The organism is Frigoribacterium sp. CFBP 13712 (assembly GCF_014842255.1).
In the GTDB taxonomy this organism is placed as follows: domain Bacteria; phylum Actinomycetota; class Actinomycetes; order Actinomycetales; family Microbacteriaceae; genus Frigoribacterium.
Window position 1 is genome coordinate 229047 of record NZ_JACYVH010000003.1, and the last position, 115343, is coordinate 344389.

Sequence of the window (115343 nt, forward strand, 5' to 3'; positions counted from 1 at the left end):
CCGTCACCGCTCTGCTCGGCGTGGACCTGCTCGGCGTCGACCTGCCATCCCGTGCTGACGAGGCCACTGCCTGACTGATCCTCACCTAGGTCGCCGCTCTGGCAGACTGGCGTGGTCATGTCGCCCCGCAGCTCCCGTCCCGCCGCACCCTCCGGCGCCGACGGCCCGTCCCGGGGCTCGATGCGGCGCGAGCGGGTCGTCGACTCCGCGCTGGCCGTCGGGTTCCTCGTGCTGGCGCTCGTCACCTCGGCGCTGGCGTCGGTGATCCTGAGCTCCGACGGGCACGCCATGCCCTCGACCCTCGAGACCCTGGCGGGCGCGGTGGCGGTGAGCCTGCCGATCGCGTTCCGCCGGAGGTTCCCGGTGTCGGTCATGATCATCGTCTCGACGGCGTTCATCGTGCTCGGGGTGAGGGGGCATCCCGACGACCTCCTGCCCTCCATCGCAGAGTTCCTCGTCGTGTTCTCCGCGAACGTCTGGTCGCCCTCGCGGCGCCGTGCGTTCGTCTGGAGCCTGGTGGTCGTCGTCGCCATGTTCACCTGGCTCGCCATCGACATCGCGGCGCAGGTGAGCGACGACTCCGACTCCGCCGACGTCGTCCTGGCCTCCAGCCTCTACTCGGTCGTCCTGAACGCCCTGTTCTTCATCGCCGCGATCCACTTCGGCCGCGTCTCGCGTGAGTCGAGGTCACGCCGGCGCGCGCTCGAGAGGTCCGACGCGGCCCTCCGTGCGGCCAACGACCGGATCGCCGAGCAGGCGATCGGCGACGAGCGCGCCCGCATCGCCCGCGAGCTGCACGACGTGGTGGCCCACCACGTCGCCGTCATCGGCATCCAGGCCGGTGCCGCGCGGCGCACGCTCGACCGCCCCGAGATCGCCCGTGGCGCACTCGCCGCCGTCGAGGACACCGCACGCACGACCATCGACGAGCTCGACCGCCTCCTGACCGTCATGCGCTCGCGCGACGGGCTGCCTCCCGAGCCCGTGGCCGGTCTGGCCGCCCTCCCCGACCTCGTGGCCGACACCCGCGCCCTCGGACTCGACGTCCGACTCGAGATCGACGGCGACACCCGCGACGTCCCCGACGGCGTCGGCTCCACGCTGTACCGGATCGCCCAGGAGGCGCTGACCAACACCCTGAAGCACGGCGCGGCCAGGTGCGCCGTCATCCGGGTCGTCCACGGCGAGGGGTCGGTCGGCCTCGAGGTCGTCGACGACGGACTCGGCTCGAGCGGGCATGCTGCACGCGCCGGGGGAGCCGGCCGAGGCGCGACCGGTGCGCTCGATCCGGCGGCGGCCCCCTCCGGTTCGGGTCTCGGGCACCGGGGGATGCGCGAACGGGTGGATCTGCACGGCGGTCGCCTCACCGTGGGCCCCCGCGAGGGAGGCGGCTACCGCGTCCGCGTCGACCTCCCCGTCGTGGCCCACCCTCCGAAGGGGGCTACCCTCTTCGAGGGGGAATGAGCATGGAGAAGACGAACGACCGGCCGGTGCGGGTGCTCCTGGCCGACGACCAGGATCTCGTGCGAGCGGGGTTCCGGATCATCCTCGAGACCGCCAGGGGCGTGACGGTCGTGGGGGAGGCGCGCGACGGCGTCGAGGCCGTCGACCTGGCCGCGAGCCTCGAGCCGGACGTCGTCGTGATGGACATCGAGATGCCCGGCATCGACGGCGTCGAGGCCACCAGGCGCATCCTCGGGTCGTCGGGCGAGCACCGCCCGTCGGTGCTGATCCTCACGACCTTCGCCCGGGGCGACTACCTGTTCCGGTCGCTCCAGGCCGGGGCGAGCGGCTTCCTGCTGAAGACCGCCGGCCCGGAGGAGCTCATCGAGGCGATCGGCGTCGTCGATCGCGGCGACGCGCTCGTCTGCCCCGAGCTGACCCGTGCCGTCGTCACCCGGGCGCTCGTCGACACGACGGAGAACGCCGTCGTGCCGAACGCACGGCTGAGTCTCCTCACGGGCCGCGAACGCGAGGTGCTCGACGGCATGGCTCGGGGCGCCTCCAACGCCGAGATCGCACGCGGGCTGTTCGTCGGCGAGGCGACCGTGAAGACGCACGTCTCGAACGTCCTCGCCAAGCTGGCGCTGCGCGATCGCACCGCTGCGGTCGTGTTCGCCTACGAGAACGGCGTCGTCGTCCCCGGCGAGCTGGGCGACGGAGGCGCGGCGGGGGTCGACTAGGTCAGCCGCGTCGATGGGCGGCGCCCTCCGCCCGGCGCTCAGGGGGCCGGCGGGTACCGCGGGTCGTCGCCCTTGCCGTCGCGTCGGCGGAGGTACTGCTCGAACTCCTGCGCGATGGCCTCGCCGCTCGCCTCGGGGGAGTCGACGGTGTCGCGCGCCTGCTCCAGCTGCTCGATGTAGCCCGCCATGTCGTCGTCGTCGGCCGCGAGGGCGTCGATGCCGGCCTCCCATGCGGCGGCCTCCTCGACGAGGTCGCCGCGGGGCACGCTCACGGCGGACAGCTCGTCGAGCTTCTCGACGAGCGCGAGCGTCGCCTTGGGCGAGGGGGCGTTGTGCACGTAGTGCGGGACGGACGCCCAGACCGACAGCGAGGGCACGCCGGCCGTCTCGACGGCGTCGCCGAGGACGGAGAGGATGCCCACCGGACCCTCGTACGTGCTGCGCTCGAGGCCGAGCTGACCTCGGACGTCGGCGTTGTCGCTGCTGACGAAGACGGAGATCGGCCGGGTGTGCGGGACGTCGGCGAGCATCGCCCCGAGGAACACCACGGAGGTGATCGCGTGGACGTCCACGAGGTCGACGATCTCGGCCGCGAACCCGCGCCAGCTGCGCGACGGCTCAGCGCCCAGCAGGACGAAGACCTCGGTGTCGGACCCGACGTCGGACGACGCGGCGATGACCTCGGAGGAGTCGGGTGCGGCGAGGAGCTCGATCCGCGGCCAGACGAGCGTCCGCCCGCCGTCGTCGTCGAGCCCGATCTGCGGGCGGTTGAACTGGTAGTCGATGTACCGCTCGCCATCCAGCTCGGCCACCGGCTCGAGACCCAGCGACTCGACGAGGCTCCGTGCGACCCCGCTGGCCGCCTCGCCGGCGTCGTTCCACCCCTCGAAGGCCACGACCAGGAGTCGCCCCTTCGCGAAGTCCGACGTGTTCGACGTGTTCGTCACCTGTGTCCTCACCGAGCCGGGCCCGCTGCACCGGCGTCTTGACCCTCCACAGTAGACCGTGCGTCGCCGGGTCCCCGGCCGGGTCGGCCCGACCGCCGGGCGCCTCCCGTAGACTCGCTGCCCGTGACCTCCTCTCTTCCCGCCGCGGTCCTCTGGGACATGGACGGCACTCTCGTCGACACCGAGCCCTACTGGTACGAATGCCAGGTCGAACTGGTCGAGTCGTTCGGTGGAACCTGGACCAGAGCCGACGGCGACGCCATGATCGGCACGGGCCTGTGGGACTCCGCCCGGGTCATCCAGCAGCACGGCGTCGACCTCCCGCTCGACGAGATCATCGACCGCCTGACGACCGGGGTCCTGGCGCTCGTCGCAGACGACGTCCCGTGGCGACCCGGCGCCCGAGAGCTCCTCGCCGAGCTGCGGAGCGAGGGCGTGCCCACGGCGCTCGTCACGATGTCCATCCGACGCATGGCCGACTTCATGATCGAGGCGATCGACTTCCCGGCCTTCGACGCCGTCGTGGCCGGCGACGAGGTCGAGAACAGCAAGCCCCACCCCGAGGCGTACCTGCGCGGCGCGGCCCTGCTCGGCGTCGACATCGCCGACTGCGTCGCCATCGAGGACTCCCCGCCCGGGGCCGCGTCGGCCGTCGCGTCCGGCGCCGTCGTCCTCGGCGTCGAGCACGCCGCACCGCTCGTCGACGACGCCGGGTACACCCGTGCCACGACCCTCCGCGGTGTGACCGTGGCCGACCTGCGCCGGCTGCACGCCGCGGCACGCGACACGAGCCGACCACCCGCCTCCGCCCTCTGACCGCGGGGCGCCGATCGGCGCCGACCCGCGCCTCCTCGGCTCCCGGCCCTCGACCGAGCCGCCCCTCCGACCGAAAGCAGCACCGCATGACCGCCACCCGTCGCCAGTCCGGCCCCTTCCTCGAGGGCGACAAGGTCCAGCTGACCGGCCCGAAGGGCAAGATGAACACGGTCGTGCTGACCCCCGGCGCGGTGTTCCACACCCACCGGGGCATGATCGCCCACGACGCGCTCGTCGGTCTGCCCGACGGCTCGGTCGTGGCGAGCACCACCGGCGACGAGTACCTGGCCCTGCGCCCGCTGCTCAGCGACTTCGTCATGTCGATGCCGCGCGGTGCCGCCATCGTCTATCCGAAGGACGCCGCCCAGATCGTCGCCTTCGCCGACATCTTCCCCGGCGCCACCGTCGTCGAGGCCGGGGTGGGGTCGGGCGCCCTCTCGCTCTGGCTGCTGCGAGCGATCGGCCCCGAGGGCAGACTGGCCTCGTTCGAGCGCCGCCAGGAGTTCGCCGACGTCGCCGAGGGCAACGTCGTCAGCTTCTTCGGCTCGGAGCAGCCGAACTGGAGCGTCACGGTCGGCGACCTCGTCGACGAGCTGCCGAAGACGATGCCCGACGGCACGGTCGACCGCGTCGTGCTCGACATGCTCGCCCCCTGGGAGTGCGTCGACGCGACCGCCGCCGCCCTCACCCCCGGCGGACTGGTGGTCTGCTACGTCGCCACGGCGACCCAGCTCTCGCGCGTCGCCGAGGCCCTCCGCGCATCCGGCGTCTTCACCGAGCCCGACGCCTCCGAGACGCTCGTCCGCGGGTGGCACGTCGAGGGGCTGGCCGTCCGTCCCGACCACCGAATGATCGGGCACACCGGGTTCCTCATCACGGCACGACGGCTCGCGCCGGGTGCCGAGCTGCCGCAGCTCAAGCGCCGTCCGTCGAAGTCCGACTACTCCGACGAGGACGTCGAGCTCTGGACCCCGGGCGCCCTCGGCGACCGCACGGCCAGCGACAAGAAGCTCCGCAAGACGGCGCGCCAGGCGAGGTCGGCCGCCGACGCCGCCGTGGCCGCGACGGAGTCCGACGCGACCTCGAAGTCGGCCGGCGACCCGTCGCCCTCCGCCTGAACGGCGCCGATCTCCCCGCCCTCCCACCCCGACTAGGCTGTTCCCGCATCCGCGGCCCCGGCCGCTTCCCGGCCCGCCGGCCGCCGCAACGAAATGAGTACCCGTGCGCAAGATCCCCGCACTCGTCGTGACCCTCGGCCTCGTGGCCTCCCTCTCGGCATGCGCGACCAGCGCCGCCCCCGGGTCGGCCGGCTGCCCGCCCACGGGCGACGCCGCCTCGGTCGTGACCACGACGGGTGCGTTCGGCGAGAAGCCCGAGGCGACCGTGCCGAGTCCGATCGTCACGACCGAGACCCAGGTCTCGACGGTGATCGAGGGCGACGGCGCCCGTCTGGTCGACGGCTCGCCCGTCCTCATCGACTACACGCTGTTCGACGGCAGCACGGGCACGGAGGTCGAGAACAGCGGCTACGACGGTTCCATCGGCAACCCGGTGACCGTCGGCGGCTCGGCCCTCGCGCCCCTGGCCGACGCGTTGGAGTGCTCGACGGTCGGTTCGCGCGTGGTCGTCGCCCTGAAGGCCTCCGAGCTCCAGGCGTCGCTGTCCGGCTCGACCGCCCCCGCGAGCGACGACCCCGACGCCGCGTACATCGCCGTGGTCGACATCCGCCAGTCGTTCCTGGCCAAGGCGAACGGACGCCTCGTCCCCGGGGCCGACGGCCTGCCCGCCGTGGTGACGGCACCCGACGGCGCCCCCGGCATCACCGTCCCCGTCGCCCCGGCGCCGACCACGCAGCAGACGCACCTCGTCCGCGAAGGAGACGGGTCGCGGCTGACCGCCGACTCGACGGCGGTCGTGCAGTTCACGGCGGTGACCTGGGCGGAGCCGTCGACCGTGGCCGGGTCGACGTGGACGAACGGCGACACCGCGACGACGGTGGCGCTCGACGACCAGACCCTGCCCGCCGCGCTCCGCGACGCGCTGGTCGGTCAGACGGTCGGGTCGCAGGTCATGACGGTCGTCCCCGCCAGCGACGAGAACCCCAGCACCTACGTCTACGTCTTCGACGTCCTGGGTTCGCTCTGACCGGCACGTCGATCCACGCGCCGCGACGGCCGGGGCGCCCCACCCCGGCCGTGGCCTAGGCTCGACCCGTGTCAGCCGCCCGCGCCCCTCGCGTACCCGTCGAAGAGCGCCTCTTCAGCCTCGTCCTCGCCCTCCTCGCGACCGAGCCCGGCCTGACGAAGTCCGACATCCTCGCCACGGTCCAGGGCTATCGGCAGAAGTACTCGCCGAACGGCGACAACACCGCTCTCGAGCGTCAGTTCGAGCGCGACAAAGACGACATCCGCGAGCTGGGCGTGCCGCTCGAGACCCTCGACGACCCGGCGGCGTCGGGCAACAACCAGATGCTCCGCTACCGCATACCCCGCGGCGCCTACGAGCTTCCCCTCGACATCGCCTTCTCATCGGAGGAGACCGCGCTGCTGACCCTCGCCGCCATGGTCTGGCGCGAGGGGACGCTGTCGGGCGAGAGCAGACGCGCGCTCCTCAAGCTCCGCTCGCTCGGAGGCACGGCGACCGTCCCCGGGCTCGACTACGCCCCTCGCATCCGCTCGCGAGACGCCGCCTTCGAACCGCTGCGCGATGCGCTCGACCGTGGAGTGCTCGTGCGGTTCCCCTATCTGAAGCCCGGCGAGTCCGAAGCGAGGAAGCGCGAGGTCGCTCCGTTCGCCCTCATCCAGCATCAGGGCCGCTGGATGGTCTCGTGCCTCGAGCCCGACACCGGCCGCCGGAAGACCTTCCTGCTGTCGCGCATCATCGGCCCGGTCGTCATCACCGCGATCGCCGTCGAGCGCCCCGTCGATGCGACGGCCGAGTCGGCCCTCGCGGCGCTCGACGAGGTCTGGCGCACCAGGACGGCGCTCATCCGCGTGGTCGCCGGCTCCGACGCCGAGACCAGACTGACCAAACGACGCTCGACGGTGGTCCGCGACGACTGCCTCCTCGAGATCCACTTCTCCGACGAGCAGATCGTCGCCGACGAGCTGGCGTCCTTCGGGCCCGAGGTGACCGTGCTCGAGCCCGCCTCGGTCAGGGACCTGGTGATCGCGCGGCTGCGTCGGCTCGTCGCCGTCCACACCGAGGTCCGCGCCGCCGGGGGGAGTCACCATGGCTGAGAAGAGATCCGCCCTGCACGCCACCGACAAGCTGGCCTTCCTGCTCTCCCTGGTGCCGTACCTCATCGATCGGGGGCGGGTCTCCGTCGCCGAGGCCGCCGAGCACTTCGGCGTGTCCGTCGGGGAGATCCGCCGGGCGGTCGAGCTGATCGCCGTATCCGGCGTGCCCGGCGAGACGAACCAGTACCAGCACGACGACCTCTTCGACATCGCGTGGGACGACTTCGAGCAGAACGACGTCATCGTCCTCACGCACATGGTGGCGATCGACGAGTCGCCTCGCTTCTCGGCCCGTGAGGCCGCGGCGCTGATCGCCGGCCTGCAGTACCTGTCGTCGCTTCCCGAGAACGCCGATCGCGCCGCCATCGCCACCCTGATGTCCAAGCTCGCACGGGGCGCGTCGTCCGCTCCGAGCCAGGTCGCCGTCGACCAGCGCGAGACCAGCGACGTCCTGTCCCTCGTCGAGCTGGCCGTCGCCCAGGGTCGCCAGCTCGAGTTCGACTACGCGGGGGTCCGTGACGTCGTCGAGCGGAGGCGCGTCGACCCTCTGCGGGTCGAGTCCGTCGACGCCGACTGGTACCTGCGCGGCTACGACCATCTGCGACACGCGTTGCGGACGTTCCGGCTCGACCGGATCGCCCGACCGGCCCTGACCGACGAGCCGCTCGCGCACCGCGCGTCGGACGTCGTCCTGCCGGACACCCTCTTCGAGGGGTCGCCCGACGACGAGACCGTGACGATCGACATCGATTCGGCGGCCGCGCCCCTCCTCGCCGACTACGCCCCGGACGACGTCGAGCCCCTCGACGACGGTCGCTCCCGTCTGAGAGTGCGCGTCGGCCAGTTCGGGACGGTCGCGCGACTCGTGGCGGGCCTGCCCGGCGATCCCGAGGTCGTCTCGCCGATCGCCGCCCGAGCGGCCGTCGGCGACTGGGCCTCACTGGCGCTGGCCGGCTACGACGCCGACCCGCGTTCCTGACGACCGCTCGGGCTTCAGCTCGGGGGAGTGGAGCCGGGGTTAGACTGAGACCTCCCCTGCCACGCAAGGAGAACACCTCATGCTCGGAAACCTCACCGGATTCCACCTCATCATCGTCCTGGCGATCATCCTCCTGCTGTTCGGCGCTCCCAAGCTGCCGGCGCTCGCGAAGAGCATCGCCCAGTCGATGCGCATCTTCAAGAACGAGGTCCGCGACGACGACAAGGCACCGTCCGACGACTACACCCGTCGCGACGAGGCCCGCCGTGACGAGTACAGCCGACGCGACGACGCGACGGCTCGTCCGACCACCGACGGTCCGGTCGTCCGCCCGTCGCAGAGCGACCTCCCGCCGAAGTCCTGATCCGTGGCCACGACGACGACTCGTGGCCGCAGCGGCGGAGAGCAGCAGCCGAGAAGCAGGGCCAAAGACGGTCGCATGTCTCTCGGGGCGCATCTCATCGAGCTCCGCAAGCGGCTGTTCCTGGCCGCACTCGCCCTCATCGTGGCGAGCATCGCCGGGTGGTTCCTCTCGCAGTTCGTCCTCGACTTCCTGCGTGAGCCCGTGACCCGCATCGCCGAGGCCCGCTCCCGCGAGGCGACCCTGAACTACCCCGGCGTCAGCTCCAGCTTCGACCTGCGCATCCAGATCTCGGTGACGGTCGGGGTCATCATCTCGAGTCCTGTCTGGCTCTATCAGATCTGGGCCTTCATCGTCCCCGCGCTCGTGCGCCGCGAGAAGCTGTACGCCATCGGCTTCATCGGCACTGCCATCCCGCTGTTCCTCCTCGGCTGCACGAGCGGACTCTTCGTCCTTCCGCACATCGTCGAGGTCCTCACCGGTTTCGCGGCGCAGCAGGACGCCGCCATCATCGACGCGAAGCAGTACTACGACTTCGTCCTCAAACTGGTCCTCGCCGTGGGCATCGCCTTCGTCCTGCCCGTGTTCCTGGTCCTCCTGAACTTCGTGGGCGTCATCTCGGCCGTGTCGATCATCAGGGGCTGGCGGGTCGCGATCCTGCTGATCACCCTGTTCACGGCGATCGCCACCCCCGCGGCCGACGTCTTCTCCATGTTCCTCCTCGCCGTCCCGATGGTGGTCCTCTACTTCGCCGCCGCCGGCGTGGCCTGGCTGCACGATCGCCGGGTCGCGAAACGTGCGGCGGCCCTCGACGCCGAACTCGCGACAGGATGACCTCATGAGCACCGAAGCGAGCCCCGCCGAACGATTCGCCGCCTCGAAGAACAGGGTGCGCACGCCGCAGCTGCAGTCGTTCCGCTCCCGTCTCGGCTTCGCCCTCGATCCGTTCCAGATCGCCGCATGCGAGTCGGTCGAACAGGGCAACAGCGTGCTCGTGGCCGCCCCGACCGGGGCCGGCAAGACCCTCGTCGCCGAGTTCGCGATCCATCTCGCCATGCAGCAGGCCCGCGACAAGGTCTTCTACACGGCGCCGATGAAGGCGCTCAGCAACCAGAAGTTCCAAGAGCTCGTGGCCGAGTACGGTGCGTCCGAGGTGGGCCTGCTGACCGGCGACACGAACGTCAACTCCCGTGCGCGCATCGTCGTGATGACGACCGAGGTGCTCCGCAACATGATCTACGCGGGGTCCGAGATGCTCGACGACCTCCGCTACGTCGTGCTCGACGAGGTGCACTTCCTGGCCGACCGGTTCCGGGGCGCCGTCTGGGAGGAGGTCATCATCCACCTCCCGCTCGACGTCCGTCTCGTGTCCCTGAGCGCGACGGTCTCGAACGCCGAGGAGTTCGGCGACTGGCTGCAGACGGTGCGGGGAGGCACCGACGTCATCGTCTCGGAAGACCGCCCCGTGCCCCTCGACCAGCACGTCCTGGTCGGCGGCAAGTTCCTCGACCTCTTCGACTCGAGCGGCCAGGCGGCCACGAACCGCGTCAACCCCGAGCTGCTGCGGGCCACATCCCTCTCGCGCAAGGGCGGGTCGGGTCGTCGAGGCGACGGCGGTTCGAGGCGTGGGCCGCGGGGCCATGTGATGGCCCCCATCCAGCAGGCTCAGGGCCGACTCGACCGCTGGAAGATCGTCGAGATGCTCGACGACCAGAATCTGCTGCCGGCCATCTTCTTCGTCTTCAGCCGGGTGGGCTGCGATCAGGCGGTCAAGCAGGTCCTCCGATCCGGCATCCGACTGACGACCGCCGATCAACGCCAGGAGATCCGCGAGATCGTCGAGGCCCGGTGCCGCACGCTCCGCGACGAGGACCTCGCCGTGCTCGGCTACTGGCAGTGGCTCGACGGACTCGAACGCGGAGTGGCGGCGCACCACGCCGGTCTGCTCCCGGCGTTCAAGGAGGTCGTCGAAGAGCTCTTCCAGAAGAAGCTGGTCAAGGTCGTCTTCGCGACGGAGACCCTCGCCCTCGGCATCAACATGCCCGCCCGCACGGTCGTTCTCGAGAAGCTCGAGAAGTTCAACGGCGAGGCCAGGGTCCCGATCACCCCGGGGGAGTACACGCAGCTCACGGGGCGTGCCGGTCGCCGCGGCATCGACGTCGAGGGCCATTCGCTCATCCAGTGGCAGCAGGGGCTCGACCCGCAGGCGGTCGCCTCCCTCGCATCGCGGCGCACGTACCCGATGAACTCCAGCTTCCGCCCGACGTACAACATGGCGGTCAACCTCATCGAGCAGTTCGGCCGTTCACGCACCCGTGAGGTGCTCGAGACCTCGTTCGCGCAGTTCCAGGCCGACCGCTCGGTCGTCGATCTCGCCCGCAAGGTGCGCACGCAGCAGGCGAGTCTCGACGGCTACGCCGCGAGCATGGAGTGCCACCTCGGCGACTTCCGCCAGTACACGCTCATCCGTCGCGAGCTGGGCGACCTCGAGAAGCAGGGCGCGGCGCGGGCCGACGCCCAGTCGCGCAGCGAGCACGAGAAGCGTCAGCGCCGGCTGGGCGACCTGCGGCGTGAGATGCGTCAGCACCCGTGCCACGCCTGCCCCGATCGCGAGCAGCACGCCCGGTGGTCCGAGCGGTGGTTCAAGCTCAAGAAGCAGACCGATCAGCTGTCGGCGCAGATCCGCAGCCGCACGGGTGCGGTGGCGAAGGTCTTCGACCGGGTGACCGACGTGCTGCTCGACCGGGGGTATCTCGTGCCCCGCGCCTCCTCGGAGTCCCGTCCGGCGTCGTCCCGAGGAGGCGCGGGTCGGCTCCCCGCGACCGTCGAGGTGGACGTCGCCCCGGCCGGGCGCACCCTTCGGCGCATCTACGGCGATCGCGATCTCCTGGTGGCCGAGTGCCTGCGACTGGGTCTCTGGAACATGCTCGACGTCCCCTCCCTGGCCGCGATGGCCGCCACGCTCGTCTACGAGCCGAGGCGTGACGAGGGGCAGCTCGCCGAGCGGTTCCTCCCGCGGGGCGAGTACCGGACGGCACTCGACGAGACGCAGAAGCTCTGGGCCGAGCTCGACGACCTCGAGCAGGAGCACCGGCTCCCGGGCAGCATCCCCCCGGCCCCCGGCCTCGCGCTGGCGATGCACCGGTGGGCACGGGGCGCCAGTCTCGACAGCGTCCTCGAGGACGCCGAACTGGCGGCCGGCGACTTCGTCCGCTGGACGAAGCAGACGATCGACCTCCTCGACCAGCTGTCGGTGGTGGCCGATCTGCCGGTCGGTCCGACGGCGCGGCAGGCCCTCGACGCCGTCCGGCGCGGCATCGTCGCCTATTCGGCGGTCTGACGACCACGGGCGGAGAGGCTCCCAGCCGGGTCGACCTAGAATCCTGAGGTGCCCTCCCGTGTGACCGAGCTCCGTCTGCCCCTCTGGTTGGCCCTCGTCGTGGCCCTGTTCGCCGGGCCAGTCCTCGACGCGGGGTTCCCCGACGGCGACGTCTGGGCGCTGACCTTCGTCGGCATCGGCCTGGTGCTCGTCGCGCTGAGGGGCCGCCGAGCCGGCAGCGCGTTCCTGGTCGGGCTGGTCGCGGGGCTGTCGTTCTATCTCATCCACATCCAGTGGGCCACGCTCTTCCTCGGCGTGGTGCCGTGGGCGGCGCTGGCGGGTCTCGAGGCGTTGTTCTTCGCCGGGGGAGCCGTGCTCATCACCCTGGCCTACCGCTGGGTGCCCGTCGTCTGGCCCGGCACGCTCGGGCGCGCGCTGCTGCTGCCCGTCGTCGTGGCCGGGCTGTGGACCCTCCGCGAGTTCATCGCCGGCAACTGGCCCTACGGCGGCTTCGCCTGGGGCAGGGTCGCCCTGAGCCAGTCCGAGAGCCCGTTCAAGGGTCTCGTCGCCTATCTCGGCATCTCGGGCCTGAGCTTCCTGATGGTCGCCGTCGTCGCCGTCCTGATCGAACTGGCGCTGCTCAGCACCGTCCGGGGTTCGACGCGGGTCCTGGCCGGTGCCACCGTGATCGCGGCGGCGCTGGCGGTCCCCGCGTGGCCGACCTTCACCGACGGCACGGCGACGATCGCGGGTGTCCAGGGCAACGGCAAGGCCGGCTACTTCGACTCGGCGGATCGCGCCTACGGCGACCTGACCGACTCGCAGGTGCTGGCGATGCAGGGTCTCGACCCCGCCGCGAACGACCTCGACCTGATCGTCTGGCCCGAGGGCGGCAGCGACCGCGATCCGACCCGGGACGAGTTCGGTCGCTACGTCTTCGACGCCATCAACCGGGGCTACGGCGCGCCGCTGCTGTCGGGGGTCATCACCGAGAGCCCCGACGGCGAGACGACGTACAACTCGTCGATCCTGTGGGACGACGGCGAGGTCGTCGGCCAGTACGACAAGAAGCACCCGGTGCCCTTCGGCGAGTACGTGCCCGATCGCGCGTTCTGGCGTCCGTTCGCACCCGAGCTGATCGACCTGATCGGCCGCGACTACACGCCGGGCACGCGCGACGAGGCGATCGATGTGGGCGACTTCGTGGCGGGCATCTCCATCTGCTTCGACATCGTCGACGACCAGCTGATCACGAACATGATGGATCAGGGCGCCCAGGTCATCGTCGCGCAGACCAACAACGCCGACTTCGGGTCGAGACCCGGGCAGACCGACGAGAACGAGCAGCAGCTCGCCATCGCCAAGATGCGGGCCATCCAGACGGCCCGATCGGTCGTCAACGTGTCGACCGTCGCCTCCACCCGGGTCATCGACGCACACGGCGACGTCGTCGACGGGACGCGCGACTACGAGCCGGGCACGATGGTCACCACGGTCGATCTGGGCACGGGCACGACCCCTGCCGTCGTCGCGAGCCGGGCGATCGAACTGCTCGTGTCGTTCTTCGGCCTCGCCACGCTCCTGATGGCCGGTCTGTGGAGGGGCCGACGCCGGGCCGCCCGTGACACCGCGAACGGCCCCGTCACCACGATCCGTGGCGGTGACGGGGCCGTCCTGGTGCGCTGACCGGGCTGCGGCTCAGGCGCCGATCTTCACCTGACCCTTGCGGGCCCGGAGGAAGTCGAGCCGCTCTTGCAGCAGCTCCTCGAGCTCGTCGCGCGTGCGACGCTCGAGCAGCATGTCCCAGTGCGACCTCGGAACCTTCACGTCGGCCTCGTCGATCTCGACGAGCTTCCCGTCGGCCGTCAGAAGACGCCCCTCCAGGCCGCTCTTCGGCGACTGCCAGATGTCGGGGATGTCCGCATCGGCGGCGAACACCATCTCGAACGTCGTGCCGTCGGTCGTCTGGTAGACGGCCTTCTTGCGGGGCGAGAATTCGACGCCCTCTTCGCTCTGCAGGCTCTGACTACCCAGTCTCATACCGCGCAAACTGCGATCTGCCATTGTGTGGTCTCCTCTCGCGGTGCAATCTCCCGTTGTAACCCGGAATTCGGTGCGGTTGTTTCGCCCGACGGCCTTTCACAGTGCCTTCACAGTGCGGAGATGCCTGGTCAACGCAGTTCTTCGAGTGCCAGATCCACCCGATCGGTGACGATCCCGGCGACCCCGAGCGCGACGAGGCGGTGCATGTCGACGGGGTCGTCGACCGTCCAGACATGGATCTCGACCCCGACCGAGGCGAGGTCCGCGACCCGCCGGGCGGTCACGATCGTGACCGGCCCTCGCCGTTCGGGCACCTGGATCGCCCCGCAGCCCGCGAGCACCGTGGCGAGCAGACGGCGTCGGACGGATCGGAGGGGGATCACCCCGATCAGGACGGCCGAGACGACGAGACGAGACGAGGCCGAGGTGGCGACACCCGGCAGCCCGGCCACCGTGCGGGCGCGGCGCGACTGGTCGAACGACGTCACCAGAACGCGATCGACGGCACCGGCCCGGCGGATGGCCTGGATGGTCGGCTCGACGGCGTCGTCCGACTTCACGTCGATGTTGAAACACGTCTCGGGGAACGCGTCGAGCGCCTCGACGAGGGAGGGCATGGTCTGGTCGTCGGGCAGGCGGATGCTGGAGACCTCCGACCAGTCGAGGTCGAGGAGGCGCTGGTCGCGACCTGCGAGTCGTCGCAGGTCGGCGTCGTGGCTGATGACCGCGACCCCGTCGCGCGTGGCGTGCACGTCGGTCTCGAGGTAGTCGGCACCGATGGCGATCGCCTGCGCGAATGCGAGCATGGTGTTCTCGGGCGCCGTGGTGTGCAGTCCGCGATGGGCGAGCAGGCGGGGCGTCTCGGGGTCGAACCACCGGGTGGGGCGATCAGCCGCGTGCGTCGTCACGGTCGGTCGCTCGGGGGAGTCGCCGACCCGTCGTCCGATCCGTTCGGGGCGGCGGTCGGGCCGTCGGCCGATCCGCTCGCCGGGTCGACGGAGCCGGGCTCGGTCACGGTCGGGAATCCGAGGTCGGGTTCCGATCCGAGGTCGACCGTGCTCGCCAGATCGGGTGTGGCGTCCATGTCCGCCACCGACGGCCCGGGCCGGGGCACCCAGCCCGGTGCGTCGGGGTTCTTGGGAGCGAAGAAGCCCGAGCCGATGCCCTTCAGGGCCTCGGTCAGCTCGCTCGGGATGATCCAGAGCTTGTTCGCCGACCCGTCGGCCAGCTTCGGGAGGGTCTGCAGGTACTGATAGGCCAGCAGCTTGGGGTCGGGATCGCCGGCGTGGATGGCGTTGAAGACGGTCTGGATCGCCTCCGCCTCGCCCTGGGCTCGGAGCACCTGCGCCTTCGCATCGCCCTCGGCTCGGAGGATCGCCGACTGACGCATGCCCTCGGCCTCGAGGATCTGCGACTGCTTCGTCCCCTCGGCCGTGAGGATGGCTGCACGTCGGTTCCGCTCGGCGCGCATCTGCTGCTCCATCGAGTCCTGGATCGACAGGGGCGGATCGATGGCCTTGAGCTCGACGCGGCCGACCCGGATGCCCCATTTGCCGGTGGCCTCGTCGAGGACCACCCGCAGCTGCCCGTTGATGTTGTCGCGACTGGTCAGCGCCTCCTCGAGGTTCAGACCGCCGACGACGTTCCGGAGGGTCGTCGTGGTGAGCTGCTCGACGGCCCCGAGGTAGTTGGCGATCTCGTAGGTGGCCGCGCGGGCGTCGGTCACCTGGAAGTACACGACGGTGTCGATCGACACCACCAGGTTGTCTTCCGTGATGACCGGCTGGGGCGGGAACGACACCACCTGCTCGCGCATGTCGATCAGCGGCCGGACGCGGTCGATGAACGGCACGAGCAGATTCAGACCCGGGTTGAGCGTCTTGTGATAGCGGCCGAGTCGTTCGACGACACCGGCGCTGGCCTGGGGGATGATCCGCACGGCCCGGAAGAGCACGACCAGGACGAGCACGACGACGATGGCGACCACCACGATCGTGGCGACGGTGGCGGGGGTGACGGAATCCATGGGCTAGTCCCTTCGCACGGGGACGACGAGAGCGGTCGACCCCTGGATGGCGGTCACGACGACCGGCGCGCCGGTGTCGAGAGGTGTGATGGACTCGCCCGGCATCGGGGGAGTCGTGAGCAGTCGGGCGGTCCACGTGTCGCCGTTGGTCAGCTTGACCTGCCCGGCGTCGAGCCCGATGGGCACGACGACCGTGCCATGCAGCCCGAGCAGGGCCTCGATGTTGCTCGGCGTCGGATCCCCGCCCTTCTTCAGCGCCTTGAGCAGAGCCGGCCGCACGGTGAAGAGCAGGAGGACGGCGACGATGCCGCCGGTGACGATCTGCAGCCACCACGGTGCGCCGAGCAGACCGGAGACGAGTCCGCCGCCGCTCCCGATGGCGAGCATGAGGAACGTGAGCTCGAGGGTGGTGACCTCGATCACCACGAAGAGGAGGATCAGCGCGATCCAGATGATCCATGCGTACTGGGCGACGACGTCCATCCCCGAACCTCCCTCAGTTCCCCTGTTATGGAAAAGTATCACCTCCCACCGACGTCGAGTAGGTGCTTGGTAGTCTCGGGGCTGGTCCTCAGGGAGGCGCGCTCCGTCGAGATCGACGTCGCACCTCCTCGGCGCCCCGCAGCATCCGCACCCCGTTCCGCCCGCTCAGTCAGGAGTACGCCTTGTCCAACCCCCTCGCCGCCGGCTCGTTGTCCGGCGCCCGTGCCCTCGTCACCGGTTCATCGCGCGGCATCGGCGCCGACACGATCGCGTACCTGGCCGAGGCCGGTGCCAAGGTCGTCGTCAACTACCGCAATAAAGAGCGCCGGGCGCTGCAGCTCGTCGACAAGATCGAGGCCGCCGGGGGAGAGGCCATCGCGATCGGGGCCGACCTCACCGATCCCGAGAGCGTCCGGGGCATGTTCGCCACGGTGGGCGAGCGCTTCGGCGGGCTCGACATCCTCGTGATGAACGCCTCCGGCGGCATGGAGAGCGGCATGGCCGAGGACTACGCCCTCAAGCTCAACCGCGACGCCCAGGTGGAGCTGCTGACCGCCGCGCTGCCGCTGCTGGCCCCGGGTTCGCGGGTCGTCTTCGTCACCAGCCACCAGGCGCACTTCATCGAGACGACCGAGACGATGCCCGAGTACCTGCCCGTCGCCCTCAGCAAGCGGGCCGGCGAAGACGCCCTGCGCGCGATGATCCCGCAGCTCGAGGCGGCCGGCGTCGAGTTCGTCGTGGTCTCCGGCGACATGATCGAGGGCACCATCACGGCGACCCTCCTCGAGCGCTCGAACCCAGGCGCCATCTCGTCGCGCAAGGAGAGCGCCGGCAAGCTGTACAACGTCGCCGAGTTCGCGGCGGAGGTCGCATCTGCGGCCGTCGACCCGGTGCCGACCGATCACACCCGTTATGTCGGAGACACGAGCGACTTCGCGCCCCTGTCATGACCGAGCGGGTCGTCCGGGCGACGTCTCGGTTGATAGTCGTCGACGACGACGGCCGGGTCCTGCTCATGCTGACCAAGGCCCCCGACACCAGCGGCGTCGCCCGCTGGATCACACCCGGCGGGGGAGTCGACCCGGGTGAGACCCAGGCCGAAGCGGCCATCCGGGAGCTCCGCGAGGAGACCGGTCAGATCATCACCGACCCGGGCGACGTCGTGTACGTCGAGGACTTCGTCGTCCCGTGGGACGACGCTGATCACACGCACGGTCACGCCGAGTTCTTCATCGTCAGACTGCCGCATTTCGAGATCGACGACGCCGGCTGGACGGACGACGAACGCGTCGACATCCTCGAGTCGCGCTGGTTCACGATCGACGAGCTCGACGGACTCGACGCGGCCGACGACGCCGTCGAACCGGCGGCGCTCGTGCCGCTGCTGCGCCGCATCCTCTGAGTCGTTCCTCGACCGAGACCCCTTCTCGGCCGACTCAGCACTGCGCTGATAATGCACATTATGTCAGCTTGCCGATCTCGAACACCCCTCTCGCGCCTCCTCGGTGTTGGCTCGACGCATGACCAGCGCACCCCATGCACGCGACGCACACGACGACGAGCGAGACGGCCCCGACGGTCGGCACCGCCGACCGGAGGGCCTCGACGACGCGACCGTCGACGCCCTCGGCGAGCTCTCGGCGGCCCTCGAGGTCGTCGAACAGGCCCGAGGGTTCCTCTACGGATTCCACCGGCTGACCGGCAAGGCCGACCTGGCCCTCGGCGACGCCGTCGAGAAGCTGCGGGCGGCCGGGCACGGCGAGATCGCCGACCAGCTCGACCGGGAGCTGATCGGACGCAACGTGATCGACGGGCGATGGACCTTCCAGATCGTCGAGGACTACGACGACGGCTACTACGCGCTGTTCCAGGAGAGCGAGAAGAACGCTCGTGATGCTCTCGCCGGCGGCAGGAGACATCTGTTCGAGGCGGAGATGAAGGAGGCGCGGCGCACGCCGGGCCATCGCCACCATGCAGCGCTCCCCCACGACCCCGACGACGGGGAACCCCACGGTCCCGCCTGAGATGATGTCGGCATGACGCCGATCGATCAGCCCCGAATCGAGGCCGCCGTCCGCGAGCTGCTGGCCGCCGTCGGCGAGGACCTCGCCCGTCCCGGCCTGGAGGCCACGCCGCGACGGGTCGCCGAGTCGTACGCGGAGTTCTTCTCCGGTGTCGGAGTGGACGCCGCGCAGGTCGTCCGCGACAGCGTCGTCGCCGCCGGAGCCGAGCAGTCGGGCGAGCTCGTGATCGTCCGCGACATCCGCTTCCGCTCGATGTGCGAGCACCACCTGCTCCCCTTCGTGGGCGTCGCCCACGTCGCCTACGTGCCCGGGCGCGAGATCGTCGGGTTGGGGGCGCTCCCCCGCCTGGTCGACACCGTGGCGTCGCGCGCCCAGCTGCAGGAGCGTCTCGGCGAGGAGATCGCGCAGGCGCTGAGCGACGGCGCCGAACCGACCGGGGTGCTCGTCGTGCTCGACGCCGCGCACGGCTGCGTCACCACCCGCGGGCCGCGCCAGAGCGGCAGCAGCACGGTGACCCTGGCGAGCCGGGGCTCACTGACCGACCCTGCGGCGAGGGCGGAGGCGATGGCGCTGATCGGCGCCCCGCACGACGGGCGCTCGGCGTGACGGCGTCACCCGACCGGTGGGTCGAGGGCGCTACGGCCCCCTTCCTCCCCCCGCTGCACTCCCCCGTGCGACGGATCGGCCGGCGCACGTTCGACTTCTCCCGTCAGGTCGCGGTGATGGCGATCGTGAACCGCACCCCCGACTCGTTCTTCGACCAGGGCGCCACCTTCGCCCTCGACCGGGCCGTCGCGGCCGCCGTCCAGGCCGCCGACGACGGCGCCGACTGGGTCGACATCGGCGGTGTGCCGTTCGCGCCCGGGCCCGAGCTGCCCGGTGCTGAGGAGCTCGAGAGGGTCCTCCCGGTGGTCCGGGCCCTCTCGGCCCGCTCCGACGTCGTCGTCTCGGTCGACACCTTCCGGGCCGACGTCGCCGAGGCGGTCATCGCGGCCGGAGCCGGCGTGATCAACGACACCACGGGGCTGCACGACCCGCGGCTGGCCGACGTCGTCGCCGACAGCGACGCGACGCTCGTGATCACCCACAGCCTGGCCGCACCGCGCCGTCCCCACCCGAGTCCGCACTACGACGACGTGACCGTCGAGGTGATCGACTTCCTCCGCCGGCGGGTCGACCTCGCCCTCGAGCACGGCGTCCCCCTCGAGCGCATCGTGGTCGACCCGGGCCACGATCTGAACAAGACGACGCGGCACACCCTCGACGTGACGCGCCGACTCGCCGAGGTCGCGGCTCTCGGCCACCCCGTGCTCGCCGCCGTGTCGAACAAGGACTTCATCGGCGAATCGCTCGGGCGAGAGAAGCCCGACCGCCTGCCGGGTTCGTTGGCCGCGGCGACGGTGAGCATCATGCTCGGCGCCCGCATCGTCCGCATGCACGACGTCAGAGCGGCCGTCGACGCCGTCCGCATGGTCGAGGCCATCGCGGGCTGGCGCGAGCCCGTCCGCGAGGTGCACAACCTGGGCCCCGAGTCCGCCCCTCGAGCCGGCGGGGTCTCCGACGCCGAGGAGGCGCGCTCATGACCTCCCCGATCCTCACGAGGGTGCTCCCCGGCCCTCCCGAGCCGCTCGACCACGAGGCGCTCGTGGCGCTCCTCTCCCCCGTCGACCGGAGCATCCCGCGGGTCGGCGCGAACGCCGTGTCCAGCATCGACGGCTCCGCCAGCGTCCACGGCCTGTCGGGAGGGCTCGGCAGCCCGGCCGATCTGCTCGTCTTCGATCTGCTCCGTCGCTTGTGCGATGTCGTGGTGGTCGGCGCCGGAACCGTGCGCTCCGAGGGGTACGGCGCGATGCGTCTGCACGACGACGACGTGGCCTGGCGCCGGTCGCACGACCTGCCCGATCACCCGGTGTTCGCGATCGTGTCCCGGTCGCTCGACCTCGATCCGTCGAGCGCCGTGTTCGCCGAGGCCCCGGTGCGCCCCCTCGTCGTCACGACGGAATCCTCACCGCGCGACGCGAGGTCGCGACTCGAGGGCGTGGCCGACGTGGTGGTCTGGGGTGCGGACCGGGTCGACCCGCGCCTCCTCGTGGCCCTGCTCGTCGAGAGGGGTCTGCCGCAGATCCACACCGAGGGCGGCCCGAGTCTGCTCGGCGACCTCGTCGACGCCGATCTGCTCGACGAGCTCAACGTGACCGTGTCGCCGACGCTCGTGGCCGGCGAGGGCCCGCGCATCGTCTCCGGCTCCGGCGCGGGGGCGGTCCGCGGGATGACCCTCGATCACCTGCTCGCCTCCGAGGATGTGCTGCTGGCCAGGTACTCGCGCCGCCGTCCGACCTGAAGGAGGCGCGCCCCGGTTCTCGGGACGCGCCTCCTCGATCGCCCTCCCCGGGTCAGGCCCTCTCGCCGAACCCGTCGTCGATGAGTGCGATCAGCTCGTCGACCGCCGCCTCCGCGTCGGGTCCCGTGGCCATGATCGCGACGGTCGACCCCGCACCGACGTTCAGACCCATGATGCGGAGCAGGCTCTTGGCGTCGACGCCGTTGACGGTGATGTCGGCCTGGAAAGCGGACGCGTGCTTGACCAGCTCGGCCGCGGGGCGGGCGTGCAGCCCCGAGCTGTTGACGATGGTCGTCGACCGCTCGACGGCGTCGCCGCCACGCAGATCGCGTTCGTCGGCGTGCACGTCGGCGATCCCGGTCGCGCCGGACGCCGCAGCGGCCACCTGCGCGAGGTCTCCCCCGGTCTCGGCGGCCACCGCGGCGGCCACCGCACCCTCGACGAGCGGTGCGTCGGCGATGACCACGCGCTCCTTCTCGGCATCGTCGAGGAAGTCGACGACCGTCTCGGAGGTGAGGATGGCCGAGCCGAGGTCGCAGAGCAGGACGGCTCCGCCGCCGGCCGAGGCCGTCGTCAGGGCGGCCGAGATGCGGTCGAAGCTCGTGCCGATCCCGCCCTCGTCGGTGCCGCCGGCGGCGACGAGCGTGGTCGACGGGGCCATCTGCCTCGCCAGCTCGACGACCCCCTCGGCGATCTTGGCGCTGTGCGAGACGATGACTATTCCGATGGTGGGCATGCTCTACGACTCCTTGTTCGATCCGGCCGCCGTGTCGGCGGCCGCGGTGATGATGAGGGACGACGACTGGGCTCCCGGGTCGCGATGCCCGATGGCGCGGTCGCCGAGGTAGCTCGCCCGTCCCTTGCGGGCGACGAGCGGCTCGGTCGCGGCGGCGCCCTCGGCGGCGGCGTCGGCCGCGGCCCGGAGGACGTCCGCCGGAGTGGCGCCGCTCTCAGCTGCCGCGGCGGCGGCGTCGACGGCCGGGGTCCAGGCGTCGACCATGGTCTTGTCGCCCGTCTCCGCCTTGCCGCGGAGGACCACGCCGTCGCGCGCCGCGGTCAGCAGGGCGACGACCGCTCGGGCGTCCAGCTCGGACGCGTCGCCCAGGGCCGCCGCTCCCTTGAGGTAGGCCGTCCCGAGAAGCGGGCCGGCCGCTCCCCCGACGGTCGAGATGAGGGTGGTGGCGACGAGCTTGACCAGAGTCGCCGGCGTCGCGTCGTCGGGCGTCTGGCCGATGCGCTCCCGGACGGCGGCGAATCCGCGGGCGAGGTTCTCGCCGTGGTCGCCGTCGCCGATCTGGCGGTCGAGTTCGCTCAGGGTGTGCCGCTCGGTCGTCAGCACCTCCGCCGTCCGTTCGATCCAGGCGCGCACCCAGGTGGAGTCCAGTGTCATTCGGTGTTCCTCTCGTGGTCGGTGAGGGCTGTCACGGTCAGCGTCCGCGCCGCAGCGCGGCCGTCTCGACGGGTGCGTCCCAGAGCTCGGTCAGCTCGTCGTCCAGCCGGGTCACGGTGATCGACAGCCCCTGCATCTCGAGCGAGGTCACGTAGTCGCCGACGAGGCTGCGCGCCACGGTCACCCCCTGCTCAGAGAGCAGCTCGGCCGCCCGGCGGTACGCGATGTAGAGCTCGATGGAGGGGGTCCCGCCCATGCCGTTCACGAAGAGCAGCACCCGGTCGCCCGCTGCGACGCCCAGGTCATCGGTCACCGCCGAGAGCAGGCGCTCGACGATGGCGTCCACCGGCTCCAGCGGCATGCGCTCGCGGCCCGGTTCGCCGTGGATGCCGACGCCGAACTCGATCTCGTCGTCGCCGAGCACGAAGCCGGGCTCGCCGGCGTGGGGAACGGTGCCGGCGGCGAGTGCGACGCCCATCGAGCGGGTCGCGGCCACGGCACGACGGGCGAGAGCCGCCACGGTGGCGAGGTCGTCGCCCCGCTCGGCGGAGGCACCGGCGATCTTCTCGACGACGACCGTCCCGGCGACGCCGCGACGACCCGCTGTGAACAGGGAGTCCTTGACGGCGACGTCGTCGTCGACCAGCACCGACTCCACGGTGATGCCGTCGGCCTCGGCGAGATCGGCCGCCGTCTCGAAGTTGAGCACGTCGCCCGTGTAGTTCTTGACGATGTAGAGCACCCCGGCTCCCCCGTCGACCGCCGACGTCGCCGCCAGGATCGGATCGGGGGTGGGCGAGGTGAACACGGGGCCGGGCACCGCTGCGGAGAGCATCCCGTACCCCACGAACCCGGCATGGAGCGGCTCGTGTCCGCTGCCGCCGCCGCTCACGATGGCCACCCTGCCCGGCGTCGGCCCCTCGGCGCGCCTCACGAACGTCGGATCGTGCGACACGACGACCAGGTCGGCATGGGCCGCCCCGAATCCCGCGACGGCCTCGGCGACGACGTCCGCCGGATCGTTGATGAGCTTCTTCATCGAAGGTCCTCCTCGTGATGGGAGCCCGTCGACCGGGCTCGCTTCATTCCTCCACGAAAGTACTCCGCTCGGACATCCGTGCACATGTGTGCAAACCACCTGATTCGGCCAGTCATGGTGTGCCGTCCCCGCACTAGTGTGTGCTCACACGCTCACCGCGGGTTGCACAGTCGCAGCCCGCCCGACGACTAAGGAAGGTCGACGTGGACCTGGGACTGATTTTTCTCTCTGAAGTGGTGGGCACGGCGATGCTCATCCTGCTCGGTGGCGGCGTCGTCGCCAACGTGGCACTCACGAAGTCGAAGGGCTTCAACGGCGGCACGCTGATGGTCAACTTCGGTTGGGGCCTCGCCGTCTTCGCCGGTGTCACCGTCTCGTACTCGTCCGGTGCGGCGCTCAACCCGGCCGTCAGCCTCGCGCAGCTGATCCTGGGCAACATCGACTTCGTCGCGTTCCTCGTCTACCTGGCCGCGCAGATGATCGGTGCGATCATCGGCGCCGTGCTCGTCTGGCTCGTGTACAAGAACCACTTCGACGAAGAGCCCGACCCCGCCGCCAAGCTGGGCGTCTTCTCGACCGGGCCCGCCATCCGCAACTACGGCTGGAACCTCGTCACCGAGATCATCGCGACCTTCGCATTCGTGCTGGTCGTCATCGGCTTCACCAACGGCGGCACCCCGGCCGAGCTCGGCGCCATCCCCGTCGCCTTCCTCGTGATCGCGATCGGCGCCTCCCTCGGTGGGCCCACCGGCTACGCCATCAACCCTGCCCGTGACCTCGGCCCGCGCATCGCGCACGCCTTCCTCCCCATCAAGGGCAAGGGCTCGAGCGACTGGTCCTACGCCTGGGTCCCCGTCGCCGGCCCGCTGATCGGTGGCGCCCTCGCCGCCGTCGTCTCGGGCGCGCTGCTCCCCATCGCCTGACCCGAACCCACGACTCATCGCTGATCGCGGCGGGCCCACGCCCCTCCGGGGCGAACCCGGCCCGCCACGGTCGACACCATCAACGACGAAGGAGACACACCCGTGAGCGACGACTACATTCTCGCCATCGACCAGGGCACCACGAGCACCCGCGCCATCATCTTCGACCACTCGGGCACCATCGTGTCCACCGGTCAGAAGGAGCACGAGCAGATCTTCCCGCGCGCCGGCTGGGTCGAGCACGACCCGCTCGAGATCTGGACGAACACCCGCGAGGTCATCGGCCAGGCCCTCTCGCGAGCCGACATCACGCGCCACAACATCAAGGCCGTCGGCATCACCAACCAGCGCGAGACCGCCGTCGTGTGGGACAGGACCACGGGCAAGCCGGTCTACAACGCGATCGTCTGGCAGGACACCCGCACGCAGTCCATCGTCGACCGGCTCGCCGCCGACGGTGGCGTCGAGCGCTTCAAGCCCATCGTCGGGCTGCCGCTCGCGACCTACTTCTCGGGCACCAAGATCGTCTGGATCCTCGAGAACGTCGAGGGTGCACGCGAGAAGGCCGAAGCGGGCGACCTCATGTTCGGCACCACCGACTCGTGGGTCATCTGGAACCTCACCGGCGGCGTCGACGGCGGCGTGCACGTCACCGACGTGACGAACGCCTCGCGGACCCTCTTCATGGACCTCGAGACGCTCCAGTGGCGCGACGACATCCTCGAGGCGTTCGACGTGCCGAAGTCGATGCTCCCCGAGATCAAGAGCTCGTCCGAGGTCTACGGCACGGTCGAGTCCTCGAACCTGCTGCGCGAGGTGCCGATCGCCGGCATCCTCGGCGACCAGCAGGCCGCCACGTTCGGTCAGGCCGCCTTCGACCAGGGCGAGTCGAAGAACACCTACGGCACCGGCAACTTCCTCATCTTCAACACGGGCGAGGAGATCGTCCACTCGAAGAACGGTCTGCTGACGACGCTCGGCTACAAGCTCGGCGACGCCGCCCCGCACTACGCGCTGGAGGGGTCGATCGCCGTCACCGGATCGCTCATCCAGTGGCTGCGCGACAACCTCGGCATCATCGGCTCGGCGGCGGAGGTCGAAGAGCTGGCCAAGACCGTCGACGACAACGGCGGCGTGTACTTCGTGCCGGCGTTCTCGGGCCTCTTCGCGCCGTACTGGCGTTCGGACGCCCGCGGTGCGCTGGTTGGTCTGACCCGCTACGTCAACAAGGGCCACATCGCCCGCGCGGCGCTCGAGGCCACGGCCTTCCAGACCCGCGAGGTGCTCGACGCGGTCAACGCCGACTCGGGCGTCGACCTGACCGAGCTGAAGGTCGACGGCGGCATGACCGCCAACGACGCTCTCATGCAGTTCCAGGCCGACATCCTCGACGTCCCGGTGGTCCGCCCCGTGGTCGCCGAGACCACGGCGCTCGGCGCGGCCTACGCAGCCGGTCTCGCGGTCGGCTTCTGGGAGACCCTCGACGACCTGCGTCAGAACTGGCAGGAGGACAAGCGCTGGACTCCGAACATCGAGGCCGACGAGCGCGACCGCACCCTGCGCCTCTGGAAGAAGGCCGTCACGAAGACCTTCGACTGGGTCGACGACGACGTGAACTGAGTCCCGACGACGAACGGGCCCGCTCCCCTCGGGGAGCGGGCCCGTTCCGCGTCTCAGGCGGTCGTCCTGTCCATCGACCCCGTCAGCCCGTCCATCGAGCCGAGGAGGCGCGGGTCGGCCGACCGGGGCGACCTCACGCCGTCTTCGTGGCCGTCACCCACGCGTCGAGCTTCGCGGCGGCCGCGCCCGAGTCGATCGCCTCGGCCGCCACCGCGAGCTGCTCACGGAATCGCACGACGACGGGGCGGTCGCGCTCCGACGGGTCGACGGCGAGCCGGTACGACACCAGACCGGCCGCGGCGTTCAGCAGAACGATGTCGCGCACCGGTCCCGTCTCGCCGGCGAGCACCCGGCGGGCGACGTCGGCGTTGTGCTGAGCGTCGCCGCCGACGAGGTCGGCGATGGCGGCCCGCGGGATGCCGAGCTCGAGCGGATCGAAGTCGTGCTCGGTCACGGAGCCCGAGGAGATCTCCCAGATGTGGCTGTGACCGGTGGTCGTCAGCTCGTCCAGGCCGTCGTCGCCACGGAACACCAGCGCGGTCGCCCCCCGCGTCTGGAACACGCCGACGATGAGCGGCACCTTGTCGAGCGACGCGACGCCGACGGCGCTCGCCTCGGGGCGTGCCGGGTTGACCAGCGGACCGAGGAAGTTGAACACCGTGGGCACGCCGATCTCACGTCGGACCTGTGCCGCGTTGCCGAACCCCGGGTGGAACGCCGCGGCGAAGGCGAACGTCATGCCGACCTCCCGGAGGACGTCCGCGACGCGCTCGGCCGACAGGGTCAGGTCGATGCCGAGGGCGGCCAGCACGTCGGACGAGCCGGACGACGAGCTCGCCGCGCGGTTCCCGTGCTTGATGACGGGCACACCGGTCGACGCGACGACCACGGAGGCCATCGTCGACACGTTGACCGTGCCGAACCGGTCGCCACCGGTGCCGACGATGTCGACGGCCAGCGAGTCGACGGGCAGAGGGACGGCGTGGGCGAGCACCGCGTCGCGGAAGCCGACGATCTCGTCGACCGTCTCCCCTTTGGAGCGCAGCGCGACGAGGAACGCGGCCAGCTGAGCGGGAGTCGCCTCGCCGAGCATCACCCGCTCCATCGACCACGTCGCCTCGGTGATCGAGAGGTCCCGACGGGCCAGGAGGGACTCGATGATCGTGGGCCAGGAGAGCTCGTTGGTCATGCCGCAAGGTTAGCGGCGTCCGCCTAGCCCGTCTTATAGCTCGTCGTCAAGAGAAATTCCCGACCCGGGGTTTCCTGCGCAAACCCAGGGGAGGTTTCCAGGCATAATGGACCTCGTGACAAGTACCTCTCTCTCCAGACCTTCCGGGCCGGTCGTCAACCGACCGAGCACCGTCGCCGTCGGCACCATCGTGTGGCTGGGCAGCGAAGTCATGTTCTTCGCGGGTCTGTTCGCGATCTACTTCACGCTGCGAAGCACCTCGCCCGGTCTCTGGGAGTTCGAGACGGCCAAGCTCGACGTGCCGTTCGCCCTCACGAACACCATCATGCTGGTGCTCTCGTCGGTGACCTGCCAGTTCGGCGTGTTCGCAGCCGAGCGCATGCAGTCGCGCCGAACGGGCCGCCTGTTCCAGGTCGGCCAGTGGGGCATGGTCGAGTGGTTCTTCCTCACCTACGCCATGGGCTCGGCGTTCATCTGCCTCCAGGTGTTCGAGTACGCGCACCTCATCTCCGAGCACGTCACCCTCAGCTCCAACGCGTACGGTTCCGCCTTCTACATGACGACCGGCTTCCACGGCGCGCACGTCATCGGCGGTCTCATCGCGTTCCTCCTCACCATCGGCCGGGCGTTCGCCGTCAAGAACTTCGGCCACAAAGAAGCGACGACAGCCATCGTCGTCTCGTACTACTGGCACTTCGTCGACGTGGTGTGGATCGGCCTCTTCATGGTCGTCTACGTCCTCAAATAGGCATTGGATCGTTCACACAGCATGTTCACTCGAACCTCGTCCTCGCGACGCAAGACCAAGACGGGTCGTCGCAGCCCGCTCGCGACCGCGTCCCTCATCCTCGTGGGTCTCCTCACGACCGGTGGCGCGTACGCCCTCTTCTCGTCGACGGCCACCGCCGACGAGAACGTGGCCCCCGTCGCATCGCAGCAGAGCATCGACGAGGGTCAGAAGCTCTTCGCCTCGAACTGCGCGACGTGCCACGGCCTCAGCGCCGCCGGCACGGCCGACGGCCCCAGCCTGATCGGCGTCGGCTCGGCCGCCGTCGACTTCCAGGTCGGCACCGGCCGCATGCCCATGGCGCTCAACGGGCCGCAGGCCGAAGAGAAGCCCACGCAGTTCAGCGACGAGCAGGTCGCCGACATGGCCGCCTACATCGCCTCCCTCGGCCCCGGTCCGAGCATCCCCTCCGAGGAGTACCTCCAGGCCGACGGCGACACCACCAACGGCGCCGAGCTCTTCCGCATCAACTGCGCCATGTGCCACAACGTCGCAGGCGCCGGAGGCGCGTTGACGGAGGGCAAGTTCGCTCCCGCACTCGACGGGGTCGACTCCAACCACATCTACGAGGCCATGCTCACCGGCCCGCAGAACATGCCCGTCTTCAACGACATGAACCTGTCGCCCCAAGACAAGGCCGACATCATCACGTACCTCAAGTACCTGGAGAACAACCCGTCCCCCGGCGGGTTCGAACTCGGAAGCCTCGGCCCCGTCGCCGAGGGTCTGTTCATCTGGATCTTCGGCCTCGGCGGAATCGTCGCCGTGACCATCTGGCTCACCGCCCGATCCAACTAGTCGTTCTCCCGTACTTCACCGAAAGGCAAAACCCATGGCACAGCACGACGACGAGGCCCCCACCGCGGGCTCGGCTGTCGAGAGGCACGAGCCTCGACAGGTGTCGGCCGGCACGGCCGTCGTCACTGCCGACGTCTTCGAGAACCCGGGTGAGCCGCCGCACCGCGACCGTGTCACCGACATCGACCCCAAGGCCGAGAAGCGCGCCGAGCGTCAGGTCAGCGTCTGGTTCTTCCTCTCCATCGTGGGCAGCATCGCCGCAATCGGTGCCTACATCGCCTTCCCGATCACCTCAGGAGACTCGAACTCGGTCCGCCTGAACAACCTGTTCCTCGGTCTCGGCATCGCCCTCGGGCTGATCTCGATCGGCATCGGTGCAGTGCACTGGTCGAAGACGCTGATGCCGGCTCGCGAGATCACCGAGATGCGTCACTCGACGCGTGGCACCGATGAGACCCGCGAGAAGGCCGTCGAGGTCTTCGCACTGGGCAACCAGGAGTCCGGCTTCGGCCGCCGCACGCTCATCCGCAACAGCCTGATCGGCGCCCTCGTGGCCACGCCGCTCCCCGCCGTCGTCCTGTTCCGCGACCTCGCACCCGCCGAAGACCCGAACGAGGTCCTGCGTCACACCCTCTGGGAGGAGGGGACGCACCTCGCGATGGACCCGTCGGGTGCCCGCATCAAAGCCTCCGACATCACGCTCGGTTCCGTGTTCCACGTCATCCCCGAGACCCTCAACGAGTCGGAGCACCTGCTCGAAGAGAAAGCCAAGGCCGCAGTCCTTCTGATGCGCCTCAAGCCGGAAGACCTCAACATTCCGGAAGGACGCGAGGGCTGGCAGTACGACGGCATCGTCGCGTACTCGAAGATCTGCACGCACGTGGGGTGCCCTGTGGCCCTCTACGAGCAGCAGACCCACCACCTGCTCTGCCCCTGCCACCAGTCGACGTTCGACGTGAAGAACAACTGCGAAGTGATCTTCGGACCGGCCAAACGGCCTCTCCCGCAGCTGCCCATCGCAGTCGACGCCGATGGTTACCTCGTCGCGCAGAGCGATTTCCACGAGCCCGTGGGCCCGAGCTACTGGGAGCGCGAAAAGTGATCACCACCACCCCTGCACCGGAGACCGAGAGCAAGACGTCGAACACCACGACGACGGTCCCCGCGTTCGCTCCGACGAAGACGAACAAGTTCTTCGGCGCCGCAGCCAACTACGTCGACGAGCGCACGAGCATGTCCGGCCTCGTGAAAGAGGTCGGTCGCAAGATCTTCCCCGACCACTGGTCGTTCATGCTGGGCGAGGTCGCGCTGTACTCGTTCGTCGTGATCCTGCTCTCGGGCACGTTCCTGACGTTCTTCTTCCAGCCGTCCATGGCCGAGGTCAACTACAACGGCTCGTACGTCCCCCTCAAGGGCTTGAACATGTCGGCGGCGATGGCCTCGACGCTCGACATCTCGTTCGACATCCGCGGTGGGCTCCTCTTCCGTCAGATCCACCACTGGGCGGCGCTGCTCTTCGTCGCGGCGATCATGCTGCACATGCTCCGCGTGTACTTCACCGGTGCGTTCCGCAAGCCCCGCGAGATCAACTGGGTCGTCGGCTTCACGCTCTGGGTCCTCGCGATGGCCGAGGGCTTCACCGGATACTCGCTCCCCGACGACCTGCTCTCCGGTAACGGCGCTCGGATCATCGACGGCATGGTGAAGGGCATCCCCGTCATCGGCGTCTGGATCTCGTACCTGCTGTTCGGCGGAGAGTTCCCCGGAACCGACATGGTGGCGCGCTTCTACTCGCTGCACATCATGCTCCTGCCTGCTCTCCTCATCGCCCTGCTCGGCGTCCACCTCCTGCTGCTGATCATCAACAAGCACACGCAGTGGGCCGGCCCCGGCAAGACCAACGAGAACGTCGTCGGCGTCCCGGTCATGCCGGTGTTCGCCGCCAAGGCCGGTGGCTTCTTCTTCATCGTCTTCGGTGTGATCGTCTTGATCGCCTCGCTGTTCACGATCAACCCGATCTGGAACTACGGTCCGTACGACCCCTCCCCCGTGTCCGCCGGAACGCAGCCCGACTGGTACATCGGATTCGCCGACGGTGCGCTCCGACTGGTGCCCCCGCACTGGGAGTTCGTGGCCTGGGGCTACACCGTCTCGATGAACATCCTGGCGCCCATCGGCGTCCTGGTGATCTTCATCCTGGCTGTCCTGCTCTACCCGTTCCTCGAGGCCTGGGTCACCGGTGACAAGCGCGAGCACCACATCCTCGACCGTCCTCGCAACGCTCCCACGCGTACAGCGATCGGTGCCGCCGGCATCGTCGTCTACGCGAGCCTGTGGGCCGCGGCCAGCTCGGACCTGATGGCGACGCACTTCCATCTGTCCCTGAACTACGTGATCCACACCGTGCAGGCCTGTCTGATCCTCGGACCATTCATCGCCTTCTGGATCACGAAGCGAGTCTGCCTGGGTCTGCAGAAGAAGGATCGCGAGATCGCGCTGCACGGTTACGAGTCGGGACGCATCGTCCGTCTCCCCGGCGGCGAGTACGTCGAGGTCCACGAACAGCTCGACGAGTACGAGCGCTGGCGTCTGCTCAACTTCACCGAGTACGAGCCCCTGATGATCCGTCCGAACGCGAACGGTCAGATCACGCCGGTGCAGCGTCTGCGGGCATCGATGTCGTCGTTCTTCTTCGAAGACCGCATCGCCCCGGTGAAGCGTTCCGAGATCGAGGCACCGCACAACGACGGTCACTGACCCGGGTCCCCTGAGGCCCGACCACCCCTGCGGTGGTCGGGCCTCAGTCGTTCATCTTGGGAATGTCCGGACTCGAACGGCGAGCACCGCCGCCGAGACGAGACGACACGAGACGATCGGGCGGTGTTGCGGCGACCTGGCCGCTAGGCGACGCCCGACGAGTTCAGTGCAGTGCCTGATAGGACCAAGACCGTCACGAGCTCGCGTACCCCAGGGTCGCTGTGCGGTGCGCCGCGGCTTCCGCAGAAGCCCGTCAACCTCGGGCAGTACCCTCTGACGCGCTTCCGACCGTCTCCGCCTGCCGATGTCGCGCTTCGGCCCGTGCCGGCCATCGGCGAGCACTGAGCAGCCGTCAGGAGGTCACTCGAGGGCGGAGAGGGGATCTCCGCGCCGATGACTGATGGTCGCGCTCAACCGGCCCAGGAGATGCAGCCGTTCCGGCAGACCTAGATCCCACAGCCGCATCTCGGTCGTACTGTCGACCAGCAGCCGGAGACACAGGCCAAAGGGCTGGGCTGGGCTGGGCTGGACTGTGCAGTGCTGTGCTGTGCTGTGCTGTGCTGTGCTGTGCTGTGCTGTGCTGTGCTGTGCTGTGCTCTGCCTTGATGATGAGGCACCGAGAATGGGCCAGCAGGGCCAGCCGTTCACCAGCACGATGAGATGCGCGGGGTCTCTCGGCAGGCGGTGTGCGCCGTCGATGACGACAACCAGTCCGCATCGACGACCCGTTCCGTTCGTCGATCTGGCCGATATCGGTCGAATGCGTGCCCTACAGGTCGATCTCGAATTTGAGCCGTACTCGACGCACCAGCCACTCCCCCGCGTGAGGACGTTCTGCGCCCGAGAGCACCCCGTTCGCCGGCTTCCACGCCACCAACCCCTCAAGGACGCGAGAAGACGCCAACTGGCAGTCGCGTGCCGGCTCTTGGGCAGGCACCAGAAGCTGCCCGCCGATCGATGGTTGCCTCAGACTGCCGCAGCGGCCCTGTCGTCGCATGCGACGTGGCGGTCCGACTTCCAGTCCTTTTCCGTCACTCCGCACGGTTAAACCACGAACGGCGCCCACTTTGTGGACGCCGTTCAGATGGAGCAGATAGATCAGTGGACGAAGTTACCCCGGTAGTACTCGTAGACCCAGCCGACCAGAGCGACCGCAACGAGAGCGCCGCCGATGTAGATGATCCACATGCCGACCGCGAAGGCCAGGAAGATCAGGCCACAGGCGAAGGCCAGGATGATCGGCCACCACGACCACGGGCTGAAGTGCCCCAGCTCAGGATCGCCGTCGTCGATGTTGGCATCGAGACGGTCTTCCGCGAGCTCCCCACCCTGGGCCTTGTGCGAGCGGCTCATGTAGAAGGCGAGGAACACGCTGAGCATGCCTGCCAGAGGGATGGCGACGGTACCGGCCCACTCCACCTGACCGGTGTCGATGAGGTTCCAGACCGTGTAGACGGCGCCCATCGCGAAGAAGAAGATCGCGAGGATCCAGAAAAGCGTTGCGTTGGTCTTCATCGGGGCCTACTTCACCTTGTCGCTGGCTGCATCGTACGTCGGAGCGTCGGGGGCGTCCTTCACCGGGCCGATGCCGACGGGCAGGCCGGCCTCGGGGTGGTTCAGGTCGAACGCCGGGGACTCCGAGCGGATGCGGGGAATGGAGGTGAAGTTGTGACGCGGCGGCGGGCAGGAGGTCGCCCACTCGAGCGATCGCGAGTAACCCCAGGGGTCGTTCACCTCGACCTTGGGAGCGCGACGTGCCGTGATGTACACGTTGTAGAGGAACGGCAGGATCGAGACGCCGAGGAGCATGGCGCCGATGGTCGAGAGCTGGTTCATCCAGGTGAAGTGGTCTTCGGGCTGGTACGTCGCGTAACGACGGGGCATGCCCATCACGCCGAGCCAGTGCTGGATGAGGAACGTCGTGTGGAACCCGACGAAGAGCATCCAGAAGTGGATCTTGCCGAGACGCTCGTTGAGCATCTTGCCGGTCATCTTCGGCCACCAGAAGTAGAAGCCGGAGAACATGGCGAAGACGACCGTCCCGAAGACGACGTAGTGGAAGTGGGCCACGACGAAGTAGGTGTCCGAGACGTGGAAGTCGAGGGGCGGCGACGCGAGGATGACGCCCGTCAGACCACCGAACGTGAACGTGATGAGGAACCCGATGGCCCACAGCATGGGTGTCTCGAACGTGACCGAACCGCGCCACATCGTGCCGATCCAGTTGAAGATCTTCACACCGGTCGGGACCGCGATGAGCATGGTCATCAGCGAGAAGAACGGCAGCAGGACCGAGCCGGTCACGTACATGTGGTGAGCCCACACGGTGACGGAGAGAGCAGCGATCGAGATCGTCGCGTAGACGAGCGTCTTGTAGCCGAAGATCGGCTTGCGGCTGAAGACCGGGAGCACCTCGCTGATGATGCCGAAGAACGGCAGGGCGATGATGTAGACCTCGGGGTGCCCGAAGAACCAGAACAGGTGCTGCCAGAGGATGGCTCCACCGTTGGCCGGGTTGAACACCTGCGCGTCGAAAACGCGGTCGAAGCCGAGCCCGAACAGGGCCGCAGCCAGCACGGGGAACGCCATGATCACGAGGATCGCCGTGATGAGCGTGTTCCAGGTGAAGATCGGCATGCGCCACATGGTCATGCCGGGCGCGCGCATCGTGACGATGGTCGTGATGAAGTTGACAGCACCCAGGATCGTGCTGAAACCGGTCATACCGAGACCGAACACCCAGAGGTTTCCACCTAGGCCTGGCGAGAACGTCGTATCCGACAATGGCGCGTAGGCGAACCAGCCGAACGACGCGGCGCCCTGAGGGGTGAGGAACCCGGCGACGGCGATGAGGGAGCCGAAGAGGTAGAGCCAGAAGGCGAAGCCGTTGAGTCGCGGGAAGGCGACGTCGGGAGCACCGATCTGCAGCGGCATCAGCACGTTGGCGAAGCCCGAGAACAGGGGCGTCGCGAACATGAGCAGCATGATCGTGCCGTGCATGGTGAAGAGCTGGTTGTACTGCTCTTTGGTCTGGATGACGTCGAGACCCGGGGCGAACAGCTGCGCCCGGATGATCAGCGCCATGACTCCGCCGAGGCAGAAGAACAGGAAGGACGCGATCAGGTACATGTACCCGATGGTCTTGTGGTCGGTGGACGTGATCCACGTCACGACGACATTGCCCTTGCGTCCGACCTTCGAGGCACCGAAGTTCGGGCCGGAGGAGGATGTTCCGCCGGTGGGGCGGGTGGCGGTGGCTGAGCTCATCGACCGTGCCTTACTTCTCGGAGTCTTCGGTGCCGGCGGCCACAGGGGCCTCGTTGTCCGGCTGGTTGGTGTTGGTGTTGTACTCGTCGCCGAGCAGACCCGTGTTGCCGTCGTCCGCGAGCGTCTGCAGGTAGGCGTCGTACTCGGACTGGCTGACGACCTTGACGTTGAACAGCATCAGGGAGTGGTACTCGCCGCAGAGCTCGGCGCACTTGCCGGTGAAGGTGCCCTCTTTCTCGGGCGTGAAGTACATGTAGTTGGTCTTGCCGGGGATCGTGTCCTTCTTGTACAGGAAGTCGACGACCCAGAAGGAGTGCGCGACGTCCCGCGACTTGAGCTCGATCTCGACGGACTTGCCGACGGGCAGGTAGAGCACGGGGAGCTGGTCTTCGTCGACCGTTCCGTCCGCCTCCTCCTGGGCCTGGATGCCCTGGTAGTAGGTGCTCTCGTCTTCGTTCTGCTGATCGATGTAGTTGAAGTCCCAGGCCCAGCGCTTGGCGTAGACGTCGATCTTGACGTCCGGGCTCGCGGTCGGCGCCTCGATGGCGGCCTGGTCGCGAGCGGTGAAGGCGAAGAATCCGAGCACCAGGATGAGCGGGACGACCGTGTAGAAGATCTCGACCGGGAGGTTGTACCGCAGCTGCACGGGGAGGCCGGTCTGGCCCTTGCGTCGGCGGTAGGCGATCGACGCCCAGATGACGAGACCCCACACGATGAACCCGACGATGAGGAGGACGATCCACGACGTGACCCAGAGGCCGATGATGCTGTCGACGTGGTTCGTGGTGCCCGGCTCGGTCGGCAGCCAACCCTGCAGCTGGTCTTGCGTGCAGCCTGCGAGGACGAGGGCCATGACGGCTGCCACGGGAATGGCGGCCCAACGATTACGGCGGTGAGAACGCACTGTTACCTCTCGGATGACGCGACTTCGGGGGGTGCTCCCAGTCTGGACGGGGACTTCCCTAGCCTACTCGCAGGTTGCACCGACCTCAGTACACAGCACGCCGCAATGTTCGACGCCGAACCATTAACCGCCTGTCGGGGACCACCCCGGAGGGCGGCCCCCGACGAGGAGCGGTGACGGGTCGAGCGTCAGTGGAAGCTGTCGCCGCAGGCGCAGCTCCCCTGGGCGTTCGGGTTGTCGATCGTGAAGCCCTGCTTCTGGATGGTGTCCTCGAAGTCGATGGCGGCGCCGTCGAGGTACGGCACGCTCATCTTGTCGACGACGACCTCGACACCGTCGTAGTCGACGGTCGCGTCGTTCTCGAGCAGGCGCTCGTCGAAGTAGAGCTGGTAGATCAGACCGGAGCAGCCACCGGGCTGGACGGCGACACGGAGACGCAGGTCGTCTCGCCCCTCCTGCATCAGGAGGCTCTTGACCTTTCCGGCTGCGGTATCGGTGAGCTTGACGCCGTGGGCGGGCGTCTCGGTCGAAACGGCCGTCTCGACGACGGGGGTCGCGGTGTCGGTCATGGAGCCTCCTTCAAGCGGGTGCGAGTGCTCTGCACTCCTCGTCGACCAGTGTAAGCAGCGGACCCGGGGATTTGTTCCCCCCGGGTCGATGATCCGGTCAGCGGATCTCGGCGTCGAGTCGTGCGATGAGGATGGCCTCCGTGAGGATGGCCTTCTGGAGCACCCCGAGATGCTGCGACTCATTGGGGCTGTGCGCGCGGGTGTCGGGGTCTTCGACGCCGGTCACCAGGATCTCCGCGTGCGGGAAGGTCTTCACGAGGTCGGCGATGAACGGGATCGAGCCTCCGATGCCGGTCTGGACCGGCGCCTCGCCCCAGCCCTCGGTCATCGCCACGGTCACGTCGGCGATCGCCGGCCCGCTCGTGTCGACGAGGAACGGGTCCCCCGTGTCGACGTCGTCGATCGAGACATGCGCACCGAACGGCGGGTCCGTCAGCAGGTGCTCGCGCAGCGCCTCGTAGGCCTCGGCCGCGGGCTGCCCCGGGGCGACGCGCGCGCTGATGCGGACGGACACCTCGGGCGAGAGCGTGTTGGAGGCGTTCGCGACGGTCGGAGCATCGATCCCCGTGACGGTGATCGACGGCTGCGACCACACCCGGCTCAGGAGGGGGCCGTGTCCGATCGTCCGGACGCCCTCGAGAAGGCCGGACTCCTCCCGGAGGGTCTCCTCCGACTGCTCGGGGTGCTGCGCGTCGCGGCTGCGGAGACCGGCGACGGCCACGCCGCCGTCGTCGTCGTGGAGCGAGGCCAGGAGGCGCACCATCGCCATCATGGCGTCCGGGACGACACCGCCGAGCATCCCCGAATGCGAGGCGTGGGCGAGGGTGCGGACCGTGAGTCGGAACGTCACATTGCCCCGGAGCCCCACGGTGATGGCCGGGACGGTGGTGCTCCAGTTGTCGGAGTCGGCCACCACGATCACATCGGCGGCCAACTGGTCGCGGTGCTGCGCGAGGAAGTCCGCGAACGACCTCGAGCCGAACTCCTCCTCGCCCTCGATGAACAGGGCAACGCCCACGCCGAGGTCGTCGCCGACGACCTCGCGGACGGCACGGAGCGCGGCGACGTGGGTCATGACGCCGGCCTTGTCATCGGACGCACCGCGACCGTAGAGGCGGTCGCCCTTCAGCGTGGGCTCGAAGGGCGGAGTGTCCCAGTGCGCGTCGTCCCCCTGGGGTTGGACGTCGTGGTGCGCGTACAGCAGGACGGTCTTCTTGCCGTCGCGCGCCTCCCGACGGGCCAGGACGGCAGGCTGACCGGTCGCGCCGGTGTCGCCGATCGGAGCCCGGCTGACCGTCACCTCGTCGAAGAGGCCCGTCTCGCGGACCAGCTGGGCGACGGCCTCGGCGCTCTCCGCGACGTGGGCGGGGTCGAAGGCGTCCCACGAGACGGAGGGGATGCGCACGAGCGACGAGAGATCGGCGATCGTCGATGGGAGCCCGGCGTGCACGGCCTCCGCGAGTTCGCTGACAGTACGGGGGTCGGTCGGTCGGACGGGGTGCTGCGAGTCGGTCATGCAGGTAATCTTAGGAACTCGTTCAACCCCGAGGAATATCCGTGGCCAAGGCAGAAGACAAGACCGACTCGTCGACGCAGGTCGTCGACCCCGAATCGACGACGATCGGCAAGGGTCGCCCGACGCCGACCAGGCGCGAGCGCGAGGAGGCGAACCGACGTCCTCTGGTCGCCACCGGCAAGGAGGCGCAGAAGGCCCAGCGGGCCCGCCTCGCCGAGGTACGCGAGCGGCAGCGTGTGGGTATGGCCAACGGCGAGGAGAAGTTCCTCCCCGAACGCGACAAGGGCCCGCAGCGCAAGTTCATCCGCGACTACGTCGACGCGCGGTACAGCGTCGGCGAGGCGATGATCCCGATCATGGTGCTCGTCATCGTGATGAGCATCATCCAGGTGGCCGCCATCCAGATGATCACCCTCTTCGTCCTCTGGGGCTTCTTCATCGTCGCCGTGATCGACTGCCTCGTGGTGGGTCGCCTGGTCACGTCGAAGCTCACCGAGAAGTACGGTGCCGGCAACGTCCAGCGGGGCAACAAGTGGTACGCCGCCATGCGGGCCATGCAGATGAAGCCCATGCGCATGCCGAAGCCGCAGATCAAGCGCGGTCAGTACCCGACGGTCTGACGCCTCTCCGACTCCACGACGCCGCCCCCCCCCTCNTCACGCCCACGTCAACGACGGGAGCGGAGCCTGCGGAGGCCCCGGTTGATCTGACGGGCCCAGAGCGGACCCCGGTAGAGGAACGCGGTGTACCCCTGGACCAGAGTCGCACCGGCGCGCAGCCGTTCGTCGACGTCGGCGGCGGAGGTGACTCCCCCGACGGAGATGATGCAGGTGCCCTCGGGCACGGCGTCGACGAGCAGTCGCAGCACCTCGAGCGAACGTGCCGCCAGGGGCGCACCGGAGAGCCCCCCGGCACCGGCCGCCTCGACCACGCTCGCGTCGGTCTCGAGCCCCTCGCGCGACAGCGTCGTGTTCGTGGCGATCACCCCCGCCAGCCCCAGGTCGCCGACGAGTCGGCCGATCGTGCGGATGCCCTCGTCGTCGAGGTCGGGCGCGATCTTCACCAGGACGGGAGTCGACCCTGCTGCCTCGGCGACCGCGCTGAGCAGCGGGCCCAGTCGATCCAGCTCTTGGAGCCCCCGGAGGCCCGGCGTGTTGGGCGAGCTGACGTTGACCGCCAGGTAGTCCGCCAACGGCGCGAGGAGCCTCGTGCTGACCAGGTAGTCGTCGACAGCGTCGTCCACGTCGACGACACGGCTCTTGCCGATGTTCACCCCGACGACCGGACGGCGGGAGGCGCTCCGTGCCTTGGCGAGCTCCGTCGCGGCCTGCTGCGCGCCTCCGTTGTTGAACCCCATGCGGTTCACGACCGCCAGGTCGGGGACGAGACGGAAGAGCCGAGGGCGCTCGTTGCCGGGTTGCGGCCGGGCGGTGATGGTGCCGACCTCGACGTGCCCGAAGCCGAGCGCTCCGAGCCCGGCGATGCCCCGGGCGTCTTTGTCGAAGCCCGCCGCGACGCCGAACGGGGAGTCGAAGCGGAGACCCAGCGCCGAGACGGCCAGCGACGGGTGCGGCGCGGTGAACCGCCTCGCGAGCGGCGCGAGTCCGACCCGGGGGACGGCGCGGATGACCCGGAACGCCAGGTGGTGCGCGTCTTCGGGGTCGAGCTTCGACAGGACGAGATCGAACAGGAGCCGGTACGGGGTCGTCATTCGTCGACCGATCGGGTCGTGCGGGGCCGCCCGGCGTGCTCTTCGCGCAGCGTCGCGATGGAGGCCTCGAAGTCGTCGAGCGAGTCGAACGCCTGGTAGACGCTGGCGAACCGCAGGTAGGCCACCTCGTCGAGCTCTCGCAGCGGGGGCAGGATCGCCAGGCCGATGTCGTTGGCTTCGATCTGCGACGTGCCGCTGGCGCGGACGGCCTCCTCGACCCGCTGGGCCAGGACGGCCAGGTCGCCGTCGGTCACGGGTCGACCCTGGCAGGCCTTGCGCACGCCGGAGATGATCTTCTCGCGGCTGAACGGCTCGAGCACCCCGTTGCGCTTCACGACGTTGAGGCTGGCCGTCTCGGTCGTGCTGAAACGCCGACTGCAGTGCGGGCACTGGCGGCGTCGCCGGATGGACGTGCCGTCGTCGCTGGTGCGCGAGTCGACGACGCGGGAATCGGGATGACGGCAGAAGGGACAGAACATGGTGCCCTCAGCGTACTGGGAGCAGGGGCCTCCCCTGTCGAGGGGAGGAACCGGCGGCGCGGGTCAGGGGCGTCGGATGCGTGCCGCCACGGCCTCGCCGTGCGCGGGCAGGAGCTCGGCGCGCGACAGGGCGACGAGGCGGTCGGCGACGACGGCCAGGGCCGACTCGTCGTAGCGGACGATCTGCTGCGGACGCAGGAACGTGTAGGCGCCGAGACCCGACGAGAAGCGCGCCTGGCCGCCGGTCGGGAGGACGTGGTTCGAGCCCGCCAGGTAGTCGCCCAGGCTGACCGGCGTGCTGCTCCCGACGAAGACGGCGCCCGCGCTCGTGATCGAACGCAGCACGGCCTCGTCGTCGCGGGTCTGGATCTCGAGGTGCTCCGGGCCGTAGGCGTTGCTGAACGCGACGGCGGCCGTCATGTCGTCGACGATGACGAGGGCCGACTGCCGCCCGGCGAGGGCCACCCGGACCCTCTCGGCGCTCATCGTCAGGGGCACCAGACGCTCGAGCTCGCGCTGCACCTCGTCGACGAGGTCGGCGGAGTCGGTGACGAGGACGGCGGCGGCCTCCTCGTCGTGCTCGGCCTGACTGATGAGGTCGACGGCGACGAGCACAGGGTCGGCCGAGCCGTCGGCGATGACGAGGATCTCGGTGGCGCCGGCGACGGCGTCGATCCCGACGTGGCCGCGGACGATCTGCTTGGCCGCCGCGACGAAGTTGTTGCCCGGCCCGGTGATGACCTGGACCGGCTCGAGGCCGATCTCGGGAACGCCGTAGGCCAACGCGCCGATCGACCCCGCCCCGCCCATGGCGTAGACCTCGTCGACGCCGAGCAGCCCTGCGGCGCCGAGGATGACCGGGTGGACCCCGCCGCCGAACTCGCGCTGGGCGGGACTCACCACCGCGATCGACTCGACGCCCGCGACCTGGGCCGGCACGACGTTCATGACGACGCTCGAGGGGTAGACGGCCTTGCCGCCGGGCACGTACACGCCGGCGCGGGTCACGGGCTGCCAGCGCTGCTCGATGACGGCGCCGTCGGCGGGCCGGGTCACCGTGCCCGCCGGGATCTGCGCCCGACTGCCCTCGGTGACGCGGGCGATGGACTCCTCGAGCGCCTCGCGCACGAGCGGATCGAGCCCCGCGACGGCGGCGGCGATCTCGTCGGCCGACACCCGGAACGTCTCGGTGCGGACGCCGTCGAAGCGCTCGGCCTGATCGCGCAGCGCGTCGGCGCCCCGTTCTCGGACATCGGCGACGAGGCGCGCCGCGGCCTCCGAGGCGGTGCTGACGTCCGCCCGCGCACGGGGTACGAGGTCGAGGAGGTCGGCGTGGGTAGGGTGTGTTCCGCGGAGGTCTGTGGTCTGGATCATGACCGCCCCAGCCTAGTCATGGTGCCGCCTCGAGGTCCTGAGGGCACCGCCGGAGACGACGCTCGAAGCCGAGGAGGCGCACCCCTGTCATGACGGAGCCCCAGCAGGCGGACCCCCGCCCCGCCCAATCGCCGGGCGAGGACGTCCTCGCCTTCCGCGAGGCCTTCCGCCGCCACGCCGCCGGGGTCGCCATCGTGACGACACGCGCGTCCGACGGGAGCCCGGTGGGTTTCACCGCGACCTCCCTGGCCTCCTTGGCCGCGAGTCCCCCGTTGGCGACCTTCAACATGGCCCGCACGGCCAGCTCGTGGCGTGCGGTGTCCGAAGTCGACGACGTGATCGTGCATCTGCTCGGCGCGCGGAACGAGCAGGCTGCTCGGCGCATGGCGGGGCCGGCGGCGATGCGCTTCGCCGACGACGACGACTGGCTCGTGGGCCCCCGTGGACTCCCCCTGATGCGGGGCGTCACGGCCTGGTTCAGCGGTCGCATCGTCGAGCGACTCCCCGTCGAGGGCAACGCCGTCGTCGTGGTGCGTGTCGAAGGCGGCGGAACTGGTCTCGACGACGACGCCCTGCTCTACCACGACCGCCGTTACCTCACGCCCGGTCGGCCGATCGACCAGTAGGACCGGGCCACCGGTCGACCGACCGACCGGTGGCCCGGTTCAGACCAGGCAGCCCGGGCCGAGCAGGCTCTTCAGCTCGCCGAACAGGTCGGCCGTGATGTCGACCGGCATGGGGATCTCGAAGGTGCGCGCGTTGTCGCCCTTGAGCAGACGGAGGCGCACCTCCGTGCCCCCGGAGTGTCGCCCGAGCACCGCGGCCAGCTCCGTCACCGTGTCGGTGGTCGCACGGTACTCGGGCATCTGCAGCACGAGGGGCCCGTGGTTGACGCCGGCGCCGAGATCGGGGCTGAACATGCTGACCGCGTGGAGGTTCATGCCGTCGTCGCGGAGGCTGACCCGGCCCTTGAGGACGATGATGGAGTCGCCGACCAGCGTCGGGCCGAACTCCTGATAGGTCTTGCCCAGGAACATCGCGGTGATCTCACCGCCGAAGTCCTCGACGGTGATGATGCCGTACGGGTTGCCGCTGTTGCGCGCGACCCGGTGCTGCACGCTCGTGATCAGCCCCGCGATGGTGACGGTCTCGCCGTCCATCGAGGCGTCGCTCGCCAGGAGATCCGTGACCGTCGTCTGGGCGTGCTTCGCCAAGGGCAGCTCGAGCCCGGCCAACGGGTGGTCCGACACGTAGAGACCCAGCATGTCGCGCTCGAAGGCGAGCTTGTCGCGCTTCGACCACTCCGGTCGCTCGGGCACCTGCTGCACGTCGGCCGGCTCGTCCCACAGGCTGTCGAAGTCGAAGCCGACCTGGCCGTTCGCCTCGGCGCGCTTCTCGCTGACCGCCGCCTCGACCGCCGACTCGTGGACCTCGACCAGCGCCCGTCGAGTCGAGCCCAGGGTGTCGAAGGCTCCGGCCTTGACCAGCGACTCGACCGTGCGCTTGTTCGTCACCGGCAGCGGCACCTTGCGCAGGAAGTCGTGGAACGTGGTGAACGCGCCCTCCTTCTGGCGGGCGGCGATGATGTGATCGACGACGTTGAACCCCACGTTGCGCACGGCGCCCATGCCGAAGCGGATGTCGTCGCCGACGGCGGCGAAGAACCCGATCGACTCGTTGACGTCCGGTGGCAGCACCTTGATGCCCATCCGCCGGCACTCGTTCAGATAGAGACCGAGCTTGTCGCGCGAGTCGCCGACGCTCGTCAGCAGCGCGGCCATGTACTCGGCGGGGTAGTGCGCCTTCAGATAGGCCGTCCAGTACGAGACGACGCCGTAGGCCGCCGAGTGCGCCTTGTTGAACGCGTAGTCGGAGAACGGCAGCAGGATGTCCCAGATCTTCTGCACGGCCTCCGGCGAGTAGCCGTTGTCGGCCATGCCCTGCGAGAAGCCCGCGAACTGCTTGTCCAGTTCGGACTTCTTCTTCTTGCCCATCGCGCGCCGCAGGATGTCGGCCTGACCGAGCGAGAAGCCGGCGAGCTTCTGCGCGACGCTCATCACCTGCTCCTGGTAGATGATCAGACCGTAGGTGCCGCCGAGGACCTCGGACAGGGGCTCTTCCAGCTCGGGGTGGATGGCCGTGATCTCTTGCAGCCCGTTCTTGCGGAGGGCGTAGTTCGTGTGCGAGTTCGCACCCATGGGTCCTGGTCGGTACAGCGCGATGACGGCCGAGATGTCCTCGAAGTTGTCGGGCTTCATCAGGCGGAGCAGACCGCGCATCGGCCCGCCGTCGAGCTGGAAGACGCCCAGGGTGTCGCCCGAGGCGAGGAGCTCGTAGGCGCCGGCGTCGTCGAGCTCGAGGTCTTCGAGCACCAGGTCGAAGTCGCGGTTCGTCTTGATGTTGTCGAGGGCGTCGTTGATGATCGTGAGGTTCCGCAACCCCAGGAAGTCCATCTTGATCAGACCGAGCGACTCGCAGGCGGGGTAGTCGAACTGCGTGACGATCTGACCGTCCTGCTCGCGCTTCATGATGGGGATGATGTCGAGCAGCGGATCGCTCGACATGATGACACCGGCCGCGTGGACGCCCCACTGCCGCTTCAGGCCCTCGAGTCCGAGGGCAGTATCGAAGACCGTGCGCGCCTCCGGATCGGACTCCACGACCGCACGGATGTCGCCCGCTTCTTTGTACCGGTCGTGCTGCTTGTCGAAGATGCCGGTGAGCGGGATGTCCTTGCCCATGATGGCCGGAGGCATGGCCTTCGTGAGCTTCTCGCCCATCCCGAACGGGAAGCCCAGCACCCGCGAGCTGTCTTTCAGCGCCTGCTTGGCCTTGATCGTGCCGTACGTGACGATCTGCGCCACCCGCTCGTCGCCGTACTTCTCCGTGACGTACTGGATGACCTCGCCCCGGCGACGGTCGTCGAAGTCGACGTCGAAGTCGGGCATCGAGACGCGGTCGGGGTTGAGGAACCGCTCGAAGATGAGGCCGTGCCGCAGCGGGTCGAGGTCGGTGATGCGCATGGCGTAGGCCGCCATCGATCCGGCGCCCGAGCCTCGACCCGGCCCGACGCGGATGCCGTTCTCCTTCGACCAGTTGATGAAGTCGGCGACGACGAGGAAGTACCCGGGGAACCCCATGCCGGCGATGACGCCGATCTCGTACTCCGCCTGCTTGCGGACGTCGTCGGGGATCCCGTTCGGGTAGCGGTAGACGAGGCCCTTCTCGACCTCTTTGATGAACCAGGTCTCTTCCGTCTCACCCTCGGGCACGGGGTAGCGCGGCATGTAGTTCGCGGAGGTGTTGAACTGCACGTCGCATCGCTCGGCGATGAGCAGCGTGTTGTCGCAGGCCTCGGGGTGGTCGCGGAACAGGTGACGCATCTGCTGGGCGGTCTTGAGGTAGAACTCGTCGGCGTCGAACTTGAAGCGGTTCGGGTCGTTCAGCGTCGAGCCGGACTGCACGCACAGCAGCGCCGCATGACTCGTCGCATCATGCTCGTGGGTGTAGTGCAGGTCGTTCGTCGCCACGAGGGGCAGATCGAGGTCTTTCGCCAGTCTGAGCAGATCGCCCATGATCCGCCGCTCGATGCCGAGACCGTGATCCATGATCTCGGCGAAGTAGTTCTCACGCCCGAAGATGTCGCGGAAGTCGGAGGCGGCCTTGACGGCCTCGTCGTACTGACCCAGTCGAAGGCGGGTCTGCACCTCGCCGCTCGGGCAGCCCGTGGTGGCGATCAGCCCCTTGCCGTACTGGGACAGCAGCTCGCGGTCCATGCGGGGCTTGAAGTAGTACCCCTCGAGCGACGCCCTCGACGACAACCGGAAGAGGTTGTGCATGCCCCCGGTGTTCTCGGCCAGCAGGGTCATGTGCGTGTACGCGCCGGCGCCCGAGACGTCGTCACGACCGCCGTCGCCCCAGCGCACCCGCGTCTTGTCGCTGCGGTGCGTGCCGGGTGTGATGTAGGCCTCGGTGCCGATGATCGGCTTCACGCCGGCGTCGGTCGCGGACTTCCAGAATTCGAAGGCGCCGAACACGTTGCCGTGGTCGGTGACCGCCACGGCGGGCATGCCCTGCGCGGCGGCCTCGGTGACGAGCGGTGTGACCCTCGCGGCACCGTCGAGCATCGAGTACTCGCTGTGGACGTGCAGGTGGACGAATGAGTCGTTGCTCGAGGCCAAGAGGCTCCCCGTCTGATGGTGGATCTGACTGCTGGAGGAACAGCCTAACTCTCACCGAGGACATCGAGCGCGTGTCGAAGATCGGCGGGATGGTCGGACCGGTAGACGACCTGCTCGCCCGTGCCCGGGTGCCGGAATCCGAGACTCACGGCGTGCAGCCACTGCCGGGTCAGCCCGAGCTTGGCGGACAGCGTCGGGTCGGCCCCGTACGTCGTGTCGCCCACGCAGGGGTGGCGCTGCGCCGACATGTGCACGCGGATCTGGTGCGTCCGCCCGGTCTCGAGATGGATCTCGAGCAAGGAGGCCGAGGGGAAGGCCTCGACGGTCTCGTAGTGAGTGACGGAGGGCTTCCCGTCGACGACGACGGCGAACTTCCAGTCCGACGACGGATGACGGCCGATCGGAGCGTCGATCGTCCCGGTCAGGGGATCGGGGTGCCCCTGCACGACGGCGTTGTAGATCTTGTCGACCGTCCGCTCGCGGAAGGCCTGCTTCAGCACGGTGTAGGCGCGCTCCGTCTTGGCGACCACCATGAGACCGCTGGTGCCCACGTCGAGTCGGTGGACGATCCCCGCCCGTTCGGCGGCGCCCGAGGTCGCGATGGCGAAACCCGCGGCCGCGAGACCGCCGAGCACGGTCGGACCCGTCCAGCCGACGGACGGATGGGCGGCGACCCCCACGGGCTTGTCGACCACGACGATCTCGTCGTCGTCGTGGACGATGCCCATGCCGGGCACGTCCAGCGCGACGATCGAGGGGCCTTCTCTCGGGGTCCACTCGACCTCGAGCCATGAGCCCGCCTCGAGCCGGTCGGACTTGCCGACCGTTCGGGAGTCGACGGTCACGCCTCCGGCGCTCACGACCTCGACGGCGAACGTCCGGCTGAAGCCGAGCAGCTTGGCCAGGGCCGCATCGACCCTCTCGCCTGCCAGACCGTCGGGCACGGGCAGCGAACGGTACTCGCTCACGAGCGGTCCACCGGGGCGTCGACAGGAGGCGCGGTGCCGGTCGACGCGGCATCCTCCGCCTCGCGGTCGAGCTCGCGCTGCCTCTTCTTCGAGAGCACACGGGTGCCGTCGAGGTTGACCCCGAGGAGGGTCAGCAGCAGCAGCAGGCCCATGCTCGACACGATGAAGATGTCGGCGACGTTGAAGATGGCCGGCAGGAGGTCCGGGAAGTACAGGAAGTCGATCACGTGCCCCATGCCGAACGACGGTTCGCGGAAGAGACGGTCGGTGAGGTTGCCGAGCGTGCCGCCGAGGAGCATGCCGAGCATGACGGCCCAGGCGCTCGAGCGGATGCGACGGGCGAAGACGATGATCGCCACGACGACCGCCGCGGCGGCGAGGGAGAAGATCCAGGTGGAACCGCTGGCGAGAGAGAACGCCGCGCCCGGGTTCTTGACGAAGTGGAGCTGGAAGAAGGTGCCGACGACGTCGATGGTGCTGCCCTCGGTCATCGTCGTGGTCACGAGGTGCTTGGTGAGCTGGTCTGCCGCGTAGACGCAGACAGCGACGAAGGCCAGCGCCGCCAGGAGGCGGACGCTGACCTTCGTCGAGGGGGTGTCGGGTGCCAAGACCTTAGTTGGACCCGAAGCCCTGCGCGCTGGCGGGGGCGACCGGCTGGTTCTCGCCGGTCGACTCTCCGTCGAGCTCGCGCAGCTGACCCTCGATGTAGCTCTTGAGCTTCTGACGGTAGTCGCGCTCGAACGTGCGGAGGTCGTCGATGCGACGCTCGAGTCCCGTGCGCTCGGTGGCGAGCTTCTCGAGGGTCTCGCGCTTCTCGGCCTCGGCCGTCTGGACGACGTCGCGGGCTCGGGTCTCGGCGTCGGAGACGAGCTCGCGCTTCTTGGCCTCGCCCTCGGCAACGACGCGTGCCGCGGTGGAGTGACCCTCGGCGATCAGCGCGTCGCGCTTCTCGACGCCCTCGCGGACGTGCTCTTCGTGCAGGCGGCGAGCCAGCTGCAGGAGGTTGTTGGTGCTCTCGGTCTCGTCGGCCGACGGACCGACGTAGGCCGGCGCGGCGGGTGCGACGACCGCGGCGACGGCGGGCTCGGGGGCCGGTGCGGGCTCGGGTGCGGGGACCGAGGCCGGAGTCGGCGCGACAGGCGCTGCGACGGCGGAGACCGGAGCAGGCGCCTGGCCCTCGTCGTCGCGGGACTCGCCCGAGTCGAGACGCTGACGCAGCTCGTCGTTCTCCTGGTTGAGGCGACGAAGTTCTGCGACCACCTCGTCGAGGAAGTCGTCGACCTCGTCTTGGTCGTAGCCCTCGCGGAACTTCGTCGGCTGGAACCGCTTGTTGACTACGTCTTCAGGCGTCAAAGCCATTGCCGTCACCTCGTGAATCTCGTGGATCGATTGATCGTGGTCTCAGTCGATCGTGGTCTGTACCGGTCGCCGTGTGGCGTGACCGACGTATGGGTCGTGCTGTCGCATGGGTCGTGCTGTTGTGCCGCGAGACGCCGGGACGGAGTCTCGGAGCCGGTCGGGGCACCCGACGTTCATGTATACCGTAGCGAACATCAGAGATGCGGGTGCAGCGACGCGGCGTGCCGCCGTCAGCGGAGGTAGGACGTCACGCTCATGAGGATGATGACGGCGAGCATGATCAGACTCCAGCCGAAGTCCAGGGCGACCGAGCCGAGTCGCACCGGCGGCAGCACCTTCCGCACCGCCCTGATGGGCGGGTCGGTCACGGTGTAGGTCACCTCGGCGAGCACGAGGACCGGGCCGCGAGGTCGCCACCCGCGGCTGAACGACTGAGCCAGGTCGAGGACGAAGCGAGCCCACATCATCAGGAAGAACAGGAGCAGCAGGTAGTAGGCGATCGTGGCGATCAGAGAAACGATCATCGGGGTGTCATCAGCTCACACGAGTCGGCGCGGTCGTACCGCGTTCAGAGAGGACGGCGTGGCGGCGGCGCCTCGACCCGTCAGGACTGGGCGAAGAAGGACGCCTCGATGTCGGACTCTACCTCAGCCTGCTCGCCGCTGACGGCGATGTGCGCGGGCGAGAGCAGGAACACCTTGTTGGTGACGCGCTCGATCTTGCCGTACAGCCCCTGCGAGAGGCCGCTCGCGAAGTCGACGAGACGACGGGCGTCGGCCTCGGTCATCTGCGAGAGGTTGATGATGACGGGGATCCCGTCGCGGAAGCTCTCGGCGATGGCCTGGGCGTCCTTGTACTCGCGCGGGTGGACCGTGAGGATCTCGTTCATGTCGTGAGGCACCGTGTTCTTCGTCGTGGTGGTGGTCGAGGCGCGACGCAGGGGCGTCACGGGAGCGCGAGGTGCGGTGGGAGCCGGTGCGGCCACCGGGGCGACCGGAGCCACGGGCGACGTCGCCGCGGCGGAGGGCTGGCGGGCGGGCTGCGTCGGAGCGGCAGCGGCGGGCGTCTGCTCGTCGTACTCGAGTTCTTCGTCGGCGAGGCCCAGGTAGACCATCGTCTTGCGCAGCGGGTTGGCCATGTGTTTCCTCCGGATCGTGGACGTCTCCCCCGACATTAACGAGCAGGCGGCCGCATTCCCGTGATTGCCGTGCCGATTCGTAGGTGTGTCGCGCCTTCCGCGACGGCCTCGGCGAAGTCGCCGGACATCCCCGCCGAGATGTCGCCGGCCTCGGGCGCGATCGAACGCACCCGGTCGGAGATGTCCCGGAGGCGCGCGAAGGCCGGTCGCGCCGGCTCGTCGAGCGGGGCCACGGCCATGACGCCGCGCAGCCGCAGGCCGGGCGTCGACACGATGCGTTCGGCCAGAGCCTCGACGTCGGCGGGTGCGACACCGCCGCGACCCGGATCGTCGGTGAGGTTGACCTGGACGAACCCGTCGACGAGTGTGCCGTCGTCGGCGGCCAGCGCGTCGACGACGCTCGCCCGGTCGAGCGAGTGGACCGCCGCGGCGTACCGACGGGCCTGACGCGCCTTCTTGGACTGCAGCTGCCCGACGAAGTGCCAGCGGAGACCCTCGAGACCGGAGAGGTCCGCCGCCTTGACCTGCGCCTCCTGGTGGCGGTTCTCACCGACGTCTCGGACCCCGAGGTCGTAGAGCCTCGAGACGAGCTCCGCCGGGTGGAACTTCGTGACGACGATCGTCGTGACCTCGTCGGGCCGACGACCGGCGGCCCGGACGGCATCGCCGACGTCGGCGGCGACCCGGGCGAGGCGAGCCTCGAGGTCACCGCCGACGGCGGGTTCGACCGACACCCCTACTTGAGGAAGTCGGGCACGTCCAGGTCGTCGTCTCCGTCGTCGAAGACGGGGTCGGCGGCCTGGGTGGACGCGGTGTCGTCGGGGCGCTTCCAGGACGGCGTGTCGTGCGTCGCACCGCTGTCGGCGATGGCGGAGACGCCGGCGACGGACGCCGACGCGGGAGCCTCGGACTCGACGAAGCTCGAGCGGCGCTCCTTCGTCTTGGTGGAGGGCTCTCCGCCGTCGAAGCCCGCGGCGATGACCGTGACCCGGACCTCGTCGCCCAGGGTGTCGTCGATGACGGCGCCGAAGATGATGTTGGCCTCGGCGTGCACGGCCTCCTGGACCAGGCGGGCCGCGTCGTTGATCTCGAAGATTCCGAGGTTCGAACCGCCCTGGATGGAGAGCAGCACGCCGTGGGCGCCGTCGATGCTCGCCTCGAGCAGAGGCGACGCGACGGCCAGCTCGGCCGCCTTGATCGCCCGGTCGGCACCGCGCGACGAGCCGATGCCCATCAGCGCCGAGCCGGCTCCCTGCATGACCGACTTGACGTCGGCGAAGTCGAGGTTGATCAGACCGGGGGTCGTGATGAGGTCGGTGATGCCCTGGACGCCGGCGAGCAGCACCTGGTCGGCCGTGCCGAACGCCTCGACCATGCTGATGCCGCGTTCGCTGATCTCGAGCAGACGGTCGTTGGGGACGACGATGAGGGTGTCGACCTCGTCCTTCAGCGCGGCGACCCCGGCCTCGGCCTGCGCCTGGCGGCGCTTGCCCTCGAAGCCGAAGGGCTTCGTGACGACGCCGATGGTGAGTGCGCCGATCGACTTCGCGATGCGCGCGACGACCGGGGCGCCGCCCGTGCCGGTGCCGCCACCCTCACCCGCCGTGACGAAGACCATGTCGGCGCCTGCGAGGGCCTCTTCGATCTCTTCCGCGTGGTCCTCCGCCGCGCGGCGACCCACCTCTGGGTCGGCGCCCGCACCGAGACCGCGGGTCAGCTCGCGTCCGACGTCGAGCTTCACGTCGGCGTCGCTGAGCAGGAGCGCCTGGGCGTCGGTGTTGATCGCGATGAACTCGACTCCGCGGAGCCCGAGTTCGATCATGCGGTTGACGGCGTTGACGCCACCGCCGCCGACACCGACGACCTTGATCACGGCTAGGTAGTTATGGTTCGTTGTCACGTCCGGGCCTCCGCTGAAACCTTAACTCGTAAGTTGAAGGTTAAGGTTGTACATGGTATGCAAGTTATGCAGTCACAAGGTATGTGCCGCGACCGGGACCCGACAACATCGTGGCAGGCGTGTCGCGAACGGCATGATCAGATGGGTCGGATGATGCCGTTGTCGGGCGCCGAGACGTCGTACTCGACCGAGGCGGAGGCGTCTCTCGAAGCCTGATCGGCCATCAGACCGGCGAGGACCTCCGCCTTGCGGTCGGAGTGCTCGTCGCTCCCCCAGACGACCCGCTGACCGGTGGTGAGGGTCAACGTCACATCGTCGGCCGTCGACGCCGTCACCCGGTCCACCGTCGATCGGAGGGCGGCGGGCAGGGCCAGCAGCACCTCCGTCGACGCACGGAAGGCCGTGCCGTCGAGCGGGGCCCCGGCGACGTCGACGAGGGGCACGCCCTCCTGACGCGCGTCGAGGCGCTGCACGACGATGCCCGCCGGGTCGACGAGCTCGAACGCGTCGCCGTCCGCCACCGTCGCGATGGGTTGACGCTCGGTGATGCGGATCACCAGGGTGTGGGGAGGCGCGGTCTCGGTCACGTAGCTGGCGATCAGCGGGAACGCCTCCAGCTCGCGCGTGATTCGGTCGAAGTCGATGCGGGCCAGAGGCGTACCCAGCTGGTCGTCGACGGCCGCCTGCACCGCGGCCGCGTCGACCCGGTCGGTGCCGTCGACCGTGATCGTCTGCAACGAGAGGAGGGGCGAGAAGACGGCGACGCCGACGGATGCTCCGAGCAGTGCGGCCACGACCGCGACCGAGGTCCAGGTCGCCCGACGGTGCCTCGACCGACGGGTGAAGCGGCGGACCTCGAGACGCTCCACGCGCCTCCTCCGCCGGGACGCACGCCGACTCGCCCGCCGGGCGTCGGACGCTCGACGACGCGCCTCGTCGCGCGACGTGTCGCGCGTCGGCAGGCTCACGGGCTCCGACGGCTCGCTCTTCGTCGGCCGCGGTCCATCCGCTGCGCTGTCACCGTCGCCGCCCGACGGTCGACGGTCGGACATCGAGGCCGATGCCGACCCGTCGGCGCCGGATTCCTCCCCGGGGTCGACCGGTCGCGACGAGTCGTCCCGTGAACCGGGGAGGCGCAGCGCACCCAGCCGGGATCGCAGACGACCCGGGGTGGATCCCTCGCCTGGCCCGTCGGATGCAGCCCCCGGGGTCTCGCCTCCGTTCGGCGCGTCGGATCTCGGCGCGGGGCGGGCCGAGGGGTCGAATCCCTCGGGCCGCTTCACGACCGGTCCCTGACGCCGGGGCTGGTCGGTCGAGTCACGCTCCGGTCTTTTCCGACACGGGATCGACGGGCGCGGCGCCCGCGTCGAGCGCGGCGAGCAGCTGCGGCACGATGCGGTACACATCGCCGCAGCCGAGCGTGATGACGAAGTCGCCGTCGCGGGCGACCTCGGCCGTGCGCACGGCGGCGGCCTGCCAGTCGGAGACGAAGTCGACCCGCGAGGGGTCGGCGAAGCGCTCGGAGACCAGCGCGCCCGTGACTCCCGGCTCGGGGTCCTCCCGCGCGCCGTAGACGTCGAGGACGATCGTGTGGTCGGCGAGCGACTCGTAGGTCTCGGCGAACTCTCCGGCCATCATGCGGGTGCGGCTGTAGAGGTGCGGCTGGTGCACGGCGATGAGCCGCCCGTCGCCCACGACGGACCGCGCCGCCTGCAGCGCCGCCGCCACCTCTGTCGGGTGGTGGGCGTAGTCGTCGTAGACGCTGACCCCGGCGACGGTGCCGTGCAGCTCGAAGCGGCGCTCCGTGCCACCGAAGGTCTCGAGTCCGGCGACCGCCGCCTCGGGGTCGACGCCGAGGCCGATCAGCACGGCGAAGGCACCCGCCGCGTTGACGGCGTTGTGCACCCCGGGCACCCTCAGCTGGACGGGGCGCTCGGTGCCGGCGTGATGCAGGGTGAACGACACCGGCCCGACCGTCGCGACGTCGCTCAGACGCACGTCGGCCCCGGCGTCGAGTCCGAAGGTGACGACGTTCGAGTGCTCGAGCGCGGCTCGGACCCGGCGGGCGCCGGGGTCGTCGCTGGAGATGACGACGAGTTCGGAAGCCGCACCGGCGAACTGCACGAAGGCCTCGTCGAACGCCTCATGCGAGCCGTAGTGGTCGAGGTGGTCGGCGTCGACGTTGGTGACGAGCGCGACGGAGGTGTCGTAGAGCAGGAACGAGCCGTCGGACTCGTCGGCCTCGACGACCACGAGCTCCTCCGTGCCGCCCCGAGCACTCACGCCGAGGGACTGGATGACTCCCCCGTTGACGAAGCTGGGGTCGCGGCCGGCCGCCAGGAGCGCGGTCACGATCATCCCGGTGGACGTCGTCTTGCCGTGCGCGCCGGCGACGGAGACCAGGCGCTGACCACCGATCAGCCAGGCGAGCGCCTGCGAGCGGTGCAGCACGGGGAGCCCCTTGGCGAGGGCGGCCCGATACTCGGGATTGTCCTGCCAGAGCGCCCCGGTCACCACGAGGGTGTCGGCGTCGCCGAGATTGGCGGCGTCGTGGCCGATCGACACGGTGGCGCCGAGATCGCGCAGGGCCTGGACCCCGGGAGTGTCGCGGATGTCCGAGCCGGTCACCTCGTGCCCGGCCGCGAGGAACACCCGGGCGATGCCGCTCATGCCCGATCCGCCGATGCCGACGAAGTGGACGTGACCGAGTTCGGTCGGGATCTGCTGGCTGAGGTCGGGCTTGATCATGAGTTCTCGTCGTTCGTCGCGGGGGTTCTCGCCGGTGCGTCGGCGGTGGATCGGTCTCGAGGTCGCGCCGCGTCGATCACGAGGTCGACGGTGCGGTCGGTGCCGTCGAGGACTCCGACCGTCGACGCCTGCACCGCCATGTCGGCGATCCGCGAACGGTCGAGGAGCAGAGGCACGAGGGTCGAGGCGACCCACTCGGGTGTGAAGTCGGCGTCGACGACCAGCACCGCGCCTCCGGCCTGGACGACGTCGGTCGCGTTGTGGCGCTGCTCGCCGTTGCCGACCGGGTAGGGCACGAGCACGGAGGGCAGACCGAGGGCGGTGAGCTCGCTCACCGTCGCCGAGCCCGAACGGGACACGACGAAGTCGGCGGCGGACAGTGCGAGGTCCATGCGGTCGCAGTAGCGCAGGAGGTGGTGGTCGGGCAGGTCGCTCGGCCCCAGATCCGACTTCGCCCCGGTGATGTGGAGGATCTGCCAGCCGGCGCCGAGCACGGAGGCTGCGGCCGTCGACATGGTCTCGTTGATGCGCTTCGCACCGCTCGACCCCCCGGTGACCAGAAGCGTGGGCTTCGACTCGTCGAGCCCGAACTCCGCCACGGCCTCGGAGCGGCTGGCCCGACGGTCGAGGGTCTCGATCTCGTGGCGCAGCGGCATGCCCACCTGGCGGCCGTGACGGAGCGACGTCGAGCGGAAGACCGTTCCGACGTGCGAGGTCAGGTACGAGCCGAGGACGTTCGCGATGCCCGGCTTCGCATTGGCCTCGTGCACGACGAAGGGGACCTTCGATCGCCACGCCGCCATGTAGGCCGGGGCGGACGCGTACCCGCCGAATCCGACGACGACGTCGACGCGGTGTCGTCTGAGGAGCTCTCGAACACCCTGGACCGCCTGGACCAGCCGAGAAGGGAATCGCAGAGCGGCCGCCGAGGGTCGACGCGGGAACGGCAGACGGGGGACGGTCAGCAGCTCGTAGCCCCGGAGCGGGACGAGCCGCGCCTCGAGGCCCTCGGCCGTTCCGAGCACGAGCACGACGGCATCGGGCTCGCGGAGGCGGATGCGGTCGGCCACGGCCAGGAGCGGGTTCACATGCCCGGCGGTTCCTCCGCCGGCGAGAAGGTACGTCGTCACCGGAGAGACCCTACTCGTTGACGACCGACGGTCGGGCTCGGCTCCGACTCCTCCGGATACCGGGCGAACGAGAGGACGACGCCGATCGCCACCAGGGTGACGATCAGAGCGGACCCGCCCGCCGAGATCAACGGCAGGGGCACCCCGAGCACCGGCAGCAGGCCGAGCACGACGGCGATGTTGATGAGGGCCTGTCCGACGATCCAGGCCGCGATGGCCCCCGTGACGACGCGCACGAACGGGTCGCGCGTCTTGCGGATGATCTTGATGAACGCGATGGCCAGCACGACGAAGAGGGCCAGGACGACGACCGCGCCGATCAGGCCGAGCTCTTCGCCGAGCACGGCGAAGATGAAGTCGTTGTCCGCCTCGGGCAGCCACGACCACTTCGCCTTCGAGTTGCCGAGCCCGACCCCGAAGAGCCCGCCCGAGGCGAGCGCCCAGGTGCCGTGCAGGGACTGCCAGCAGATGCCCTGATAGGCGCTGTCGTCGCTGCAGCCGGCCATCCAGGCCGCGATCCGGTCGTTGCGCGACACCGATCCGAACGCGATCATCGGGACGACCACGGCCAGCAGGGCGATGGGGATGAGCAGGTAGCGGAGCTTGATGCCGGCGAACCAGACGGCCCCGAACACGAGCAGCAGCATGACCATGGTCGTACCGAGGTCTCCGCCGGCGACGACCAGGCCGACCGCGACGAGCACGACGGGCACCAGCGGGATGGCCAGGTGGCGCCAGTCGTCGAGGAGGTCGCGCTTGACGGCGAGGATCATGCCGAGCCAGATGGCGAGGGCGAGTTTGACGGCCTCGGACGGCTGAGCGGTGAACGAGCCGAGGTCGATCCAGTTGCGGTTGCCGCCGACCTCGATGCCGAGACCGGTGAAGACGAGCAGCTGGAGCACGAGGGTCGCGCCGAGGATCTGCCATGCCCAGCGCTTCCAGAACCAGATGGGGACGCGCGAGACGATCAGCATCAGCGGGATGCCGACCGCGGCGTAGATCCCCTGGCGCACGAACGATCCGAAGAACGAGGTCTGACCGGAGGCGATGTACGACTCCACCGACGACGACGAGAGGACCATGACGAGACCCAGGACGACGAGGAACAGGGTCGTGCCGAGGATCACGAAGAAGGAGCCGGTCTCGGCCGCGAACAGACGCTTCACCGCGACGACCGCCGCGGCGGGGCGCCCCGACGGGTCGGTCGAGTCGGTGTCGGCACCCGGATCGGTCGTCGGGCGGGAGCGGCGCCCGGTGAGGTCAGCCAAGCGGCGACGCGGGAGGCTGGACGGTGGATGGGCCATCGGCCGTGCCTCCCGAGTGGTCGTGGACGGCGGAGGAGAATGCCCTGCCGCGCGCGGTGTAGTCGCTGAACTGATCGAACGATGCCGCCGCCGGGGCCAGCAGGACGACATCGCCGGCCTGCGCGGCCTCGGCCGCCAGCCTCACGGCCGTCGGCATCACCTGCTCAGTGTCGGTCGCCTCGACCTCGAAGACGGGCATGTCGGGCGCGTGTCGCCCGAAGGCCTGGACGATGCCCAGCCGGTCGGTGCCGATCACGACCGCGGCACGGACCCGGTCGACGGACTCCTCGACGAGCGGTTCGACGTCGACGCCCTTGAACACGCCGCCGACGATCCACACGACCGACGGGAAGGCAGCCAGGGAGGCGCGCGCCGCATGCGGATTCGTCGCCTTCGAGTCGTCCACCCACGTGACGCCGTCGGCCTCGCCCACGACCTCCATCCGGTGGTGGTCGACCCGGAACCCCGCCAGCGCGGTCTTGATCGACACCGGGTCGACACCCGCGGCCCGGACGAGTGCGGCGGCCGCGAGCACGTCGGCGACGAGGTGATCGGCGCCGAGGCCGACCTCGTCGAGGGCCGTCGTCGTGGTCAGCTCGAGCGCGCTCGTCCGGCGGGCCGCCAGGAACGCACGGTCGACGAGGACTCCCCCGTCGTCGCCGGACACCACGCCGAAGTCGCTCGGACCGGGCGCCGACAGGCCGAAGCCGATCGCACGGCAGCCCTCGGCGACGTCGGCGTCTTCGACCATGCGCCGTGTGGCGTCGTCGGCCTTGTTGTAGACGCAGGCGCGGACGGCGTTCGAGTAGACCTTCGCCTTCGCGTCCCGGTAGGCGTCGGCTCCCCCGTGCCACTCGAGGTGGTCGTCCTCGAGATTCAGGCAGACGGCCGCGAGCGGCCGCAGCGCGCCGGGGCCGTCGAGCGGCAGGCTGTGCAGCTGGTGGCTCGAGAGCTCGACGACGAACAGATCGTGGCCCTCGGGGTCGCGCACCGCGTCGAGCACCGGCACGCCGATGTTCCCGACCGCAGCGGCCCGCCTGCCGTCGGCGACGGCCATCGCCGTCGCGAGCTGCGTGGTGGTCGTCTTGCCGTTGGTGCCGGTGACCAGAAGCCACTCGGCGACCCGCGAGGTCTTGTCGCGGACGCGCCACGCCAGCTCGACGTCGCCCCAGACGGCTGCCCCGCTCTCGTCCGCCCACCGGACGAGCGGGTGGTGCGGCGCGAATCCCGGCGAGACGACGACGACCTCGGGGGCGAAGGCGACCAGCGCCTCCGGAGCGGTCGACATCTCGGGTTCGATCAGCAGCTCCGCCCCGATCAGGTCGAGCAGCTCGGCGCGATCGTCGTCGACGGCCGGCGCGAGCACCACGACGCGTGCGCCGAGCTCGGTCAAGGTGTCGGCCACCGAGAAACCGGTGACCCCCAGCCCGAGGACGGCCACGCGGAGACCCGACCAGTCGGCGTGCCAGCTGTCGAGACCGAGGAGGCGCTGGGCGGGTCCGCCGTCGAGAGGTGCGTCGGTCATGAGGTGCGGGAGATCCATTCGAGGTAGAACACGCCGACGCCGGCGGCGACGAAGAGCCCGGCGATGATCCAGAACCGGACGACCACCGTGACCTCGGCCCAGCCCTTCAGCTCGAAGTGGTGATGCAGCGGACTCATCAGGAAGATCCGCTTGCCCTTGGTGAGCTTGAAGTACGCCCGCTGGAGGATGACCGAACCGGTGACGACGATGAACAGGCCGCCGATGAGCACGAGGAGCAGCTCGGTGCGGCTGAGGATCGCCAGGGCGGCGAGGGCGCCGCCGAGACCGAGCGACCCGGTGTCGCCGAGGAAGATCTGCGCCGGGGAGGTGTTCCACCACAGGAAGCCGATCAGACCGCCGCAGATGGCCGCGGCGACCACGGCGAGGTCGAGCGGGTTGGCGACCGTGTAGCAGGCGGATCGCGTCGTCTCGTCGAGGCGCGTGCTGAAGCACGACTGGTTGAACTGCCAGAAGCCGATGAAGATGTACGACGCGATGGCGAGGATGGAGGATCCGGTCGCCAGACCGTCGAGCCCGTCGGCGACGTTCACGCCGTTCGACGTGCTGACGGTGATCAGCACGACCCAGATCAGGAAGAGCCCACCGCCGATGATGCTGCCGAAGAACATGAAGTCGAGCCACGGGATGTCGCGGATCCCCGAGATCTTCGTCGACGCGGGCGTCAGACCGTTCTCGTTCGGGAACGAGAGGGCGAGGATCGCGAACACCGCGCCCACGACGACCTGACCGATGATCTTCGCCCAGCCGCCGAGACCGAGACTGCGCTGGTTGCGCACCTTCAGGAAGTCGTCGAGGAAGCCCACGGCCCCGAGACCCACCATGAGGAACAGCACGAGCAGACCGCTCGAGGTCAGCTCGTCCTGTGCGACGAGATGGCCGACGAAGTAGCCGATCACCGTGCCGAGGATGAGGACGATGCCGCCCATCGTGGCGGTGCCGCGCTTCGTGTGGTGCGACTGCGGACCGTCGTCGCGGATGAACTGGCCCCAGCCGAGACGGTGGAACAGCTTGATGAACAGAGGCGTCATCAGCAGCGTGAAGACGAGGGAGACGGCTCCCGCGATCAGGAGGGCGATCATGCGTCGACCCCCGCGAGACGGTCTCCGAGGAATCTGAGCCCCGCGGACTTGGACGACTTCACGAGCACGACGTCGCCGGTGCGGAGTCCGGGATGGAGGAGGTCGTACGCCTCGTCGATGGTGTCCACGAGCAGTGATTCTCCGTCCCAGGAGCCCTCGAGCCCAGCTGCCATGTGGATGTGCCGCGCGGCCTGACCGACCACGATCAGCTGCGAGATGTTGAGACGCACGACGAGGCGGCCGATGCGGTCGTGCTCGTCACGGGCGAACTCGCCCAGCTCGGCCATCTCGCCGAGGACGGCGATGGATCGGCCGTCGGTGGGCGTGATCTGGGCGAGGGTCTTGAGGGCGGCCGCGACGGAATCGGGACTCGCGTTGTACGCGTCGTTGACGACGGCGACCCCGCCCGGTGCCTCGAAGAGCTCCATGCGCCAGCGCTCGGCTCGGGCCACGCCCTCGAGGACGGTGGCCGCTCGATCGAGATCGACACCCCACTCGCCCACGACGGTGAGCGCGGCCAGGGCGTTCATCACGTGATGCTCGCCGAGGATGCGCAGAGCGACACGGCGACGCAGGTCGCCGTGCTCGAAGACGAAGGTGGTGCCCCCGGCCGTGACGTCGACGTCGGACGCCCGGTAGTCGGCCGTCGGGCTCTGCCCGAAGGTGACCACGCGTGCCGCCGTGACGGACGCCATGCCGGCCACGCGCTCGTCATCGGCGTTCAGCACGGCGGTGCCCGACTCGGGGAGGTCCGTCACCATCTCGGCCTTGGCGGCACGAGTGCCCTCGATCCCGCCGAAGCCGCCGGCGTGAGCGAGCCCCACCTTGAGCACGACGCCCGTGTCGGGGCGGGCGATGTCGACCAGACGAGCGATCTCACCCGGGCCGGCAGCGCCCATCTCGACCACGAGGTACTCGGTCGAGTCGTCGATGCGCAGCATCGAGATCGGTGCGCCGACGTGGTTGTTGAAGGACCCCTCGGGAGCGACCGTCGGAGCGATGTCCGACAGGATGGCGCGGAGCATGTTCTTCGTGCTCGTCTTGCCGTTCGAGCCGGTGATGCCCACGACCTTGAGCCGGCCGTGACGACGCACGCGCTCGACGACGGCAGCGGCCAGACGCGAGAGCGCCACGACGCCGTCGCCGACGACGACCGTCGGGACATCGGTCTCGACCGGCTGCTCGGCGACGACGAGCGCGGCCCCGTTGGAGACTGCGGCGTCGACGAAGAGGTGACCGTCGGTGACCTCTCCGCGCAGGGCGAAGAAGATCGACCCCGGGGTGACGAGACGCGAGTCCGTCTCGACGGAGCCGTCGAGGACGAGCCCGTCGACGACGGCGCCGCCGAGTGCTCCGCCGGTGATCTCGGCGATCTCGTGAGCGGTCAGCGCGATCATTCGGCCCACCCGGCCTCACGCAGGGCCGCACGGGCCTCATCGCGCGCCGAGTAGGGCGTGCGCTCACCCCGGATGTCGCGGTAGTCCTGGTGACCGGGGCCTGCCCAGAGGATCGAGTCGCCCTCGCCCGCCAGCGCCACGGCGGCACGGATGGCCGCCTCGGGCGGACTCACCTCGTGGATCTCGTGCTCGGGGTAGGCCTCGCGCGCAGCGTCGACGAGCGTGCGTCGGATGGCTGCGGGGTCTTCGAACCGCGGGTGGTGATCGGTGACGACCAGGATGTCGGAACCGGCGGCTGCGACGCGGGCCATCTCGCCGCGCTTGGTGGTGTCGCGGTCGCCGTCCGCGCCGAAGAGCATGACGACCTTGCCGGTGGTGAAGCGCCGGACCGCGGCGAGGGTGGTCAGGAAGGCGTCGGGGCTGTGCCCGAAGTCGACGTACACGCTGGGCCCTCTGTCGCCGGAGACGCGCTCGGTGCGACCGGGCAGGTACGCGACGATGCCGCCCTCCGTCTCGAGCGCCTGGGCGATCGCCCCGAGCTCGAAGCCCGCCTCGACGAGCATGACGATCGCGAGCGCCGCGTTGGCGACCATGTGCCAGCCGATGAGCGGCACCCTCGTCACGAGCGACCGGTTCTCGGGGCCGGTCAGGCGGAACTCGGTGTAGGCCGCCTGCTCGTCGACGATCTCGACCGTCCAGTCCGCCTCGACGTCGGGCAGGACCGTGATCGTCGTCAGCGGGATGCGGGCGTTGTCGACGACGCGCTGACCGTAAGGCGAGTCGAGGGAGATGACGGCGCGCTTCGCCCGATCGGGTTGGAAGAGCGGCAGCTTCGCATGAAAGTACTCCTCCATGTCGGCGTAGTCGTCGAGGTGGTCGTGACTGAGGTTCGTGAATGCGGCCACGTCGAAGACCAGCCCGTCGACGCGATTGCGGCTGAGAGCCTGGGCGCTCACCTCGACGGCGACCGCACGGACCTCGCTCTCGCGCATCCGGGCGAGGAGGGCGTGCATCTCGCTCGCCTCGGGCGTGGTGAGTCGGCTGACGACCGTGAGGTCGCCGATGTGCCTCTCGGCGGTGCTGCTCAGACCGGTGACGAGCCCGAGCTGGCGGAGGATGCCCTCGAGCAGGTACGACGTCGAGGTCTTGCCGTTCGTGCCGGTGACGGCGAACAGCAGGGGTGAGCCCTCGCCGCCCGTGCGGTAGATCCAGGCGGACACGTCGCCGAGGGCGGCGCGCGGCGAGTCGACCAGCACGACGGGCAGGCCCGACTCGCGCGCGATGTCGAGACCGGCCTGGTCGGTGAGCAGAGCCACCGCACCGCCCTCACGGGCCTGGGCGGCGAACTCGGCACCGTGTCGGTGCGCGCCGGGCATGCCGACGTACAGGTCGCCGGGGTGGAGGTCCGCCGTGCTCAGCGTGACGCCCGTGACTTCGATGCCGTCGAGGGAGCCCTCGTGCTCGAGTCCGAACTCGCTGACCAGTTGGGCGAGGGACCTCGCCGACGGATGTTCCGGTCGGAGGACCGGGGGGATCCGGGCGTTCAATGAATCCTCTTCTCTCACCAGGTCTCGGCGATGTCCGGTGCCGGCTCCGTCGACGGAGGGACGCGGTACATCTCGAGGGCCTGGGACATGATCTTGTTGAAGGTCGGCGCCGCGGCGGCCGACGTCTTGATGGTACTGGGCTTCGTGAAGGTCACGACGACGACGAACTGCGGGTCTTCGGCGGGGGCGATGCCGGCGACCGACACGATGCGGTCCGAACCGTAGCCCGTGCCGTCCGACTTCGCCACTTCGGCGGTTCCGGTCTTGGCCGCGACACGGTAGCCGGGGATGGTCAGGACGTCTTTGAGGTCGCCGTCGCTGACGACCTTCTCGAGCATGTTCACCGTCGTATCCGCCGCGTACGACGAGACGACCTGGGTGCCCTCGGCGCTCGGCGTCTGAGACACCGAGCCGTCGGGTGCCGTGCACTTCTGCACCAGGTTCACGGGAAGCCGCTGACCGTGGTTGGCGAGGGTCTGGAAGACGCTCGCCAGGTGCACGGCCGTGGTGGAGACGCCCTGCCCGAACATGGAGTTGATGCTGGTCTGCTGATCCCAGTCGGAGACGTTGCGGACGCCCTGCGTGGGCTCGCCGAGGAACCCCACGCCCGTGGGCTCGTTGAGCCCGAACTTCAGCATGTAGTCGTACCTGGCCTGCGCCGGCAGGTTCTCGCCGAGCAGCGAGATGCCGACGTTCGACGAGTCGCGGAGGATGCCGGTGAGCGTGAGGTTCTCGGTCGGGTGGAACACCGCGTCGTGGATCGAGCCACCCCAGGGGAAGCTGCGCGAGTAGGGCACCGTGGCCGGGCTCGTCGGGGTGGCCGTGCCGGAGTCGAGGAGCATGGCCGCGGTCATCGCCTTGAACGTGGACCCGGGCTCGTAGGAAGCGGTGAACGCCTTCGATCCGAGGTCATCCACATCCGTACCGTCGACGTCGTTCGGGTCGACGGCCGGGTAGTCGGCCACGGCGAGGAGCGCGGCGGTGTCGGCCTTCATGACGACCGCCGTCGCCGACTCGGCCCCGATGGCCTGCGCCTGCTCGGCGAGCGACTGCTGCGTCATGTACTGGAGATCCTTGTCGATCGACAGCGTGAGCGCACCGCCGGGGACGGCTGCCTTGTCGGTCACGGTGCTGCCGGGCAGCTGGACCCCGTCGGCGCCTCGTTCATAGGTCTGGCTTCCGTCCGTGCCGGCCAGGCACTGGTCGGCGCTGAGCTCGAGGCCCGCCTGCGGACCGTCCGTGCCGATGAACCCGGTCAGGTTGCCGGCCACCGATCCGTTGGGATACGTCCGAGCCGACTGGCGCTCGTAGTAGAGGTAGGAGATGCCGCTGTTCTTCAGATCGCGGACGGCGCGGAAGGCGTCGACGTCGACCCCCTTGACGAGGTACGCGAAGTTCGCGGTGGGGTCTTTCGTGATGCTCTCGTACATCGCGTCGGCGTCGCCGCCGGTGATCTCGGCCACCTGGGCCATGACCTGCTCGACGGTGAGCGTCTTCTTCGTCTTCTCGCCGTCCGCGTCCTTCTCCGTGATCGTCCGCGTCTTGGCGAATGCCGGTGCCGCGGTGATGTTGTAACGCGTCACGCTGCCGGCGAGGACCGTGCCGTCGGAGGCCAGGATGTCGCCGCGATCTCCGTAGATGACCTGGCTGATCTCGCGCTTGTTCTGCGACTGGTCGTTCAGCTCGGCCGCCTGGACGAGCTGGATGTCGGCAAGTCGGACGACAAACACCCCGATCAGCGCGATCACGAGGGCCATGGCCAGGGTCGCTCGAAGCCGGCGGCTGCGGGGTGTTGCGTTCACGAAGGATTCCTCACCGCGGCGGGCCGTGCTGCCCCGACCGCTGTCGTCGTCCGGTGGCCCGGACGGGGATACCGCTAACGGGTCTGCGGAGCCGCCAGCTGATTCGGGTCAGACGCTACCGACTGCTCGGGCGATCCCTCGCTCGGCGCGCCCGCCGCTGCGGAGTCGGTCGCCGACGCGGCCGACCCCGCGGAGGCGACCGTCGTGTCGGACGCCGAGGTGCCCGAGTCACCCGCGCCTGCGGCCGCGACGGACGGCGCGACCTCGGCCGGTGCGGCCTCGGTCGGTGCCGCCTTCTCGGGAGCGGTCGCCAGGGGGACGCCGTCGAGGAGGGTGTTGGGGATGAGATTGTCGGTGCCATCGGCCTCACCGTCGGCGGGTGACGGCTGACCGTGCACCACCCCGGTGGAGGGATCGAGGTAGACGGGGTTGGAGTTCCGCACCATCCCCAGCTCCTCGGCGTTGTTCGCCAGGTTCTGCGGAGACGACAGCACGTCGAGGCGCTCGGAGTACTTCTGCTGGTCACGCGTGAGCTCGGTCTGCGAGGCTTGGAGCGCCGAGATCTTGTAGGCCCCGTCGCTCAACGCGATGCTGATGGCCAGCTGCGCGAGGAGGAGGACGAAGAGGGCCGCCGTTGCGACGAGTGCGTAGGCGATCTTCGGCCGGGCCCGCCGTTGCGCGCGGCTGGCGACGATCTCGACCGGCCGAGCACGGGGGCCGGGAGCTGCGTCGACGAGGGGCGTCGGGTCGACGAGGGCGAACTGGCTGCTCATGCTGATCTCCGGATTCGTTCGGCTGCGCGGAGGCGCACGGGTTTGGCCCGGGGGTTCCGGTCGATCTCTTCCGCTGAGGCCAGTTCGGCTCCGCGGACGAGGAGTCGGAATTCGGGGCGGTGCTCGGGGAGCTCGACGGGCAGGCCCTGCGGCGCCGTCGAAGTCGTGCGGGCCGCCAGCTCGCGCTTGACGAAGCGGTCTTCGAGGGACTGGTAGGCGAGCACGACCATGCGGCCAGACTCCCCCAGCCGGTCGAGGGCGACGGGTACCGCCGCCTCGAGGGAGGCGAGCTCGCCGTTGACCTCGATCCGGAGGGCCTGGAAGACCCGCTTGGCAGGGTGACCCGCGCGCTGAAGGGCCATCGGCGTGGCGGCGACGAGGAGGTCGACCAGCTCGCCGCTGCGGGTCAGCGGCGAGTCGACGCGACCTTCGACGATGCGACGGGCGTAGCGGGGAGCCAGCTTCTCTTCGCCGTACTGGTAGAAGATGCGTCGGAGCTCGGACTCGGGGTACTCGGCGAGGATCGTCTCGGCCGTGACCTCGGACGTCGGGTCCATCCGCATGTCGAGCGGTGCGTCCTTCGAGTACGAGAAGCCGCGCTCGACCCGGTCGAGCTGCAACGACGACACCCCGAGGTCGAAGAGCACTCCGTCGACCGTGCCGATGCCCAGGCCGTCGAGCGCGTCGCCGATGCCGTCGTAGGTCGTGTGCACGAGCCTGGCGCGGTCGCCGAAGGGCCGCAGACGATCGCCGGCGATCTCGAGGGCCTGCGTGTCGCGGTCGAGGCCGACGACCGTCAGCTCGGGGAACCTCGCGAGCAGGGCCTCGGTGTGACCACCCATGCCGAGCGTGCAGTCGACGGCGACGGCGCCCGGTCGACCGAGCGACGGGGCGAGCAGCTCGAGCGTGCGGTCGAGGAGGACGGGGGTGTGGATCTGTTCTGCCATGGCGATGTCGGCTCGTGTTCTCAGGCCCTGATCCCCATCCGTCCCGACCTGGCACCGGGGAAGGTGCGCCAGGGCGGACGGCTGGGAGTCGGGGCCGAAGACCTAGAAGAGGCCGGGGATCACCTCCTCCGTGGTGTTGGCGAATGCGGCCTCTTGGGCCTCGTAGTAGGTGTTCCAGGCGTCGGTGGCCCAGATCTCGGCGCGGTTGCCGGCGCCGATGACGGTGAGCTCGCGCCCGAGACCGGCGTAGTCGCGCAGCTGAGCCGGGATGGTGACCCGGTTCTGCTTGTCGGGGATCTCGTCGCTGGCACCCGACAGGAACAGGCGCATGTAGTCGCGCCCCTCTTTGCTCGTGATGGGCGCCTGTCGGATCCGCGAGTGCATGTCCTCGAACTCGCGCTGCGAGAAGACGTACACGCAGCGCTCCTGACCGCGGGTCATGACGAGGCCGGAGGCCAGCTCGTCACGGAACTTCGCGGGAAGGATGATCCGGCCTTTCTCGTCGAGCTTGGGCGAGTAGGTGCCGAGGAACATGCGCCTCGCCCCCTCCCGCATCGCACCCGGTGGCGCCATGTACCTCCACTTTACTCCACAACCCACCACTCGACAACGAAAAGCCCCGTTCTGGGCACAGAAAAACCCCCTCGATCGCCGCTGTTCAGCGGATCGAGGGGGTGGAGGAAGAGGGAGCAGCAGGACTGCAGGAGGAGCGGGTCGACGAGCTGGAGCACGTCCCATCGCCGAAACGGCCGGTCTCAGAGCCCCGTGCACGCCGAAGGGGCCGGCCCGGAGGCCGACCCCTGAGATCGGTGGAGCGCTGTGGAGGAAGTCGGTTACCGACCACCGTCGCCGTCGTTGCGGCGATCCCAGCGCTCGTTGAGGCGGTCCATCATGCTGGCCGACGACCTGCCGGATGCGGTCGTCCGAGTGCTCGACGACCGGGACGAGCTCGGCGGCGGCGGGACGGACGCGCCCTTCCGCTTCGGCGGGGCGATGGCGAAGAGCGCACCGGCCACAACGAGGACGAACCCGAGGACGCCGACGAGCGGCTGGCGCAGGATGACCCCGGCGACGATGACGGCGATGCCGAGCAGACCGCCCAGCACGCCGACGACGACCATCGTGTAGTTCGGTCGACCGCGGCCACTGCCGACGGCCGCCACGAAATCGGAGTCGTTGCTGTAGAGGCTGCGCTCCATCTCGTCGAGGAGCCGCTGCTCCTGTTCGGAAAGTGGCATCTTGGTGTTCCCTTCGAGCACAGGCCCTACGACCTCGGGATCGACGCGTATGAGTAGCTGGCAGTGTATGCCTGAGTGCTGTCGCTAGGCTAGGCAGCGTGGCTGAGAGTACGCGGTTAGTGGACGTCGTTCAAGAGCGGATAGACCAGTTCCTCGAGCGGCAGCGGCCGGTGCTCCGCGCCATCGCTCCGGACCTCGATCCGTTCGCGGTCTTCTCCAACGATCTGCTGCGCGGCGGCAAACGGTTCCGGGCGCTCTTCTGCTACTGGGGCTGGCAGTCCGTCGCCGGTCTCGACACGGGGTTCGACCCCATGGGCACGCCGCCCGACGCACGCTCCCTCGACGCCGTGATGGGCGCCTCCACGGGGCTCGAGTTCTTCCACGCCGCGGCGCTCGTCCACGACGACATCATGGACAACTCCGACACCCGGAGGGGCATGCCGTCCGCGCACCGCCGATTCGAGCGACTGCACCGCGAGGGCTCCTGGCTCGGCGATCCCACCCCGTTCGGCACCTCCGGGGCTCTCCTGATGGGCGATCTGCTCCTGGCCTGGAGCGACGAGCTCATGTCCGAGGCGTTCGACGGGCTCGCCTCCCGCGACGCCGCTCGGGCGGCCAGGGCCGAGTTCAACCGCATGCGCACCGAGGTCACGGTCGGGCAGTACCTCGACATCCTCGAGGAGAACGCCTGGCGCACGGTCGACGACATCGACCTCCTCCCCCGGGCGCAGCGGGTGATCGTCTACAAATCGGCCAAGTACAGCGTCGAGGCGCCGCTCACCATCGGCGCGGCGATGGCCGGAGGCTCCCCCGAGGCCCTCGAGTCGCTCCGTCACTTCGGCCTGCCGCTCGGAATCGCCTACCAGCTGAGAGACGACCTCCTCGGCGTCTTCGGCGACCCCGAGGTCACGGGCAAGCCCGCCGGCGACGACCTCAGAGAGGGCAAGCGCACCGTGCTGGTGGCCATGGCCCGGCGCTCCCTGCCCGCCGGCGCCGTCCGTCTGCTCGACGAGCTCCTCGGCGACCCCGAACTCGACGACGACCAGATCTCGATGCTGCAGGCGACCCTGCGCGACTCCGGCGCGGTCGACGCCGTCGAGCAGTCGATCAGCGACCAGGTCGAGCGAGCCACGCACGCCCTCGACCGCTCGAGGCTCGCGCCGTCGGCGCGCGCTCAGCTCACGCGCCTCGCCGACACGGTCACACGCCGGACGTCGTAGCGCACCGCGGGGGCGGCGACTCCGCAGTCGGCATCGTCGGCGGAGCGACCAGCGGCTGCGTCAGAGGAGACCCTGTGCGACGCGTCGGACCTCGGCCTTGCGACCGGCCCGGAGGGCCTCGATGGGACTGGTGGCAAGCGACTCCTCCGTCGACATCAACCAGTCGAGGGTCTCCTCATCGCTGAACCCGTTGTCGTGCAGCACGGTGATCGTGCCCCGGAGATCGCTTCGCGGCTGACCGTCCACATCGAGGAAGACCGACGGGGTCCGCAGCGCGCCAGCCACCTTGGCACCCACGAGGGCGTGGTCGTCGAAGAGGCGACGGACCCGACTGACGCTCATGCCCGTCTTCTCGACGAGGTCGGGCACCGCCAACCACTCGGTGTCGGAGAACCAGGACTGCGCAGAGAGATCGATCACCGGTCAACCTTGCCATGCCCGGCGGCGACGTGCCTCCTCGCCAATGACACCGACCTCAACAGTCACTGCAGCCACAGCAGTCACACCAGTCAACGGAGTCACAGCAGTCACGGTGATTGACTTGACACACCACCTGTGTCAACTTGATATCTTCGAGACACGCCGTCCGAATCAGGCCGACGGCGCGCTCGCCCCCCGAGACTCGAGGATCACCGCATGAACGACAGCCCGACGACGAGCGCCTTCGGCCGCATCGACACAGCCGGTGACGACCAGCGTGCGACCGGCAAGATCGCTCGCTCCATGCTCAACACCGTGCCGATCATGCTGGTCGGCTCCATGGCACTGGGCCTCGGTCTCACAGGACCGATCTCGTCGCTCGACGACTCGGGCGACAAGGTGAAGAAGCCCCAGGCCGCTCCCAAGCCGGTGCTCCCCGCCATCGAGACGGCCGGGGCGACCGTCGTGGAGGAGGCCGTGGTCGAGCTCGCGTCGACCCGCGCCTCGGTCATCGCCCCCTCCTCGTACACGGTGAAGAAGGGCGACACGGTCGCGACGATCGCCGGGTCGTTCGGACTCAGCACCGCTTCCGTCCTGGCCCTCAACGGCCTCAGCTGGAAGTCGACGATCTTCCCCGGGCAGAAGCTGAGCCTGACGACCGCGGGGTCCGGTGCTCAGCCGACCCGCGCCTCCTCGGGAGCCGCCCGCAGCTACACGATCAAGCGGGGCGACACGCTCAGCTCGATCGCCGGGGCACACGGCGTCGGCACCTCGGCTCTCCTCGCGGCCAACGGCCTCGGCTGGTCGAGCATCATCTACCCCGGTCAGAAGCTCACCGTCCCGGGCGGCTCGACGCCGAGCACCGCCGCACCGCAGAAGACCGCGACACCTGCGCCGTCCACGTCGTCGGCGACCGGGTCGAAGTACACGATCAAGTCGGGCGACACGATCGGTCGCATCGCGTCGGCGACGGGCACGAGCGTCTCGGCGCTGCTGTCGGCGAACGGCCTGCGCATCACCAGCACCATCTACGCGGGCAAGACCCTCACGATCCCCGGTCGCGGCGCGACCTCGGCCCCCACCACCACGCCCGCCGCCACATCCGCCACTCCGAGGCCCGCCGGCACGTCCCTGAGCGCCGAGCAGGAGCGCAACGCCCGGGCGATCATCTCCGTCGGTCGTCAGATCGGCGCGAACGACCGCGCCATCGTGATCGCCCTCGCCGCCGCCGCACAGGAGTCGAGCCTCCGCAACATCGACCACGGCGACCGCGACTCGGTCGGGCTCTTCCAGCAGCGTCCGAGCACCGGGTGGGGCACCCGGGCGCAGCTGCTCGACCCGACGCACGCCACGAAGCTGTTCTTCGGCGGCGCGACCAACCCCAACAAGGGCTTCACCCGGGGCCTGCTCGACATCAAGGGATGGTCGTCCATGTCGCTGACGAGCGCGGCGCAGGCCGTCCAGATCTCGGGTCACCCGACCGCGTACGCCAAGTGGGAGTCGTCGGCCGCCTCCTGGCTGGCCGCTCTGGGCTAGGCCGCACGATCTCCCCGCCGGGCGACTTCGGCTCCGGCCGGTGATTCGGAGCGACCGGCGGCCCGTAGCACCGTAAAATCGGCGCCGTGAGCGTGAACCAGACTGACCCGATGATCGGCCGGCTCATCGACGATCGGTACCAGGTCCGTTCACGGATCGCGCGTGGCGGGATGGCCACCGTCTACCTCGCGACCGACCTCCGACTCGAGCGCCGCGTCGCGATCAAGATCATGCACGGCCACCTCGCCGACGACGCCTCGTTCAAGGAGCGCTTCATCCAGGAGGCGCGCTCGGCGGCACGCCTGGCGCACCCGAACGTCGTCAACGTCTTCGACCAGGGCCAGGACGACGACTCCGCCTACCTGGTGATGGAGTACCTGCCGGGCATCACCCTCCGGGAGCTGCTGCAGGACCACAAGGTCCTCACCCCCGAGCAGGCGATGGACATCATGGAAGCCGTGCTGGCAGGTCTCGCGGCCGCGCACCGCGCGGGCATCGTGCACCGCGACCTCAAGCCCGAGAACGTCCTGCTCGCCGACGACGGCCGCATCAAGATCGGCGACTTCGGGCTGGCCCGGGCGGCGACGGCCAACACGGCGACCGGGGCCGCCCTGCTCGGCACCATCGCCTATCTCTCGCCCGAACTCGTGACCCGGGGCATCGCCGACACGCGCAGCGACATCTACGCCCTCGGCATCATGCTCTACGAGATGCTGACGGGCGAGCAGCCGTACAAGGGCGACCAGCCCATGCAGATCGCCTACCAGCACGCCAACGACACCGTTCCGGCTCCCGGCATCGTGAACCCGTCGGTGCCCGTCGAACTGGACGAGCTCGTGCTCTGGGCCACGGCTCGCGACCCCGAGCACCGTCCCCGCGACGCGCGGGCGCTGCTCGACCAGCTGCTCGACGTCCAGCGCGCGCTGGCCGACCCCTCCGGTCCCCCGCCGAACCGCACGATGGTCCTCCCCTCCGCCGCGGCGACGGCGGTGCTGCCGGGCTTCTCGGCGGCGGGCGCGACGGGCGACACGGAGGTCGTGCCCAGAGCCCGCCACCGGACCGGACCGGTCGGCCCCGCCACCGAAGACGGCAACGCCGACCGCCTGCAGGCTCTCGCCGCCCGTCGACACCGGCGCGGGGCGATCTGGCTCGTCGTAGTGGTGGTGCTCGCGCTGCTCGCCGGCGGCGCGGGTTGGTACTTCGGCTCCGGCCCCGGCGCTCAGGCCCAGGTTCCCGATGTCTCGGGGCAGGACCCGGCGGCCGCCGCCGCGCAGCTCATCGACGAGGGCTTCACGGTGGCCCCCGACAACCGCAGCGACTTCTCCCCCGTGGTGCCGGCCGGCCAGGTCACCGCCACGGACCCGCAGGCGAGCACCGCCCTGCAGAAGGGGTCGACGGTGACCCTCGTGGTGTCGCAGGGCCCCCGGCAGATCGCGATCCCGGAGGTGCTCGGCGCCACCCTCGACGCGGCCCGGGCGGCTCTGTCCGACTTCTCCGTCGAGGAGCCCGTCCGCCAGTTCGACGCCAAAGACGAGGGGACAGTGATCGGCATAGCCGGCGTCGGCGGGGACGGGAACGCGGTCGGCCTGTCGGCTGGAGCCGAGTACGGCGAACAGCAGCCGATCACGCTGACCGTGTCGCTCGGCCCCGTGCCCGACGTCGTCGGCCAGACCCTGGAAGACGCCCAGTCCGAGCTGACCGGGGCCGGTCTCGTCGGCACGCAGTCGGGCAGCGAGTACAGCGGCGAGATGGAGGCCGGGTCGGTCATCCGCGCTCAGCCGACGGAGCAGGGTCCGGTCACACCCGGTGACACCATCGACCTGATCGTCTCGGACGGCCCGGCTCCGGTCACCGTCCCCGACGTCACCGGTCAGACCATCGACGACGCCACCGCGCAGCTCGAGGCCCTCGGCCTCTTCGCCGACTTCGACGACTGCCTCAACTTCACCTGCGCCTTCTACGACTGGAAGGCCTCGCTGCCCGTCACCGCCACCGACCCGGCACCCGGGAGCGTCGTGGCCGCAGGGTCGACGATCAGGCTCAGCTACCGGGTCGAGTGAGACTCCTCGGCGGCGCGACCCGCGCCTCCTGAACCGACGACGGGCCCCTGCCGGGAATCGACAGGGGCCCGAGGCGACGAGGAGGTGCGGGTCAGTTCGCCGCGAGCTCCTCCGCCACGAGGAACGCCAGCTCGAGCGACTGCATGTGGTTGAGGCGCGGGTCGCAGAGCGACTCGTACCGCGTCGCCAAGGTGGCCTCGTCGATGTGCTCGGAGCCGCCGAGGCACTCCGTCACGTCGTCGCCGGTCAGCTCGATGTGGATGCCGCCCGGGTGCGTGCCCGCGGCGCGGTGCGCCTCGAAGAAGCCCTTGACCTCGTCCATGATCTCGTCGAAGCGACGGGTCTTGTAGCCCGTCGGCGTGGTCAGACCGTTGCCGTGCATCGGGTCGCTGACCCAGAGCGGAGTCGCATCGGCCCGCGTGATCGCCTCGAGCAGCGGCGGCAGGGCGTCGCGGATCTTCTTCGCCCCCATGCGGGTGATGAAGGTCAGACGACCGGGCTCGCGCTCGGGATCGAGCTTGTCGATCAGGCGCATCATGTCGTCGGGGGTCGTGCTCGGCCCGAGCTTGACCCCGATCGGGTTGCGGACGCGCGACAGGAAGTCGACGTGGGCGCCGTCGAGGTCGCGGGTGCGCTCGCCGATCCAGACGAAGTGCGACGACAGGAGGTACGGGTCGCCCGTGCGGGAGTCGATCCGTGTCATGGGGCGCTCGTAGTCCATCAGCAGCCCCTCGTGGCTGGTGTAGAACTCGACGCGCTTGAGCTCGTCGAAGTCGGCCCCGGCGGCCTCCATGAACCGGATGGCCTTGTCGATCTCCTTCGCCAGGTGCTCGTACGCGGCGTTCGCGGGATTGGCCGCGAAGCCCCGGTTCCAGCTGTGGACCTGACGGAGATCGGCGAAGCCGCCCTGGGTGAAGGCTCGGATGAGGTTTATCGTCGATGCCGAGGTGTGGTACCCCTTGACCAGTCGAGCCGGATCGGCCCGACGCGACTCGGGGGTGAAGTCGTAGCCGTTGACGATGTCGCCGCGGTAGGCCGGGAGGGTCACGCCGTCGCGCGTCTCGTCGTCGCTGGAGCGGGGCTTCGCGAACTGACCGGCCATCCGGCCCATCTTGATGACAGGCATCGAGGCGCCGTAGGTGAGGACGACCGCCATCTGGAGGATGGTCTTCACCCGGTCGCGGATCTGGTCGGCGGTGGCCCCGGCGAACGTCTCGGCGCAGTCGCCCCCCTGGAGGAGGAACGCCTCGCCGCGGGCCGCCGAAGCGAGCCTGGACCGGAGGGTGTCGACCTCGCCCGCGAAGACGAGCGGCGGCAGGGTGGCGATCTCGGCGGAGGCCGCCTCGACCGCCGCGGCGTCGGGCCACGACGGCTGCTGCTTGATGGGAAGGGTGCGCCAATAGTCGAGACCCTCGACGACGTCGGTGTCGGACGTGGCGAACGGTTCTCTGGGCTGGGTCACGGTCTTCCTTGCGAGCGTAAGCGGGCTCGGGGTCGAACGACCCCGACGAGCGAGCCTACCGCGAAGACCCCGAGCGCTTCTCTTTGACGCTGGAGGCGTACACGTCGGCGTACTCCTGACCGCTCAGGGCGTTGAGCTCGTACATGATCTCGTCGGTGATGGAGCGGAGGATGAACCGGTCGCCCTCCATGCCCTCGAAGCGGCTGAAGTCCAGGGGCTCGCCGAATACCACGCCGACCCGACGGATCTTGGGGATCTTCGTACCCGTCTTCATGACCTTCTCGGTGTCGATCATCGCCACGGGGATGACGGGCACGTGGCCCTCGAGGATCATCCGGGCCACACCGGTGCGACCGCGGTAGAGGCGACCGTCGGGGCTGCGCGTGCCCTCGGGGTAGATGCCGAGCTGCTCGCCGCGGCTCAGCACCGAGAGACCGGTGGCCAACGACGCCTCCGACGCCTTGCCGCCCGAACGGTCGATGGACAGCTGACCCGTCGCCGTGAAGAACAGCCGCATGGCCCAGCCCTTGACGCCCTTGCCGGTGAAGTAGTCGCTCTTGGCGAGGAACGAGATGCGTCGGTCGAGGGCGATGGGCAGGAAGATCGAGTCGACGAACGAGAGGTGGTTGCTGGCGAAGATCACCGCGCCCGTCTCGGGCACGTGCTCGGCACCCCGGACCCAGGGCCGGAACACCGAGAGCACCAGGGGTGTCGCGATGAGTGTCTTCAGGAACCAGTAGAGCATCGATGCATCTCTCGTCGGACGATGGTGCGGTGGGCGGTTCCGATCGCGGAGCGACCGGTTCGGATCAGAGCCCGGTGGCGTGCAGCCGGGCGAGGTCGGCGGCGCCGACGACGCCGGCGTCGTTGACGAGCTCGGCGATGACGAAGTCGGGCTCGGGGTGATAGCCCCGCGCCGGGAGGTGCGCGAGGTACGCCTCGCGGACGGGAGCGAGCAGCAGCTCCCCCGACTGGGCGACGCCGCCGCCGAAGACGAAGACCTGGGGATCGAGGACGACGGACAGGGAGGCGGCGGCCTGACCCAGCCAGCCGCCCAGCTCGCGGAGCGCCTCGACCGCCCCCCGATCGCCCTCCTTGAGGAGCTCGCCGACGTCGTGACCGGTCAGCTCGCCCCGGGACTCGCGGACCGCTGCCAGAGCGGCGCCGGCACCGGGGCGGTCGGCGACCTCGCCGGCCATGCGGAGGAGCGCCCGGCCCGAGCCGTACTGCTCGATGCACCCGCGGGCACCGCAGCCGCACGGGAGACCGTCGGGGACCACGCGCAGGTGACCGAGCTCGCCGCCCGTGCCGAAGCCACCGCGCAGGAGGCGGTCTTGAGCGACGATCGCCCCGCCGACGCCCGTGCCGATGGTGAGCATGGTCATGTCGCTCGCGAGTCGCCCTGCGCCGAATCGGAACTCGGCCCAGCCTGCGGCGTTCGCGTCGTTGTCGATCGTGATGTGCAGGTCGAGGCGCTCGGACAGCAGCGCCCGGAGGGGCTCGTTCCGCCACGCGATGTTCGGCGTGTAGTAGACGGTCGACTGGGCCGCGTCGATGAATCCGGGGGCGGCCACGCCCGCGGCGACGACGTCGCCGTGCTCGGACTGCAGCGACGTGATCATCTCGACGACGGCGTCGACGATGGCCTTCGAGTCGCCCGCCGGCGTCGGCACCCGCCTCTCGGCGACGATCTCGCCCAGCTCGGTGACGACGCCACCCGCGATCTTCGTTCCACCGATGTCGATTCCGATTGCCTGCACGAGGATCGAGTCTATCCCCGGCCCCCGCTCGGCCAGGCATCCCGCTCCGACGGGCTCCCCGCTAGGGTGTGGGGACCATCGTTCGGTACCGAAGGAGCTGCCGTGAACGAACACACCGTCCCCCTCGCCCTGGAGCCCGACGTGAACGCCAACGCGACCGACCTCTTGATCGATCGCGCCGAGGCCACGCCCGACGCAGCACTGTTCGCCGTCCCCGACGGCGTCGGAGGCTGGTCGGACGTCACGGCCGCGGAGTTCCTCGCCCAGGTCCGCGCCCTCGCCAAGGGTCTGATCGCCTCGGGCATCCGCCCCGGCGACGCCGTCGGGCTCATGTGCCGGACCCGCTACGAGTGGACTCTCGTCGACTTCGCCACCTGGTTCGCCGGAGCCCTGCTCGTACCGGTGTACGAGACCTCGTCGCCTGCCCAGGTGCATTGGAACCTCAGCGACTCGGGGGCCGTCGCGCTCATCCTCGAGACGGCCGACCACTTCGCCCGTTTCGACGAGGTCCACCCCGAGCTGCCCGAGGTCGCCCACGTCTGGCAGATCGATCTCGGAGATCTCGACAAGCTCGCGGCCGCAGGAGTCGACGTCGCCGACGACGAGCTCGAGCGCCGCCGGTCCGCCGCCGGGCCGAGCGATCTCGCGACCATCATCTACACCTCCGGCACCACCGGGCGGCCGCGGGGCTGCATGCTCACCCACGCGAACTTCGTCGAGACGAGCCGCAACGCCGCGCACGCCATGTCCGACGTCGTCGCACCGGGGTCGTCGACGCTCCTCTTCATCACCACCGCGCACGTCTTCGCGCGCTTCATCGCCGTGATGTCCGTCCATGCGGGCGTCCGGGTCGGTCACCAGGCCGACACGAAGCAGCTGCTGCCGTCTCTCGCGTCGTTCAAGCCGTCGTTCCTGCTGGCGGTCCCCCGCGTGTTCGAGAAGGTCTACAACTCCGCCGAGCAGAAGGCCGAGGCCGGCGGCAAGGGCGCCATCTTCCGTCGTGCCGTCGCGGTCGCCATCGCCCACAGCAAGGCGCTCGACGAGGGCGCCGTGCCCCTGGGGCTGAAGCTGCGCTTCGCCCTGTTCGACCGACTCGTCTACAGCAAGCTGAAGAAGGCCATGGGCGGGAACATCAGGTACGCCGTGTCGGGCTCCGCGCCGCTCGGCACGAGGCTCGGACACTTCTTCCGCAGTCTCGACATCCGGATCCTCGAGGGGTACGGACTCACCGAGACCACCGCGCCGGCATCGGTCAATCTCGTCTCGAAGTTCAAGATCGGCACGGTCGGCCCCGCGCTGCCCGGCGTCTCGATCCGCACGGACGACGACGGTGAGATCTCCGTGAAGGGCGAGAACGTCTTCGCCGGCTACTGGAACGACCCCGAAGGCACTGCCGAGGTCCTGTCGGACGGCTGGTTCCGCACCGGGGACCTCGGCTCCCTCGACGCCGACGGCTATCTCACGATCACCGGCCGCAAGAAGGAGATCATCGTGACGGCGGGCGGCAAGAACGTCGCACCGGCCGTGCTCGAGGACCCTATTCGCGCCAACCCCCTCGTCGCTCAGGTCGTCGTGGTCGGAGATCAGAAGCCGTTCATCTCGGCGCTGGTGACGCTCGACACCGAGATGCTGCCCGTGTGGTTGAACAACGCCGGTGAGGCCGCCGACATGCCGCTCGCGGAGGCGGCGGAGCATCCCGCCGTGATCGCGGAGATCCAACGGGCCGTCGACGAGGCGAACACCGCGGTCTCCCGCGCCGAATCGATCCGCAAGTTCATCGTGCTCCCCACCGAGTTCACGGAGCAGAGCGGCCACCTGACGCCCAAGATGAGCATCAAACGCGCCGTCATCGTCAAGGACTTCGCGCCGCAGATCGCGGACCTCTACACGGTGTACCCCAGCACCGACTCGGTGCGGACGGTCACCGAGCCGAAGCGCTGAGTCGTGCGCCCGGCCGGCCCATCGGTCGGCCGGGCTCCTGATCGTCGGTCAGGCTCGCCACCAGTCGCTCATGCGGATCTCCCGCAGGGCCTCGCGTCGCGTGGCAGGCTCGAGCGTCATGACGTAGAGCGTGCCGTCGAGGTGATCCGTCTCGTGCTGCAGGGCCTGGGCCATCAAACCGGTGCCCTCGAGCACGACCGGCTCGCCGTCGAGGTCCACGCCCTCGACCCGGGCGTACGACCAGCGCGGAGTCGGGAACCAGAACCCGGGCACCGAGAGGCACCCCTCGTCGACGAGCTCGCGCTCACCCGACGTCTCGACCAGCACGGGGTTCAGCACGTAGCCGACGTCGCCGTCGACGTTGTAGCTGAACGCCCGAAGATTGACACCGATCTGCGCCGCCGCCACACCGGCACGGCCCGGCTCGCGGACGGTGTCGAGCAGGTCGGCGACGAGCGACGCGAGCCGCGGGTCGCCGATCGTCACGGGATCGGAGGGCGACCGGAGGACCGGGTCGCCGAACAGGCGGATGGATCTCACGCTCACGGCGTGCACCTCCAAGGTGGGAGTGGCAGGGGAATCGAGGTCGCCGACGTGGCTTTTAGGTGCTTCAACAGTAGTGAAGGTATCGTGTGGCTCGTGCATGTACTCAGCGTCAGCTCTCTCAAGGGGGGCGTCGGCAAGACGACGGTGACGCTCGGACTCACGTCGGCCGCCTTCGCCAAAGGCCTCAGAACCCTCGTCGTCGACCTCGATCCGCAGTCGGACGTCTCGACCGGTCTCGACATCACCGTGGCCGGCCACCTCAACGTGGCCGACGTCCTGGCCTCGCCGAAGGAGAAGACCGTCCGAGCGGCCATCGCGCCGAGCGGTTGGACGAAGGGCAGCCAGGGCAAGGTCGACGTCATGATCGGCAGCCCGTCCGCCATCAACTTCGACGGCCCGCACCCGTCGATCCGCGACATCTGGAAGCTCGAGGAGGCGCTGGCCAACGTCGAGGCCGATTACGACCTCGTCCTGATCGACTGCGCACCCTCGCTCAACGCGCTCACCCGCACGGCATGGGCGGCCTCCGACCGCGTCACGGTCGTGACCGAGCCCGGCCTCTTCAGCGTCGCCGCGGCCGACCGCGCGCTCCGTGCCATCGAGGAGATCCGTCGAGGTCTCTCGCCGCGCCTCCAGCCCCTCGGGATCATCGTGAACCGCGCCCGGGTGCAGTCGATCGAGCACCAGTTCCGCATCAAGGAGCTCCGCGACATGTTCGGCCCGCTCGTCCTCAGCCCGCAGCTGCCCGAGCGCACGTCATTGCAGCAGGCGCAGGGTGCGGCCAAGCCGCTGCACGTCTGGCCCGGCGAGAGCGCCCAGGAGATGGCGCGGAACTTCGATCAGCTGCTCGAGCGCATCATGCGGACGGCCAAGATCGGCGACTACGCCGAGCCCGCGACCCGCTGATCGTCGCAGCCGGCGGCGCCCACCGCTGACACGAGAAGAGCCCCCACCGGCCGGTGGGGGCTCTTCTCGTCATCTGTCCGGGTCCGTCGGTCTCGGACGACGCACGGGCGCCGGGTGGGTCAGCTGGCGCGGGAGTCGCGACGGGCCGCGAGCTCGTCGGACGGGTCGGCGGCCGGCGTGCTGTCGAGCTCGACCAGGCTGGTCTCGACCTCGCGCAGCACCTTGCCGACGGCGATGCCGAAGACGCCCTGGCCGCGGCTCACGAGGTCGATGACCTCGTCGTCGGAGGTGCACAGGTAGACGCTCGCACCGTCGGACATCAGCGTCGTCTGGGCCAGGTCGCTGACACCGGACTCACGGAGCTGGTTGACCGCGGTGCGGATCTGCTGGAGGGAGATGCCGGTGTCGAGCAGTCGCTTGACGAGCTTGAGGACGAGGATGTCGCGGAAGCCGTAGAGCCGCTGGGAGCCGGACCCCGCCGCGCTGCGGATGGTCGGCTCGACCAGCCCCGTACGGGCCCAGTAGTCGAGCTGGCGATAGCTGATGCCGGCGGCTCGGGCGGCGACGGTGCCCCGGTAGCCGCTGTCGGCGTCGAGGTCGGGCATCCCGTCGGTGAACAGCAGCCCCAGCTCGTAGCGGGACCCCTCGGGGGAACCTGACTCACTCATGCCGTTGCCTTCCGCTGCGTTCTGCCCAGACCCGGAACGTTCAACGTCGGGTTGATGGTTTGACCTGGACCCACGGTACCCACATGGGAACCTCGACCAGGCGACATTCGCGTGGAGACCTCGGCGTGTCGAGGATATTCGCCGCGCGGCCGCGCGTCTACGTGTCGAGACGGTCGAGGGCCGACCGGACGAGGGAGCGGCGGACGACGTCCAGCTGCTCGGCGAGCTCGCGCGACAGCTCGGCCACGCGGGCTCGACCCGCGGCGTCGCGACGCCGGGCCACCGAGGCGACGGCCGACTCGATCAGATCGAGCTCGCGTTCTGCGGCGACCCGGACGGTGCGGAGGTGCCGGGGCTCGATACCGGTCTTCCGCAGCTCGACGAGGGCGGCGAGGACGGTCACGGACTCGTCGCCGTGGTGCTCGACGGCAGGGATCAGCGACGCGGCGACCGCGTCGTCGAGGAGCGCAGGGGTCGCCCCGGTGCGGGCGATGAGCTCGTCTCGCGAGAGTCGCCGAGGGGACGTGACCAGCGACACGCCGCCGGCCCCCGGGGGCAGTGCGGTAGGACGACCGGCGTCGAGGTCGGCCAGGTGCTGCCGGATGACTTTGAGCGGGAGGTAGTGGTCGCGCTGGAGGCCGAGGATGAAGCGGAGACGCTCGACATCGGCGGGTGAGAACTTGCGGTAGCCGGATGGGGTCCGCACCGGGGTGACGAGCTCTCGCTCTTCGAGGAATCGCAGCTTGCTGTTGCTGAGATCGGGGAACTCCGGCTTGAGTCGCGACAGCACCTGCCCGATGGTGAGGAGATCCGTCTGCCCGGTCTGCGGCGACCGAGCGGCGGCGGGTCGGGGCACTACTGGATCGCCAGGTGCGCCAGGTCGACGCGCGATGCGTAGAACGTCAGACGGAACTTGCCGACCTGCACCTCGGCACCGTCGCTCAGCAGGGCCTCGTCGATGCGGACGCCGTCGAAGTAGGTGCCGTTCAGCGAACCGAGGTCCACGACGCTGAAGGAGGTGCCCTGGCGACGGAACTCGGCGTGCTTCCGACTGACCGTGACGTCGTCGAGGAAGATGCCGGCATCGGGGTGGCGACCGGCCACGGTGACATCCGAGTCGAGGAGGAAGCGCGCGCCGATGTTCGGGCCGCGACGGACGACCAGCAGCGCCGAGCCGGACGGGAGCGCCGCGACGGCATCGCGCTCGTCGGTCGAGACGCCACCCTCGAGGGCCGCCAGCTGCGCCTGGAACTCCTCGTTGAAACTCAGGGTGGTGTCGACCTCGCGATGGGCGCCCTGAGCACCGGGGTGCTCGCCGGGTACCTGATTGGCGTGCTCTGCCATCGTGGACCTCCTTCGGCCTCCCAGCGTATCGGAAGTCGGGACCTCGTCCGCAACGTCGGAGGCGGAACGGCTCTCGCGGAGGACGGCGTCATCCCGGAGACGGACCGGCCCGCGCCTCCTGGGCTGGTCCTCACGGAACTCCCCACGGCCTCCGAGGTGGGTCATAGGGATTCCATGGGAACGGGAGCTTCTCTTGTCTCACCGCACCACCACCGCACCTGGAGGCACCCCATGAACGACCAAGCGAGCGACACGACCGACGGAACCGACGGCGCACCCGGACGCCCCACCGACGACGCGACGACGACGCCGACGCCGACAGCCCCGGCGGACGCCCGCCCGCTGCCCCACGTCACCGGCTCGTCGGACGCACGCTACGTGAACGCGCCGTCGTCGACGGGCGCGCACGACACGGCCCACCAGTCGTACGACGCGAGCTCGGCCGCGGGCCCGACCACCGCCTCCGGCACGGAGTCGGTCCCCGTCGCGTTCGCACGCCCTCGGGAGACCCGCCGCCCGAAGCGCTGGATGCTGCTGACCGGCGCGGCCGCGGCCCTCGTGCTCGGCGCCGGCGGGGCGGGAGGCGCGGCCTACGCCATCGGGCACACCGCCGGCATCGCGGCGGCCCAGGCGGCGTCGCAGCAGCAGTCGATCGAGCTCGCCCCGCAGTACACGTCGCCCGAGGGCGGGACGGGCACGTCCCCGTTCGGAGACGGCCGGGGCAGCGGCGGGACGCAGGGCGGCACCGGCGACGGAGCGCAGGGCGGCACGCAGGGCTCCTCGGGCGGCGCCGAGTCGAGCGCCACCGCAGCCACGTCGGACGAGACGGCCGGCGTGGTGACGATCGTCTCCACCCTGAACTACGACGACTCGTACAAGTCGGCGGGCACCGGCATGATCCTCGACGCCGACGGGCTCATCCTGACGAACAACCACGTCGTGCAGGGCGCCACGAGCATCGAGGTGACCGACGAGACGACCGGGCGCTCGTACACCGCCGACGTCGTGGGGACCGACGCCACGAACGACGTCGCCGTGTTGCAGCTGCAGGACGCCTCGGGGCTCACCCCCGTGTCGTTCGGCGACTCCGACTCCGTGTCGGTCGACGACGCCGTGCACTCCACGGGCAACGCCGAGGGCACGGGCGACCTCGTGACCGCGGAGGGCAGCGTGCTCGCCACCGACCAGTCGATCCAGGTGCAGAGCGAGACGGGCACCGGTGGCGAGTCGCTCTCGGGCCTGATCGAGATCCAGTCCGACGTCGTGTCCGGCGACTCCGGCGGGCCGCTGCGCGATGCTGACGGCGACGTCGTCGGGATCGTGACGGCCGCCTCCTCGGGCACCACCCCGATCACGGGCTACGCCATCCCGATCGACGACGCGCTGAGCATCGCCAAGCAGATCGTCGCCGGGAACGGCAGCGACACGATCCGGATCGGGCTGCCGCCGTTCCTCGGAGCTCAGATCTCGCAGACCGCGACGGGTGCCGCCACGACCGGTGTGCCCATCGCCGGAACCGTCGCGGGCAGCGCCGCGGAGTCGGCGGGCCTCGTCGCCGGCGACACGATCACCGCGCTCGACGGCACCCCCGTCGCCGACGCGTCGGCTCTCACCGCGGCCGTGCAGGCCCACGAGTCGGGCGACAGCGTCTCGCTCGCCTGGACCGACGCCGCCGGCGCCTCGCACACCGCCACGGTCACCCTCGGCGACGGCCCCGCCGCCTGAGCCGCAGCACCATCGACGAGCCCGTCACCGCCCTCATGGCGGCGGCGGGCTCTCGGCGTCAGTCGCGGGCGAGAGCGTCGAGGAGGCGCCTCGGACCCACGACGCTCGCCCCGAGGCGCTCGACGCGACCGGCCAGCTCGCGGTCGGCCGTGACCACGACGACCCGCGCCTCCGGAGACCGCTGCGTCAGCTGCTCGACGTGGGCGACGATGGCCCCGTCGCCGTCGCCGGGGGCGCGCAGGACGTCGATCGCGGCGTCCGACGACTCGGCGGCCCGGGCCTCGCCCTCGAGCACCACGGTCGTCTCGGGCCACCACGAGGTCGGCGCACCGGGCCCCTGAGGCGACTCGTCGAGCACCAGCGACGCCGGCAGACCGACGGTCTGCGCCGCAGCCAGGCCGCCGAGGAGGCGCGTGGCCGCTCCCGCACGATCGCGCCACCACCCGTCGGGTCGCGAGCCGACGACGTTCGCCGCGTCGACGACCAGGCGCACGTCGAGATCGAGATAGCCCGCGAGCCCCGGCCAGGACGTCGCGAAGCCGGGGTGCAGCGGCAGGCCGTCGATCTCGGCGCGGGGCACCCACCGGAGCTCGAGGCTCTCGGCGTCGGCCACGACGGCGTCGAAGGGAGTCACCACGCGGGCGACGATGGTGGAGTACGACCAGAAGCCGAGATCGAGCGCCGAGGCGAAGAGCAGCCGCAGGGACTCCCCCGGGACGGCGGCCTCCTCGCCGCTCTCGCGGAGCGCGCCCTCGACCGCGGACTCGTCGAACTGGCGGGCGCCGCCGGGCAGGCCCCAGGTGCCGCCGCAGTGGCTCCACTCGGCACGATGCTGCAGCAGGACGCGGTCGTCGGCGTCGATGGCGAGCAGACCCGCAGCCCCCGCTCGGCCCCAGAATCGTCGGCCGTCAGGGCTCTCGACCCAGCCGTCGGCCGGTCCGTGGATGGTCACGGGTCGAGCTTGCCACATGCGCGCACGGCGTCAGACGAAACGGACGGTCTGCTGCAGACGATCACGGATCTCGAAGACGTCGGAGATCGTCGTGCGGTCGGACAGGTCGGGCCCGTGCCTCAGCACCTGCGGCAGCAGCGAGCGGCGGAGCACGAACGTGCCCCCGCGGCGACCCCGACCGGCTGGCTCGAGCGCGGCGGCGAAGTCGTCGTCGGGCACGACGATCAGCTGATGCGTGAACGAGACCCGGGTGTCGCGGCGCACGGCCCGAGCCTGACGCGTGAGGTCTCGGACGGGATGCTCGTGCTCGGGGATGCCCGCGCCGACCAGCTCGCCCTTCGTCAGCGAGACCTCGCTGCCCCAGTCGGACGACTGGATCGCGAACAGACCCGCGGGCCCGAGCACGATGTGGTCGAGCTTGCCCTCGGCGCCGGCGTCGACGTCGCTCCAGATCGTGAAGGCGATGCCGAGGTCGGTGACCGTGGCCACCGTGGCCTCTTCCGCCAGGGCGTCGGCGAGCACGTGCCGGATCTCAGGAGGCGCGGTGCGGACGAGTCGCTCGTCGTACGGATCGTCGAGGGGGACGCCCCGACCGACCCACTCGCGCATGAGGCCGAGATACCGCTCGCGGTTGGCGCCGCCCGGATGCCCGTGGACGCGAGCCCGGGGCTTCGAGTCGGTGCGCGCGGTCTCCCGCGACGGCGGCGCCCAGCCGGGGGCGGTGCCCGCCGTGCGGGCGGAGGAGGCCGACGGGGAGGACGACGGTCGCCGACGGTCGTAGGCGGCCCTGGCCTCGGGGGTGCCGATCTGCTCCCACGCGAGCTGGAGGGATCGGAAGGCCGAGGCGCTGCCGCCGAGGTCGGGGTGGGTCTCGCGGGCGAGACGCCGGTAGGCGCGACGCAGGTCGTCGTCGGAGGCGGCGGCCGGGACGCCGAGCACCTCGTACGGGGTCGAGGAGGCGGGGCTGGGCGTCACGACGACGAGGATACCGGGGGGCGGCTGAACGAGTCGATGCGGGTGGTCAGCGGGTCGCCGGACCCGTCGACCGGCCCCCGCGAGCGGCCCGAGCGGCACGCCACGCGCGCCACCGCAGGAGGAGACGGTGCGCGAGGCGACGCAGCGCGAGCGAGATGCGGTGCGCGAGCGGGAACTCGGTGCCGAGGATGGCGACGCCGACGAACACGATCAGCCAGCCCGGACCGGGCAGCGGCACGAGGACGAGACCGAGCACGACGACGAACAGCCCGACCAGGGCCACCCCGACCTTGTACAGCCAGCGGAGCCGGGGGAACGCATCGAGACGCGCCCGCTGCCGGCGGTAGGAGGCGCGGAACCGGCCGCCCCCGCCCGACGAGCCGGAGCCCGATCCGTCGGACCCCGAGGAGGTCGCGCGGACCATCGGCGTCGAGTGGCGCGGGTCGCCCGAGGCGTCGGAGATCATGTCGAGACCATACGGCGCGGCCCTGGCAGAGACCGCCGCGCCGACTGCCAAGCGGCTGAGTGGCGTGCCGTCGGGCGGTGGGAGGCGTAGTCAGGACGGATGCACGACATGCACCCCGCACGGACGGGGTGCGTCCCCGGGCACCGCGCGTCGTCGGAGGACGCCGCGTGGTGAGAAGGAGAGACCCATGAGAACGAGAACCATCGGAGACGTGACGGTCAGCGCCGTCGGACTGGGCGCCATGCCCCTGTCGATCGAAGGGCGCCCCGACGAGCGTCAGGCCGTGGCCACCATCCACGCCGCGCTCGAGCAGGGCATCACCCTGATCGACACCGCCGATGCGTACCACCAGGCGGGCGCGCACGAGGTCGGTCACAACGAGGAGCTGATCGCGCGGGCGCTGGCAGGGTTCCACGGCGACACGTCGGACGTGCTCGTCGCCACCAAGGGCGGTCACCTGCGACCGACGGAGGGCGCCTGGGCGCAGAACGGCGACCCGGCCTACCTGAAGGAGGCGGCCAAGGCCTCCGCGAAACGCCTCGGTGTGGACGCCATCGGGCTGTATCAGTTCCACCGCCCCGACCCGGCCGTCCCGTACGCGGATTCGATCGGCGCGCTCGCCGAGCTGCTGGACGAGGGCGTCATCCGGATGGCGGGCATCTCGAACGCCACGGTCGAGCAGATCCGCGAGGCGAACACGGTGCTCGACAACCGCCTCGTCTCGGTGCAGAACCAGTACTCGCCGGCCTTCCGGTCGAGCGAGGTCGAGCTGGCCCTCTGCGACGAGCTCGGCATCGCGTTCCTGCCCTGGAGCCCGCTCGGCGGCATCACCGACGCCGCGGAGCTCGGCGCGAAGCACTCCGTCTTCGCCGAGATCGCCAACGCGCGCCGCGTGACCCCGCAGGTGCTGACGCTCGCCTGGGAGCTGGCGAAGTCGGAGCTCGTCATCCCCATCCCCGGCGCGCGCCGACCGCAGACGATCATGAACTCCGCGACGGCCCCGACGATCAAGCTGTCCGCCGACGAGATCCAGCGTCTCGACGCGGCCTGATGCCCCGGAGACCGGCGCCGGCATCCCGCCGGCGCCGGTCTCGACGCACCGCGGACACGACGACCGCCACGAAACGACCAGACCAGAACCGACCCGACCCGACCCGAGGAGCACCATGACCGAGTCCCACTTCGACCGCCCGTACGACATCATCGCCGAGGTGCCGTCGTTCGACCTCACGAGCACCGACGTCCACGACGGCGGTGAGCTCGGCCGGGCCCAGGTCAGCGGCCTCATGGGCCCCGGGGGCGACGACGCCAGCCCGCAGCTGAGCTGGAGCGGCGCCCCCGAGGGCACGAAGAGCTACGCCGTGACGGTCTACGACCCCTACGCCCCGACCGGATCGGGTTTCTGGCACTGGGCCGTCGCGGACCTCCCCGTGGGCACCACCTCGCTCCCCTCGGGCGCGGGCGACGACGAGGGGTCCGGTCTGCCCGACGGTGCCATCCAGCTGAGGAACGACGCCGGCATGGCCCGCTTCGTCGGCGCCGCGCCGCCCGCCGGGCACGGACCGCACACCTACTTCGTGGCGGTGCACGCCCTCGACGTCGAGACGTTGGGGATCGACGGCTCGGCCAGCCCCGCCTACCTGGGCTTCAACCTGCACTTCCACACCCTGGGGCGGGCCGTCATCAGCGCGACGTTCGAGGTTCCGGCCGGGTCGTGAACTCGAGACCCGAGTCGACCAGGGCGAAGTAGCCCTCGGGCGTCCGGTGCCAGAGGGCCCGGAGCGCCAGAGGGCCGCCGGTCATCCGGTCGAGGAGACCCAGCGCCCAGGTCTCGACGCCGAGCCGGTCGGTGATGTCGTCGTCCGGCGTCTGCCAGACCAGCACCACTTGGCGGGCCCGGACGCGGAGCCCCTGGTGCCGCAGCATGTCGACGAACTGGTCGAGTTCGGCCGCCCGCGGCAGGCGCGGGGCGTTGTGCAGGCGACCGGCCGGCGAGAGCTGTTCGCCGGCCTCGCCGAGGAACACGACGTGCACGACCTCGCGGTCGCAGGCCTCGGCGCAGAGCTCGGCGGCGTACGCGTCGGCCGTGTCGGGATCGGCGTCGGGGGCGAGGGCGGGTAGCCGCAGGTACTCGGGGTCGGGGTCGAGGGGGATCTCGGGGCCGCGGACTCGCACCTCTCAGCCCGCCAGGACGAGTCGTGACACGTCGGTCGGAGTCCGCCGCATCGGTGGATGGATCGTCAGGCCGCCGGGATCGACGCAGGAGAGGATCGCCTGGGCCCAGCGCTGGTCGTCGAACGAGGCCGAGAGAGACTCGTCGTCGTTCTGCCAGACCAGCAGGACCGAGGCGGCCTCGACCCACCCGGCGACCTCGACGATGCGTGTGGCGTAGAGCTCCGCCTCGCCGCGGGTCGGCACGGCCGGGCATCCGCTGACGGCGATCGGCGGCGCGAGAGGGACGCCGTCGTCGTCGAGGTACATCCAGAGGATCGCGCGCATGTCGCACGGCTCGAGGCAGAAGTCGTCGACGAAGTCGGCCAGCTCTTCGTCGGTGGGCAGAGGGGCGAGGGTGGGTGGATACGTCTCGAGAGCTGTCATGGGAACGAGGATGCCCAGCACGGAGACCGCGTCGAGGCGGGCGACGGGGCGGTTGTGGAGAGGGTCGACGTCGACCGGATGGGGAGGGGAGGACACGGGCCGGGCTGTGGAGGACGCGGGAGGACGGCATGACCGGACCCGCGCCTCCTCGGCTCGGTACTCTCTCGGGGTGGACGTGGTCAGGGAGTTCCTCGCCGGTGTCGGACTGCTCGGGCGCGGCCTGCGACTCTGGGGCACGTCGCCGCGCCTGATGCTGCTCGGCGCCGTCCCGGCGCTCGTCGTCGGCGCCGTGTTCGTCGCGCTCGTCGTCGTCGTGGGGTTCGCCGCCGACGACATCGCCGTGACCGTGACCCCGTTCGCGCAGGACTGGTCGGAGTGGGCGAGGACCGCCGCCCGCCTCGTCGCCGGGCTGGCCGTGACGGCGCTCGCCGTGCTGCTGGCCGTCGTCGCCTTCACCGCGGTGACGCTGCTGGTCGGCGACCCGTTCTACGAGCGCATCTGGCGTCGGGTCGAGGAGCGCGAGGGCGACGCCCCCGCCGAGGTCGACCGCGGCTTCTGGGCCGGTCTCGCCCGCAGCGCCGGCGACTCGGTGCGCCTGCTGATCGCCACCGGCGGAGTCGGGCTCCTGCTGTTCGCCGGCGGATTCGTGCCCGTGGTCGGCCAGACGGCGATCCCGGTGCTGGGCGCGCTGACGGGAGGCTGGTTCCTGGCGGTCGAGCTCACGGGCTACGCCTTCGACGCCCGGGGCCGGAGCCTTCGCGAGCGACGCCGGCTCCTGGCCACGCGGCGGGCCCGCACCCTCGGTCTCGGCACGGCCACCTACCTGCTCTTCTTCGTGCCCTTCGGAGCCGTCGCCGTCATGCCCGCCGCCGTGGCCGCCGCCACCCTTCTCTCCCGAGAGGTGCTCGCCCAGCCGCCCGGCGACTACCATCGCCCCGCATGACGACCCCCGCCTCCCCCACCAACCCGTCCGTGCCGCTTCCCGACGGACGCGTCGTGCCCGCACTCGGCCAGGGCACCTGGCGATTGGGCGACGATCCCCGCCGCCGAGACACCGAGATCGCAGCACTGCGCGCCGGCATCGACGCCGGCCTGACGCTGATCGACACGGCCGAGATGTACGGGCAGGGGGCGTCGGAGAGTCTCGTCGGCGAGGCGGTCGCCGGTCGGCGCGACGAGGTGTTCCTCGTGAGCAAGGTGCTGCCGGGGAACGCCTCGCGCCGCGGCACGATCGAGGCCTGTCACGCGAGTCTCGGGCGACTGGGCGTCGAACGGCTCGACCTCTACCTGCTGCACTGGCGCGGCGGGCACCCGCTGACCGACACCGTGGAGGCCATGGAGGCGCTGGTCGCCGAGGGATCGATCGGCGGCTGGGGGGTCAGCAACTTCGACGTCGACGACATGACCGAGCTCGTCGGCCCCGCCGGGGGCGTGAACGTGCAGACGAACCAGGTGCTCTACAACCTCGCCCACCGCGGGCCCGAGTTCGACCTGCTGCCCTGGGCGCGCGACCACGGCATGCCGCTCATGTCGTACTCCCCCGTCGACAGCGGCGAGCTGCTCGACCACCCCGTGCTGACGTCGGTCGCCGCCGACCTCGGGGCCGCACCGGCGCAGGTCGCGCTCGCCTGGGTGCTTCGACTCGCCCCCGACATGCTCGCGGCCGTCAAGGCCGGGACGACCGGGCACGCGCTCGAGAACGCCGCCGCGCTGGCCGTCGACCTCGACGATCAGGCGTTCGTGCAGCTCGAGCGGGCGTTCCCGGCCCCGTCGGGACCGGTGCCGCTCGAGATGCGCTGACCCGCGCCTCCTCGGCTCGGGCGTCGCCGGGTCGACGACTCGCTCACCGGTGGGTCGCCCGATCGCCGCCTCGCCGACCGGCGACGGGCAGCAGTCCGCTACCGGGCGAGCAGAGCCTCGATCGGCCCGCGCACGAAGTAGACCAGGAACCCGGCGGCGACGATCCACAGCAGCGGGCTGATGCCCCGCGCCTTGCCTGAGAACGCTCGGACCAGCACCCAGCTGATGAAGCCCGCGCCGATGCCGTTGGCGATCGAGTAGGTCAGCGGCATCACGATGATCGTGAGGAAGACGGGCAGGGCGACGGAGAAGTCGGTCCAGTCGATGTCGCGGATCTGCGAGACCATCAGCGCACCGACGATGACGAGCGCCGCCGAGGCGACCTCGAGCGGCACGACCTGCGTGAGCGGCGTGAAGAACATCGCGAGGATGAAGAGCAGACCGGTGACCACCGAGGCGAACCCGGTGCGCGCACCCTCGCCGATTCCCGAGGCCGACTCGACGAACACCGTGTTCGACGACGAGCTGGTCGCCCCGCCGGCGACCGCGCCGATGCCCTCGACGACCAGCGCCGAACGCAGCCGCGGGAACGTGCCCTTGTCGTCGGCGACCTCGGACGCCTTCGCGAGGCCGGTCATGGTGCCCATGGCGTCGAAGAAGTTCGTGAAGACCAGGGTGAAGACGAGCATGACGGCGGAGAGGACGCCGATGCGGGCGAAGGCGCCGAAGCTGACGTCGCCGATCAGCGACAGGTCGGGGAGGGCGATGATCTGCGTGGGCAGCACGGGGGCGTTGAGGTTCCACTTGTCGGCGTCCTGACCGAGCGACGGCCCCACGCGGAAGATCGACTCGAGCACGATCGACACGATCGTCGTGCCCACGATGCCGATGAGGATGGCGCCCTTGACGCGACGGGCCATCAGGACGGCGATCGCGATGAGTCCGATCACGAAGGTGAGCGTCGGCAGGCTGGCGATCGAGCCGGCGTCGCCGAGCTGCACCGGCGGCGAGGCCGATCCGCTCGGGCGCACGAAGCCGGAGTCGACGAGACCGATGAAGGCGATGAAGAGGCCGATGCCGACCGTGATCGCGGTCTTGAGGGCGGCTGGGACGGCGTTGAAGATCAACCCGCGGAGGCCCGTGACGGCGAGGATCGTGATGACGAGGCCGTTGATGACCACCAGCCCCATCGCCTCGGGCCAGGTGACGTCGTTCACGACGTTGACGGCGAGGAACGAGTTGATGCCGAGCCCTGCGGCGAAGGCGAACGGGAGGCGCGCGACCGTTCCGAAGAGGATGGTCATCACCCCCGCGGTGAGGGCCGTGACCGCGGCGACCTGGTCGTTCTGCAGCCAGCCGCCCGTGACGTCCTGTGCCGCCTGGTCGGCGCTGAAACCGCCGAGGATCAGCGGGTTCAGGATGACGATGTACGCCATCGTGACGAAGGTCACGATGCCGCCGCGGAACTCCCGTGCGAACGACGAACCTCGGGCCGTGATCTCGAAGTACCGATCGAGACGGCCGGCGGGCCTCGTGGGTGTCGTGGCGGGGCCGGTGGGCGCGGACGTGGTCATGAGGCGACTCCGAGGTGGGGGACGTGGCCCGACGGCCGCGGGCAGACGCCCATCTTAGAGCGGCGGCGGATCGCCCTCCGTCGTCGACGCCGCGACGAGGGCGGCCACGACCTCGGACGACGCCAGCGCGGCCGACAGGGCGACCTCGACCCGCCTGCCGTCGACCTCGATCCAGCTGCGGACGGGGCCCGGCTCGCGACCGCCCGGCGGCGTGGCGACCGCGAGGGCGTCGAGGCCGTCGAGCTCGGTCTCGATCCAGCGGGTGTGCACCCCGAACCGCCCGTCGCCGGCGGTGAAGGCCTCTTCGTCGAGCAGCAGACGGTGGAACGGCGCGGTCGTCGCCGGCCCGACGACGTCGAGGTCGGAGAGCGCTCGTCGGGCCCGCCGCAGCGCCTCGTCGCGATCGCGACCGCTGGCCGTGACGGTCAGGAGGAGCGAGTCGCGCCCCGCAGGCACCGCGCCGCCGGACACCACGCCGGGATCGACCCGGACCCCGGGGCCGCCGGGCAGCGACAGGGCGGTGACCGCGGCGTCGGTCGGCAGGAAGCCCCGCCCAGGGTCTTCGGCGGTGACGCGGAAGGTGATGCTGTGACCGAGCACCGGCGGCTGGTCGCCGACCTCGAGGGGCCGGTCGGCGGCGACGAGCAGCTGCTGCCGGACGAGGTCGACCCCCGTCGACTGCTCCGTCGCGGCGTGCTCGACCGCCAGGGCCGTGCCGAACTCGAGGAACGAGACCGCACCGGCCTGCGAGACGAGGAACTCGACCGTGCCGGCCCCCCGGTAGTCGACCGCACCCGCGATCGACCGCGCGGTCTCGACGACCGTGTCGCGCTGGGCGTCGGTCAGGAACGGCGCGGGCGACTCGGCGACGAGCTTCTGATGACGTCGCTGCACCGAGCAGTCGCGCACGTCGACGACGACCACCCCGCCGCGGCCGTCACCGAGCACCTGGGCCTCGACGTGCCGCGGCCGGTCGACGTACTGCTCGACGAAGCACTCGCCCCGACCGAAGACCGCCGCCGACTCGCGCACCGCGGAGTCGAAGAAGTCGGCGACCTCGTCGAGGCGGCGGGCGACGCGGAGGCCCAGCCCTCCCCCGCCGTGCGCAGCCTTCAGGGCGATCGGCATGCCGTGCCGCTGAGCGAACACGACGGCGTCGGAGGCGCTCTCGATCGGCCCCGCCGTGCCGACGACCAGCGCCGCGCCGACCGAGTCGGCGAGGGCGCGCGTGGCGATCTTGTCGCCCAGCGTCTCCATCGTCTCGGGGGTCGGGCCGATCCAGGTCAACCCGGCGGCGACCACGCGGCGCGCGAACTCGGCGTTCTCGGAGAGCGGGCCGCAGCCGGGGTGGACGGCGTCGGCTCCGCTGCGACGAGCGACCACGATCAGGGCGTCCATGTCGAGGTAGGCGTCGAGGGCGTCGCCGGTGTCGAGGGCCCACGCCTCGTCGGCCGCACGGACGTGGAGGGCCTCGGCGTCGTCGGTCGCATGCACCGCGACCGAGCCGAGGTCGAGCTCGGCGCAGGCGCCCGCGATGCGGACGGCGATCAGACCGCGCTCGGCGATGAGGACCTTCTTCACGCCTCGTCACCTCGCTCGGGCACGGCGGCCGGCGGACCGACCGGTGCGGTGTCGTCGGCTTCGGACCCGGCCCCGGCCCCGGCCCCGGGCGACGATGCTGCGGCGGCCGCCGCAGCGGCGCGGCCGGTCAGCGCCGGGCCGGGCACGGCGCGGAAGCGCACCCGGGCGCCGATCGGCACCTGAGCGGCGCGATCGAGCTGATCGCCGACCACGCAGGCGACGACCGGGTACCCGCCGGTGACGGGGTGGTCGGCCATGAACAGGACCGGCTGCCCGTCGGGCGGGATCTGCAGGGCGCCCGAGACCGTGGCCTCGCTGTCGAGCTCGTCGGTCACAGCGCGGTCGAGCGGGACCGCGCCCTCGAGCCGGAGCCCGATGCGGTTCGACTGCGGCGTGACCGTCCACTCCTGCTCGGTCAGGCGGGCGAGCGCCTCGTCGGTGAACCAGTCGTCGCGGGGTCCCAGCACGACGTCGAGGAACGTCACCTCGTCGGGCCCCGAGACGTTCCGCTGCACGTGAGGGGCCGCGGCGGCCACCGACTCGGACCACCCGCGAGCCACGACGAGCTCGTCGCCCGCCTGCAGGCGCTCGGGCCCGAGCCCGGCCAGGACGTCGCCGGACGCGCTGTCGAGCACTGGGTCGACGAGCCAGCCGCCGCGGACGGCGAGGTACGAGTAGACGCCCCGAGGAGGCGCGCCCACCTCCAGCACGTCGCCGTCGTCGAGCGCGAAAGGGGCTCCGACGACGCCGGCGATCCGATCGCCGCCGCGGTCGACGGTGACGGCGACGGGCGCCCCGGCGATCGCGACGACGAGGTCGCCCCGAGCCGTGGCCACGAGACCCCCGTAGGCCATCTCGAGGGCCGGGGACCCGGTGGGCGAGCCGACGAGCCGGTTCGCCTCGCGGAGCGCCCGGTGGTCCATCGCGCCCGATCGCGAGACGCCGAGACCCGACCGGCCGGGGCGCCCCAGGTCTTCGATGATGCTGAACGGCCCGGGAGCCGAAACGACGAGCGCGCGGGTCGGCGACACCGCCGGGTCCGCCGCGTGCTCGACCGTCGCGGCCCGGAGCGCGACGGGAGCGGTCGTCGGGGAGCCGACCCGCGCCTCCTCGGTGCGGTCGTCGCCGTGGGGCGTCGTGACGCCGTCGAGATCGACGCCGCCCTCGCGCTCCGGCACGGCGACGAAGCGGACGCGCATGCCCGGCTGCAGGAGGGCGGGGACGCGCTCGGAGAGATCCCACATCGGGACGGTCGTGCGACCGAGGAGCTGCCAGCCGCCCGGGCTCTCTCGCGGGTAGACGCCGGAGAAGCCCGCGGCGAGGGCGACGGCGCCCGCGGGCACGGCGGTGCGGGGGACGTCCCGCCGGGGCACGTCGAGAGCCGGGTCGCCGCCCGAGAGGTAGGCGAAGCCGGGCGCGAAGCCGGTGAACGCGACGGTGTGCACGGCGTCCGTGTGCCTCCGCACGACCTCGTCGACGCTCAGCCCGGTGAGTCGCGCCACCTCGTCGAGATCGGCCCCGTCGTAGTGCACGGGGATCTCGACGAGTCGACCGCTGGTCGCCGCGTCGCGGGACTTCGGCAGCGATCGGATCACCGCGAGCAGCGACCGCACGGGCAGGAGGCTGGGCAGGAACCGCACCGCGACCGTCCGCGCCGCGGGCACGACGTCGAGCAGACCGGCGACGGGCTGCGCGAGCAGCGCTCCGAACAGCGCCAGCGACTCGTCGAGCCCGCCGGTCTCGATCAGGATGCCGTCGGTGCCGAGCGGGAGCACCCGCAGGCGCGCGATCGCCGACTGGAGGTCGACCCCGTGATCGTCGCTCACGACGGCGACCCGGCGGGGGCGGGCGGGGTCGATGACGCGGTCGGGTTCGCGGGCGGGGTCGCGAGCGCGTCCGCGGGCGCTCCGGTCTGCGGCGACGGCGGGACGGCGGACTCGGTGGCCGCGACCTGGCGCGGGACGGCGACGAACGAGCGGACGTCGACGCCGGCCGCCTCGAGAGCCGTGCGCAGCCCGGCGGCGATCGCGACGGCGCCGGGGGTGTCGCCGTGCACGCAGACCGACTCGGCGTGCAGTGCGAGATCGGTGCCGTCGACGGCCCGGATGCGCCCCGTCTCGACGAGCCGCAGCACGCGGTCGACGATCTCGGCGGGGTCGTGCAGCACGGCGCCGGGGTCCGTGCGCGGGACGAGACGGCCGTCGGGCGTGTAGGCCCGGTCGGCGAAGGCCTCGGCGATGGTCGACAGCCCCGCCTCGGTGGCCCGGGTCAGCAGCGGCGAACCCGCCAGGCCCACGAGCACCAGGCCGGGGTCGACCCGCGTGACGGCCTCGACGACGGCATGGGCGTGCCGGCGACCGCGCTCGTCGTCGCCCGCGATCACCGAGTAGAGCGCGCCGTGCGGCTTGACGTAGCGGACCGTCGCCCCGACCGACGCCGCGACCCCGGTCAGCGCACCGATCTGGTAGACGACGTCGCCGACCAGCTCGGCCTCGGAGGCGTCGACGAAACGGCGCCCGAAGCCCGCGAGATCCCGGTACGAGACGTGGGCGCCCACGGCGACGCCGCGTCGGTGCGCCGCGTCGACCACGGCGGTCATGGTGAGGGGGTCGCCCGCGTGGAACCCGCAGGCGACGTTGGCGCTCGTGACCGCGGCGAGCATCGCGTCGTCGTCGCCGAGAGTCCAGCGACCGTAGCCCTCGCCGAGGTCGGCGTTCAGGTCGATGGTCGTCATGCGGGGCCTTCCGTGCGGCTCGGGCGGTGCGACGGGATGCGCAGAGGGGTCGTTCCCCACCGTAGCGGGGTCGGCGAGTCGGCTGCTGGGCGCCGCCGGGCGGCCGGTGCGTCGGGGATCAGGAGGCGCGGCGCACGAGCAGCGCCCGACTCACCAGCGGCCACTGCAGGGGCAGCCGTGCGATCGCGATAGCGGTGCGCAGCGAGGAGGCGCGGCTGCTGCGGACGGATCGGCCCGCCATCGACACGTTGGCCGGGAACACGGCGACGAAGAGCGCCGCGGCGAGGGTGCCGCCAAGACGGCGGGTCGGCCGCGACAGCAGAGCCGCCGCGATGCCGATCTCGGCCACGCCCGAGACGACCGTGTAGGCCCGGGCGGGGCCGGGGAGGACGCGGGGCACGATCGAGTCGTAGACCGCGGGGCGGACGAGGTGCAGGACTCCGCTGACCCCGAGGGCCGCGGCGAGCGCCCGTGCCGTGGTGCGGGCGCGGTCGGCGTCGGGGCGGGTCGCCCCGGAGGTGGGGCGGAGGGGGTTCGGGGTGCGGGAGGGGCGCCGGTTCATGGTGCCCATGGTGCTCGCGTGCGCCTCCTCGGCCTGTCAGCGGGGTCGGCGTGGCCGGGGGTCGGCGTGGCCGGGGGCGGCGCTGATCGCGGTGGGCGGGTCAGACGGCTCGGCTGACCCCGCGGCTCATGATGGCGGTGGTGAGGGCGTCGACGGGTTCGCGGGGGGCGACGGGGTTGGCGACGAGGACGTAGTCGACGTCTCCGAGGTCGGGCAGCGAGAAGCGGCGGCTGACCTTGACGAGGTCGGTGGGGATGAGGGAGAAGGGGAAGGCGGCTATGCCCATTCCGGCGCGCACGGCGGCGAGCATGCCGTTGACGTCGCGGGTGTTGCAGGTGATGCGCCAGGTGCGGCCGGCGGACTCGAGCGCGTCGATGGCGAGCTGTCGGCTGAGGCTCGGCGCCTGGTAGGCGATGAGGGGCACGGGGTGACCGGTCTCGATCTGCAGTTTCTCCTGCGCCATCCAGACCATGGTGTCTCCGGCGACCCGGGTGCCCTCGGTGCTCTCGCCCGCCGTCTGCTTCACGAAGATGAGGTCGAGGTGTCCGGAGGCGAGGCGGCGGCGGAGCGGTGCGCTCTGGTTGACGGTCAGCTCGAGGTCGATCTGCGGATGCAGCTGACGGAAGTGCCGGAGGATGCGGGGCAGCTGCGTGATCGCGAGGTCGTCGGCGGCACCGAAGCGGAGTCGCCCGCGCATGGCCGAGCCGCTGAAGTAGCTCTCGGCGGCGGTGTGCGCGGCGAGGATCGTGCGGGCGAAACCGGCCATGGCGTCGCCGTTGTCGGTGAGTCGGACCTCGCGGGTGTCGCGCGTGACGAGCGTGCGGCCGGCGGCCTTCTCGAGACGGCCGATGTGCTGGCTGACCGTGGGCTGGCTGATGCCGAGTCGGAGCCCGGCGTTCGTGAAGCTGCGGGTCTCGGCGACGGCGAGGAACGTGGCGAGCAGGGCGGGGTCGAACACGGGGCTCCTCTCGGCGCATTGCGATGACCAATGGCACTGATTCGAACCATAGCGGGTCCGAATGAGGGTTCGGGCCGTAGCGTCGTGGGTGATGTCAGTCCCGCCCCGCACCGTCGCCCCGCCCCCCGCCACCGAACCCCTGCCCGTCATGGCCGAGCGCCCGCCGTGGCGCCACACCTTCATCGCCCTGAGCGTGCCGAACTTCCGGCTGTGGACCGCCGGCAACGTCGTCGCGATGACGGCGGGCTGGATGCAGCGCATCGCGCAGGACTGGCTCGTGCTCGAGCTGACGGGCAGCGCGACGGCCGTCGGCATCACCGTGGCGCTGCAGTTCGCCCCGATGCTCTTCTTCGGCCTGCTGGGCGGGGTGATCGTCGACCGCTTCTCGAAGCGCGCCCTGATGATCGCGACGCAGAGCGTGTTCGCGGTCCTCAGTCTCGGGCTGGCGGCTCTGACGCTCTCGGGCGTCGTGATGCCCTGGCACGTCTTCGCCATCGCGTTCGCGACCGGTCTCGTGACGGTCATCGACAACCCCGCACGGCAGGTGATCGTGTCGGAGCTCGTGGGGCACAGGTACCTGCGGAACGCCATCAGCGTGAACTCCAGCGTGTTCCAGCTCGGCGGGATGATCGGACCCGCCGTGAGCGGGGTGCTGCTGCTGGCGGTGGGCGCCGGCTGGGCGTTCGTCGTCAACGGGGTCGCCTGCCTGCTGGTGGTCGTCATGCTCGGCCTGCTGAAGACGGCGCAGATGACCCGGACGGCGCCGGGCCCGCGCAGTCGCGGTCAGCTGCGGGCGGGCCTCGCCTACGCCCGGGCGAAGCCGACGATCCTGGTGCCGGTGGTGCTCGTCGCCTCGTACGCCGTGTTCGGCCTGACCATGCCGGTGCTGCTGGCCTCGTTCGCCGACGACGTCTACGACGTGGGGGCGGGCGGCTACGGGCTCTTCAACTCGATGATCGCGGTGGGCGCCCTCACCGGCGCGCTGCTGTCGACGCGGCGGGCGACCATCCGGCTGCGGACCATCGTGCTCGGTCTGCTGGCGACGGGCCTGCTCCAGGCGGTCGCCGGCTCGATGCCGTCGGTCGGGCTCTTCGCCGTCACCCTCGTCACCGTCGGCTTCGCATCGCTGCTGTTCCTCACGGCGGCGAACCAGCTGGTGCAGCTCTCGAGCAACATCGCCATCAGGGGGCGCGTCATGTCGCTGTACGTGCTGGTGCTGCTCGGCGGGCAGGCCATCGGCGGGCCGCTGATGGGGCTCGTCGTCGAGACGTTCGGAACCCACGCGGCGATGGTGCTGTCGGGTGGAGTGCCTGCGCTCGTCGCGGCGATCACCGCCCTCGTGCTCGCCCGGCGGGGGCAGCTGACGCTGCAGATGCGCGTGCGGCGATACGTGCCGGTGGTCGAGATCGCGCACCGCTGAGGCGTCGGCCGGACACCGCTGAGGCGGCCGCCGCGACCCGCGAGCCGTCAGACGGCGGGTGCGCGCCTGGTGCCGCCGAACGCGAGGGCGACGTCGAGTCGCCACGAGGTGGGCTCGCCCGAGACGTGGGTGGTGCCGACGAAGCGCAGCAGATCGCCGGCGCGGAGGCTGAGCACCCCGTGCACGTCGTCGCTGCCCTCGAGCCAGAAGGCGATGTCGTGCTCGTCGAGCAGGTCGTCGTCGACGGTCGCCCCGAAGCTGGCCCCGTCGAACTTGAGCGGCACGTCGCGGAACCGGAGGCGCGGCGGCGACTCCGTCCAGTCGGCCGCGGCGGGCACCCGCTGGGCGACCACGACCGCGTCGATCACCCCGTCGTCGTCGAGCGTGACGCTCGAGGCCTGCAGGTCGACCCCGAGGTCGTCGTCGTCGATGCGAAACCGATTCTCCACACGATCACGCTACCGAGATGAGCGGCCGGGCGGAATGGGCTGCGAGCGCCGATGGTTCGCCCGGTCATGAAGAAGCGCATCGGGTTCCTGTCGTTCGGCCACTATCAGGACGTCCGCGGGTCGGCGACCCCGACCGCCCGGGAGGCGCTGGTCCAGTCGATCGAGCTGGCCGAGGCCGCGGAGGAGATCGGCATCGACGTGGCCGCCGTGCGCGTGCACCACTTCGTGCGTCAGCTGGCCAGCCCGTTCCCGCTGCTGGCGGCCATGGCGGCGCGCACCAGCCGCATCGAACTCGGCACCGGCGTGATCGACATGCGCTACGAGAACCCGCTGTCGATGGCGGAGCAGGCCGCGGCGGCCGATCTGATCAGCGCAGGGCGACTGCAGCTCGGCGTCAGTCGGGGATCACCCGAGCCGGCCCTCCGCGGATGGGAGTCGTTCGGCTTCACGCCGGCGGCCGGCGAGAGCGACGCCGACCTCGCGCGTCGGCACACCGAGCTGTTCCGGGCCGCGATCGGCGGAGCGGACGTCGCTCGGTCGGACCCGAAGATGACCGGCTGGTCGCAGGGCCTGTCGATCGAGCCGCAGTCCCCCGGTCTCGGCGAGCGCATCTGGTGGGGTTCGGGCAGCCGGGCCACCGCCGTCTGGACCGCGCAGCAGGGCATGAACCTAATGAGCAGCACCCTGCTGACGGAAGACACCGGTGTCCCCTTCGATCAGCTGCAGGCCGAGCAGATCGAGCTCTATCGCCGGGCATGGGCCGACGCGGGTCACACCCGGGAGCCCCGCGTCTCGATCAGCCGCAGCGTCATCCCGATCACCACCGACGAGGACCGCCGCTACTTCGGCGTGCGCGCCCAGGCCGACGGCGGCGACCAGGTCGGTCTGCTCGACGGCGTGCAGTCGCGCTTCGGCAAGAGCTACATCGGCGAGCCCGACGTCATCGCCGAGCAGCTGGCGGCCGACGCGGCCGTGCAGGCCGCCGACACCGTGCTGCTCACCGTTCCGAACCAGCTCGGAGTCGAGTACAACGCCCGCCTGCTGCAGACCGTGGCGGAGCACGTCGCTCCCGCGTTCGGCTGGGTGCCGAACCTGGTGCCGGCGGCCTGACCCGCGCCTCCTCGGCTCCGCCTCTCCGGCTCACCGGCTCACCAGCTCGAAGAGTCAGGACACGCCGCGTCGCATCGGAGGCCCGCGGCATGTCGTGACTCCTCGACGAGCCGCTCGGCGGGTAGACAGGAGCGCATGTTCACCGACATGCCCGAGACAGCCCTCTGGGAGCACCGCAGCACCCAGACCGAGCCCGACGACTTCGACACCTTCTGGGCCGCCACCCTCGACGAGACCCGGGCGCACCCCCTCGACGTGCGGGTCGAGGCTGTGGACACCGGACTGACGACGGTCGACGTGTACGACGTCACCTTCGCCGGCTGGGCCGGGCAGCCGGTGCGGGCGTGGCTGCGAGTTCCCGCCGGTGCGACAGGGCCGTTGCCCGCCGTCGTGCAGTACGTCGGCTACGGCGGCGGCCGCGGCGCCCCCACCGAGAACCTGTTCTGGTCGGCGACCGGCCACGCGCACCTCCAGATGGACACCCGCGGGCAGGGCTCGGGCTGGAGCCGCGGCGACACCCCCGACCCCGACGGCTCGGGGCCCGCCCACCCCGGCGTCATGACGCGCGGCATCGACAGCCGCGAGACGTACTACTTCCGACGCGTGTTCGCCGACGCCGTGCGCGCCGTCGAGGCCGCTCGCTCGCTCGAGGTCGTCGACCCCGCCCGGGTGTCCGTCGTGGGCGGCAGCCAGGGCGGCGGCATCGCACTCGCCGTCGCCGGCCTCGTGCCCGACCTCGCCGCCGTCGCGGCGTACGTGCCGTTCCTCTGCGACTTCCGCCGAGCCAGCGTGATCACCGACGCCGACCCGTACAAGGAGATCGGACGGTACCTGGCCGTCCACCGGCACCGCGCCTCCTCGGTGCACGAGGTCCTCTCGTACTTCGACGGGGTGAACTTCGCTCGCCGCGGCAGTGCTCCTGCCGTGTTCACCACCGCGCTGATGGACCCTATCTGCCCGCCGTCGACCGTGTTCGGCGCGTTCCACGCCTACGGCGGACCGAAGGACATCACGATCTGGCCGTACAACGGGCACGAGGGCGGCGGGCCCGAGGACGACCTGCTGGCGCTCGCCGCGTTCCGCCGCGCGTCCGCCTGAGCCGGGGCTTGGCCCCATTTCCGTTCTCGAGGAGTGACGACACGCCGCGGGACTGCAGGAGGCGCGGCGTGTCGTGACTCCTCGAGCGCGGTCTCCGAGAGGTCGGGAGCACGGGGCGGCGTGTCGTGACTCCTCGAGTGCGGTCTCCGAGTCGCCGGGAACATCGGGCGGCCGCGTCTGGTTGGCTCCGGGCATGAAGTCGATCGTGTACACCGAGACCGGACCCGCCACCACCGTGCTGCAGCTCGTCGACCGCGAGGTGCCCGAACCCGCCGCCGGCGAGGTGCGCGTGCGCGTCGTGTGGTCGGGCGTCAACCCCACCGACTGGAAGTCCCGAGCCGGCGGCGAGCCGGGCGAGAGCCTGCCGTTCGACGAGGTCACCCCGAACCAGGACGGCTCGGGCATCGTCGACGCCGTCGGCGACGGCGTGACCGGACTCTCGGTCGGCGACCGGGTCTGGACGTACCTCTCCGCCTACCAACGCCCGACCGGCACGGCGCAGGAGTTCACCGTGCTGCCCGCACGACTCGTCGTCCCGCTGCCCGCGGGCATCGGACTCGACGTCGGTGCCGCGTTGGGCGTCCCCGCGATGACCGCCCACCGCGCGCTCACCGTCTGGGAGGACGGCCCGAGCCGCCTGACCCCCGGCAGCCTCGACGGCGCGACCGTTCTCGTCGCCGGAGGCGCGGGTGCCGTCGGTCACGCCGCCATCCAGCTCGCCCGCTGGGCCGGTGCAACGGTCATCACGACCATCAGCTCGGACGCCAAGGCGGCGCTGGCCACCGCCGCCGGCGCGCACCACGTCGTGAACTACCGCACCGGCGACGCCGCCGCCGAGATCCGCGCCATCGCACCCGACGGGGTCGACGTCGTCGTCGAGGTCGCCATGTCACAGAACGCCGACCTGCTCGCCGACGTCGTCGCCCACCGCGCCTCCGTCGCCATCTACGCCGACAACGGCGGCGACACGACGACGATCCCGATCCGCGCGAACATGATCACCAACACTCGGTACCAGTTCGTGTTGCTGTACACGGTCGGCGCGGCGGCGCTCGACGCCGCCGCGGAGGACGTCACGGCGGCCCTCCGCGACGGGGTCCTGCCGATCGGCGAGGCCGCGGGCCTGCCGGTGCACACGTTCCCGCTCGCCGAGACCGCGGCCGCGCACGAGGCGGTCGAGGGCGACATCGTCGGCAAGGTGCTGATCGAGGTGTCGGCCGAGTAGCCGTCGGCCGCGCTGCCCCGCGAACCCCGTTCGCGAAGATGAACCACCGTATATCGCGGTTCATCTTCGCGAACGGGGTTCATCGCTGCCTGGGCGGGCGGGCGGCGGGCGGGCGGCGGGGCGGGCCTGGCTAGGCTCGGAGGGTGAGCGACCCCGCCAGCCGACCCGTTCCTCCCACCCCCGTCAGCGCCGTACAGGCGCAGGCGCTCGACCGTGGCGAGCAGCCCCCGGTCGAGGAGGTGCGGCACGGAGTCTGGTCGATCGCCTTCCCGTTCGGCGACGGCGACTTCTCGCTCGGCTACCTGATCGAGGGCTCCGACGGCGCGCTCACCCTCATCGACCCCGGGTGGGCCGACGACGCGAACCTCGACCGGCTCGAGGCCGCACTCGGCGAGATCGACCACTCGATGGCGGACATCGCCCTCGTGGCCGTCACCCATCTGCACGCCGACCACCTGGGTGGTGCCGATGCCGTGCGCCGCGCCTCCGGAGCCCGCCTCGCCCTGCACTCCACCGAGCAGCTCGCGCTCGACGAGCGCACCGCCGACGCCGCCGCAGCCGACGCAGACATCGCCCGCTGGGGCGCACCGGCCGACGACGAGGAGGCGCTGGTCGCGTCGTGGGGATCGGGTCGCCACCTCCCCCGCGTCACCGCCGACCTGCTGCTCGCCGACGGCGACGAGCTGCCGATCGCCGGGCGACGACTGCGCGCCGTCCACACCCCCGGTCACACCGCCGGACACCTCTGCTTCGTCGAACCCGAGCAGCGGCTGATCTTCACCGGCGACCACGTGCTGCCGCGCATCAACCCGGGCATCGGGCTCGGCGGTCGAGCGGACGGCAACCCCCTCGACGACTACCTCGCGTCGCTCGGTCGGGTCATCGCCCTCGACGTCCCGGGGGCGGACGCCCTCGAGGTCTGCCCGGGGCACGAGTTCCGGTTCGTCGGTCTCTCCGACCGGGCGCAGGCCCTCGTCGATCACCGTGCCGCCCGCAGCGCCGACGCCGCAGCCGCGCTCGACGCTCTCGCGGGGGCGCGCGAGAGCCCGACTGACGCCGACACGACGGTCGCCAGCGCGACCGATGCCCGTACGACGCACGGCGGTACGACCGACCCCAGCGCGACCGATGCCGGCACGACCGACGCGTCTCTCGACCGTCCGACGGTCTGGCAGGTCGCCGAACGCATGTCGTGGACCGGCGGCATCGCCTCGCTGCACGGCTACCGGCTCGGCTCGGCGCTCGCCCAGACCGAGTGGCACGTGCAGGCGCTCGGCCGACTCGGCGAACTCCGACCGTCCTCCTAGGCGACGGGCCTACCGTCGGGGCCGGCCCCGTGGCAGCGCGATCTCGCACCCGAGACGACCCGCGCCCGAGACGCCACCGAACCGACACACCGCCGACACTCCGGAGATGCACGACATGACCAGCCCCGCCTCCTCCCGCCCACGCACCGCTCTCGTCCTCGGCGGCGGCGGCATCACCGGAATCGCCTGGGAGCTCGGCGTGCTGTCGCGCCTCCTCGAGGCCGGTGTCGCCCTCGACGACGCCGATCTGGTGGTCGGCACGTCGGCCGGCTCGGTCGTCGGCACGATGGTGCGGCTCGGACGCGTGGACGAGGGTCTGCGCGAGCAGTACGAGGCGGTCACGGAGCTGCCGACCGGCTCGATCGACCCCGAGGCGTTCCAGCAGACGCTCGGTCAGGCGCTGATGGGCGCGACGGACCAGCAGGAGGCGCGGGCCCGCATCGGCGCGCTCGCCCGGCAGACACCGGTCACCGGCGACGAGCCCGCCCTGCTCACGACGATGCGCGCGCGATTCGGCGACGTCGGCTGGCCGACCGGCGCGTTCACGGTCTGCACCGTGGACGCGACCGACGGCGCCTTCCGCCCCCTCGACGCCGACTCGGGCGTCGACCTCCACCGCGCCGTCGCCGCCAGCTGCGCGGTGCCCGTCGTCTGGCCCACCGTCGAGATCGACGGGCACCCCACCATGGACGGCGGGGTCCGCTCGGGCACGAACGCCGACCTGGGCGACGAGTACGACCGGGTGCTGGTGCTCTCGTGCGGCCCCGAGCTCGACGTCTCGCCGCTCGGGCCGACGCTGCCCCAGGTCGTCGCGGCCCGCCGTGCTGCCGGGCGCGAGGTGCTCGTGATCCAGGCGGACGCCGAGGCTCTCGCGGCCTTCGGCGGCGACGTGCTGTCGACCGCCACCCGCCGCCCCGCCGCCGATGCCGGACGCCGCCAGGCGGAGGCGCTGCTCGACGACGTCCGCACGTTCTGGACCGGCGCGACCGCCTGATCCGCCGGCCGGGCGGGTCCGGCGCAGACGGGCGCGTCCGGGCGACCGTCCTGGCCGGACTCGCCCGCATCGTCCGGCGCACCGGGCGCGCGGGCCGCGCGCACCCGCGGGCCGGTACCCTCGGGAAGTGACCACCGCCTCCTCCCCGCTCCGCATCGCGCTCGTGTCGCTGCACACCTCCCCCGGCGCCGAGCCGGGCTCGGGCGACGTCGGCGGCATGAACGTCGTGGTGCGCAACCAGGCCGAGGCCCTCGGCGCCGCCGGCCACCGGGTCGACATCGTCACTCGACGCTCGTCGCCCGACGAGCCGCCCCGCGTCGACCTGTCGCCGGGCGTCACGCTCCACTTCGTCGCGGCGGGCCCCGCCGAGCCCGTCACGAAGGGCCGCAACGAGCTCTTCGTCGACGAGTTCCGCGACCGTCTCGCCGAGCTCGGCCCATGGGACGTCGTGCACTCCCACCACTGGTTCTCGGGCATGGCCGCCCTGCCCGTCGCCCGAGCGCTCGGCGTGCCCCACGTGCAGAGCTTCCACTCGATCGCGGCCGCCGACTCGACCCCCCTCTCGCACGGGGAGCGCGCGGAGTCCCCCGGCCGCCTCGCCGGCGAGGCCCACCTGGCCCGAGAGTCCGACGCCGTCGTCGCCATCAGCCGCGCCGAGGCCGAGACCGTGCTGACCCGTCTCGGCGGCAGCCCCGATCGCGTCGCCGTCGTGCTGCCCGGCGTCGACAGCGAGCTGTTCCACCCGCTCGACGGCACGGTGTCGGACGAGACGGCTCACGAAGACACCGCATCAGAGGGCACCGAGGAGGCGCGGGTCGTCGACCCCGCACGCCCCTACGTCGTCGTCGCCGGGCGCCTCGAGCCGCTCAAGGCCCCCGACCTCGCCATCCGCGCGGTCGCCGCCGTGCCCGCGGAGGTGCGCCCCGACCTGGTGATCGCCGGCGGCGCGTCGACGGAGTTCGCCGGCTACGAGGACGACCTCCTGGCCCTCGTCGACGAGCTCGACGTCACCGTGCGCTTCGTCGGCCCCCGCACGCGCACCGGTCTCGCGACGCTCCTGCGCGGAGCCCGCGCAGTGCTCGTGCCGTCGCACTCCGAGACCTACGGCCTGATCGCCCTCGAGGCGGCCGCCAGCGGGGTGCCCGTGATCGCCGCCTCCTCGGGCGGACTCCGCGAGAGCGTCGTCGACGGCGTCACCGGCGTCGTGCTCGACTCGCGCGATCCCGACGTCTGGGCGGCCGCCATCACCCGCGTCGTCCGCGACGTCGAGTGGGCCGGGCGACTGTCGCGCGCCTCCCGGGCCAGGGCGCTCGACCACCCGTGGGCGTGGTCGGCCGCCGAGCTGGCCGACGTGTACTGCCGCGTCGCGGGCAGCGACGACTGCTCCGAGCTCGCGTCAGCCGGCGTCCGCCGCTGACCGTTCGGCGACGGGTCACCGACGCACGGCCTCCGGGGACCGGTCGGCAGGGTCGGCCGACGCCCCCGGCTCGGACGCCCCGAGCTCCGATGTCAGGGGCCCGGCCTATGCTCGGATGCGACCAGACGACCCGCATCGACCGGAGGCCCTCATGACCGACGACACCCTGCTGACCGAGCTCGCCGAGCAGGAGGAGCGCCTGGTCTTCCGCCGCTTCACCACCGACACCGCTCTCGATCTCGGCGCGTTCCTGCTCGCCGAGGCGCGTCGCCGCGGTCTCGCCGTCACCATCACGGTGCGCAAGGGCCGCCAGCGGGTCTTCCACGCCGCGCTGCCCGGCACGTCGCTCGACAACGACGAGTGGCTCGACCGCAAGGCCCGCGTGGTCGAGCGCTACGGGCAGAGCTCGTACCGGGTCGGCGAGTCGTTCCGCGTCGCCGGGTCCACCTTCGACGAGAAGTCCCGTCTCGACACCGACCTCTACGCCGCCCACGGCGGTCTGTTCCCGGTGACGGTGGTCGGGGTGGGCGTCGTCGGGTCCGTCGGGGTGTCGGGGCTGCCGCAGGCCGACGACCACGCCCTCGTCGTCGAGGTGCTCGACGACTTCCTGGCGCACGGCTACGACTCCTGAGCCGATCGTGCCCGCACCGATGGCGCCCGCACCGAGCGAGGCCGACGAGCAGGCGGCCGCGCAGCTCCGCACGCTGCTCGCCGACACGGCCCGCGACCTCGCCGCGCGTGACGCCCGCACCGAGGCGCTCGCCCGCTACCGGCCGTCGCGCCGGATCGTCGTCGTGAAGACCGCCGACTCGCTCGAGCCCGTCGGCCGGGCCTGGCGCCTCGGCGTGCTGCTGCTCGAGACCGACGGCCGTGTGCACGAGACGGGTCGCATCACCCGGGCCCTCGAACCGACCCGATCGCAGAACCTCTCGCCGTCCGTCGAGAGGCGCAAGGCCGAACGGCGGGCTGCGGCCCGGGGTCACTTCGCCGAGGGCGAGGTCGTCGATTACGCCTATCTGCCCGTCGACCTCTCGACCGAGGCCCTCGTCGCCGGCGACCAGCGCCTCCTCGTCTCCGACGGCCGGGCACTGGTGCGCTGGGGCGCCGGGCCCGGCGAGGTGCGCGACGCGGCGGCGTACCTGGCCGACCGAGGCGACCTGCTCTAGGCGATCCGCTCCGGGCCATCCGCGCTAGGGGATCTGCTCTAGGCGATCCGCTCTAGGCGTTCCGCTCCAGGGGGGCGGGCGTCGTCGGTGAGGCACGCCGCGCCTCCTCGGCTCGCGCCCAGTGAGGCTCCGAGACCAGGCGATATCCTCGGACTCCGTCAGACGCCTCCGAGTCGTCTGCTCCATCCGCCCGACCGAGAGGCCCACCTGTGCGCCGAGTGCTGATCGCCGCGTCGATCGTCTTCTGCGCCGCGGTGCTGGCTCTCGTCGTCGCGCTCGTGATGGTCGTGTCGTCGTTGGCGGCGCCGCGCGATCAGGTGGCGCGGCCCGTGACTCCGCCGGTGACCTGCCCCGCGGTCGACCCGGTCATGGTGGGCGACATCGAGGTGCCTGCCGGTCCGGTCGCCGGCTACTGCCAGGACCGCCTGATCAACGCGGCGTGGATCATGCAGGCCGCCCGGGCGCAGGGCATCGGCGAGCACACCCAGGCGATCGGCGTGATGACGGCGATGGGCGAGTCCAGCCTGCGCAACATCGACCACGGCGACGCGGTCGGCCCCGACAGTCGCGGGCTCTTCCAGCAACGCGACAACGGCGCCTGGGGAACCTATGCCGAGCGGATGGATCCGTACTCGGCGGCCACCCGGTTCTTCTCGAAGCTCGTGGCGATCCCCGGCTGGAAGGAGCTGTCGCCGACCGAGGCGGCGCACGCCGTCCAGATCAACGACGACCCCGACCACTACGCGCGGTGGTTCCCCGAGGCCGAGCAGGTGGTCGCGGCGCTGTCGGGTTCGACGTCGCCCTGACCCGGGGGCCGCGCGTCGTTCGCAGACCGACCCGCGCCTCCTCGGTGTTCGCGTCGATGGTCAGAAGATGCCGTTCATCCGAGCCCGAACGGCATCTTCTGACCACTCGAGGCCGCCAGCACGGAACCGAGGAGGCGCGGGTCACCAGCCGAGCGTGCCGGGCGGTCCCTTGAACGGGCCGACGATCGCATCGGTGATCCAGCCGCCGTAGAAGTCGCCCTCCTGCGCCCGCACGGTCTCACCGTCCATCTCGATCGACTCGACGCGACCCGGGTAGAGCGCGACATGGTCGACGAGCTGCTCGTACCCCGCCCACGGGGACGGATAGAACCAGCCGGCTCCACTCGACCGGTCGGCCCCGCCCCGCAGATCGACGTAGCCGGCGCTGCCCTTGAACTCGCACATGCTCGATCCGTCGCCCCGGGTCAGGGCGCCCTCGACGAACGCGCTCCGCGGCAGGTAGTAGACCGGCGGGTGGCTGGTCTCGAGCACGCGGAACGAGCGGGTCGTGTCGGCCACCACCTGCCCGCCGAGTCGCACGACGATGCGCTCGGTGCGCGCCTCGACGCGAGGGGGTCGGGGATAGTCCCAGACGGACTCCTGACCGGGGCCGGGGATGTCGCGGTCGGGTCGGCGGACGCTGCGTCTCATCCCGCCATCGTGCACCCCGGGCCGACGAGTCGTCGGGGCGATACTCAGGCCCGGACGACCGCGGGTGCCGAACGGAGCGTCGACGACAGGCCGTCGAGGGCCGCGACGCCGCCCGTGGCCCCGCGAGCGGACGCGACGAGCAGCTCGAGCGCGGCCCGGGCGGTCGTCGGTGACACGTCGACGTGCTGACCGACGCTGAGCGCGAGGTCCTCGAGATCGGCGGCGAGGGAGGCGAGTCGCGAGGCCGGGACGTGGCCGCCCTCGAGGGGACCACCCGCCGGACCGCCGACGGCGTGCTGCTCGAGGCGCTCGACCAGCAGTCGCGCCTCGCGGGCCGTGGACTCCGCGGTCGGACGCAGCGCCGACGGCACGGAAGGACCCCGGCCCAGGTCGAGCGCGCTCAGACGCAGCCCCCGCACCAGCTCCGTCGCGACGTCGCGCACCCGGAGCCCGTCGTGCACGGACGGCAGCGCCCAGGCCGCCGCCAGCTCGGGTCGCTCGAGCAGCCGGACGGCCACGGAGGCGCAGGCCAGGAAGGCCGATCGGGTCTCGGTCACGGGAACCATCCTCGCATCGCCGCCGAGACGGGGACGACCGGCGGGCGCGGACGACCTTTTGCCTCTTCGGCAACAGACGTTGCCCCGCAGGTCATCGACCGGCACCCTGGAGTCAGGAGGTCATCGACCATGACGCACGACACCACCCATCCCCGGACCGACTCCCCCGAGACCGAGAACGCACACGCACACGAACTCGAGCACGAGCACGCCATCGAGCACGACGCCGTCGTGATCGGCGGAGGGGCCGCCGGCCTCAGCGCCGCCCTGACCCTCGCGAGGGCCCGCCGCGACGTCGTCGTCGTCGACGCGGGCGAGCCGCGCAACGCCCCGGCCGACGGCGTCCACGGGTTCCTCGGCCTCGACGGCATCGCCCCGCTCGAGCTGCTCCGTCGCGGGCGCGCCGAGGTCGAGTCGTACGGCGGGATCGTCGTCTCGGGCACCGCCACCGACGTCCGCCGCACCGGCCAGGGAGGCGCGCCCGGCTTCACCGTCGAGGTCACCGCCCCCGACGGCGGCCACCGCACCCTGCGCGCCCGTCGCCTCGTCGTCAGCACCGGCCTCGTCGACGCTCTGCCGCCCGTCGACGGACTCTCCGCACGCTGGGGCCGGGACGTCGTGCACTGCCCCTACTGCCACGGCTGGGAGGTGCGCGACCGCGCCATCGGCGTGATCGGCACCGGGCCGATGAGCATTCATCAGACGCTGCTCTTCCGGCAGTGGAGCGACGACGTCACCCTGTTCGCGAACGACCGCCTGGCCCCTGACGACGCCGACCGCGCGCGTCTCGAGGCGCGCGGGGTCCGCATCGTCGAGGGGCCCGTCGCCTCGGTGCGCGTGGAGGACGACCGCCTCACAGGCGTCGTGCTCGCCGACGGGACGACCGTCCCGGTGGGCGCCGTCGCCGTCGTGACGAGCGTCGCGGCTCGCAGCGACGTGCTCGTCTCGCTCGGTCTCGACGCCGAACCGCACCCGTCGGGCATGGGCACGATCGTCGCCGCCGACCCCGTCACGGGGCAGAGCGCCGAACCGGGCGTCTGGCTGGCCGGCAACCTGACGAACCCCGGTCACCAGGTCGTGATGGCCGCGGCGTCCGGCGTCATGGCCGGCGCCGCGCTCAATATGGACCTCGTCTCGGCCGAGACCCGGGCCGCCGTCGAGGCCGTCGAGACCTGGAGCGCCGACGCGCCCCGCCGGTCGGCGACCGCCCCGCCGACGATCTCCGAGACCGCACCCGAGACCGCGCCCCCGACCTCACCCCAGAACCAGCACCCGCACACCACCGGCGGCGAGCTCTTCGACGCCGCCTACTGGGAGGACCGCTACGGCACCGAGGGCTGGGCCTGGAGCGGCGACCCCAACGCCGCGCTGGTCGACGAGGTCGCGGCGCTGACACCCGGTCGCGCCCTCGACATCGGCAGCGGCGAGGGCGGCGACGCGATCTGGCTGGCGCGCCGGGGCTGGACGGTCACGGGCACCGACATCGCCGTGAACGCACTGGACAAGGCGCGCGCTCGGGCCGAGGAGGTCGACGCGGAGGCCGCCGGGCGCATCACCTGGGAGCAGCACGACATCACCGGGTGGACGCCGCCCCGCGCCTCCTACGATCTGGTCACGTCGCACTTCATGCATCTGCCGGCGGCGGACCGCGACCGGGTCTTCCGCGGACTCGGCGAGGCGGTCGCGCCGGGCGGCAGCGTGCTCATCGTCGGACACGACCTGTCGGATCTCGACTCCGACGCGCGCCGGCTGCACCACCCCGAGCTGATGTTCGGCGTCGACGAGCTCGTCGCGCTGTTCGACCCGGTCGAGTGGACGATCGTCACGGCCGAGACCCGCGAACGCGAGACCGCCGCCGGGCACGAGGGCCCGGCGACGGTCCGCGATGTGGTCGTCCGCGCGGTCAGAGCCCTCTGACCCGCAGCCGGATGGCCCGGGCGGAGGGTCGCAGCACGTGCGGGGCCGAGACGTCGGGCCCGCACGCCCGCGAGCCGACGCCGTTCTGCGCCGCGTCGATCCAGAGGTGGGTCGCCTCGGGCTCGGGCAGCTCGAACGGGTGCTCGGCGGCGTCGACCTGCTGGGCCGTGTGCCGCCGCAGCGAGAACCCGGGGCGCCGCCCGGCGGTGTCGGGCGCGGCGTCGAGACGCAGCCACGGGGCGCCCGCCCCGGTCCGCAGCTCGAGGCTGCGGAGGTCGCTGCGGTGCCCGCTCTCCTGCGGCCGCGCGTAGTCGACGGTGAGGTCGTCGACGCTCGACTCGAAGCGACCCACCCGGGCGGCCTCGCGGCTGTCGGGGTACGACTCGAGCGGGCCGGTGCCGAACCACGAGACGCGGTCGACGTCGAGCGGCAGGTCGAAGCGCACGCCGACCCTCGGCCACGAGAGGTCCCAGCCGGCCGACGGCACGAGGTCGAGCGAGAGCCAGAGCTCGCCTCGCTCGAGGCTCCACCGCTCGTCGACGGTGACCGAGTGGCGACTGTCGGCGGCGGCCCAGCGGGTGCGGACGGCGACGTGCTCGGACGACGACCGCACCGACTCGACCCGGGAGGTCAGGCGGTGCAGCCCGGCCCGCTTCGCGATCGTCTCGGCGCTCGGCAGCAGCTCGTCGGTCGGCAGGTCGGTGCGGTGCCGGTCGCGCATCGGGTCGGCGTCGATGTCGCGCGGGGCGTCCCAGTGACCGCGCTCGTTGTCGGTCGTGGCGCGCCACAGCTCGAGCCGCGGGCCGGAGACGGGTCGCCCGGCCAGCGAGACGAGCCGGCCGTCGACGAACGACGCGGGGCCCAGCGCGAGGGCGCCGTCGAGGGCCCCCGAGGAGGCGCGGGTCGAGTCGTCCCGCCCGGCACCCGGTGCCGCGGGCCGCGGGTAGGCGGCGACGTGGCGCACGGCCGCCGGCGCGCTCAGGTCGACCTGGGTCGTCGCGAGCACGTGACCGGCGTCGGCCCAGCCGTGGTCGGCGCGGAGGGCGACCCGCACCGTGAGCCACGTCTCGCCGGTCGCCGAGACCTCGAGTCCGGGCAGGGCGAGGGCGACCTGCTCCCCCGCGGCCAGGGCGCGCCCGCGGTCGTCGAGCGCGTCGAGACGGCCCGTGGCGACGACGTCGCCGTCGTGCTCGAGCGACCAGAGCAGCTCGACGTCGGCGGTCGTGGCGCTGTGACGGCGGTTCTCGACGACGATGGACGCGCCGGCGAGGTCGGCGTCGGCGTCGGTGCCCGCGGCCCGAGTCGCCGTGAGTCGGATCGGCGAGACGACCTGGGCCCATTCGTGCAGACCCGGGCTCGGCGTGCCGTCCGAGAGCACCATGCCGTCCATGACGAAGTTGCCGTCGTGGACGACCTCGCCGAAGTCTCCGCCGTAGCCGAAGTACTCGACGCCGTCGGGCGTCGTGGTGCGGAGGCCGTGGTCGCGCCACTCCCAGACGAAGCCGCCGTGCAGGCGCGGGTACTCGTCGACGAGCCGCTCGTACTCGTCGACCGCGCCGGGGCCGTTGCCCATGGCGTGCACGTACTCGCAGAGCACGAACGGCTTCGAGCGCTGACGGGCCGCCTCGGAGGCCGTGCAGCCGAGCAGGCGGAACCCCTCGTCGCCGGCGCCGATCGCCCGGGTCTCGTCGATCCACGAGTACATCCGCGAGTAGACGTCGGTGTACGAGCCGGTGTAGTCGCCCTCGTAGTGGACCGGTCGACCGCGGTCGCGCGCGTGGGTCCACGCGGCCATCGCCGCGAGGTTCCGCCCGGTGCCCGCCTCGTTGCCGAGCGACCACATCACGATGCTCGGGTGGTTCTTGTCGCGCTCGACGGTGCGGACCATGCGGTCGACGTAGGCGTCGTGCCAGTCGGCGTCGTCGCTCGGGTTGCCGACCCAGCGCTCGCGCTCGAAGCCGTGCGTCTCGAGGTCGCACTCGAGCACGACCCAGAAGCCGAGCTCGTCGGCGAGGTCGAGGAGGCGCGGGTGCGGCGGGTAGTGCGACGTGCGGATCGCGTTCACGTTGAACCGCTTCATCAGCTCGAGGTCGCGGCGCGCGTACTCTTCGTCGAACACGCGCCCCTTGTCAGCGTGGACCTCGTGCCGATTGACGCCGTGGAAGACGACGCGGCGGCCGTTGACCTCGAACCGGTCGCCGACGATGCGGACGGTGCGGAACCCGAGCCGGTGCGAGATCGTCTCGACCGCGTCGGCGCTCGACACGGTCGCCTCGTAGAGTCGCGGCACCTCGGCGCTCCACGGCTCGACGTCGATCAGCTCGATCGGAGCGACGTCGGCCGGGGACTCCCACGTGACGTCGACGCCCAGCTCGGGGACGGCGAGCGTGACCGGCCACGCGGCGGGGCCGGCGGTGATCTCGGCGACGATCGTCGCGCCTCCTGCCGTCTCGCCGGCCGTCCCGTGCCATTCGCTGCGCAGCCACACGTCGTCGATGCCGCCGACCGGTCGCGCCTCGAGCGACACGCTGCGGAAGACGCCGGGCAGCCACCACTGGTCCTGATCCTCGACGTAGCTCTGGGCCGACCACTGGTGCACCCGGACGGCCACGGTGTTCGTGCCGGGGTGCACGAGATCCGTGACGTCGTACTCCTGCGCGAGCCGGCTGCCGACGCCGACGCCGACGTGCACGCCGTTGACCCAGACGACCGCCGTCGACTCGACGCCGTCGAAGCGCAGCAGCACGCGCTCGGCGCCCTCGAACGAGGCGGGCAGCTCGAAGGTGCGCCGGTGGTCGCCCGTCGGGTTCGCATCGGGCACGTTCGGCGCGTCGGTCGGGAACGGGAACTGCACGTTCGTGTAGATCGGGGCGCCGCGACGACCGTCGCCCGTGAGCACCCAGTGCGACGGCACCGTGATTGTCTCCCAGCCCGAGTCGTCGAGGTCGACCGAGCCGACGTCGTACGCGCCCTCGCCGTCGGGCAGCACGCCGCGCCCGCCGGGCAGCCCCGGCACACCGGCGAGCAGGCGGAACGACCACTCGCCGTCGAGCGAGAGCCGCGGGGCGTCGCTGTGCAGCCACGAGCGCGCGGGCGAGCGGCGACCACTGCCGGGGCCCGTGTCGGAGAGGTACCCGACGGGCGGCGAGAGCGGGGAGTCGGCGGTGGTCGAGGAGGCGGTGGTCGAGGAGGCGGTGGTCGAGGGGACGACGGAGGTCACTTCACGGATCCTTCGGTGAGGCCGCCGCGCCAGAAGCGCTGCAGCACGATCATGGCGATGACGAGCGGGATGATCGACAGCAGGACGCCGCCGGTCGTCAGTTGGTAGAACTCGGGCAGTCGGTCGGTCTGGCTCAGCCAGTTGTTGAGACCCAGCGTGACGGGGAACTTGTCGACGTCGCTCAGCATCACCAGCGGCAGGAAGTAGTTGTTCCAGATGCCGACGAGCTGGAAGAGGAACACCGTGACGAGCGCCGGGGTGAGGATGCGCAGACCCAGGGTGTGGAAGATGCGCAGCTCGCTGGCGCCGTCGAGGCGGGCGGCCTCCATCAGCGAGGTGTCGACCGTCGCCTGCGCGTAGATGCGGCAGAGGAACAGCCCGAACGGCGACACCAGCGACGGCAGCAGCACGCTCCAGTAGGTGTTCGCGAGACCCATCTGGCTGAAGAGCAGGAACAGCGGCAGCGCGGTCGCGGTGCCGGGCACCAGCACGCCGCCGAGGATCGTGCCGAAGACCAGATTGCGGCCCTTGAACTCGTACTTGGCGAGGGCGTAGCCGCCGGCCGCGGCGAAGTAGGTCGCAATGAGGGCGCCGACGCCGGCGTAGAGCACCGAGTTGCCGAGCCAGCGGACGAAGACGCCGTCGCCGTAGGTCAGCACCTGACCGAGGTTGTCCCACAGGGCGAACGACGGGGCGAACCAGAAGCCGAAGGTGCCGAAGAGGTCGCCGGTGGTCTTCGTGGCCGCGACGACGACCCAGTAGACCGGGATCAGGAAGTACAGCGCGACGACCGTGAGCACGGCGGTGACGATGATGGTGGAGGCGCGGCTGCGACCCGCGGACCGGTCGGGCCCGGCCCCGCGCGAGCGTCGGGCGGAGACGCGACCCGCGCCGCGCCTCCCGCCCTGCCCGGCGGTGACGATCGACTCGGTCTCGGTGGCGTGCTCGGCGACCGTGGCGCGGGGGCTCATGCGGACTTCCTGTTCGTGATGGTGAGGAACACGATCGAGAGCGTGAAGGCGACGAGCGCGATCAGCACGGACTGCGCCGCGGCGACGTTGTAGTCGTTGTAGGCGAAGGCGGTCGTGTAGGCGCTGAGGTTCGGCGTGTACTGGCTGTCGATGGCGGGGGCCACGCGCTGCAGCACCTGCGCCTCGGCGAACAGCTGCAGGGTGCCGATGATCGAGAAGACGGCGGTCAGCAGCAGGGCCGGGCGGATCAACGGCAGCTGGATGCTCGTCGCGACGCGCAGAGGCGACGCGCCGTCGACCTTCGCGGCCTCGTAGAGCTCGACCGGGATCGACTTGAGCTGGGCGATGATGATCAGCATGTTGTAGCCGGTGTAGCTCCAGGTGACGATGTTCGCGATCGACCAGAGGACGGTGTTCGGCCCGAGGAAGTCGGGCGAGACGCCGAACGTCTCGGCGACGTCGATGATCGGGCTGAGCCCCGGCACGTAGAGGAACGACCAGAGGATGGTCGCGATGACGCCCGGCACCCCGTACGGCAGGAAGTACGCGGCGCGGAACAGCCCCGGCCACTTCGCCGACGCCGACTCGAGCAGCAGGGCGAGCACCGTGCAGAGGATGAGCATCAGCGGCACCTGCACGATGCCGAACAGGAACATGCGCCCGATCGAGGCGACGAAGTTGGGGTCGCCGAGCACCTGGGCGTAGTTGCCGAACCCGGCGAACTGCGTCACGACGCCGGTCTCGCCGAAGAGACCGCCTCGGCGCACCTGCGTGAAGCTCGACACGAGCGCCATCAGGATCGGCACGATGAAGGTGAGCAGGAACAGCGCGAGGAACGGGAAGAGCAGCACCCACGGCGCCCGGGCGACCGAACGCGACGACGGGCCGCTCATGCGCCGGCCTTGCGGATCGACAGGCCCTTGTTCTTCATGACCGTGATGATGTCCTTCTCGGCCTGCACCACCGCGTCGACGAGGGTCCCGCCGGAGGCCTTGCCACGGAATCCGTCGCTGAGGATGTTGAACGACTGCTGCGTCACGGGCCACCAGCTCCAGTCCTGGTTCTGACTCGACTCCTTCGTGGCGGGCACGAACACCTCCTGGTTG

The 115343-nt window shown here is 70.7% G+C and carries 111 protein-coding genes (2 of these 111 cut by a window edge); 47 read left to right on the top strand and 64 right to left on the bottom strand.

Annotation, left to right across the window (positions count from 1 at the left end; genetic code table 11):
• The 3 genes in view from mshC to IFT51_RS07260 are tightly spaced (at most 43 nt apart) and all read left to right on the top strand, a layout consistent with a single transcriptional unit that may run on beyond the window.
• Positions 1-74, top strand: partial view of a cysteine--1-D-myo-inosityl 2-amino-2-deoxy-alpha-D-glucopyranoside ligase gene (gene mshC / locus IFT51_RS07250; protein ID WP_192060398.1) — the 3' portion only. The gene continues 1267 nt to the left of window position 1, outside the view; the window shows 74 of its 1341 coding nt (coding positions 1268-1341); its start codon lies beyond the left edge, outside the window; it ends in the stop codon at positions 72-74.
• A gap of 43 nt (positions 75-117) precedes the next feature.
• A complete protein-coding gene (locus IFT51_RS07255) occupies positions 118-1464 on the top strand; it encodes a sensor histidine kinase (RefSeq protein WP_192060399.1) in 1347 nt (448 codons plus the stop codon).
• Positions 1461-2183 carry a response regulator gene (locus IFT51_RS07260; RefSeq protein WP_192060400.1) on the top strand — a complete coding sequence of 241 codons (723 nt, stop codon included), beginning with the start codon at positions 1461-1463 and terminating at the stop codon, positions 2181-2183. The genes IFT51_RS07255 and IFT51_RS07260 overlap by 4 nt, the downstream gene beginning before the upstream one ends.
• 38 nt (positions 2184-2221) lie before the next feature.
• Here IFT51_RS07260 and IFT51_RS07265 read toward each other — a convergent pair whose 3' ends face one another.
• Entirely contained in the window at positions 2222-3130 is a 909-nt protein-coding gene (locus tag IFT51_RS07265) for a proteasome assembly chaperone family protein (RefSeq protein WP_192060401.1), read from the bottom strand.
• 123 nt (positions 3131-3253) lie between these two features.
• Between IFT51_RS07265 and IFT51_RS07270 the strand changes: the two genes are divergently transcribed.
• From IFT51_RS07270 to lnt, 9 genes are all read left to right on the top strand, one after another.
• A complete protein-coding gene (locus tag IFT51_RS07270; RefSeq protein WP_192060402.1) occupies positions 3254-3946 on the top strand; it encodes an HAD family phosphatase in 693 nt (230 codons plus the stop codon).
• An 86-nt stretch (positions 3947-4032) separates the two neighbouring features.
• A complete protein-coding gene (locus tag IFT51_RS07275) occupies positions 4033-5064 on the top strand; it encodes a tRNA (adenine-N1)-methyltransferase (RefSeq protein ID WP_192060403.1) in 1032 nt (343 codons plus the stop codon).
• 103 nt (positions 5065-5167) lie between these two features.
• Positions 5168-6091 carry a hypothetical protein gene (locus IFT51_RS07280; RefSeq protein ID WP_192060404.1) on the top strand — a complete coding sequence of 308 codons (924 nt, stop codon included), beginning with the start codon at positions 5168-5170 and terminating at the stop codon, positions 6089-6091.
• Positions 6092-6159: 68 nt separating this feature from the next.
• Entirely contained in the window at positions 6160-7185 is a 1026-nt protein-coding gene (locus tag IFT51_RS07285) for a WYL domain-containing protein (RefSeq protein WP_192060405.1), read from the top strand.
• Positions 7178-8164, top strand: a complete 987-nt coding sequence (locus IFT51_RS07290) for a YafY family protein (RefSeq protein WP_192060406.1) — start codon at positions 7178-7180, stop codon at positions 8162-8164. The genes IFT51_RS07285 and IFT51_RS07290 overlap by 8 nt, the downstream gene beginning before the upstream one ends.
• A 79-nt stretch (positions 8165-8243) precedes the next feature.
• Positions 8244-8528: a twin-arginine translocase TatA/TatE family subunit gene (tatA, locus tag IFT51_RS07295; protein WP_192060407.1), complete on the top strand. Its 285-nt coding sequence runs from the start codon at positions 8244-8246 to the stop codon at positions 8526-8528.
• A 75-nt stretch (positions 8529-8603) separates the two neighbouring features.
• The gene (tatC, locus tag IFT51_RS07300; RefSeq protein ID WP_192060408.1) at positions 8604-9359 is read left to right on the top strand and encodes a twin-arginine translocase subunit TatC; all 756 of its coding nucleotides are present in this window, start codon (positions 8604-8606) and stop codon (positions 9357-9359) included.
• 4 nt (positions 9360-9363) lie between these two features.
• Positions 9364-11865, top strand: coding sequence for an RNA helicase (locus IFT51_RS07305; RefSeq protein ID WP_192060409.1), 2502 nt, complete (start codon positions 9364-9366; stop codon positions 11863-11865).
• Positions 11866-11913: 48 nt separating this feature from the next.
• Entirely contained in the window at positions 11914-13530 is a 1617-nt protein-coding gene (gene lnt, locus IFT51_RS07310; protein WP_371740729.1) for an apolipoprotein N-acyltransferase, read from the top strand.
• A 12-nt stretch (positions 13531-13542) separates the two neighbouring features.
• Here the strand turns inward: lnt and IFT51_RS07315 are convergent, their stop codons facing one another.
• The 4 genes from IFT51_RS07315 to IFT51_RS07330 form a co-directional block, all read right to left on the bottom strand.
• The gene (locus IFT51_RS07315) at positions 13543-13908 is read right to left on the bottom strand and encodes an RNA polymerase-binding protein RbpA (RefSeq protein WP_192060410.1); all 366 of its coding nucleotides are present in this window, start codon (positions 13906-13908) and stop codon (positions 13543-13545) included.
• A 107-nt stretch (positions 13909-14015) separates the two neighbouring features.
• Positions 14016-14795: a glycerophosphodiester phosphodiesterase family protein gene (locus IFT51_RS07320; RefSeq protein WP_192060411.1), complete on the bottom strand. Its 780-nt coding sequence runs from the start codon at positions 14793-14795 to the stop codon at positions 14016-14018.
• A complete protein-coding gene (locus tag IFT51_RS07325) occupies positions 14792-15913 on the bottom strand; it encodes an SPFH domain-containing protein (protein ID WP_244637024.1) in 1122 nt (373 codons plus the stop codon). Before IFT51_RS07325 ends, IFT51_RS07320 begins: the two co-directional genes overlap by 4 nt.
• Before the next feature lie 3 nt (positions 15914-15916).
• Positions 15917-16396: an NfeD family protein gene (locus IFT51_RS07330; RefSeq protein ID WP_192060412.1), complete on the bottom strand. Its 480-nt coding sequence runs from the start codon at positions 16394-16396 to the stop codon at positions 15917-15919.
• A 182-nt stretch (positions 16397-16578) separates the two neighbouring features.
• On the opposite strand from IFT51_RS07330, the gene IFT51_RS07335 reads away from it, so the two are divergent.
• The 6 genes from IFT51_RS07335 (at position 16579) to IFT51_RS07360 (ending at position 20761) form a co-directional block, all read left to right on the top strand.
• The gene (locus IFT51_RS07335) at positions 16579-17346 is read left to right on the top strand and encodes an SDR family oxidoreductase (protein ID WP_192060413.1); all 768 of its coding nucleotides are present in this window, start codon (positions 16579-16581) and stop codon (positions 17344-17346) included.
• The gene (locus tag IFT51_RS07340; RefSeq protein WP_192060414.1) at positions 17343-17798 is read left to right on the top strand and encodes an NUDIX hydrolase; all 456 of its coding nucleotides are present in this window, start codon (positions 17343-17345) and stop codon (positions 17796-17798) included. Before IFT51_RS07335 ends, IFT51_RS07340 begins: the two co-directional genes overlap by 4 nt.
• A 118-nt stretch (positions 17799-17916) precedes the next feature.
• Positions 17917-18420, top strand: a complete 504-nt coding sequence (locus IFT51_RS07345; protein WP_192060415.1) for a hypothetical protein — start codon at positions 17917-17919, stop codon at positions 18418-18420.
• Positions 18421-18432: 12 nt separating this feature from the next.
• Positions 18433-19026 (top strand): GTP cyclohydrolase I, encoded by a 594-nt coding sequence (gene folE, locus IFT51_RS07350; protein ID WP_192060416.1) that lies wholly within the window; start codon positions 18433-18435, stop codon positions 19024-19026.
• Complete coding sequence (gene folP / locus IFT51_RS07355; protein WP_371740730.1) at positions 19023-20003, top strand: dihydropteroate synthase; 981 nt, start codon at positions 19023-19025, stop codon at positions 20001-20003. The genes folE and folP overlap by 4 nt, the downstream gene beginning before the upstream one ends.
• Entirely contained in the window at positions 20000-20761 is a 762-nt protein-coding gene (locus tag IFT51_RS07360; RefSeq protein ID WP_192060417.1) for a pyrimidine reductase family protein, read from the top strand. Before folP ends, IFT51_RS07360 begins: the two co-directional genes overlap by 4 nt.
• A gap of 52 nt (positions 20762-20813) precedes the next feature.
• On the opposite strand, the gene dhaM is transcribed toward IFT51_RS07360, so the two are convergent.
• From dhaM to dhaK, 3 genes are read right to left on the bottom strand one after another with little or no spacing between them, the layout of a single operon-like run.
• Positions 20814-21497 (bottom strand): dihydroxyacetone kinase phosphoryl donor subunit DhaM, encoded by a 684-nt coding sequence (dhaM, locus tag IFT51_RS07365; protein WP_192060418.1) that lies wholly within the window; start codon positions 21495-21497, stop codon positions 20814-20816.
• A gap of 3 nt (positions 21498-21500) precedes the next feature.
• Entirely contained in the window at positions 21501-22151 is a 651-nt protein-coding gene (gene dhaL / locus IFT51_RS07370; RefSeq protein ID WP_192060419.1) for a dihydroxyacetone kinase subunit DhaL, read from the bottom strand.
• A 37-nt stretch (positions 22152-22188) separates the two neighbouring features.
• Complete coding sequence (gene dhaK, locus IFT51_RS07375; RefSeq protein ID WP_192060420.1) at positions 22189-23190, bottom strand: dihydroxyacetone kinase subunit DhaK; 1002 nt, start codon at positions 23188-23190, stop codon at positions 22189-22191.
• Positions 23191-23438: 248 nt separating this feature from the next.
• Between dhaK and IFT51_RS07380 the strand changes: the two genes are divergently transcribed.
• Together IFT51_RS07380 and glpK are read left to right on the top strand one after the other, a co-directional pair.
• Positions 23439-24113, top strand: a complete 675-nt coding sequence (locus IFT51_RS07380; protein WP_197981916.1) for an MIP/aquaporin family protein — start codon at positions 23439-23441, stop codon at positions 24111-24113.
• A 102-nt stretch (positions 24114-24215) separates the two neighbouring features.
• On the top strand, positions 24216-25733 hold the full coding sequence (gene glpK / locus IFT51_RS07385) for a glycerol kinase GlpK (RefSeq protein ID WP_192060422.1): 1518 nt from the start codon (positions 24216-24218) through the stop codon (positions 25731-25733).
• Between the two features lie 133 nt (positions 25734-25866).
• On the opposite strand, the gene trpD is transcribed toward glpK, so the two are convergent.
• Complete coding sequence (gene trpD / locus IFT51_RS07390; protein ID WP_192060423.1) at positions 25867-26922, bottom strand: anthranilate phosphoribosyltransferase; 1056 nt, start codon at positions 26920-26922, stop codon at positions 25867-25869.
• A gap of 106 nt (positions 26923-27028) precedes the next feature.
• On the opposite strand from trpD, the gene IFT51_RS07395 reads away from it, so the two are divergent.
• From IFT51_RS07395 to IFT51_RS07410, 4 genes are read left to right on the top strand one after another with little or no spacing between them, the layout of a single operon-like run.
• Positions 27029-27670 carry a heme-copper oxidase subunit III gene (locus tag IFT51_RS07395; RefSeq protein WP_192060424.1) on the top strand — a complete coding sequence of 214 codons (642 nt, stop codon included), beginning with the start codon at positions 27029-27031 and terminating at the stop codon, positions 27668-27670.
• Between the two features lie 21 nt (positions 27671-27691).
• The gene (locus IFT51_RS07400; RefSeq protein WP_192060425.1) at positions 27692-28507 is read left to right on the top strand and encodes a c-type cytochrome; all 816 of its coding nucleotides are present in this window, start codon (positions 27692-27694) and stop codon (positions 28505-28507) included.
• A gap of 34 nt (positions 28508-28541) precedes the next feature.
• Positions 28542-29609, top strand: coding sequence for a ubiquinol-cytochrome c reductase iron-sulfur subunit (locus tag IFT51_RS07405; protein WP_192060426.1), 1068 nt, complete (start codon positions 28542-28544; stop codon positions 29607-29609).
• Positions 29606-31264 (top strand): cytochrome bc complex cytochrome b subunit, encoded by a 1659-nt coding sequence (locus tag IFT51_RS07410; RefSeq protein WP_371740731.1) that lies wholly within the window; start codon positions 29606-29608, stop codon positions 31262-31264. The genes IFT51_RS07405 and IFT51_RS07410 overlap by 4 nt, the downstream gene beginning before the upstream one ends.
• A 1098-nt stretch (positions 31265-32362) precedes the next feature.
• On the opposite strand, the gene IFT51_RS07415 is transcribed toward IFT51_RS07410, so the two are convergent.
• From IFT51_RS07415 to IFT51_RS07435, 5 genes are all read right to left on the bottom strand, one after another.
• The gene (locus tag IFT51_RS07415; RefSeq protein ID WP_192060427.1) at positions 32363-32779 is read right to left on the bottom strand and encodes a cytochrome c oxidase subunit 4; all 417 of its coding nucleotides are present in this window, start codon (positions 32777-32779) and stop codon (positions 32363-32365) included.
• A gap of 6 nt (positions 32780-32785) precedes the next feature.
• Positions 32786-34531 carry a cytochrome c oxidase subunit I gene (gene ctaD, locus IFT51_RS07420; RefSeq protein ID WP_192060428.1) on the bottom strand — a complete coding sequence of 582 codons (1746 nt, stop codon included), beginning with the start codon at positions 34529-34531 and terminating at the stop codon, positions 32786-32788.
• A gap of 10 nt (positions 34532-34541) precedes the next feature.
• Positions 34542-35384, bottom strand: coding sequence for a cytochrome c oxidase subunit II (gene coxB, locus IFT51_RS07425; RefSeq protein WP_192060429.1), 843 nt, complete (start codon positions 35382-35384; stop codon positions 34542-34544).
• Between the two features lie 239 nt (positions 35385-35623).
• On the bottom strand, positions 35624-36004 hold the full coding sequence (gene erpA / locus IFT51_RS07430; protein WP_192060430.1) for an iron-sulfur cluster insertion protein ErpA: 381 nt from the start codon (positions 36002-36004) through the stop codon (positions 35624-35626).
• A gap of 97 nt (positions 36005-36101) precedes the next feature.
• Complete coding sequence (locus tag IFT51_RS07435; RefSeq protein ID WP_192060431.1) at positions 36102-37520, bottom strand: dipeptidase; 1419 nt, start codon at positions 37518-37520, stop codon at positions 36102-36104.
• 41 nt (positions 37521-37561) lie between these two features.
• On the opposite strand from IFT51_RS07435, the gene IFT51_RS07440 reads away from it, so the two are divergent.
• The gene (locus IFT51_RS07440; protein WP_192060432.1) at positions 37562-38140 is read left to right on the top strand and encodes a DUF3043 domain-containing protein; all 579 of its coding nucleotides are present in this window, start codon (positions 37562-37564) and stop codon (positions 38138-38140) included.
• A 47-nt stretch (positions 38141-38187) separates the two neighbouring features.
• Here IFT51_RS07440 and IFT51_RS07445 read toward each other — a convergent pair whose 3' ends face one another.
• From IFT51_RS07445 to hisD, 3 genes are all read right to left on the bottom strand, one after another.
• Positions 38188-39231: a quinone-dependent dihydroorotate dehydrogenase gene (locus IFT51_RS07445; protein ID WP_192060433.1), complete on the bottom strand. Its 1044-nt coding sequence runs from the start codon at positions 39229-39231 to the stop codon at positions 38188-38190.
• Positions 39228-39710: a transcriptional regulator NrdR gene (gene nrdR / locus IFT51_RS07450; protein ID WP_192060434.1), complete on the bottom strand. Its 483-nt coding sequence runs from the start codon at positions 39708-39710 to the stop codon at positions 39228-39230. The genes IFT51_RS07445 and nrdR overlap by 4 nt, the downstream gene beginning before the upstream one ends.
• 63 nt (positions 39711-39773) lie before the next feature.
• Entirely contained in the window at positions 39774-41084 is a 1311-nt protein-coding gene (hisD, locus tag IFT51_RS07455; RefSeq protein WP_192060435.1) for a histidinol dehydrogenase, read from the bottom strand.
• Positions 41085-41173: 89 nt separating this feature from the next.
• Here hisD and IFT51_RS07460 point away from each other — a divergent pair, with 89 nt between their 5' ends.
• On the top strand, positions 41174-41710 hold the full coding sequence (locus tag IFT51_RS07460; RefSeq protein ID WP_192060436.1) for a flavin reductase family protein: 537 nt from the start codon (positions 41174-41176) through the stop codon (positions 41708-41710).
• A gap of 39 nt (positions 41711-41749) precedes the next feature.
• On the opposite strand, the gene dnaE is transcribed toward IFT51_RS07460, so the two are convergent.
• The 21 genes from dnaE to IFT51_RS07565 all read right to left on the bottom strand — a co-directional run bounded on the left by dnaE (position 41750) and on the right by IFT51_RS07565 (position 66141).
• Entirely contained in the window at positions 41750-45211 is a 3462-nt protein-coding gene (gene dnaE, locus IFT51_RS07465; RefSeq protein WP_192060601.1) for a DNA polymerase III subunit alpha, read from the bottom strand.
• A 98-nt stretch (positions 45212-45309) separates the two neighbouring features.
• The gene (locus IFT51_RS07470; RefSeq protein WP_192060437.1) at positions 45310-46233 is read right to left on the bottom strand and encodes an RluA family pseudouridine synthase; all 924 of its coding nucleotides are present in this window, start codon (positions 46231-46233) and stop codon (positions 45310-45312) included.
• Positions 46230-46841 (bottom strand): signal peptidase II, encoded by a 612-nt coding sequence (gene lspA / locus IFT51_RS07475; protein WP_243213981.1) that lies wholly within the window; start codon positions 46839-46841, stop codon positions 46230-46232. Before lspA ends, IFT51_RS07470 begins: the two co-directional genes overlap by 4 nt.
• 4 nt (positions 46842-46845) lie before the next feature.
• Complete coding sequence (locus IFT51_RS07480; RefSeq protein WP_192060438.1) at positions 46846-47592, bottom strand: DivIVA domain-containing protein; 747 nt, start codon at positions 47590-47592, stop codon at positions 46846-46848.
• 230 nt (positions 47593-47822) lie between these two features.
• Positions 47823-48116 carry a YggT family protein gene (locus tag IFT51_RS07485; protein WP_192060439.1) on the bottom strand — a complete coding sequence of 98 codons (294 nt, stop codon included), beginning with the start codon at positions 48114-48116 and terminating at the stop codon, positions 47823-47825.
• Between the two features lie 80 nt (positions 48117-48196).
• The gene (locus tag IFT51_RS07490) at positions 48197-48730 is read right to left on the bottom strand and encodes a cell division protein SepF (RefSeq protein WP_192060440.1); all 534 of its coding nucleotides are present in this window, start codon (positions 48728-48730) and stop codon (positions 48197-48199) included.
• 35 nt (positions 48731-48765) lie between these two features.
• Positions 48766-49464, bottom strand: coding sequence for a YggS family pyridoxal phosphate-dependent enzyme (locus IFT51_RS07495; protein ID WP_192060441.1), 699 nt, complete (start codon positions 49462-49464; stop codon positions 48766-48768).
• A gap of 2 nt (positions 49465-49466) precedes the next feature.
• Entirely contained in the window at positions 49467-50630 is a 1164-nt protein-coding gene (gene ftsZ, locus IFT51_RS07500) for a cell division protein FtsZ (protein WP_192060442.1), read from the bottom strand.
• A 137-nt stretch (positions 50631-50767) separates the two neighbouring features.
• Entirely contained in the window at positions 50768-51499 is a 732-nt protein-coding gene (locus IFT51_RS07505) for an FtsQ-type POTRA domain-containing protein (RefSeq protein WP_243213979.1), read from the bottom strand.
• Positions 51500-51947: 448 nt separating this feature from the next.
• A complete protein-coding gene (gene murC / locus IFT51_RS07510; protein ID WP_192060444.1) occupies positions 51948-53378 on the bottom strand; it encodes a UDP-N-acetylmuramate--L-alanine ligase in 1431 nt (476 codons plus the stop codon).
• A complete protein-coding gene (locus tag IFT51_RS07515) occupies positions 53375-54508 on the bottom strand; it encodes a glycosyltransferase (RefSeq protein WP_192060445.1) in 1134 nt (377 codons plus the stop codon). Before IFT51_RS07515 ends, murC begins: the two co-directional genes overlap by 4 nt.
• Entirely contained in the window at positions 54505-55776 is a 1272-nt protein-coding gene (ftsW, locus tag IFT51_RS07520) for a putative lipid II flippase FtsW (protein WP_243213977.1), read from the bottom strand. Before ftsW ends, IFT51_RS07515 begins: the two co-directional genes overlap by 4 nt.
• Positions 55769-57337, bottom strand: a complete 1569-nt coding sequence (gene murD / locus IFT51_RS07525; protein ID WP_192060447.1) for a UDP-N-acetylmuramoyl-L-alanine--D-glutamate ligase — start codon at positions 57335-57337, stop codon at positions 55769-55771. The genes ftsW and murD overlap by 8 nt, the downstream gene beginning before the upstream one ends.
• Positions 57334-58437, bottom strand: coding sequence for a phospho-N-acetylmuramoyl-pentapeptide-transferase (gene mraY, locus IFT51_RS07530; protein ID WP_192060448.1), 1104 nt, complete (start codon positions 58435-58437; stop codon positions 57334-57336). The genes murD and mraY overlap by 4 nt, the downstream gene beginning before the upstream one ends.
• The gene (murF, locus tag IFT51_RS07535; protein ID WP_192060449.1) at positions 58434-59834 is read right to left on the bottom strand and encodes a UDP-N-acetylmuramoyl-tripeptide--D-alanyl-D-alanine ligase; all 1401 of its coding nucleotides are present in this window, start codon (positions 59832-59834) and stop codon (positions 58434-58436) included. The genes mraY and murF overlap by 4 nt, the downstream gene beginning before the upstream one ends.
• Positions 59831-61381 (bottom strand): Mur ligase family protein, encoded by a 1551-nt coding sequence (locus IFT51_RS07540; RefSeq protein ID WP_192060450.1) that lies wholly within the window; start codon positions 61379-61381, stop codon positions 59831-59833. The genes murF and IFT51_RS07540 overlap by 4 nt, the downstream gene beginning before the upstream one ends.
• 14 nt (positions 61382-61395) lie before the next feature.
• A complete protein-coding gene (locus IFT51_RS07545; protein WP_371740732.1) occupies positions 61396-63183 on the bottom strand; it encodes a peptidoglycan D,D-transpeptidase FtsI family protein in 1788 nt (595 codons plus the stop codon).
• 74 nt (positions 63184-63257) lie between these two features.
• A complete protein-coding gene (locus IFT51_RS07550) occupies positions 63258-63956 on the bottom strand; it encodes a hypothetical protein (protein ID WP_192060451.1) in 699 nt (232 codons plus the stop codon).
• Complete coding sequence (gene rsmH / locus IFT51_RS07555) at positions 63953-64903, bottom strand: 16S rRNA (cytosine(1402)-N(4))-methyltransferase RsmH (protein ID WP_192060452.1); 951 nt, start codon at positions 64901-64903, stop codon at positions 63953-63955. The genes IFT51_RS07550 and rsmH overlap by 4 nt, the downstream gene beginning before the upstream one ends.
• A 102-nt stretch (positions 64904-65005) precedes the next feature.
• On the bottom strand, positions 65006-65437 hold the full coding sequence (gene mraZ / locus IFT51_RS07560; RefSeq protein ID WP_192060453.1) for a division/cell wall cluster transcriptional repressor MraZ: 432 nt from the start codon (positions 65435-65437) through the stop codon (positions 65006-65008).
• A gap of 299 nt (positions 65438-65736) precedes the next feature.
• On the bottom strand, positions 65737-66141 hold the full coding sequence (locus tag IFT51_RS07565) for a DUF3040 domain-containing protein (RefSeq protein WP_192060454.1): 405 nt from the start codon (positions 66139-66141) through the stop codon (positions 65737-65739).
• Between the two features lie 98 nt (positions 66142-66239).
• On the opposite strand from IFT51_RS07565, the gene IFT51_RS07570 reads away from it, so the two are divergent.
• Entirely contained in the window at positions 66240-67361 is a 1122-nt protein-coding gene (locus IFT51_RS07570; protein WP_192060455.1) for a polyprenyl synthetase family protein, read from the top strand.
• Positions 67362-67421: 60 nt separating this feature from the next.
• Here the strand turns inward: IFT51_RS07570 and IFT51_RS07575 are convergent, their stop codons facing one another.
• Entirely contained in the window at positions 67422-67781 is a 360-nt protein-coding gene (locus tag IFT51_RS07575; protein ID WP_341850017.1) for an Rv2175c family DNA-binding protein, read from the bottom strand.
• Between the two features lie 216 nt (positions 67782-67997).
• Here IFT51_RS07575 and IFT51_RS07580 point away from each other — a divergent pair, with 216 nt between their 5' ends.
• Positions 67998-69317 (top strand): LysM peptidoglycan-binding domain-containing protein, encoded by a 1320-nt coding sequence (locus IFT51_RS07580; RefSeq protein ID WP_243213971.1) that lies wholly within the window; start codon positions 67998-68000, stop codon positions 69315-69317.
• Between the two features lie 86 nt (positions 69318-69403).
• Positions 69404-71377 (top strand): Stk1 family PASTA domain-containing Ser/Thr kinase, encoded by a 1974-nt coding sequence (gene pknB / locus IFT51_RS07585; RefSeq protein WP_192060456.1) that lies wholly within the window; start codon positions 69404-69406, stop codon positions 71375-71377.
• Between the two features lie 91 nt (positions 71378-71468).
• On the opposite strand, the gene IFT51_RS07590 is transcribed toward pknB, so the two are convergent.
• The 3 genes from IFT51_RS07590 to IFT51_RS07600 all read right to left on the bottom strand — a co-directional run bounded on the left by IFT51_RS07590 (position 71469) and on the right by IFT51_RS07600 (position 74599).
• Entirely contained in the window at positions 71469-72839 is a 1371-nt protein-coding gene (locus IFT51_RS07590) for a class II 3-deoxy-7-phosphoheptulonate synthase (protein ID WP_192060457.1), read from the bottom strand.
• Positions 72840-72894: 55 nt separating this feature from the next.
• Positions 72895-73584 (bottom strand): 1-acyl-sn-glycerol-3-phosphate acyltransferase, encoded by a 690-nt coding sequence (locus IFT51_RS07595; protein ID WP_192060458.1) that lies wholly within the window; start codon positions 73582-73584, stop codon positions 72895-72897.
• A 64-nt stretch (positions 73585-73648) separates the two neighbouring features.
• On the bottom strand, positions 73649-74599 hold the full coding sequence (locus tag IFT51_RS07600) for an ROK family glucokinase (protein ID WP_192060459.1): 951 nt from the start codon (positions 74597-74599) through the stop codon (positions 73649-73651).
• Positions 74600-74701: 102 nt separating this feature from the next.
• On the opposite strand from IFT51_RS07600, the gene IFT51_RS07605 reads away from it, so the two are divergent.
• Positions 74702-76540: a long-chain fatty acid--CoA ligase gene (locus IFT51_RS07605; protein WP_192060460.1), complete on the top strand. Its 1839-nt coding sequence runs from the start codon at positions 74702-74704 to the stop codon at positions 76538-76540.
• A 48-nt stretch (positions 76541-76588) separates the two neighbouring features.
• On the opposite strand, the gene IFT51_RS07610 is transcribed toward IFT51_RS07605, so the two are convergent.
• Complete coding sequence (locus IFT51_RS07610) at positions 76589-77086, bottom strand: peptide deformylase (RefSeq protein ID WP_192060461.1); 498 nt, start codon at positions 77084-77086, stop codon at positions 76589-76591.
• 93 nt (positions 77087-77179) lie between these two features.
• On the opposite strand from IFT51_RS07610, the gene IFT51_RS07615 reads away from it, so the two are divergent.
• On the top strand, positions 77180-77992 hold the full coding sequence (locus IFT51_RS07615; RefSeq protein ID WP_192060462.1) for a ParA family protein: 813 nt from the start codon (positions 77180-77182) through the stop codon (positions 77990-77992).
• A 119-nt stretch (positions 77993-78111) separates the two neighbouring features.
• On the opposite strand, the gene IFT51_RS07620 is transcribed toward IFT51_RS07615, so the two are convergent.
• The 3 genes from IFT51_RS07620 to IFT51_RS07630 all read right to left on the bottom strand — a co-directional run bounded on the left by IFT51_RS07620 (position 78112) and on the right by IFT51_RS07630 (position 80004).
• Positions 78112-78660 (bottom strand): MerR family transcriptional regulator, encoded by a 549-nt coding sequence (locus IFT51_RS07620; protein ID WP_192060463.1) that lies wholly within the window; start codon positions 78658-78660, stop codon positions 78112-78114.
• Positions 78661-78817: 157 nt separating this feature from the next.
• A complete protein-coding gene (locus IFT51_RS07625) occupies positions 78818-79516 on the bottom strand; it encodes a MerR family transcriptional regulator (protein WP_192060464.1) in 699 nt (232 codons plus the stop codon).
• Entirely contained in the window at positions 79516-80004 is a 489-nt protein-coding gene (locus IFT51_RS07630) for an FHA domain-containing protein (protein WP_192060465.1), read from the bottom strand. The genes IFT51_RS07625 and IFT51_RS07630 overlap by 1 nt, the downstream gene beginning before the upstream one ends.
• A 231-nt stretch (positions 80005-80235) precedes the next feature.
• On the opposite strand from IFT51_RS07630, the gene IFT51_RS07635 reads away from it, so the two are divergent.
• Positions 80236-81729 carry a S1C family serine protease gene (locus tag IFT51_RS07635; protein ID WP_244637025.1) on the top strand — a complete coding sequence of 498 codons (1494 nt, stop codon included), beginning with the start codon at positions 80236-80238 and terminating at the stop codon, positions 81727-81729.
• Between the two features lie 58 nt (positions 81730-81787).
• On the opposite strand, the gene IFT51_RS07640 is transcribed toward IFT51_RS07635, so the two are convergent.
• From IFT51_RS07640 to IFT51_RS07650, 3 genes are read right to left on the bottom strand one after another with little or no spacing between them, the layout of a single operon-like run.
• Positions 81788-82681 (bottom strand): NUDIX domain-containing protein, encoded by an 894-nt coding sequence (locus IFT51_RS07640; RefSeq protein ID WP_371740733.1) that lies wholly within the window; start codon positions 82679-82681, stop codon positions 81788-81790.
• Between the two features lie 30 nt (positions 82682-82711).
• A complete protein-coding gene (locus IFT51_RS07645; protein ID WP_192060467.1) occupies positions 82712-83656 on the bottom strand; it encodes a DnaJ domain-containing protein in 945 nt (314 codons plus the stop codon).
• Positions 83657-83702: 46 nt separating this feature from the next.
• Positions 83703-84122 (bottom strand): PGPGW domain-containing protein, encoded by a 420-nt coding sequence (locus tag IFT51_RS07650; RefSeq protein WP_243215760.1) that lies wholly within the window; start codon positions 84120-84122, stop codon positions 83703-83705.
• A gap of 187 nt (positions 84123-84309) precedes the next feature.
• On the opposite strand from IFT51_RS07650, the gene IFT51_RS07655 reads away from it, so the two are divergent.
• Positions 84310-85173, top strand: coding sequence for an aldo/keto reductase (locus IFT51_RS07655; protein WP_192060468.1), 864 nt, complete (start codon positions 84310-84312; stop codon positions 85171-85173).
• 115 nt (positions 85174-85288) lie between these two features.
• A complete protein-coding gene (locus IFT51_RS07660; RefSeq protein ID WP_192060469.1) occupies positions 85289-85840 on the top strand; it encodes a YbhB/YbcL family Raf kinase inhibitor-like protein in 552 nt (183 codons plus the stop codon).
• Here IFT51_RS07660 and IFT51_RS07665 read toward each other — a convergent pair.
• Both IFT51_RS07665 and IFT51_RS07670 read right to left on the bottom strand, forming a co-directional pair.
• The gene (locus tag IFT51_RS07665; RefSeq protein WP_192060470.1) at positions 85806-86297 is read right to left on the bottom strand and encodes a hypothetical protein; all 492 of its coding nucleotides are present in this window, start codon (positions 86295-86297) and stop codon (positions 85806-85808) included. The two genes, IFT51_RS07660 and IFT51_RS07665, sit on opposite strands and share 35 nt — an antisense overlap.
• A gap of 3 nt (positions 86298-86300) precedes the next feature.
• Entirely contained in the window at positions 86301-86816 is a 516-nt protein-coding gene (locus IFT51_RS07670; RefSeq protein ID WP_192060624.1) for a hypothetical protein, read from the bottom strand.
• A 73-nt stretch (positions 86817-86889) separates the two neighbouring features.
• Between IFT51_RS07670 and IFT51_RS07675 the strand changes: the two genes are divergently transcribed.
• Both IFT51_RS07675 and IFT51_RS07680 read left to right on the top strand, forming a co-directional pair.
• Positions 86890-87663: an EI24 domain-containing protein gene (locus tag IFT51_RS07675; protein ID WP_197981871.1), complete on the top strand. Its 774-nt coding sequence runs from the start codon at positions 86890-86892 to the stop codon at positions 87661-87663.
• The gene (locus IFT51_RS07680) at positions 87660-88520 is read left to right on the top strand and encodes an aldo/keto reductase (protein WP_192060472.1); all 861 of its coding nucleotides are present in this window, start codon (positions 87660-87662) and stop codon (positions 88518-88520) included. The genes IFT51_RS07675 and IFT51_RS07680 overlap by 4 nt, the downstream gene beginning before the upstream one ends.
• 98 nt (positions 88521-88618) lie before the next feature.
• Here IFT51_RS07680 and IFT51_RS07685 read toward each other — a convergent pair whose 3' ends face one another.
• From IFT51_RS07685 to IFT51_RS07710, 6 genes are all read right to left on the bottom strand, one after another.
• Positions 88619-90094, bottom strand: coding sequence for an NCS2 family permease (locus tag IFT51_RS07685; RefSeq protein ID WP_192060473.1), 1476 nt, complete (start codon positions 90092-90094; stop codon positions 88619-88621).
• Between the two features lie 54 nt (positions 90095-90148).
• A complete protein-coding gene (locus IFT51_RS07690) occupies positions 90149-91675 on the bottom strand; it encodes a biotin carboxylase N-terminal domain-containing protein (protein WP_192060474.1) in 1527 nt (508 codons plus the stop codon).
• Positions 91672-93501 carry a 5-oxoprolinase/urea amidolyase family protein gene (locus tag IFT51_RS07695; protein WP_371740734.1) on the bottom strand — a complete coding sequence of 610 codons (1830 nt, stop codon included), beginning with the start codon at positions 93499-93501 and terminating at the stop codon, positions 91672-91674. Before IFT51_RS07695 ends, IFT51_RS07690 begins: the two co-directional genes overlap by 4 nt.
• On the bottom strand, positions 93498-94409 hold the full coding sequence (gene pxpA, locus IFT51_RS07700; protein WP_192060475.1) for a LamB/YcsF family protein: 912 nt from the start codon (positions 94407-94409) through the stop codon (positions 93498-93500). The genes IFT51_RS07695 and pxpA overlap by 4 nt, the downstream gene beginning before the upstream one ends.
• Before the next feature lie 118 nt (positions 94410-94527).
• On the bottom strand, positions 94528-94971 hold the full coding sequence (locus IFT51_RS07705) for a hypothetical protein (RefSeq protein WP_244637026.1): 444 nt from the start codon (positions 94969-94971) through the stop codon (positions 94528-94530).
• Between the two features lie 100 nt (positions 94972-95071).
• A complete protein-coding gene (locus tag IFT51_RS07710) occupies positions 95072-95929 on the bottom strand; it encodes a LysR substrate-binding domain-containing protein (RefSeq protein WP_192060476.1) in 858 nt (285 codons plus the stop codon).
• Between the two features lie 91 nt (positions 95930-96020).
• Here IFT51_RS07710 and IFT51_RS07715 point away from each other — a divergent pair, with 91 nt between their 5' ends.
• The gene (locus IFT51_RS07715) at positions 96021-97349 is read left to right on the top strand and encodes an MFS transporter (RefSeq protein WP_192060477.1); all 1329 of its coding nucleotides are present in this window, start codon (positions 96021-96023) and stop codon (positions 97347-97349) included.
• Positions 97350-97396: 47 nt separating this feature from the next.
• Here the strand turns inward: IFT51_RS07715 and IFT51_RS07720 are convergent, their stop codons facing one another.
• Positions 97397-97798, bottom strand: coding sequence for a hypothetical protein (locus IFT51_RS07720; RefSeq protein WP_192060478.1), 402 nt, complete (start codon positions 97796-97798; stop codon positions 97397-97399).
• Between the two features lie 66 nt (positions 97799-97864).
• On the opposite strand from IFT51_RS07720, the gene IFT51_RS07725 reads away from it, so the two are divergent.
• From IFT51_RS07725 to IFT51_RS07765, 9 genes are all read left to right on the top strand, one after another.
• Complete coding sequence (locus IFT51_RS07725; protein ID WP_192060479.1) at positions 97865-98908, top strand: LLM class flavin-dependent oxidoreductase; 1044 nt, start codon at positions 97865-97867, stop codon at positions 98906-98908.
• Between the two features lie 135 nt (positions 98909-99043).
• Positions 99044-100006: an acetylxylan esterase gene (locus IFT51_RS07730; protein WP_192060480.1), complete on the top strand. Its 963-nt coding sequence runs from the start codon at positions 99044-99046 to the stop codon at positions 100004-100006.
• Between the two features lie 193 nt (positions 100007-100199).
• A complete protein-coding gene (locus tag IFT51_RS07735) occupies positions 100200-101231 on the top strand; it encodes an NADPH:quinone reductase (protein ID WP_192060481.1) in 1032 nt (343 codons plus the stop codon).
• A 143-nt stretch (positions 101232-101374) separates the two neighbouring features.
• The gene (locus IFT51_RS07740; protein ID WP_192060482.1) at positions 101375-102538 is read left to right on the top strand and encodes an MBL fold metallo-hydrolase; all 1164 of its coding nucleotides are present in this window, start codon (positions 101375-101377) and stop codon (positions 102536-102538) included.
• 106 nt (positions 102539-102644) lie between these two features.
• Positions 102645-103532 carry a patatin-like phospholipase family protein gene (locus IFT51_RS07745; protein WP_244637027.1) on the top strand — a complete coding sequence of 296 codons (888 nt, stop codon included), beginning with the start codon at positions 102645-102647 and terminating at the stop codon, positions 103530-103532.
• A gap of 127 nt (positions 103533-103659) precedes the next feature.
• Positions 103660-104949 (top strand): glycosyltransferase, encoded by a 1290-nt coding sequence (locus tag IFT51_RS07750; protein ID WP_192060483.1) that lies wholly within the window; start codon positions 103660-103662, stop codon positions 104947-104949.
• 151 nt (positions 104950-105100) lie between these two features.
• A complete protein-coding gene (locus tag IFT51_RS07755; RefSeq protein ID WP_192060484.1) occupies positions 105101-105580 on the top strand; it encodes a heme-degrading domain-containing protein in 480 nt (159 codons plus the stop codon).
• A gap of 19 nt (positions 105581-105599) precedes the next feature.
• Positions 105600-106115 carry a hypothetical protein gene (locus tag IFT51_RS07760; protein WP_192060485.1) on the top strand — a complete coding sequence of 172 codons (516 nt, stop codon included), beginning with the start codon at positions 105600-105602 and terminating at the stop codon, positions 106113-106115.
• Between the two features lie 209 nt (positions 106116-106324).
• Positions 106325-106921: a hypothetical protein gene (locus IFT51_RS07765; protein WP_192060486.1), complete on the top strand. Its 597-nt coding sequence runs from the start codon at positions 106325-106327 to the stop codon at positions 106919-106921.
• Positions 106922-107062: 141 nt separating this feature from the next.
• On the opposite strand, the gene IFT51_RS07770 is transcribed toward IFT51_RS07765, so the two are convergent.
• Both IFT51_RS07770 and IFT51_RS07775 read right to left on the bottom strand, forming a co-directional pair.
• A complete protein-coding gene (locus IFT51_RS07770) occupies positions 107063-107572 on the bottom strand; it encodes a DUF427 domain-containing protein (RefSeq protein WP_192060487.1) in 510 nt (169 codons plus the stop codon).
• A 44-nt stretch (positions 107573-107616) separates the two neighbouring features.
• Positions 107617-108129, bottom strand: coding sequence for a hypothetical protein (locus IFT51_RS07775; protein ID WP_192060488.1), 513 nt, complete (start codon positions 108127-108129; stop codon positions 107617-107619).
• Between the two features lie 129 nt (positions 108130-108258).
• Here IFT51_RS07775 and IFT51_RS07780 point away from each other — a divergent pair, with 129 nt between their 5' ends.
• Complete coding sequence (locus IFT51_RS07780) at positions 108259-110046, top strand: bifunctional NAD(P)/FAD-dependent oxidoreductase/class I SAM-dependent methyltransferase (protein ID WP_192060489.1); 1788 nt, start codon at positions 108259-108261, stop codon at positions 110044-110046.
• On the opposite strand, the gene IFT51_RS07785 is transcribed toward IFT51_RS07780, so the two are convergent.
• The 4 genes in view from IFT51_RS07785 to IFT51_RS07800 are tightly spaced (each overlapping or abutting the next) and all read right to left on the bottom strand, a layout consistent with a single transcriptional unit that may run on beyond the window.
• Positions 110033-113266: a glycoside hydrolase family 2 TIM barrel-domain containing protein gene (locus tag IFT51_RS07785; protein ID WP_192060490.1), complete on the bottom strand. Its 3234-nt coding sequence runs from the start codon at positions 113264-113266 to the stop codon at positions 110033-110035. The two genes, IFT51_RS07780 and IFT51_RS07785, sit on opposite strands and share 14 nt — an antisense overlap.
• A complete protein-coding gene (locus IFT51_RS07790) occupies positions 113263-114237 on the bottom strand; it encodes a carbohydrate ABC transporter permease (RefSeq protein ID WP_192060491.1) in 975 nt (324 codons plus the stop codon). The genes IFT51_RS07785 and IFT51_RS07790 overlap by 4 nt, the downstream gene beginning before the upstream one ends.
• The gene (locus IFT51_RS07795) at positions 114234-115130 is read right to left on the bottom strand and encodes a carbohydrate ABC transporter permease (protein WP_192060492.1); all 897 of its coding nucleotides are present in this window, start codon (positions 115128-115130) and stop codon (positions 114234-114236) included. Before IFT51_RS07795 ends, IFT51_RS07790 begins: the two co-directional genes overlap by 4 nt.
• On the bottom strand, positions 115127-115343 hold the final stretch of the coding sequence (locus IFT51_RS07800; protein WP_192060493.1) for an ABC transporter substrate-binding protein. It continues 1121 nt past the right edge of the window; 217 of the gene's 1338 nt are visible here — the last part of the coding sequence; the start codon falls outside the window, past its right edge — the gene reads right to left on this strand; it ends in the stop codon at positions 115127-115129. The genes IFT51_RS07795 and IFT51_RS07800 overlap by 4 nt, the downstream gene beginning before the upstream one ends.

Coding starts and splice junctions, on each gene's coding strand:
- IFT51_RS07620 (WP_192060463.1), bottom strand. CDS start 78,660: ATGAGTGAGTCAGGTTCCCCCGAGGGGTCCCGCTACGAGCTGGGGCTG.
- IFT51_RS07480 (WP_192060438.1), bottom strand. CDS start 47,592: ATGGCTTTGACGCCTGAAGACGTAGTCAACAAGCGGTTCCAGCCGACG.
- IFT51_RS07580 (WP_243213971.1), top strand. CDS start 67,998: ATGAACGACAGCCCGACGACGAGCGCCTTCGGCCGCATCGACACAGCC.
- IFT51_RS07770 (WP_192060487.1), bottom strand. CDS start 107,572: ATGAGACGCAGCGTCCGCCGACCCGACCGCGACATCCCCGGCCCCGGT.
- IFT51_RS07780 (WP_192060489.1), top strand. CDS start 108,259: ATGACGCACGACACCACCCATCCCCGGACCGACTCCCCCGAGACCGAG.
- IFT51_RS07395 (WP_192060424.1), top strand. CDS start 27,029: ATGGACCTCGTGACAAGTACCTCTCTCTCCAGACCTTCCGGGCCGGTC.
- IFT51_RS07415 (WP_192060427.1), bottom strand. CDS start 32,779: ATGAAGACCAACGCAACGCTTTTCTGGATCCTCGCGATCTTCTTCTTC.
- IFT51_RS07400 (WP_192060425.1), top strand. CDS start 27,692: ATGTTCACTCGAACCTCGTCCTCGCGACGCAAGACCAAGACGGGTCGT.
- IFT51_RS07550 (WP_192060451.1), bottom strand. CDS start 63,956: ATGAGCAGCCAGTTCGCCCTCGTCGACCCGACGCCCCTCGTCGACGCA.
- IFT51_RS07635 (WP_244637025.1), top strand. CDS start 80,236: ATGAACGACCAAGCGAGCGACACGACCGACGGAACCGACGGCGCACCC.
- mraY (WP_192060448.1), bottom strand. CDS start 58,437: ATGATCGCCCTCCTGATCGCGGGAGCCGTCTCCCTCGTCTTCACGCTG.
- dhaL (WP_192060419.1), bottom strand. CDS start 22,151: ATGACACTGGACTCCACCTGGGTGCGCGCCTGGATCGAACGGACGGCG.
- IFT51_RS07360 (WP_192060417.1), top strand. CDS start 20,000: ATGACCTCCCCGATCCTCACGAGGGTGCTCCCCGGCCCTCCCGAGCCG.
- IFT51_RS07655 (WP_192060468.1), top strand. CDS start 84,310: ATGAGAACGAGAACCATCGGAGACGTGACGGTCAGCGCCGTCGGACTG.
- dhaM (WP_192060418.1), bottom strand. CDS start 21,497: ATGCCCACCATCGGAATAGTCATCGTCTCGCACAGCGCCAAGATCGCC.
- IFT51_RS07325 (WP_244637024.1), bottom strand. CDS start 15,913: ATGGATTCCGTCACCCCCGCCACCGTCGCCACGATCGTGGTGGTCGCC.
- IFT51_RS07315 (WP_192060410.1), bottom strand. CDS start 13,908: ATGGCAGATCGCAGTTTGCGCGGTATGAGACTGGGTAGTCAGAGCCTG.
- hisD (WP_192060435.1), bottom strand. CDS start 41,084: ATGATCCAGACCACAGACCTCCGCGGAACACACCCTACCCACGCCGAC.
- IFT51_RS07745 (WP_244637027.1), top strand. CDS start 102,645: ATGCACGACATGACCAGCCCCGCCTCCTCCCGCCCACGCACCGCTCTC.
- IFT51_RS07345 (WP_192060415.1), top strand. CDS start 17,917: ATGACCAGCGCACCCCATGCACGCGACGCACACGACGACGAGCGAGAC.
- IFT51_RS07565 (WP_192060454.1), bottom strand. CDS start 66,141: ATGCCACTTTCCGAACAGGAGCAGCGGCTCCTCGACGAGATGGAGCGC.
- IFT51_RS07460 (WP_192060436.1), top strand. CDS start 41,174: ATGACGGAGCCCCAGCAGGCGGACCCCCGCCCCGCCCAATCGCCGGGC.
- IFT51_RS07725 (WP_192060479.1), top strand. CDS start 97,865: ATGAAGAAGCGCATCGGGTTCCTGTCGTTCGGCCACTATCAGGACGTC.
- IFT51_RS07715 (WP_192060477.1), top strand. CDS start 96,021: ATGTCAGTCCCGCCCCGCACCGTCGCCCCGCCCCCCGCCACCGAACCC.
- tatC (WP_192060408.1), top strand. CDS start 8,604: ATGTCTCTCGGGGCGCATCTCATCGAGCTCCGCAAGCGGCTGTTCCTG.
- murD (WP_192060447.1), bottom strand. CDS start 57,337: ATGACCGACGCACCTCTCGACGGCGGACCCGCCCAGCGCCTCCTCGGT.
- IFT51_RS07735 (WP_192060481.1), top strand. CDS start 100,200: ATGAAGTCGATCGTGTACACCGAGACCGGACCCGCCACCACCGTGCTG.
- pxpA (WP_192060475.1), bottom strand. CDS start 94,409: ATGACGACCATCGACCTGAACGCCGACCTCGGCGAGGGCTACGGTCGC.
- nrdR (WP_192060434.1), bottom strand. CDS start 39,710: ATGTTCTGTCCCTTCTGCCGTCATCCCGATTCCCGCGTCGTCGACTCG.
- IFT51_RS07680 (WP_192060472.1), top strand. CDS start 87,660: ATGACGACCCCCGCCTCCCCCACCAACCCGTCCGTGCCGCTTCCCGAC.
- dhaK (WP_192060420.1), bottom strand. CDS start 23,190: ATGAAGAAGCTCATCAACGATCCGGCGGACGTCGTCGCCGAGGCCGTC.
- IFT51_RS07630 (WP_192060465.1), bottom strand. CDS start 80,004: ATGGCAGAGCACGCCAATCAGGTACCCGGCGAGCACCCCGGTGCTCAG.
- IFT51_RS07340 (WP_192060414.1), top strand. CDS start 17,343: ATGACCGAGCGGGTCGTCCGGGCGACGTCTCGGTTGATAGTCGTCGAC.
- IFT51_RS07730 (WP_192060480.1), top strand. CDS start 99,044: ATGTTCACCGACATGCCCGAGACAGCCCTCTGGGAGCACCGCAGCACC.
- IFT51_RS07260 (WP_192060400.1), top strand. CDS start 1,461: ATGAGCATGGAGAAGACGAACGACCGGCCGGTGCGGGTGCTCCTGGCC.
- IFT51_RS07490 (WP_192060440.1), bottom strand. CDS start 48,730: ATGGCCAACCCGCTGCGCAAGACGATGGTCTACCTGGGCCTCGCCGAC.
- coxB (WP_192060429.1), bottom strand. CDS start 35,384: ATGGCCCTCGTCCTCGCAGGCTGCACGCAAGACCAGCTGCAGGGTTGG.
- IFT51_RS07650 (WP_243215760.1), bottom strand. CDS start 84,122: ATGATCTCCGACGCCTCGGGCGACCCGCGCCACTCGACGCCGATGGTC.
- ctaD (WP_192060428.1), bottom strand. CDS start 34,531: ATGAGCTCAGCCACCGCCACCCGCCCCACCGGCGGAACATCCTCCTCC.
- IFT51_RS07255 (WP_192060399.1), top strand. CDS start 118: ATGTCGCCCCGCAGCTCCCGTCCCGCCGCACCCTCCGGCGCCGACGGC.
- IFT51_RS07435 (WP_192060431.1), bottom strand. CDS start 37,520: ATGACCGACTCGCAGCACCCCGTCCGACCGACCGACCCCCGTACTGTC.
- trpD (WP_192060423.1), bottom strand. CDS start 26,922: ATGACCAACGAGCTCTCCTGGCCCACGATCATCGAGTCCCTCCTGGCC.
- IFT51_RS07485 (WP_192060439.1), bottom strand. CDS start 48,116: ATGATCGTTTCTCTGATCGCCACGATCGCCTACTACCTGCTGCTCCTG.
- IFT51_RS07685 (WP_192060473.1), bottom strand. CDS start 90,094: ATGACCACGTCCGCGCCCACCGGCCCCGCCACGACACCCACGAGGCCC.
- IFT51_RS07445 (WP_192060433.1), bottom strand. CDS start 39,231: ATGACGACCCCGTACCGGCTCCTGTTCGATCTCGTCCTGTCGAAGCTC.
- IFT51_RS07405 (WP_192060426.1), top strand. CDS start 28,542: ATGGCACAGCACGACGACGAGGCCCCCACCGCGGGCTCGGCTGTCGAG.
- IFT51_RS07755 (WP_192060484.1), top strand. CDS start 105,101: ATGACCGACGACACCCTGCTGACCGAGCTCGCCGAGCAGGAGGAGCGC.
- IFT51_RS07705 (WP_244637026.1), bottom strand. CDS start 94,971: ATGAACCGGCGCCCCTCCCGCACCCCGAACCCCCTCCGCCCCACCTCC.
- IFT51_RS07660 (WP_192060469.1), top strand. CDS start 85,289: ATGACCGAGTCCCACTTCGACCGCCCGTACGACATCATCGCCGAGGTG.
- IFT51_RS07330 (WP_192060412.1), bottom strand. CDS start 16,396: ATGGACGTCGTCGCCCAGTACGCATGGATCATCTGGATCGCGCTGATC.
- tatA (WP_192060407.1), top strand. CDS start 8,244: ATGCTCGGAAACCTCACCGGATTCCACCTCATCATCGTCCTGGCGATC.
- murF (WP_192060449.1), bottom strand. CDS start 59,834: ATGATCGCGCTGACCGCTCACGAGATCGCCGAGATCACCGGCGGAGCA.
- folE (WP_192060416.1), top strand. CDS start 18,433: ATGACGCCGATCGATCAGCCCCGAATCGAGGCCGCCGTCCGCGAGCTG.
- IFT51_RS07290 (WP_192060406.1), top strand. CDS start 7,178: ATGGCTGAGAAGAGATCCGCCCTGCACGCCACCGACAAGCTGGCCTTC.
- IFT51_RS07795 (WP_192060492.1), bottom strand. CDS start 115,130: ATGAGCGGCCCGTCGTCGCGTTCGGTCGCCCGGGCGCCGTGGGTGCTG.
- IFT51_RS07595 (WP_192060458.1), bottom strand. CDS start 73,584: ATGCTCTACTGGTTCCTGAAGACACTCATCGCGACACCCCTGGTGCTC.
- IFT51_RS07305 (WP_192060409.1), top strand. CDS start 9,364: ATGAGCACCGAAGCGAGCCCCGCCGAACGATTCGCCGCCTCGAAGAAC.
- dnaE (WP_192060601.1), bottom strand. CDS start 45,211: ATGCTCGACGGTGCCGCGAGGGTCACACCGCTCGTCACCGAGGCCGCC.
- IFT51_RS07790 (WP_192060491.1), bottom strand. CDS start 114,237: ATGAGCCCCCGCGCCACGGTCGCCGAGCACGCCACCGAGACCGAGTCG.
- erpA (WP_192060430.1), bottom strand. CDS start 36,004: ATGACCGACACCGCGACCCCCGTCGTCGAGACGGCCGTTTCGACCGAG.
- rsmH (WP_192060452.1), bottom strand. CDS start 64,903: ATGGCAGAACAGATCCACACCCCCGTCCTCCTCGACCGCACGCTCGAG.
- IFT51_RS07760 (WP_192060485.1), top strand. CDS start 105,600: ATGGCGCCCGCACCGAGCGAGGCCGACGAGCAGGCGGCCGCGCAGCTC.
- murC (WP_192060444.1), bottom strand. CDS start 53,378: ATGATCAAGCCCGACCTCAGCCAGCAGATCCCGACCGAACTCGGTCAC.
- IFT51_RS07380 (WP_197981916.1), top strand. CDS start 23,439: ATGCTCATCCTGCTCGGTGGCGGCGTCGTCGCCAACGTGGCACTCACG.
- IFT51_RS07275 (WP_192060403.1), top strand. CDS start 4,033: ATGACCGCCACCCGTCGCCAGTCCGGCCCCTTCCTCGAGGGCGACAAG.
- mraZ (WP_192060453.1), bottom strand. CDS start 65,437: ATGTTCCTCGGCACCTACTCGCCCAAGCTCGACGAGAAAGGCCGGATC.